This window comes from Flavobacterium plurextorum, assembly GCF_024638035.1.
In the GTDB taxonomy this organism is placed as follows: Bacteria; Bacteroidota; Bacteroidia; order Flavobacteriales; family Flavobacteriaceae; genus Flavobacterium; species Flavobacterium plurextorum.
Window position 1 is genome coordinate 2997641 of record NZ_CP100442.1, and the last position, 115343, is coordinate 3112983.

Below are 115343 nucleotides of genomic sequence, written 5' to 3' on the forward strand. Positions count from 1 at the left end.
TAAAATGACAACATCAACGCCGTCAACGCCTAAAAATCCACTGGCAACCGCTCCGCCTGTATCTCCCGAAGTGGCTACTAAAACAGTGTTTTTAGCGTCTTTTTTATCTTTATTGAAATAGCCCAAACAACGTGACATAAAACGCGCTCCAACGTCTTTAAAAGCCATTGTTGGTCCGTGAAATAATTCTAATGAATAGATTCCGTCTTCGACTTTTACAACAGGAAAATCAAAAACTAAAGTGTCGGCGATGATTTCTTTTAATTTGTCTGCAGGTATTTCATCGCCAACGAATTGTTTAATCGCTTCAAAAGCAATTTCTTCGTGGCTTAAACTTTCGATTTTATCAAAAAACGAAGAATCTAAAGCGGTGATATTTTCTGGAAAATATAATCCTTTATCACTCGCTAATCCTTGTATAACAGCTTCCTGAAAAGAAACTTTTGGGGCATTGTGGTTTAAACTATAGTATTTCATTGGTTGTTTTTTATTTAACCGCAAAGAGCGCAAAGAATTGGTTTCTTTTGAAAACACGGAGATCGCAAAGCTTTGTGGTTATTTAAATGTTTTTTATTTCTATAATAATTATTCGGTTTTCTTGTCATTCCGACTGAAAGGAGAAATCTTCGCAAGTAACTCCGCAACGTTATTCCAATCTTTGTCGAGCTTCTCGTGGAGATTTCTCTCCCGAGGCTTCGGGATCGAAATGACAAACTGCATGTGTATGTTTTGTGTCTGTACTTTATGTCTGTACTTTGTCGACAAACTAGTGTGATTCCTCATTCCTCGAAATGACAAACTGGACTTGCTACACTTTGCGTGGGCTTCTCCCGTCCCGAGGCTTCGGGATCGGGATCGCTCAGCCTGACAAATATTGTGTTTTTCCTTTTTGCTTAAATTATTTCACAAATCAATTCGTGCAAATTCGTGAAATTAGTGTTATATAATCCTCACGCCATCAGGATTAATCTTCGAAACGTGAATTTCATACGGTAAACTCATTTTTTCGTATACTTCGCTCATGGCTTTTGCGATTTGGTCAGCGGTTTCTTTTCCTCTGCTTAAAGCAAAAATCGATGGGCCGGAACCTGAAATTCCAGAACCTAAAGCGCCATTTTCGTAAGCCGTTTGTTTGATTTGATCAAATCCCGGAATTAAAACACTTCTTAAAGGTTCAACGATTTCATCATGAAGCGATCTTCCAATCAAATCGTAATCTTTGGTGTAAAGACCCGCTACAAGTCCGCCTACATTTCCCCATTGCATAATGGCACTTTTCAGCGAAACGTTTTGTTTTAAAACCGAACGTGCATCAGACGTTTTCAACTCAATTTGCGGGTGAACCACCGTTGCGTACAATTCTTCTGGACCGTCAATTCTGATAATATCAAGCGGAGCATAACTTCTTACCAAAGTAAATCCGCCTAAAAGGGCAGGAGCAACGTTATCTGCATGTGCATTTCCACTGGCTAATTTCTCGCCTTGCATCGCAAACTGAACTAAATCTTTACGAGAATAAGGTCTTCCTAATAATTCGTTAATTCCAAAAACCGCTCCTGCAGAACTTGCAGCACTACTTCCAATTCCGCTTCCCGCTTTTATGTGTTTGTAAATTTCGATTTCGAATCCAAAATCCAAATCGCCTAAAGTTTCAAGCATTGCCAAAGCCGCAACTCCAGAAACGTTTTTCTCGGTTTCCATAGGCAGATCGGCACCTACAATTTTAGTGATTCGAACTCCTTTTTGATCGACTTTTCGAACAATCATTTCATCGCCTGCATTATCTAAGCAAAGTCCAAGTACATCAAATCCGCACGAGAGATTTGCGATAGTTGCCGGGCAAAATAGTTTTATTTCCATTTCTAAGGTTCTGAGGTTCTAAGATGCTAAGATTCTAAGGTTTCTGTAGCAACTTTTTATTTTTTAGTTTCTAAGGTTTTGAGATTCTAAGAGGCTAAGATCAGTTTTGAAAAAAAACTCAGAACCTTAGCATCTTAGAACCTTAGCACCTTTAAATATTACCTATTCTAATAACATCTGCAAAAATTCCCGATGCTGTAACAGCTGCTCCGGCACCCGCACCTTTTATTAATAAAGGCTGATCTACGTAACGATCTGTGTAAAACAATACAATATTGTCTTTTCCTTCTAAGTTGTAAAAAGGATGATCTTTTGGGATGAATTGCAGACCAACGCTTGCTTTTCCGTTTTCGAATTGTGCCACGTATTTCAATCTTGAATCTTTGGCTAAAGCTTCGTTGTAAATACCTTCAAAATGAGCAGCGTGTTTGATTAGCGAAGCAAAAAAGTCTTCGTTGTTTGTTGTTGCTAAACAATCTGCAGGCAAGAACGATTCATTTGCAATCGCGTCAATATCCATTTCGTAACCGCTTTCGCGAATAAGAATCAGGATTTTACGAGCCACGTCGATTCCGCTTAAGTCAATTTTTGGATCTGGTTCTGTAAATCCTTGAACTCCGGCTTCTTTAACCACATCGTGGAAAGAATTGTTTTTGTCGAAATTATTGAAAATGAAGTTCAAACTTCCTGATAAAACCGCCTGAATTTTATGCACTTTGTCGCCAGAAGCAATTAAGTTTTTTACCGTGTCTATAATTGGTAATCCCGCACCAACATTTGTTTCAAATAAAAACGGAGCGTTGTATTGGCGAGATAAGCTTTTTAGTTTTTTATAATTATCATAAGCAGATGAACAGGCAATTTTGTTGCAAGTTACAACCGCAATACTTTGTTTTAGGAATTGTTCGTACAATTCAGAAACACTTGCATTTGCTGTAATGTCGACAAAAATACTATTACGTAAATTCATTTCTTTTGCACGCAGGATAAATTCTGCAGCATTAACAGGTTCGCCTTTGTCTAAAGCCGACTTCCAGTCTTTTAATGAGATTCCGTCTTCATCAAAAAGCATTTTTCTAGAGTTTGACAAAGCGATTACGCGAACATTAATTTTTAAATTGTCTTTTAAAAATTTTCTTTGGTTGTGAATTTGTTCGATGAATTTTTCTCCCACATTTCCAACTCCCATTACAAATAAGTTGAGCTGTTTTGTGTTTTCTTCAAAGAAATTTTCGTGTAAAGTATTCAGTGCTTTTTTAACGTCTCTTTCGTTAATTACAGTCGAAATATTTCTTTCGGAAGCACCTTGAGCAATGGCACGAATATTTACGTTGTTTTTACCTAAAGTACTGAACATTCTTCCGCTTAAACCTTGGTGGTTTTTCATGTTTTCGCCAACCAAAGCAATAATGCAAAGATCTTTTTCGACGATACATGGATCTATTTTATTTTGAAGAATTTCAATTTCAAAAGCTCTATTAATTGCAGCTTCAGCATTATCAGCATCCGAATTTAAAATTCCAATACAGATTGAGTGCTCAGAAGAAGCCTGAGTAATAAATATAACATTGATTTTTTCCTGAGACAAGACTTCAAACAAACGTTTTGATGAACCCGAAACTCCAATCATTCCCGGACCTTCAAGTGTTACAAGCGAAATATTATCGATATGGCTGATTCCTTTTACAACAGTATCTTTTGAGGAAACATGGTTGGAAATTAAAGTTCCTTCGGCTTCTGGTTCAAAAGTATTTTTGATTAAAATTGGAATGTTTTTTCTTAAAACCGGCTGAATTGTAGGCGGATATAAAACTTTGGCTCCAAAATGCGATAACTCCATCGCTTCCTGATACGAAATGTTTGCAATAGGTCTTGCTTGTTTTACAATTTTTGGGTTTGCAGTAAACATTCCGTTTACATCAGTCCAAATTTCCAATTGTTCCGCTTCAAGAGCACCTGCCGCAATTGCAGCAGTATAATCAGAACCGCCGCGGCCTAAAGTAGTTGTGATTCCGTCAAGAGTTTGTGCAATAAAACCTGGTAAAATATTGATTTGCGCTTGATTTTGTGCAAAATATTCTTGAATCAAATTATTCGACACTTCAAAATTTACAACCGCTTTACCAAAGTTATTGTTTGTTTTTATCAATTCGCGGCTGTCTTTGTAAACCGCATTTTTATCAATTTGCTGATAAGCCTGAGCAATGATAAAAGACGAAAGCAATTCGCCAAAACTTAAAATAGTATCAGCAGTTCTTGGAGATAATTCTCCTAATAAAAAACAACCGTCTAGTAAAGTTTCGAGATGATTTATGATTCTTTTTACATGGCTCAACAAACTGCTTTGCTCACTTACAGGGATAAGTTCTTTTAGTGTGTCAAGATGTTTTTTCTCTATTTCGGCAACAATATCTCTAAAGCTCTCATCACTTGCTGCCGCTTTTGCTGCTGCTAATTGCAATAAATCGGTTACTTTACTAAGTGCAGAAACTACAACAACTAATTTATCTGTTTTTGATTTTTGATTAACAATTTCGAGAACGAGTTTTATATTTTGAGCATTGGCTACCGAGGTTCCGCCAAATTTTAATACTTTCATTTTGATGTTTTTTTCTTTTATGCAAATATTTTATCTATCCAATAACTCTCTTCTTTCAAGAAAAAAGTATAGGTAACCTAGGATTATATGTAAAAATGTATACCCCTAAGGGGTAGTAGTTGTTGTAGTAGAAGTAATGGTAGCAGCAATTGCAACTCTAGTTTGAGTTGTTATTGTAGATTGATATTTAGTGCTGTTACTTTTCATTTTGATTTTTCAAAAGTACAGTTTTTTAGATGTATATAAAATTACTTTAGCCTTTTTACGAATATTTTAATAATTCAAATCTCAAAAATTCAATATTGAGTATTTGTTAAAATTAGATAAGCTAAATTGAGGTTTTGATATATTTAAGAGCGCATTTTACAATAAAAACCTATTGCAAAGAGTTGATTTTTAATGAAAAGATAATCAAAAAGCAGTAAAAGACTCCATTTTTAGCATTGAGAAAAAAATAAAAGCGAAGAATGTCTTGTGTTGAAATTTTAATTATTGTGATAAAATGTTGCTTTTTAATATTGATTTGTTGAATTTTGACATCTTAAATTGAAAAACATCATGAGAGAAATCCATTATATAAGTACAGAAACATTAAGTTTAGAAGCTTTACAAGAAATCATCGTTCTAGATAAAAAACTTGAATTGTCTGAAGAGGCAAAAGTAAACGTGCAAAAATGCCGTGATTATCTAGATAAAAAGATGGCTTCACATTCAGAACCTATTTACGGAATCAATACCGGTTTTGGATCGCTTTGTAATGTGAAAATCTCTAATGAAAATTTATCACAGCTTCAAGAGAATCTTGTTAAGTCGCATGCTTGCGGAACTGGCGAAGAAGTTCCTGCTGCAATTGTAAAATTGATGCTTTTACTTAAGATTCAATCTTTAAGTTACGGACATTCTGGTGTACAGCTTGTTACATTAGAGCGTTTGGTTGATTTTTATAATAATGATATTCTGCCCGTTATTTATACACAAGGATCATTAGGAGCTTCTGGAGATTTAGCGCCATTGGCACATTTATCGTTACCGTTATTGGGTGAAGGTGAAGTGTTTTTTGAAGGTAAAAGAATGGCTTCTGCCGAAGTTTTAAAACATTTTAACTGGGAACCAATTGTACTTCAGTCAAAAGAAGGATTGGCTTTATTAAACGGAACGCAGTTTATGAGTGCTTATGGAGCTCATATTTTATTAAAAGCCTATAAATATTCGTATTTGGCAGATTTAATTGGAACAATTTCGCTTGAAGGTTTTGATGGAAGAATTGAGCCATTTAATGAATTGATACATTATATACGTCCGCACAAAGGACAAATTGTAACGGCACAACGTATTAATGAATTTTTAGAAGGAAGCGAAATCATTGCTCAAGAGAAAAAACACGTTCAAGATCCGTATTCTTTCCGTTGTATGCCTCAAGTTCATGGAGCGTCAAAAGATGCAATTGATTATGTTAGAAAAGTATTCAAAACAGAGATTAACTCAGTTACAGATAATCCAAACATATTTATTGAAGCAGATCAGATTATTTCGGGTGGAAATTTCCATGGACAGCCTTTGGCTTTGGCTTTAGATTTTATGGCAATTGCTTTGGCTGAATTGGGAAGTATTTCTGAAAGAAGAACCTATCAATTGATTTCAGGATTGCGTAATCTTCCTGCTTTTTTAGTTGATAATCCAGGATTGAACTCTGGTTTCATGATTCCGCAATATACAGCGGCAAGTATTGCAAGTCAGAATAAACAATTGGCAACTCCGTCAAGTATAGACAGTATTGTTTCGAGTAACGGACAGGAAGATCACGTGAGCATGGGAGCAAACGGAGCTACTAAAGCTTTACGCGTTATGGATAATTTAGAGCGTATTTTGGCAATTGAATTGTTAAATGCTTCGCAGGCAATTGCTTACAGAGGGCCTTTGAAATCAAGCGATTTTATTGAGATGTTCTTGAATAGTTATAGAGAAGTAGTTCCTTTGGTAAAAGAGGATAGAATCTTACATTATGACATTGAAAAGACTATTTCGTTCCTTGATAGTTTCCAAATTGAAAACGATTTGTTAACAATGGCTTAACATTGTAAAATATTATTGAAGTAATTTTGCACTATCAAAAATATAAAAATGTCAATAAACAGTATTTTCCAATTTTTAGTGCCGAAAGACAAGAAATTCTTTCCACTTTTTGAAGAGGCTTCAAGCAATTTAATTGAATTAGCTTCTAATTTACACGAAGCTGTAAACCTTCCATTGAAAGAAAGAGAAGTTCTTTTTCAAAAAATTGATGAATTAGAGCAAAAAGGTGAAGATATTACGCGTCAAACCAATCTTGAATTGAGTAGAAATTTCATTACTCCATTTGATAGAGAGGATATTCATACCCTGATTACTTCTATTGATAACGTTGCCGATTACCTTCATGGTGCAGCAAGCCGTATGAAATTGTATCAAGTTGATAAGATTACAAAATCTATCAGAAAGATGACAGAAATCAACCTTGAAGCTTGTCAAAATATTGACAGTGCAGTAAAAGAGTTGAGAAACTTAAAGAATTTTAAAGTTATCAAAGATTCTTGTGCTAGAATTAACAAGCTGGAAAACAAGTCTGATAATGTATATAACAAAGCAGTTTTTGAAATTTTTGAAAACGAAACAGATGCTAAAAATATTATTAAATATAAAGAAGTGTTATCTGTTTTAGAATCAGCAACAGACAAGTGTAAGAGTGTTGCGAACATACTAGAATCTATTTCTGTAAAACATTCTTAATTCAATTTTTCATTCTGAAGTTATAATTTTATGACGCTACTTATATTAATTATAGTATTAGCTTTAATATTTGATTACATCAATGGTTTTCATGATGCGGCAAATGCTATAGCGACTGTTGTTGCTACAAAGGTTTTAACGCCTTTTCAGGCCGTTCTTTGGGCAGCATTTTTTAACTTTCTGGCTTATTGGGTTTTCGGATTTGGTGTTGCGGATACTGTTGCTAAAACAGCGCACACAATGGAAATTAACCTAGTGGTAATTCTTGCCGGTGTTATTGCGGCAATCTGTTGGAACTTACTAACTTGGTGGTTAGGAATTCCTTCAAGTTCTTCACATACTTTAATTGGAGGTTTTGCGGGAGCGGCTGTTGCACATGCAATTGCAGTTCATGGTTTCTCTGGTTATATTGGTGAAGACGGAACAACACATTATTGGTACGAAATTGTAAGCTGGTACAAGGCAGGAAAAGATGGAGCAATGCCTTCTGGAGTTCTTATTATCATTGCATTTATTGTTTTAGCGCCTTTATTAGGAGCTTTGGCTTCGTACTTAATTTCGATTTGGCTTTTAAATGCTTCTCGTAAAAGTATTGGTCCTAAGATTTTTACAGGACTTTTAATGATTGCAACTGTTTGGTTTGTTTATACTCAAATGATACCATATTCTGAAATCGAAAAACCTAGATTTGATTCGCATTTTTGGAGTGTTGCTTTTGAAGGTCATAATATTAAATGGTTTTTAGTTGCCTTTATTATCTTAACGGTAAGTGCTTTTTGTTTAATATTCAGTAGTTTGAATCTTCATCAAGCCGATGCTGCTTTGAAAAAAATGCAATTATTATCTTCTGCAGCTTTTAGTTTAGGTCACGGAGGAAATGATTCTCAAAAAGTAATGGGTATTATCGCTGCTGCGGTTGCGGTATATATCAACACAAATCCTGGTGTTCATATGGATGCTTGGTTAGATGTTGTTTTACCAAATGATGATTTAGGAATAAAAGGAGTAATGCCGGGATGGATTCCGTTAGCGTGTTATTCTGCAATTGCTGCGGGAACTTTAAGTGGTGGATGGAAAATTGTGAAAACAATGGGTTCTAAAATCACAAAAGTAAGTTCGTTTGAAGGAGTTGCAGCTGAAACTGCAGGTGCATTAACACTTTACTTTACAGAGCATTTAAAAATTCCTGTAAGTACAACGCATACTATTACGGGATCGATCATTGGAGTTGGATTAACAAAACGCGTATCTGCAGTAAGATGGGGAGTTACGGTAAGTTTAATTTGGGCTTGGGTATTAACTATTCCGATTTCAGCTTTATTAGCAGGTTTGGTTTATTTTGTACTAAGTATATTTATTTCGTAAAATGATTATTATGAAATGTGAGTTATAAATTGCATTTCATCTAAATATTTAAAAGCCGATTTCAATTTGAAATCGGCTTTTTTTTGTTTTAAAACTTTTGAAGATTTTTACGATTGTGTTTTCGTTTGTAATGCGTTTGTTTTAATTTCTTTTGGTCTTGCGAAATAATACTGATTGTGCCGTCTATTTCCAACATAGCGAGCTTTATATCTGTTAAATGTTCTAAACCATGTTCACGTGCCGCTTCTTTTAATTCGTCGTGTGATATGTCTAATTTGCTTAAGGCTTTAAAATCTAGTTTTCCGTTATGAATAAGAATCTCGGGTTTGTCTAAAAGTAAATTATTGAGCACTTTGTATCGGTGTGTTAGCTTTTTTATCGTAAAGTTAATTACAAATAAAACCAAAGCGGCTACTAAACCGCCAACAAGACTGGTATCTGGGCCAACCATTGCATTCTGAACTGAATTACTGATTAACAGAATTAAAATTATATCGGCTGTATTTAATTGCGAAAGTTCTTTTTTGCCAAATATTCGCAGAGCAATAGTCATAAAAAAGTAGACAGCGACACTTCTGATTATTATATCTAAATAAGGGAATTGTATCATTTTTATTCTTTTGTTTTACTAAAGTTAAATAAAAAAGCTTTGTCAAAGTTTTAAACTTTGACAAAGCTGCTAAATTATTTATGCGTTATTAAGTTTAAATGAACTTAATTATAGTTTGAAATTTTTCTCAATGGCTTTAATCATTTCGCCGGCAACATCTTTATTAGTTGCGCCTTCGATTCCTTCAAGACCTGGTGAAGAGTTTACTTCAAGTAATAAAGGTCCTTTAGACGAACGAATAATATCAACTCCGGCCACTTTTAAATCCATTGCTTTTGCGGCTTTTATAGCGATCTTTTTTTCTTCGGCAGTTACTTTTATTACAGATGCAGTTCCGCCAAGATGAATATTAGCTCTAAACTCGCCCGGCATAGCTTCACGCTGAATGGCAGCAACCACTTTCCCGTCGATTACAAAGCATCGAATATCTTTTCCGTTGGCTTCTTTAATGAATTCTTGAACTAGAATATTAGCATTTAAACTTTTAAAAGCATTGATAACACTTTCTGCTGCTTTTTTTGTTTCGGCTAAAACAACTCCTTTTCCTTGTGTTCCTTCTAATAGTTTGACAATTAAAGGTGAGCCGCCAACCATTTTGATTAAGTTGTCTGTATCAAGAGGAGAATTAGCAAAACCAGTTGTTGGAATATCAATTCCGCTGTTTAAAAGTAATTGCAGTGAGTATAATTTGTCGCGAGATTGTGTTATAGCTGTTGCTGAGTTTAAACAGAAAACTTTCAAAGCTTCAAACTGACGTGTTAATGCACAACCGTAGAATGTAATACTTGGACGGATTCTTGGAATAATTGCGTCAAATTGATTTAAAATTTTTCCGCCTCTGTAATGAATTTCAGGAGTTTTGGCGTCCAGTTTCATGTAGCATTCTTTGATGTTTAAAAAATGCATTTCATGACCGCGCATTTCGCCCGCTTCCATGATTCTTTTATTGCTGTATAATTCAGGATTACTGGCTAATAGTCCAATTCGTAAACCTGAACTGGCTTTTTCTGAATTTTGATATAATTCTTTAAGAGATTCTGGAGTAGGCTGTCCAAGAAGGTATTTTTCTTCTGGATCGACCAATACACGACCGCTCATAGCTTCGCGTCCTAAAAGCATTCTAAAGCCCATAGAATCACGGTTGGTCAAAGTCATTTCGATCGGCCATTTTGAATCGCCAATTTTAATGCTGGTTTGAATTACGTAACGATGTTCTCTAAAGCCGCTTGAGCTTTTTACAATTCTTTTGTCAACCAGCGGTGCTTCACAATGAATGATGGTTTTGATGTTATTTTGAATTGGATTAATGTCAAATTTCACCCAATTGGCATCATTTTTTATAAAAGGAGCTATGTTTATGGCGTGCATTGCCGAAGTTTTGGCACCAGAGTCAACCCGAGCCTTGATTGTCGGGATTCCTAGTTCTGGAAATGAACACCATTCTTCGCTGCCTAAAATGACTTTGTGTTGAAGCATACGTTGTTTTTTATTATAGAATTTAATATCCAAAAATAGCTATTTGCTTTTACTAAAGATAGTAAATTATCCAAAAAAAATACCCGTTATGTTATGAAAACGTAACGGGTATATTATTTCTGTTATAAATTTAAATCATTTTATTGATTTGTAGGCTCTTCAGCTTTGTGAATTTCTACTGAAAGCTCTTGTGAATCGTCTTTTAAGTCCATCATGATCTCATCACCAGAATGTATTTTTGAAGTGATGATTTCTTCGGCTAATAAATCCTCAACGTATTTCTGAATTGCTCTTTTAAGCGGTCTTGCACCAAATTGTCTGTCGAAGCCTTTTTCAGCAATAAATGCTTTTGCTTTGTCAGTTAAGCTTAGTTTGTAACCTAATTCAGCAATACGAGAATATAGTTTTTTAAGTTCAATTTCGATAATTAAATCAATATCAGCTTTTTCTAATGCGTTGAATACGATTACGTCGTCAATTCTGTTTAAGAACTCAGGAGCAAAAGTTTTCTTTAAAGCATTTTCGATAATGCTTTTTGAGTTTTCATCGGCTTGAGCCACTTTTGCAGCAGTTCCGAATCCTACACCTTGTCCAAAGTCTTTCAACTGACGTGCACCAACGTTAGATGTCATGATGATGATAGTGTTTTTAAAGTCGATTTTACGACCTAAACTATCTGTTAAATATCCATCATCTAAAACCTGAAGCATCATATTAAATACATCTGGATGCGCTTTTTCGATTTCATCTAAAAGAACAACACAATATGGTTTTCTACGAACTTTTTCAGTCAATTGTCCGCCTTCTTCGTAACCTACGTATCCTGGAGGCGCTCCAACTAAACGAGAGATTGCAAATTTCTCCATGTATTCACTCATGTCGATACGAACTAATGCATCTTCAGAATCGAATAATTCTTTTGCAAGAACTTTTGCTAATTGCGTTTTACCAACACCAGTCTGACCTAAGAAAATAAATGAACCAATTGGTTTGTTAGGATCTTTAAGTCCGGCTCTGTTACGCTGAATAGAACGTGCAATTTTAAGAACAGCTTCGTTTTGACCAATTACTTTGTTTTGAATTAATTCAGGTAATTGAGCTAGTTTGTTACTTTCTGTTTGCGCAATTCTGTTTACAGGAATACCTGTCATCATTGATACAACATCGGCTACGTTATCTTCTGTAACTTCAATTCTGTTGTTTTTAGAATCTTCTTCCCATTGTTCTTGAGCAGCAGCTAGATCTTTTTCTATGCGTTTTTCATCGTCGCGAAGTTTGGCAGCTTCTTCATATTTTTGTTTTTTAACTACCATGTTTTTCATTTCACGAACTTCCTCTAATTGACGTTCTAAATCAAGAATTTGTTTAGGAACATCAATATTGGTAATGTGAACGCGAGATCCTGCTTCGTCAAGAGCATCAATCGCTTTGTCTGGTAAGAAACGCTCAGACATATATCTGTTTGTTAATTTAACACAGGCTTCGATTGCTTCTTGGGTATAAGTTACGTTGTGGTGATCTTCGTATTTATCTTTTACGTTATTTAAAATTGCAATTGTTTCTTCAACAGAAGTTGGTTCAACAATTACTTTTTGGAAACGTCTTTCTAAAGCGCCGTCTTTTTCAATATACTGTCTGTACTCGTCTAGAGTAGTAGCACCAATACATTGAATTTCTCCTCTTGCTAAAGCAGGTTTGAACATGTTTGAAGCATCAAGTGAACCTGTTGCTCCGCCGGCACCTACAATAGTGTGGATTTCGTCAATAAAAAGAATAATATCGTCGTTTTTTTCAAGCTCGTTCATTACGGCTTTCATTCTTTCTTCAAATTGTCCTCTGTATTTTGTACCAGCAACTAAACTTGCTAAATCAAGAGTTACGACACGTTTGTGGAAAAGAATACGAGATACTTTCTTTTGAATAATACGCAAAGCAAGTCCTTCTGCAATAGCAGATTTACCAACTCCAGGTTCTCCAATAAGAAGCGGATTGTTCTTTTTTCTACGGCTTAGAATTTGTGAAACGCGTTCAATTTCTTTTTCGCGTCCAACAACTGGATCTAGTTTTCCTTCTTCAGCCATTTCTGTTAAATCTCTCCCAAAATTATCCAAAACAGGAGTTTTAGATTTTTTGTTTGACTTATTGGCTGGATTATTGAAACTACTTTCTTTTAGACTGTCATCTTGTCCTGAATCGTCATTATACGATTCGTTTCTTGGCAAGTTTTCTAAGAATTCTTCTTCGTTTGGCGTCATGTTTAAATATTGTTCTTTAGCTATGTCATAATCTATTTTTAGTTTATTCAACAGCTTGGTTGTTGGATCGTTTTCGTTTCGTAAGATACATAAAAGCAAGTGAGCTGTACTAATTGATGAGCTTTGGAATACTTTAGCTTCAAGAAAAGTGGTCTTCAGGGCTCTTTCGGCCTGTCGGGTAAGATGAAGATTTTTCTTTTCGGCATTTACTTCCACGCTGTGGTTAGCTGGACTCAGTATTTCTACTTTCCTGCGTAAATGATCTAAATCGACTGCTAGGTTATTAAGTATATGAATAGCTTTTCCGTTACCATCTCTTAAAATGCCCAGCATTAGATGTTCAGTACCAATAAAGTCGTGTCCTAAACGAAGGGCTTCTTCTTTACTGTATGTAATAACATCTTTTACTCTTGGTGAAAAATTATCATCCATAATATATAATTGGTATTGTAAATTTAGTGAATTACAGTTTGAAAAACAAAAACCGTACCCATCGAGAACTCCTGTCAGCTAATTGACAAAAAAAATAACAAAAAAACAGTTAAAAAACGCTTAATTTATTAACTAAAAAGCAAAATAAAGTTGTTAATAAATCATTGAAATAAGTGTAAGTAAATAGCTGAAAAAATTCCAAAAAAACGTATCTTGGCACGCTTTGAAACTAATATAATTATTTAAACATAACAACTTATGTCTGAAGGAGAAAAGTTAATTCCTATTAACATTGAAGATGAAATGAAATCAGCTTACATCGATTATTCGATGTCAGTAATTGTATCGAGAGCGCTTCCGGATGTTAGAGATGGCTTGAAACCAGTGCATCGAAGAGTTCTTTACGGAATGTATGATTTAGGTGTGACGTCAAGATCTGCCCATAAAAAGTCTGCGAGAATTGTAGGAGAGGTTCTGGGTAAGTATCACCCGCACGGAGATACTTCTGTATATGATGCAATGGTGCGTATGGCTCAAGAATGGAGTATGCGTTATTTATTAGTGGACGGTCAAGGTAACTTTGGATCTGTAGATGGAGACAGCCCGGCAGCAATGCGTTATACTGAGGCTAGAATGCGTAAAATCTCAGAAGATATTATGGCAGATATCGAAAAAGAAACAGTTGATTTTCAATTGAACTTTGACGATACTTTATATGAGCCAAAAGTAATGCCTACAAGAGTTCCTACTTTATTAGTAAACGGAGCAACAGGTATTGCAGTTGGTATGGCGACAAATATGCCGCCGCACAATTTAACTGAAGTTATTAATGGTACTTTAGCATACCTTGATAATAATGATATTGAAGTAGATGAATTAATGACGCATATTAAAGCTCCAGATTTTCCAACTGGTGGTGTAATATATGGTTATGAAGGAGTTCGTGAAGCTTTTAAAACGGGTAGAGGACGTATCGTAATGCGTGCCAAAGTTGGTTTTGAAGAAGTTGATGGAAGAGAGTCTATTATTGTAACCGAAATACCTTATCAAGTTAACAAAGCCGAGATGATTAAACGTACGGCTGATTTAGTTAATGAGAAAAAGATCGAAGGTATCGCAAATATTCGTGACGAGTCTGATAGAAATGGTATGCGTATCGTTTATATTTTGAAACGTGATGCTACACCAAACGTAGTTTTAAATACCTTATATAAGTATACTTCTTTACAATCTTCTTTCAGTGTAAATAACATTGCACTTGTAAAAGGCCGCCCGCAAATGTTGAATCTAAAAGATATGATTCACTATTTTATTGAGCACCGTCATGATGTAGTAGTTAGAAGAACGCAGTTTGAATTACGCAAAGCAGAAGAAAGAGCTCATATTTTAGAAGGTTTAATTATTGCTTCTGATAATATTGATGAAGTAATTGCAATTATTAGAGGTTCTAAAAATACAGAAGAAGCTCGTGATAAATTAATCGAAAGATTTAAATTATCTGATATTCAAGCTCGTGCAATTGTTGAGATGCGTTTGCGTCAGTTAACAGGTCTGGAGCAAGATAAATTAAGAGCTGAGTTTGAAGAGTTAATGAAATTAATTGAGCATTTGAAAGCTTTATTAGCAGATGTTAATTTAAGAACGAATTTAATTAAAGAAGAATTAGAAGAAATTCGTGAGAAATACGGAGACGCTCGTCGTTCTCAAATTGAATATGCAGGTGGAGATGTAAGTATTGAAGATTTAATTGCTGATGAAAATGTAGTAATTACAATTTCGCACGCTGGTTATATCAAACGTACAAATCTTACTGAATACAAAACTCAAAATAGAGGTGGAGTTGGACAAAAAAGTGCAGGAACAAGAGATCAAGATTTCCTTGAGCATATGTTCGTTGCGACAAACCACCAATATATGATGTTCTTTACGCAAAAAGGAAAATGTTTCTGGATGCGTGTTTACGAAATTCCAGAAGGAAGTAAAACAGCTAAAGGAAGAGCAATTCAGAATTTAGTGAACATTGAAAGTGATGATAAAGTAAAAGCTTTTATTTGTACACAAGACTTAAAAGACAAAGATTATATCAATACTCATAATCTTGTAATGGTAACTAAACAAGGACAGGTTAAGAAAACTTCTCTAGAGAAATATTCTAAACCTCGTGTAAATGGTGTTGCTGCTATTACAATTAAAGAAGGAGATGAGCTTCTTGAAGCGAAATTAACTGATGGAGAAAGCCAAATTATCTTAGCAGTTAAATCAGGTAAACTAGTTCGTTTTGAAGAAACAAAAACACGTCCGATGGGAAGAACAGCTTCTGGAGTTCGTGGAATTACTTTAAAAGACGAAACTGATGAAGTAATTGGTATGGTTACCGTTGCTAAAAATGATGTAAACGATTCGCAAATTCTTGTTGTAACTGAAAATGGATACGGAAAACGTACCAAATTAGTTGATGATGATGGTGAAGATGTTTACAGAATTACTAACCGTGGTGGAAAAGGAGTTAAAACTCTTAATATTACGGAGAAAACAGGAAAATTAATTTCGATTAACGCCGTTACAGATGCTGATGATTTAATGATTATCAATAAATCTGGATTAACTATCAGAATGGCTATTGAGGATTTACGTGTTATGGGACGTGCAACTCAAGGTGTGAGATTGATTAACTTAAAAGGAAAAGATTCTATCGCTGCAGTTACAAAAGTAATGAAAGATGATGTTGAAGAAGTTGTTGTAGATGAGGATGGTAATGTTGTTGAAAATGTAATCGAAAGAGTTAAGCCAGACTTAGAAGTTCTTGAAGACGAAGGTGTTGTAGAAGATGATGATGAAGATGACTCTGAAGAAGAAATTGAAGACGAAGACGATTCAGAGGAAGAAGAATCAGAAGAATAATTATAAACCACTAAAATAAAATTAAATATTCAAATTGAACATTATGAAAAGTAAATATGTAATACTTGCATCAGCACTACTGATTTCAGTAGCTACTTTTGCTCAAAAAGATCAAATAAAAAATGCTGAGAAGGCATTAAAAAGCGGAGATGCTCAAGGAGCAGTCACTATATTAAAAGATGCACAAAACTTGATCGCTAATGCTAAAGATGTTGAGCAGGCTCAGTACTATTTTGTACAAGGAAATGCTCTTTTAGATTTAGCAAACAAAAAAGTTGAAGAAAGTAAAAACTTATCTGCAGCAGCTGAAAGCTATAAAAAATTAATTGAAGTTGAGAAAACATCAGGTAAACTTAAGTATTCAACTCAAGCTGCGGCTTCAATCGTAGAAATCAAAGGAAAATTGATTAATTCTGCAATTGCTGATACACAAAATAATAAAAGCAAAGAAGGTGCTCAGAAATTATATGACGCATATTTGTTAGATAAAAAAGATACTATTAATCTTTATTATGCAGCTTCTACAGCGGTAAATGCTCAAGATTTTGATACTGCACTTCCAATGTACGAAGAGTTGAAAAAATTAAACTATTCTGGAAAAGGAACTATGTATACTGCAGTTAATAAAGCAAGCGGTAATGATGATAGTTTTAACAACGCAAAAGAAAGAGATTTAGCTGTAAAGTTAGGAACTCACGAAAAACCTAAAACAGAAGCGATTCCTTCAAAAAGAGGTGAAATCTATAAAAACTTAGCATTAATTTTAGTTCAAAAAGGACGTACTGAAGATGCTAAGAAAGCTATTTCTGATGCAAGAAAAACAAATCCAGAAGATACTTCTTTGATTTTAACAGAAGCAAACTTATACCTAGAAACTAAAGATTTCGATATGTATAAAAAATTGGTTGGTGAAGCATTAGAAAAAGAACCAAACAACGCTGATTTAGTTTTTAATTTAGGTGTATTAAGTGCAAATGCAAAGAATACTGCTGATGCTGAGAAATATTACTTAAAAGCTATCGAAATCAATCCTAGTTATACTAATGCATACCTTAACCTTGCTGCATTAAAATTAGAAGCTGAAAGACCAATTATCGATGAGATGAATAAATTGGGAACTTCTGCAAAAGATATGAAGCGTTACGATGTTTTGAAAGCACAAAGAGAAAATGTTTTTAAAGGTGTAATTCCTTACCTTAAAAAAGCAAATGAGCTTGATCCTAAAAACGAAGATGTTGCTAAAACATTATTAGGAGTTTACAAAGCGTTAGAAATGACTGCTGAAGCAAAAGCGCTAAAAGCTACTATGAACTAATAGTTTTATAGCTGTTATATAAAAAAAAACCATCAGTCGCGGCTGATGGTTTTTTTTTATGATTTGTTTTCAGCTTAATTTACTAGTGCTGCCGAAAGAGTAATTGTTGTGTTTAAGAGTTTCGAAATCGGACAGATTTCTTTTGCTTTTGCCGCTGTTTTATCAAACTCTTCTGCAGAAATTCCAGGAACTTTTCCTTTTAAGTCCAAATGAATTAAAGTGATAGAGCCGTCTTCAAAAGTTACTGTCGCTTCTGTAGATAGATCATCAGCAGTAAAACCTGCTTCGTTAAGTAAGAAACTTAATTGCATCGTAAAACAGCCTGAATGAGCTGCAGCGACTAATTCTTCAGGATTTGTACCAACGCCATCCGCAAATCTAGTCTTAAAAGAGAGTTGGGCTTTGTCTAACGTTGTGCTTTGTGTAATTATAGTTCCTTTTCCTTCCATACCGGTTCCTTGCCAGTTGGCATTTGCTTTTCTTGTAAATTTCATTTTCTGTCGTTATTAGAATTAATACTAGTATGCTTAATTTGTTGATTATCAAATATAATCAATATTTTTTAGAACGGTTTTACGAAGTTTGATGATAATGTTAAATTTCGGGTTGAAATGAGATGAAGGTTGGGGCGAATTTTACCTTAAAGCACGCTAAGATTTTTGTTTTACATTGCGGTTAGAGAAACACAAAGTTCGCAAAGCTTTGTATTGAATCAGCTTTGCGAACTTTGTGTTTTTCTAACAAGTTTGCCTATAAAAACTTTGCTTGCTTTGCGGTGAAAAAAACGGTTTAACATAAAAAAGGTGTAACGAACAAATCATTACACCTTTTTTTTATTGTTTAAACTTAAAACGTTATTCTTGACCTAAGTTTCTTAATTGCTTTAATTTGTCTTTCCAAACGTCTAGACTTTCTTTATGAATCGCTATATTTTTGCGAACTTCAAGAACAATTGAATTCTCTTTTTTAGCATTTTTAGTATTCGCAAAAAATTGAATATTATTCTCTAATTGGAAAATTTCGTTTTGAACTTCTTCAATTTTACGCATCAAGAAAATCTTTTCATTATCTAATTTACGAGTGTCGTTGCTGTCACTCAATGAATCAATTCGATTAGAAAAACGAATCATTTCAGTTTCTTTTTTGCTTAAGCTTAATTTTTCAAAAAGAGCATCAAGGATTTTGTTGAATTTTCCTTCAATATGACGTCTTGAAAAAGGAACTTTTCCATAACCTTTCCAGATTTCAATATGCTTTTTAATAGCATCTAAATCAGTTTTATGGTCTCCTGTCAATTGATAAGTACGAAGAATATCTAAATATGCTTTTTTGTTGTCAAAAGCAGCAACTTCGTCACCGTTTTCTTCTGATTTGTGTTCTTTTAGTTTATCGAAATAATGATTGCAGGCATCTTTGAATTCTTTCCAGATTTTGTCTGAATATTTTTTAGGAACGTGACCAATCTGTTTCCACTCTTCTTGAATTTGTTTCATGATTGGAGTAGTTGCATTAAAGTCAACACTTTCCTGTAATTCTTTGGCTTTAGCAACAAGAGCCATTTTTTTATTCAAATTGTCGTTTTGATCTTTTTTAATGTCTTTGTAAAACGAATTTTTAAATGCATTAAAGTTTCTTACGGCAGTTTTGAACGCAGCCCAAGTCTCTTCATTAACTTCTGACGGCACTTTTCCTGCTGCGAAAAACTCATTTCTAAGCGCTTCAACTTTTTGAATTTGTACCAGCCATTGCGAATGTGAATTTACTTTCTCAGTTCCTAGAACTTCGATCTTTGCAATGATTTCTTTTTTTACTTCAAGATTATTGTGTTCGTTTGCACGCTGACTTTCAAACAAAAGCTCTCTTTTGTCATGGATCTTTTTTGTCAATTCGCTAAACTTATTCCAGATACTATCGCGGTGTTCCTTAGAAACGGGACCAATATCTTCTTTCCAAAGCCTATGTAAATCTTGTAATTCACGGAATGCCTTGCTTATGTCGCTTTCATTTACAAGTTCTTCAACTCTTGCAATAATTTTTTGCTTTTGCTCTAAATTGTGTTTAAAGTCTAAGTCTCTCGCTTCACGATCTAAATGCAGATAATCATAAAAATTTTCTACATGAAAATGGTAATTGTTCCAAACGTGATTGTATTTGTCTTTTGGAATCGCTCCAGCATTTTTCCATCGTTCTCTTAAATCATTAAAATGCTTAAGAGTGTCTTTTATGTTTTCCTGTGGATTTATCAACTCTTTTAACTCTTCTACAATCGCAAGACGATTCTCTAAGTTTGATTTTAAGTTGCTTTGTAAATGTTTAAAATGAGCATTTCTTTTCTCTCTAAAAACATTATAATATTCATCAAATTTAGATTTCAAAGGAGAATGATATTCAAACTCTTCGTTTGGATCTTCTTTAGAAGCATTAAACTCTTCTTTTTTCTCTTCTATAAGATGATTGTATTGTAGTAAAAATGATTTCTTTATTTCTTCAATATGGTCTTTTACAGACATTATTTTGTCTATACTTACCAGTTTCTTTAACTCGTCAACAAGTGCGTCTAATGTAAAAGTGTGATAATCCTTCATAGGAATATCATGACGCTCTTTCAGCGTTTCGTCTTCACTTTCTTCAGCATTAGAATTTGTGATGGCATCCAGCGCATTTTGATGATCTGTCTCTTCAGTTTCTACATTTTTTTCTTCTTCAATTTCAGTGTTCGAAATTGAAATTTCAGATACTGGTTCAGAAACAGGTGTTTCTATTGTATCGTTTTGTGTAGAATCAGTAGTATCGATTTCTAATTTTCCGTCTGCTTCTTGCAGGTTATCATTCTTTTCTTCTAACATTTTAAATGTATAAGGTTTTTACTTTAACAGTGCGAAAGATAGTAAAGGTGTTTCTAAATACAAAATAAATCGTTTGTTTATACGCTATTTTACGATGAAATTCTTATTTAATGAAGATGTTTAGAAATATGATATCTGTTTTTTAGATTTTTTTTTGAAGTAAATTTAAATTGAGAATAGATATTCTTTTAAGAAAAAAGCTTGAAAGTTTGCATTTCTATTGAGGAGTATTGCTTTTGTTATTAGAAAGAAGAAAAGTATTGATTGTTAAATAATCTTCGGACACGATAACATTAAAACAAAATCAACATCCCGACTTCGATACCAAAGTTGTAAGTTTTATGACCGCCAAAAGCAACGCTTGGATGAACATATGCCATATCATTTTTGGTGATTTTTCTGCCAAACTCAACAAAAGCATTATTCGGAAAACCTTTGTTTATGGCATTGTATCTAAAAGCAGCGTCGGCTGCAATCCAGTTTTTGCCAATAATGAACATAAAGTAGTTTTCGAATGCGGTGGTATTAATGTCATTTCTATTGCTGGATCCAGCAAAGCTGCTTTGATTTTCTAATGAAGTGATCCATAAAAGTTTATTCGGGATAAGATATTTTCCGTAGAAAACTGCTGGAGCAAATACCCATTTTCCAGATCCTAAAGCAGGATCTACAGCTGAATTTGAAAGTACTCTTGCACGAAAAGCGATACCGCCATTTTTTTGTTCTAAGTATGGAATATAACTAACACCAACGCCGATATCTCCAATTCCAGTTTTATTGATAGAAGAAGTATTTGAAGAAACTAACGGAAGATCGACTCTTAAATTCCATGCTTTGTTTGCAATTGGATGTAAGAATCGAAGTTCAGTTGTATTAAACGAGCCATTGTCTGTATCTAAATATTCATTAAAAAGTAAAATTGTTTTTAGATAGTAATGATAACGGGCTTCCGAATAAAGGTTTGATGAATTTATATCGATATCACTAGAGTCCTGTGCCTCTGCAGAAAAAGTAATCAAAAAGCATATAAAAAAAAATAGTGGCGATTTTTTCATAACTACTTATTAATGAGTAGTCTAATTTATGAAAAAATACTTTACTATTTTTATTTTAGGTGCATATTACTTGTTCCATATTTTCCAAGCTTTTTCGGCTTGAAAAATAAGCATATCGTATCCGTTTTTTATTACAGCTCCTCTTTCTTTTGCATTTTTTAAGAATTGAGTTTCTGCCGGATTGTAAATTAAGTCATAAGCAATATGCTTGTCTGTAAAAAACTCGTACGGAAGATCTGGACAAGCTTCTATATTTGGACTTGTTCCCACTGGTGTACAATTGATAATGATTTTGAAATTATCAAAAGTAGTGGCATTGATTAAATTATAATCGATAATATTTTCTTTTGCTTCTCTTGAAACAAAAATGTACGGAATGTCAAGTTCATCTAGAGCAAAGGCAACGCCTTTTGATGCGCCGCCTGTTCCTAGAATAAGTGCTTTTTTATGATGTGGTTCTAATAAAGGTTTTAACGATTTTTTAAAGCCGTAATAATCGGTGTTGTATCCTTTTAGTTTGCCTTTTTTAGTGAATTTAATCGTATTTACAGCGCCTATTAGAGCTGCTTTTTTTGAAAGTTTGTCTAAAAAGGGAATGACTTGTTCTTTGTAAGGAATTGTTACATTTAAACCCTTTAAATCAGGGTTATTCTTGATTAATCCTTTGAAATGATCAATTTCAGAAATGTCAAAATTTTCATAGGTGTTACCGGCAAAAACTTCATCATTGAATTTCTCTGTGAAATAACCTTTTGAAAATGAGTAACTAATATTACGACCTAGTAAGCCAAAACGTCTTTTTAAAATACCAATCATTATTGTTTTCTGTGTTTTTCGATATAATTTTTAACTGTTTTTTTTGTCCAAACTACTGGAAATAAATCTTCGATCAAAATATAATTATCGAAGTTTAAGCGTAAGCCATTACTTAAATGAAATTTTGCTTTTGTATTATCTTGAATCATAAAGTACAATCCTGCCAAACGATATTCGATTTCATTTTCTTCTGGAAAATACTCAGAAGCTTGTAATAAAGTTTGTATTGCGCTGTCAAATTCTCCTAAAAACTGAAGAATATCGACCCAGAATAACCAAGTGTCTAAAGCATGATCTCCAAATTCTACTGCTTTTCTATAACCAAATTCAGCTTCTTCAAAAAAGTTCATTTGTTTGTTTATGGTTGCATAACGCTTCCAGTACAAACGATTTTGATTGTCGATAGCTAAAGCTTTATTGACAAAAAATAATGCTTTTTGAAAGTTTTTTTGACGAACATAAAAATCTGTAATAGCGATCCATCCTTTATCTAAAAGTGGATCTTCGTGTACAGTTTGATTGTAATACTGTAACGCTTTTATCGAATTTCCAAGCTTTTCGTAGCATTTTCCAATACGCAATAAAGCATAAGAAGTTGCATCGTCTAATTCGATTGTACGATTATAGCTTTCTATTGCTTCATTGTATTTTTTTAGACGTTCGTAAGCTTTGGCTTTTTCCATAAATGCACCTAAAAACTCATCGTCGATTAAGGTTGCATAATCAAAAGCGCGAATTGCATTTTCGTATTCTTTTACTCCGTAATGTAAACGCCCAAGCTGATGCCAAGCAATTTCGCTGTACGGATTTTTGTTAATGTATTCGTTAAGATAGAGAATGGCTTCTTGGTTTTGATCTAAAAATTCAAAACAATAAACCACATTGTATAAGGCAGATTGATCTTCTAAGTCTTCTTCAAGACATTTGATGAAGTTGTCTTTTGCCATTTCGAGGTTATCCATAAAAAGATATTCCATTCCAATCAAATTGTACACGTCAGCATAGTCATCTGTATATTGCAGTGCTATTTTAAGTAGTTCTACCGCTTTTTCGTGTTGATCTCTTTTCGAACAAATATTGGCTTTCTGGATATAAATTTCCTCGTTGTTAGGTTCAATCGCATATAACTCGTTTAAAAGCTTTTCAGCGATTTCAAGTTTGTCGTCATAAACCAGCATTTCTACTTGTACTAATTTTAAGCCTGTAGATTTTGGATGTTGGTCTAATGCAAGTTTTAAGGCCTTTTTTGCTAAATTAGCCTTGCCTATGTCTAAATAATGAAGAATGATTTCTTCAAATTCTTCAGAATCAAAAAAGAGTACTTTGTTAGTTTTTAACATCGACTCAAATTTGGATAGGGATAGGTTATAATCTTCTTCTTCGTTGCTTAATTGCATACTTTGTTTTATTTGAAATTAGCCTGTTATAAAATTAGGCAACCATATTATTGATGTGGGAAAGGAAAATTAATTGTTGTGAACAATTTAATTAACAATATGGACAGAATTCCGATTCTGTTTTTAGTCATAATCTTCTGATAACAAAAAGATTATTTGATTATTATTTTAGTAACTGAGATGTCAAACAGGTTCTAATTGCTGTTGAAATAAGTCTTGCTATTTATTAGACTTGTTCCTTTTTCAATATTTCATCCATAACATTTAAAATTATGGCACAGCCTTCTTTTATTTCTTCTTCTGAAATAGTTAATGGCGGTGTTATTCTTATAGCGCATCCTTCAAAGAGCAGCCAGAATAAAATTAGTCCTTTGTCTTGACAGTTTAAAATGACCTGATTGGTTATTTCGGCCGTTTCAGTCATAGCGGCAAGCATTAATCCTTTTCCTCTTACTTCTTTTATCAAAGGATGTACCAAAAGTGATCTAAAAAGTTTTTCTTTCTCTAAAGTTTGCTGCATTAAATTTGTTTCAGTTAATTCCTGCAAAGTAGCAAGACAGGCTGACGCAATGACAGGATGACCTCCAAAAGTAGTGATATGTCCAAGTTTAGGATTCTCGGTTAAAAGATCCATTTTTTCAGCCGAAGCTGTAAATGCTCCAACAGGCATTCCGCCTCCCATACCTTTTCCCATTACCACAATATCTGGAATAACATCATAGTTTTGAAAACCAAAAAGCTTTCCTGTTCTTCCAAATCCCGGTTGAATTTCATCTACAATAAACATTGCACCAACTTCATCACAACGCTTGCGCACCTTTTGCAGAAAATTATTTTCGGGCTGAATAAAACCAGCTCCGCCTTGAATAGTTTCTAGCAAAATTGCAGCTGTTCTAGTTGTGATTTTTTCTAAATCGGCTTCGTTATTAAAAGTGATAAAATCTACATCAGGAAGTAAAGGACGAAAAGCTTGTTTACGCTCTTCAAATCCCATTACACTCATAGAGCCCATTGTGTTTCCGTGATATGCGTTATGACAAGAAATAAGCTGGCTTCGTCCAGTTACTCTTTTAGCTAGTTTTAAGGCACCTTCAATGGCTTCTGTACCCGAATTTACTAAATAGGTTTTATTTAAAGATTCTGGAAGCAAAGAAGCTATTAATTTGCAGTATTGAACAGCAGGACTTTGCGAATATTCTCCATAAACCATCACATGAGAATATTTGTCCAGCTGGTCTTTTATCGCTTGATTGACTCTTGGATGCTGATGTCCCAGCGTACAAGCCGAAACCCCGGCAACAAAGTCTAAATATTTTTTATTACTTGTATCGTAAATATAGGAACCAATGGCATGCGAAACTTCCATTCCTAATGGATATGGGGATGTTTGTGCTTGGTATTTTATAAAATCTGGATTCATTTTTTTAAAGGTTCAAAGTAACAAAGGTACTAAGGTTTAAAAGTCTTAAAGTTAATTGTATGTAATCTTTAAAATTGGAACCTAAATACTATTTGTGATTTGTTATATTTTTTCAATAGACTCAATATCTAATACATCACTCAATCGGCTTAAACTTCTTTTAGATAAACGTCTAAATGCTAGTTCAATAAAAATAAACCGAATCATTAGGATTTGAACTGTCGCGGCTGCAATTAATACAACAGCTAAATTTGGTTCTTGACTAAGTAATTGAGCAATAAGACCAGCAATTGGCAGACATAAAATGATGCTTAGCAAAATCTGAAAAGCTTTGTTTATCTCTATGTTTACAGTTCCGTTTTTGTTACTAATCTCTCCATTTAACACGCAGAATGCGCCTTTTCCAATTTCAGATGAAATTATTCGAAAGCTATTGTTAGTAATAATTCCAAGAAAAGACTTATCTGTTATTTTTGAGCTTAAGCTCTCAGAAATTTGTGTTCTTCTTTTTAAACGTTCAAGAGATTCTACTGGTTCTCCAATTATTTTGAAGCTGTAATTGCTTGTTGGAAATATTTTCATTTTTGTGAACGCCGTATAAGCTTAGAATTTGAAAACTATTATTTGCTGCTTTTTTTATTTTCTTTAGCAGCAGGTTTTGCAGCGGGTTTCTTTTTGTCGTAGTCTCGTGTCTCTTTCCTGACTTTCATTGGGACATTCTCTTTAGCTTCCTCGTCTTTTCCTTGCTTTACTAATTTGTCATTCATTTCATTATCCTCGGCAGTAAAAATATCATCTTTTGATTTTATTCTTTCATCGCCGCGCCAGACGAAACCTCGCAATTTACGCGCATTTTCAGGTAAATCTTCTTCAGGATAAATATCGCCGTCGACTCTGTTAAAGAATGTAATAGTTTCTACTGCGTTATTTTCTAAAATCAGATTAATTTTACTGCTTACATTTTTATTAATTCCAATTAATTCATTGGCGTCATTCCGCATGAAATAAACAACTTCGGTGTTTTTAATAACATCCACATCGTGAAGTTTACCTTCCTTAAATTTTCCGAACAAATTGAGTCCCTTGACTTGATTGTAGCCCGTTCCTAATGTATCCTTTGAAATAAGAAAAGTATTGTTGAGGACTTTTAAAGAATCTAGTTTTTTAGTGTTATTATCGCCAATTAAATGCATAATATCACCAGTAATCTGACTGCCGCCATTCCATAAAATTGGATTGCCAATAAGTTTGGTTAAAGCCGTTTTAGAATTAGAATGTATCGAATCACATTTACCGCTCATATCTGTTTTGTAGAAACGTACATTTTTAAAAGCCCTTAAAATGCGTTCGCCTTCTTTTCCTGTAACCATTAGTTTTTGACCGTGAATATATACAGAGTCATTTTCTACAAAGTTAACCGCAACAGCTCTTTTGGTCACAAACATGGAATCTTTTAGTTTATAAACTTCGGCATAATGACCTTTTACAATACCTCGATTTATAGAATCAGTGATTTTTACATTTCGAGTTGCCGATGCAAATTCAGTATTTCGGTTATAATACAAACTATCACCTTCTATAAGTCGATCATCGTATTTTATATACGATTTTCGTAGAAAATGCGCGAGGTTTTTTTTGGTGTCATAAAAACCTTTTTCTGTATAAATATAGTTAGCTTTACTAGTTATAGTCGATGGTCCAAGTAAATAGGTGTGTCCCGAATTACTGTAATAATCTAAGTGATTTGATTTTACAACATATTTTGGGTTGGTAAGAGTAACCGCAGTTAAAAACTGAAATTTTTTCTCTGCAACAAAATATTTCCCAGATTTACTGACTAATGTATTGTCTTTGTTGATGATTGTACCTTTAGTATTATAAAAAACTTCTTGAACATTTCTATCAAAATTGATAGTGTCTGTTTGTAAAGTTGCATCTGGCGAAGTCATTACAGCGTTTCCTGTTGCGAATGCTTTTTTGATATTTCCGCTGTACTCTGCATATTTACTGTTTAGAAACAAAGTATCGCCTTGAACCAACTGTACATTTCCAAAGGCTTTTAGATAATTTTCTTTTTGAAAAAAGTAGGCTTTGTTGCAAGTAAGAACAACGCCATCATGATTTACCTTTACATTTCCAGTTAGTAAAATTCCGTCAGGTACTAAAACTTGATCAACATCTAAGAAATCAGAATGCTCTATGTTAATTTTTTTTGGTGCCTGAGCAGTTTTTGAAGCTTGTGCAGAAATGAATTGTATGCTTAATAAAAGCAGACAAGATATAAAAAAGAGTAATTTCTTCAAGTGATTAAATTTTTGTCAAATTTATGAAAAAGGTTACAACCTTATATTGTTATTAGCATTAATTTATAAATGTTTATTTTTAGGTTCAGAGGTTCAAAGAAGCAAAGGTCCAAAGTTTATATTTGAAACATAGTTCATTTTTTTTACTTATTTTAAACCTTTGCTTCTTTGAACTTTTGCAACTTTGAACCTTCTCCTGTAATTTATCAACAAAATATTTAACTCTAACGTTGTAGTGATGCATTTTTGAAGTTAAAAAGTGTAAATCAAAATTTGTGTTCTTTAGGGTGTAGAAAATAAACTAAATTTAGGAATTAGTTTTTGGATTAGGATTTAAGTTTCTGGTTCAAGAAAGTATGTCTTAGATTTAAAAATATGATAAAAAGTAAATTATTTGCTGTTGGAATAGCCGTAACAATTTTGTTTTCGGGCTGTAAAACAAAAGAGTTAAAAATGAGTGAAGTAAAAGACGAAAATTCAAAAGAACATAAAATTGTAGTGTATCAGGTTTTTACCCGATTGTTTGGCAATAAAAATAAAACCAATAAACCTTGGGGAACAATTGAAGAGAATGGAGTAGGGAGGTTTAATGATTTTACTGATAAAGCACTTAATGAAATTAAAGATTTAGGAGTTACTTACATTTGGTATACCGGCGTTCCACATCATGCGTTGGTTGGAGATTATACAGCATACGGAATTTCAAATGATGATCCTGAGGTAGTAAAAGGTCGTGCGGGATCACCTTATGCAGTTAAAGATTATTATAATGTAAACCCAGATTTGGCAGTAAATCCAGCAAATAGACTTCAGGAATTTGAAAACTTAATTGCCCGAACGCATAAAGCTGGCCTAAAATTAATTATTGATATTGTTCCCAATCATATCGCCAGAAAATATGAAGGAAAGAATAATCCTGAAGGTGTTAAAGATTTTGGTGCTGATGACGATGTAAATGTAGAGTACAAAAGAGATAATAACTTTTATTATATTCCAAAAACACACTTTGAAATTCCTGATGGAGATATTCCGTTAAACGGAGAAAAAAATCCTATGGTTGATGGTTTTTTTGATGAAAACCCTGCAAAATGGACAGGAAATGGTTCACGTAAAGTAAAACCAGACCAAAATGACTGGTACGAAACGGTAAAGGTGAATTATGGTGTTCGTCCTGACGGCTCAAAAGATTTTCCAGAACTTCCAGCTGGATTTGATCAGAAATCATATCAAGAACATTTTGCATTTTGGCAGGATAAAGATGTTCCTGATTCTTGGAAAAAATTCAAATCAATTGCTTTGTATTGGACAGCAAAAGGTGTTGACGGTTTTCGTTATGACATGGCCGAAATGGTTCCGTATGAATTTTGGAGTTATATGAACTCAGCCATCAAAATGAAAAATCCAAAAGCTTTTTTATTAGCAGAAGTTTATAATCCGAATGAATATCGAAATTATATTCGCTTAGGTAAAATGGACTATTTATATGATAAAGTAGAAACCTACGATAAATTGAAAGATATTATTCGTGGAAAATCTACTCCAGATGGATTGACTGATATTCAAAAAGGAATGTTAGATATCGAGCATCATATGCTTCACTTTTTAGACAATCATGATGAGCAGCGTTTGGCTTCGCCTGAGTTTGCAGGAACGCCTGAGAGAGGAAAGCCTTTAGTGGTAGTTTCAACAACTTTAAGTACGTCGCCTACGATGATTTATTTTGGACAGGAAGTAGGAGAGGCTGGAAACGAAAATGCAGGTTTTGGCACTCGTTCGAGAACTTCTATTTTTGATTATATCGGAGTTCCAAATCATCAAAAATGGATGAATGATGGTAAGTTTGACGGCGGACAGCTTTCGGAATCAGAGAAAAACTTGCGAGATTTTTACAAGCGCTTATTGAATTTCTCTATTAAGAGCCCGGCTTTAATGGGAAGTTTTCAAGAAATACAATACGAAAATCGTCAAAATAATGTTGGATATGACGAATTGCTTTATTCTTATGTTCGCTGGTCAGAGAACCAAAAGCTAATCATTGTTGCTAATTTTTCTTCAGAAAAAACTAGTGAATTCGAATTGAAAATTCCCGCGGATGTCATTGCAAAATGGAATTTAAAAGAGGGAGAGTATAAACTTACTGATCAATTGTATCAGCAAAATTCTGTATTGCTAAAAGTAGAAAATGGAGTAGGCAAGGCTAAAATTAAAATTATGCCTTCTGAATCATTTATTTTTGAGCTGTATTAATATAAAAAAAGCTTGTTTGAAGTGATTAACTGATTCTTCAGACAAGCTTTTTAGATATCTTTTAAAAGCGAAAGGATTTCTGTAATCGAAAATTTCGCACCGCAGACAAACTCATCTGAAGCTCCGTAATAGATTGTCAGTGTTTCTCCATCTGGATCTAAAATATGACCATTTGTAAACACAACATTTCCAAAAAAGCCGCTTAATTCGTAATTTGTTTTAGGAAACATAATTGGGTCTTCTGTTCTGGCGAGAACTTTTGTTGGGTCTTCAAGATCCATTAAAAAAGCACCTAAACAATATTGATGATTTTCATTGGCTCCATGATAAATTTCTAACCAGCCTTTTGCGGTTTTTATAGGTGCAGCGCCAGCGCCAACTCTTTTGCTGTCCCAATACTCTTTTCTAGTTTTGATAATGCAATGATGATTTCCCCAGTGAATACCATCTGGAGATGAAGCTATCCAAATGTAATTGCCTCCAATGTCAACGCTGCTAGGACGGTGTAATGCGTAAAATAAGCCGTTTATTTTTTCTTCAAAAATGGCGCAGTCCTTATTGTGAGGAGGTAATATCATACCATGTTTTTCAAATTTTTGCCAATCTATGGTAGTTCGTAAGCCAACACCGACACCATTTTCTGATACAGAAGTAAAAGTTAGGTAATAGATTTGATCAATCAACACAACACGGCAGTCTTCGATTCCAAACGTTTCCAGTATACCTTCTCCAGCCAGTGATGGGTAGTTTTTTGGCTCATAAAAAGTACGTCCATCTTCACTGCATAATAAACGAAGATGCGAAAGTGTGGTTAAATAATCGGCACCTTTATAGTTTATTACTCTTGCATCTGTTGCAATTAATTCAGGATCGTCTTTTTTGATCTCAATAATTTCAATAGTCCCTTTATTGGTTAGTATTGGAAAAGAGATGCTGTTTTCGATTTGTTTAGGTCGTTCGGCAACTCTTATAAGGAGCCAGATTTTATTTTGAAATTGAAATACTCCAGGATTTAAAAGGCAGGTTATTTCCAGTCCTTCTCTGCTTGGCGTTAAATCTGAAGGTGACAGCAGTGGATTTTCTGTAAAACGAACGGCTATATCTTTCATACATTCTGTATTTCTTTGGTAAATAAAAAAAAGCTGATACATAATTTGTATCAGCTTTTTTGTGTTATACTTTTTTGACTTTTTTCAAAGCTTCAATATAATTTTCGTTTACTTTTTCCCAGTTTATATGTTCGTAAAAAGCATCGATATAACTTCCTTTTCTATTTTGATAATCCAAATAATAAGCATGTTCCCATAAGTCAATACCTAAAATTGGTGTTCCTGGAATTAATGCATTTTTCATTAAAGGATTATCCTGATCTTCAGTTGTAGTGATTTGTAATTTTCCGTATCTGTCAACAACAAGCCAAACCCATCCAGAACCAAATTGTTTTTCAGCTTGTCCTTTAAACTGACTCGTTAAGTTGTTAAAAGATCCAAACTCTTTATTAATAGATCCTGCTAGAGTATCTTTTGGAGTTTGCTCTTTTTGTGTTAAAATGTTGAAATAAAGAGTATGATTGTAATATCCTCCAGCATTCTGGCGAAGTTTTGCGTTGCTTAAATCTAGCTTCTTTAGAATGTCTGCAATTGGCATGTTTTCGTATTCAGTCGACACAATTTCTTTATTGAAATTATTTGTGTACGTTAAATAGTGTTTAGAATAATGAGTTTCTAAAGTCAATGATCTTATTGCAGGAGATAATCCGTCATATCCAAAAGGAAGTTTTGTCATTTCAAATGATCCTGGATCTGCCTTTACATCATTTGGCGACCCAATCATTATTTTTTCCTCTTTAGTAGGAAGAGGAACCTCGACAACTTCAGTTAGTTTATTATCGTTACAAGAAAATAATAGTAAAAATGAAGGCAAAATGCTGAAAAGGACAATGTTTTTCTTCATAATGTTAATTTATTTTGATGTTAATGAATTGATGATCTCGATATAACACTCTTTAGCTTCATCAACAGAAATATGACTAATCTGCATCCAGGCATTGGTTTTGAAAGCATCTCGTAAATCAAAATTCTCAGATTGATTGTACACAGCAGTTCCAAAAGTTGCTTGTTTGTAATAGGCATAAAGTCTTAGCTGCACATCTTGCGGCAGTGAGGCTTGAGTCATTTTTAGAGCAGTTTCAACAGCCTCTGAAAAACGAGTATCTAAATCTTTTTTTGTCATTTAAGCTTTTGTAGCGATAATAGTTTTTCCGCCAATTGCTTTTTGGTCTAGAACTACATTAATTGGCGTACCTAAAGGTAAAAATAAATCTACTCTCGAACCAAATTTTATAAATCCAGCATCAGTACCTTGAATAACCTGCATTCCTTCTTGAGCGTAATTTACAATTCTTCTTGCCAAAGCACCTGCAATTTGTCTGTATAATACTTGACCAAAAGTATCATTTTCGATAACAACAGTTGTTCTTTCGTTTTCTTCACTAGCTTTTGGGTGCCATGCAACCAAAAATTTACCTGGGTGGTATTTGCTGAATTTAATAATTCCGTCCATTGCGTAACGTGTAACGTGAACGTTTATTGGCGACATAAAGATAGAAACTTGTAAACGCTTATCTTTAAAATATTCTCCTTCATAAACTTCTTCAATAACAACCACTTTTCCGTCAACAGGAGCAAGAATATGATCACTGTTTCTAACTGCAATTCTTTTTGGGTTTCTGAAAAATTGCAAGATGATAATTAAAATAAGTAATGCTGCTATTTGAACAAGCATTCTCAGCCAATTGATATCTATAAATCTATCAGCAATTACAAGTACGGCAACAGTAAAAACTGTTCCTAATAAAATAGATGGGGCTCCTTCTTTATGAAACATAATATAAAATTTGATAAAATAAAAATATAATTGGTGCTACAAATATAACACTATCTAATCGATCTAAGATACCGCCGTGTCCCGGCATGATAGAACCGCTGTCTTTTACGCCGGCAATTCTTTTAAATTTTGATTCAATCAAATCACCAATAGTACCAAAAACGCTTACAATTAAAGCGATTATAGTCCATATTAAAATAGATTTTGTGCTAAAAGCTGGATTGGGCTGAATGTATAATTTTGAAATCAAGAAACCTGCAAAAGCGGCAAATACAGCTCCGCCAAGAAATCCTTCAATAGTTTTTTTAGGAGAAACACGTTCAAAAAGTTTGTGTTTTCCCATAGATTTTCCAACTAAATAAGCGAAAGTGTCATTTGTCCAGATTAAAATGAATAAGCCAAGAATAATTTTTGGATTATAATCATTAGTTCCAAAGGAAATTTTGACGATAAAAATAAAAGGAAGTGTAATGTAGCCTAATAAATATAAGTATTTAGAAGAGATGCTTACTTTTTGAACTGAGTCGTAAAATAAGAATAGAATACATTTAATTGAAACCACAATTGTAACAGCAAGAAGTACAAGATCTAACTGTTGTATATTGATTTCTAAGTTTAAATTTGATTTGAATAAATTGTTTAGGTAAGCAGCTGTTTGCTTGCCGTAATGGCTTACAAGTACAATGGCGCTGTAAAACAAGGTTCCAAATAAAATTGAAAAGACTTTATTGAGATTTACTAAGTTAGAAAACTCATAAATAGTAATAACTAGAAAAATGCCAAAAAGGATGATAAAGCTTTCAGTCGAAAACAAGATTGAAGTTAATAACAGAGCAATATAAACAGCACCAGAAATGGTTCTCTTGAGTGTTTCATTCATCTTAAAGATCTTCTAAGAGCAATAAATATAGGTTCTTGGCAACACTTCCGTATTGCGTAAAATCTTCTTCTTTTGCTTTTTCGAAATATTTTATTGTGGTAATATTAGTTGGAATATCTCTATCGTATTTACGTTTAATGGCTGTTAAACCATCACTTTTCATAGGTAGAATTTGACTTGTAGTGGCAATAATAACAATGTTTGCGGGTAACTCGTTTGGTTTGTTTTGTCTAATTTGTTTTGATGAAAATAAAATTGAACCCTCATCGGCTATAAGATTTTCACACACAGCTAAAAGGAATTTTGGTTTAGTTGGTGCAGTATAAAATAATTTATTTTCGTCTAATAAATTAAATAGAGCTGGTTCGTAGCATAGTACTTCACTCTCAAACCAATCATTCTCTTCAAGGATATTTTCAAACTGTTCAGCAAGTTCTTGGTTGTTTTCGCAATACAAGAATTTTCCGCCATTTTTTTTGAAATTGAAAATGAATTGCTCGTCAAGAGACAAATGACTATTTTGGACTGGATTTCCTCCATATTCACTTTCATGTTCTTCGTCAGAAGCGGATTCACTGGACCCAAATATTTTTTTGAAAAAATTCATTTTTATATGAAATGCTTTACATGTTAATTGAAAACGTTCAAAGATAAAAAAATCTTAATTCAAAAGGCTATTTTGAATTAAGATTTTAAAAAATATTACATATTTCCTGATTAATTTACGAAACCACTTCTTCTAAATTTTTATCAAAAGTACGTTTTCCGAAAATTGTTTCTAAGTCATCTTTAAAGATAACTTCTTTTTCTATTAAGATATCAGCAAGCTGATTTAACTTATCTTTATTCTCTTCAAGAATCTGAATTGCTCTTTGGTATTGACCTTCAATTAATTCTGAAATTTCTTTGTCAATAATTTTTGCAGTTTCGTCAGAATATGGTTTTGAGAAATTGTATTCACTTTGTCCGCTTGAATCATAATAAGTAACATTTCCAATTTTATCATTCAAACCGTAAATAGTTACCATAGCACGAGCTTGACGTGTTACTTTTTCTAAATCGCTTAACGCACCAGTAGAAATTCTGTCGAAAGTTACTTTTTCAGCAGCTCTTCCTCCCATAGTAGCACACATTTCGTCTAACATTTGATCTGTTCTAACGATTTGTCTTTCTTCTGGTAAGTACCATGCAGCTCCTAAACTTTGTCCGCGAGGTACAATAGTTACCTTAATAAGTGGTGCAGCGTGTTCCAGCATCCAGCTTACAGTAGCGTGACCAGCTTCGTGAATAGCAATTGCTCTCTTTTCGTCTGGAGTGATAATTTTGTTTTTCTTTTCTAAACCACCAATAATTCTATCTACAGCATCTAGGAAATCTTGTCTGTCAACTGCTGTTTTATTGTTACGAGCAGCAATTAAAGCAGCTTCGTTACACACGTTTGCAATATCAGCACCTGAGAATCCAGGAGTTTGTTTTGCTAAGAAATCTAAATCAAGTCCTTCAACTTTTTTGATTGGTGCTAAATGCACTGCAAAAATCTCAGCTCTTTCGCGAATGTCTGGTAAGTCTACAAAAATTTGTCTGTCAAAACGACCTGCACGCATTAAAGCTTTGTCAAGAACATCGGCTCTATTGGTTGCTGCAAGAACAATTACGTTAGAGTTTGTACCAAAACCATCCATTTCTGTCAATAATTGGTTTAAAGTGTTTTCTCTTTCATCATTTCCGCCAGACATATTGCTTTTTCCTCTTGCTCTACCAACGGCATCAATCTCATCAATAAAGATAATAGCAGGAGATTTTTCTTTAGCTTGTTTAAATAAATCACGTACACGAGATGCACCAACTCCAACAAACATTTCTACGAAATCAGAACCTGATAATGAGAAAAATGGAACTTGCGCTTCGCCTGCAACAGCTTTAGCTAATAATGTTTTACCAGTTCCTGGAGGTCCTACAAGTAAAGCTCCTTTTGGGATTTTACCTCCTAGATTAGTATATTTTTCAGGGTTTTTAAGGAATTCTACAATTTCTTGAATTTCTTCTTTCGCACCTTCTAAACCTGCAACATCTTTAAAAGTAGTTTTGATATCTGTTTTCTCATCAAAAAGTTTTGCTTTCGATTTTCCAATGTTAAAAATTTGTCCGCCGCCGCCTCCAGCACCGCCTGACATTTTACGCATAATGAAAATCCAAACACCAATAATGATGATGATTGGAAGCAGACTGATTAAAATGTCGCTCCAATTGTTTTTTTGCAAGAAATTGAAATCTTTCAGTTTGCCTTCGCCAACTGCTTTTTCAAGTTTTGTTTGAAAGATTTGATCGTTACCAATTTCCAAAGTATAGTGAGGACCTTTGTTTGGTCTTTCAAAAATATCTTTAGAAACTTTTTTATTTGCGGCATCTTTAAGTGCTGCTTGAGTTAAGTAAACTTCGGCCTCGGCTTTATTATAAACGATAACCTTTTCAATTTGACCTTTCTCTAATAAAGTATTGAATTTAGATGAAGTTAATTGAGCAGGTTCGCTCATACTTGATCCACCAGTTGCAAAACTTATAAATAAAAAAACTAGAAGTATTGCGGTGTATATTAACCAAGGACTTATTTTAAATTTACTCGGATTTGGATTATTATCTTTAGCCATTAGAAAAAATTTTCTTTAGTATTTGTTTTCGATTGTAGTTATTTTGGCATCACCCCAAAGACTTTCGATATTGTAGTATTCACGAATGTGTTTCTGGAAAACATGTACCACGATATGCACATAGTCCATTAGAACCCATTCTGCATTATCGGTTCCTTCTACGTGCCAAGGTTTGTCTTTTAAATCTTTTGAAACTGTTTTTTGAATTGAGTTGACAATGGCGTTAACTTGGGTGTTTGACGTTCCGTTGCAAATTACAAAATAGTCGCAAACCGCCGTATCTATATCTCTTAAGTCAAGAATATCGATGTCATTTCCTTTTACTTCTTCAATCCCTTTGATTATGTTCGCCAATAGAACATCATTATTAATAGTCTTTTTCGCCATGAATTATTTTATATGAATTTGTAAAGTTACCAAATTTTGTGATTATTTTTGATGCTTAACAAAATATTAAATTAAGTTATTTAAATTACTTAGATGAAACTAATCAAACTCGATGCCATAGATTCTACAAATGATTTTCTTAAATCAATGTCAAGTCAAGATGAACTAGAGAATTTTATGGTCGTAACTGCTGAAAATCAAACAAAAGGCAAAGGACAAATGGGAGCGAAGTGGCAGTCTGAGTTGGGTAAAAACTTAATTATGAGTGTCTTGGTGAAGGATTTTGTCTTTGATAATGAGCGAGTTTTTAATCTAAGCATTGTTGTTTCTTTGAGTGTTTTAGAAGTCTTAAAAGAATTAAATATTCCTGAATTATCTATAAAATGGCCAAACGACATTATGTCATATAATAAAAAAATTGGTGGCATACTTATCGAAAATACCTTAAAAAGTGATGGCAGAATCGTGTCAGTTGTCGGATTAGGGTTGAATGTTAATCAAACTAATTACGATGAATTGCCAAATGCTTCTTCGCTGGCTGTTATTTCTGGAAATAGTTTCAATAAAGAATCTTTAGTGGTTTTAATCGTTGAAAAAATGAAACAGAAAATAGATTTATGGCAGTCGTCTGCTTCATTTTTTTGGGAAGATTATTTTAATTTCTTATTCCGAAAAGGAATTCCAATGCCTTTTAAAGATCTTAATCCAAAAGCTTCTGGAAAGAATTTCATGGGAATTATTCAAGGAGTATCTTCAGTTGGTAAATTGCAGGTTTTGTTAGAAGACGATTCTGTATCAGAATTTGATATTAAAGAAATTCAGATGCTTTATTGATAGGCTCAAAGGTTCAATGCAACAAAGGTTCAGAGTTTTTTATCTGCTAAATCATTGTTTTGTTTTTAAACCTCTAATGCTTTTGTGTTTTTTGGTGCTATTTTTCTATTCCAATACATGATATAGATTGTTCCTAAGATAGATGGAGCCATCCATGTAATGATATTTCCTAATCCGATTCCCGCAACAATAAAAGCCGTTATAGATGCGATTAAAGCGCCAATCATTTTACCAATATGTTTAGAAAGCCATTTTTTCTTTATTTCTGAAACGTTTTTAAAGAAAATAAAATCCTTTACAGTCATATAAAATCCAAAAGCGCCAAAAAAAGTGAATAAAATGCCATTTGCAATAGCGTTTATTTGGTAATACAATCCAATAGAAATCATTATTACAGAAAAGAACAACATACTTCCAGAAATTAATTTGTCTGTGAAATCAGCTTTTTGTTTGTGTTTAAAAGCCAAAGCTCTATTTCCAGAAACAACCAGATAAATGGTAAATAAGCCAATTAAAAACAAAAAGATATTTTGATGTTTAGGCATCCAGCAGATCGGAATCGAAATAAGTGAACTTATAATCATTCCGATAGAAAAAAGTTTCCCCATTCTTTTGTGTAGTACACTGCCTTTTTTAACGATGATGCTTCCAATTCCAGTTATCAGTCCAATTCCGCCAAAAAAAGCGTGAATGTAAATTAAGATCTTAATAGTTGCTTCCATTTTGTGGTTTGTTAGTTTTGATGGATCAAACTTCGGTCAATAATTTATTTTGTAATAATTTATAGTGCTGAACTGTATTTTTTTGAGGATGAGTTGTTTTTTTTTTTTTTTTTTTTGAAGGTTCTAAGGCTCTGAGTAACTATCCCGAGGCTTCGGGACTAAGGTTTTAAATTGACATGACAAAAAAAAGTCCAATCATTCGATTGGACTTTTCATTTATAATTCACAATTAATAATTCACCATTATTAAAGTTTCGTCATATTTGTTGCTAGAGTTTCGATAAACTTGCTGATAGGTCCTTTGATCATCATTCCCATCATGGCATTAAATTCACCATCAAATACTAATTGAACAGCACTTTCTGAATCAGAAATACTGTCAATATTTGAAACTAAAGTAAAAGGAAGTTTATCACTTGCAGCACCTAAAACAATTTTGTTTGGAGCTGTTTTTTCTTTCATTTTAAGTTTGATTTCCGGCATACCTTTCAATCCAAAAATAAAAGCATCTTCGCCTGTTACTTCAAATTTTGCGATATTATCCGGCATTAATTTTTCGAAATTCTTAACATCAGTCAATAAATCAAATAGATCTTGAGCTGATTTCTGAACTGTAACTTTTGGACTTTCTAAGTTCATATATTTTTTGTTTTATTATTTGTTTTTTTACCGCAAAGGACGCAAAGTTTTTCTATTTTACTTCGATTTTATTTAAGTCCGCAAAGTTGGAATTAAAAAAAGAGCAAAGCGATTTTTTAGAAAATCTAAAATCTATTCAGGTTGTCCCCAAGTCGACGGACTTTGGTTCCATTCAAGCAAAGTCGATTGTTGATCTTCGGTAATGTATTGTTTTTGAACAGCTAAATCAAGCAGGTTTTCGTAGTTGCTTAATGTGTACAAATCGATATTAGCGTTTTTAAAGTTTTCTTCGGCAACATTAAAGCCGTAAGTAAAAATCGCCGCCATACCTTTAATGTTTGCACCTTCATTGCGTAAAGCTTCAACAGCCATCAAACTGCTGTTTCCGGTACTAATTAAATCTTCAACAACAACAACATTTTGTCCTTTTTGTAAAAAACCTTCAACTTGGTTTTGTCTTCCGTGCTTTTTTGCTTCAGGACGCACATATACAAATGGCAGTCCAAGGCTTTCGGCAACCAGAATACCAACTCCAATCGCTCCAGTAGCAACACCAGCAATTACGTCAGGTTTTCCAAATTGTTTTTCAATGTTTTTCGCAAACTCATCACGAACGTAATTTCGGATGCTTGGAAATGAAAGAATTAACCTATTATCACAGTAAATAGGAGATTTCCAACCAGAAGCCCATGTAAAAGGATTTTCGGGATTCAATTTAATTGCATTTATTTGCAAAAGCAATTCGGCTGTTTTTTCGGCAGTATCTTTATTAAAAATCATAGTACAAATGTATAAAGTTTTTGTGAACGACAAACCACTTTTTTTGACAAATGAAATCTCAAGAGAGACTGATTTTCAATTATTCTTGTTAGAGAGTATTGATATTGAGCAGCTTATTGTCAAAATGTTTCAAAATAAAATTCAAAAGGCATATTTGTATCATCCTGATGAAAAGGAGATTATGAAGACCCTTAAAGCCAAAATTCCTGTAAATAAAGCGGGAGGCGGTTTTGTCTATAATAAAAAGGGAGAGGTTTTATTTATCTTTAGAAACGGAAAATGGGACCTGCCAAAAGGCGGTATCGAGAAAGGCGAAGAAATCGAAGCAACTGCAATGCGCGAAGTTGAGGAAGAAACGGGCGTAGACCAACTTCGAATAACAAATAAACTGCAAAAGACGTATCATATCTTTAAACGCAACGGAAAGTATAAGCTAAAAATTACGCATTGGTTCGAAATGCATTCTGATTTTGAAGGAATTCCGCAAGGTCAGCTTGAAGAAGGAATCGAAAAAGTGGCGTGGCTCAATCCTGAACAAATCAAAGAAGCCTTAAAAAACTCTTACGAGAATATTAAATTATTATTTGAAGAAGAGAAGAAGATTAAAACCAATTAAAGTTTGTTTATCCAGATATAAAACTTTTTTGTAGTAATAAGCTGAATATTAGAGCGTAGGAATTAAATTTAATTTGTATTTTCGTTTACATGTAAACTAACTTATTAAATGTAAATTCTATGTCATTTCAAGCGTATTTAAAGACAATTAAAGAAAAAACGGGCAATGGTCCTGCTGAATTTAGAGTTTTGGCAGAACAAAAAAGCTTTACATCAAACGGAAAACTTAAACCCGAAGTAAAAGCCGGCGAAATTGTAAACTGGCTGAAAGAAGATTTTGATTTAGGACAAGGACATTCAATGGCAATTTACGCTTTGCTAAAAGGTATTAAAGACGAAAACAGCAAATAACGATTATTAAAATCGGGGCGTGCCACCAATAAAAAAAAGACCCAATCAACTTTGTGTTCATTGGGTCTTTTTTTTATTGCTGTCGGGCTATGCGCTCCGCTGCGGCGGACTGCTTCTATCCCTCACGCGGGCAATCGTTTTCAGAATATCTTTTAGATTATTAATTATTCTAAGTTTAAGAATTACCGTTTAATTTTGTCAAAAGATTATTTTCATTAAAAACAGCATTAATTACATTTTCATTCTTTTCAGCTTTAATTTCATTTTCGTTCAATGTTAATTTATAGCCTTTTTGAGTTAAGTAATTTATAAAAGCATTTTTATGGTTTTGAATTTCAAACGTCGAAATCAGTTCTGGAAAAACAGTTAAGATTCTAGATAATTCGTCACTTTCAGATTTGTCTATTGCATCAGATTTTATGGTAACAACCATTGTTCCTTGACCATAATTCCCTAGATAATAACCGCTTGTATTGAACATTTCAGTTGCAATCATACCAATTAGATGTAAATCATTAGAAACAGCATCAAATTTGCCAACTTTTAATAAATCAATATTATTTTCTTCTCCATATTGTTTCAACAATAGAGCTTGTTTCATGACAGATTCTGCGTAACCGCCCGCTTTATTATCTCAGATCCAAAGCCAAGTTTCTGATGAATGCGAAAATGAACCCAAAACCTGCATTGGAAAAGTAAGATCGTCTCCAAATGTTATTTCTTCTTTGTCCATATCAACATTCCAAGAAAGTCCGCCCGTTACACCATAAAGGTTTCTTTGTTTCTCTAAAGCAAGTGCTCCAAATTTTTCTAAAAAATCATTTTCATTTGTAAATTGTTTACCAATTTGTTGATCGATAGCTGATGCTGTTTTTTCTTCTTTCTTTTTAAAAAGAGTATTAAATAGTCCCATTTTGTTATGACTTTTAGAATTATAAAATTGATTGTATTCAAATATATAACTTTTAAAATAAGTCAGAAAAACATTAATTAAATATAAATCAACTTTTAGGTTTCAGCGTTTTATATAAAATTTTATTTTTAACTATTTCATGTCTCAAAAAGCGTACTTTTGTTCAATAAGCAATATATTTCAATTATGAGCACACTAGCAAAACCAAATCATATAGGGCGAAAAATAAGCCGAATTCGTGAACTTCGTGACATGAAGCAAGAAGCTTTGGCGCAAGCTTTAGGAACAAACCAACAAGCAATATCTGCTTTGGAAAATAGTGAAACAATCGATGATGAAAAGTTAAAGCAGATTGCAAAAGCTTTAGGAGTAAGTGTTGAAGCTTTAATAAACTTTTCAGACGAAGCCGCAATTAATTTTTTTAATAATTTCTATGATAATAGTGGAAGTCATGGCACTAATTTCGGAACCAATAATACTTGTAATTTTAATCCACTTGATAAGTTAGTTGAAGCTTATGAAGAAAATAAAAAACTTTACGAGCGTTTGGTTCAAGCTGAAAAAGATAAAGTAGAGTTTTTAGAAAAAATATTGAAGGATAAATAATTATTTGTTTTTTTATGATTTTAAAAAAGCCTAATAAAATTGTTTTTTATTAGGCTTTTTTTGATGTTTTTAGTTTTATGTCTTCGTTAGCGCAAGTATGTTGAATCTATTTATTGTGTTACTTTTTGACGAATTTTTTCTATTTCCCTTTTTAATTCTTCCGATCGACGATTCCAATCAAAATATATACTTGAAAACTTATTATTTTTCCAAACATCATCAAGATAATTTACAAAAACTAAAGTTGATTCCATTCTTTCAATAATATCTGTTCCAATTATTATTTTTGACTTTATGTTTTCATCGAATATGGGAACATCAACAATCATGGCTTCCATATAAGGAAAGGTAGTTATAAGATAATTTAAATGGTAAATACCAGAGCTGGTTGCTCTAATTAATATTGTATTGCCTTGAGTATTTAAAACATTTCCTTTTTCTGATGTTTCAAAGAGACCTTTGATATACATAAAATTTAAAGCTGAGTCGATTGTAGATGGTAAAAATGACTGTCCTTGCACAAATGCATACAAGTCATTGATAGAAACAAAACCTTGATTTCTATTATTAATAGAATAATCTGATAAAATACTAAGAATTATAGGGACAATAAAATGTTCTCTTTCATCATAACTTCTTATGTCAAAAAGATTAACAATTTCAGAATTTGAAGGGTAGTAATATTTATTATCTCCATAAATTACGCTTCGTAGTATTTCGTGAACGGGAACGCTATAGAAGCCTTGTTCTTCTGTAATTCTTAAGATTTTTTGTGTATCAACGTGACCACTTCCAAAATATTTTTTAATTAATTCAATTGCTTTTCTGATATTTCCATTAGAAATGTTTTCAATAAATTGAAATAGGCTTTTGTTTGTTTCTAAAGAATTTACAAAAGTTGTAATTAGTTTATGGAGTTTAGAAAAACTTGTCGTAGTTTCTAATCTAGACAAAACGACTTCTCCACTTGTAATTTTTTGTGCAAAATTTAAACGTTTTAAAATTACATCATCGATTCTTGGAGGAGATATTGTAAAGGCTTTGGTGTGATAACCACTTAAGGCACCGCTAATTTTTTTTGTTCTATGAAATGTCTCAGGCCTTAAGCATACAAAAACCATCATTGGCCAATCAGTTGCAAATTCATGAGCTATTAAAAACGCAGTTTCTTGATCTTGATCATTTCTTTGGTCACAATTATCAATGAAAACTATTATTTGTTTTTGTTGATTTTTAGCAATGTATTCTAATGATTTTTTAATATGAGTAACTTCGTCTAAAATCAGATTAGTTAAAAAATCGATTTCTTTTTCAATCGCCTTTATAGGGTCTATTTCGTAAAGTCTTTTAACAATAACACTTTTCTTAAAACTTTCTAGTTCACGATAATAAGCAAATCGAACAAAATTGTCTTCATTAATGTCAATTTTATAATTATCAATTAATTGATCTTTAATTAAATTAATAACAGCTTTCTTTACATCCAAAGCTACAATTGCTTTGGAACCTAAGTCTATTTTGAATGTTAATGCTTTTTTAAAGACCCGTGGAGCTTCAACTAATAATAAGTTATCTATAAAAGTAGATTTCCCAACTCCAACGTCTCCAATAAGTAAAATAGGGCGTTTGCTTAAACTGTTGGCAAATAATTCTGCGAGATCTGAAGATAGTCCTTTTTTTGTTGCGACTTGTTCTAAAATAGCTTTCTTATCTCCGTTTTCAAACAAATAAGTATATCGGCTAGATAGTATTTGTTTACTTAAAAGAGAATATTGTGATAGCGTACCACTTTTACAATAACAATTTTGTAAAAAATTTTTACCAATTGTTTCATCTTTTATAACATCTTCTAAAACTAAGTCGCTAATAATTTCAAGTTCAGTTTGAAATGGATTTCTATTTTTTATTCCAGGATAATCAGTCAGAATTGAAGATAATTTTGGAGGTAACTGTTCTTCTTCCCCACCAATGAGTTTTTTTTCAAGGTGTTTTTTTTCGAAGCCATTTTTCGAAAGATAATTCCAAACTTCTAAATAATTTTTAAGAAAGAAATCTAATGAGGGAATGACTAATGCATCACCTTCTAAGGGAGGAATAGAATCATTTCTATTAGCTAAAAAAGCGATGAACTGCCAGCCATTTGAAACAATTCCTATTTGTATTCCTCTAGCATGACAATAGCCACTAACCTGTTGCAATGCATCTTTGATACTTGCATTGTCTTTGCAAAGTGATTTTAGGGGGTAAATTATTTTATTAATACCAGTTGGTAATTCAAAATAATTCCCTGTGCGTTTGGCTTCTAATACAGCAACAGGTCTAAATAGGGATAGTTTATAATCTGCAAATTGTCCATCTCTACAGTCCTCGGAATTAATTGAATTATGATCCCATCCTAAGCATTCGATTAATATTCTATCAATAAATTTTAATCTAGTGTCTGCTTCGTTAAAATTAATATTGGAGTTATCAATTTCTTTCGCAAATTGCTCAATTAATTCCCTCCCTTTTTCGTAATTTTCCATAACTCAAATATAAAAGAAAAAAATATTAAAAGTCAATTTCATACAAATTCATTATATGTAGATTATTTAAGATTGACGAGAATAGTTTTTTTAAAGTAATTGTATTGTTTTTTTTATAGAATACTAAGATATTAACAATTGTACATATTTTTTAAAAAAAACGCTACAAAAAACGATAAACAGGATATTGCAAATGAGCCTTTTCGTAATAAACAGAATGTTTGTAAATCCAGTTTAATTGCGCATCAGGATTTTTTGCAAATTCTGTATCAGATTGTTTTTTAGCTTCTAATTCTGCTTTTAGAGTTGGATTATCTTTTAGAAGTTTTGCGGCTGTATCTTCAAAAATATATTCTGAATAATGTTCTTTTTGCTGCAAAATAGGATCGAAAAAATTCCAGTTAAAGAACGAATCAACACCTTCTGGTTCAAAAGCTTCTACGAGATATTTCACACCTTTTTGGTTTGTTGGAACCAAGTAATCACCTTTGGCGAAAGCCATTTTTACAACTTTCGAAGTTATTGCTGTATTGTAGTGTAAATAATGTCCTTCGTAAGCGTTTGGAACCGTTTTAAAATCGGCAATTTTGTAGCTTTCAACCTCGATAATCGTATCGTTTTTAAGCTGAGAATAGGAGATGTTGTTATTCTTTAAAAGATCAATAATATTCCAATATCCACGCGGAACAATATAAGCAGTCGGAATCACAACTTCTTTCATCGATTTGAATTCTTTTATATACGGAACGTCTTTTTTATACGGTTTATTTCTATCATAATACAAACGGTTTCCAGTTGTGGCTTCGCTTTTTTTGTAACCTGCTTCATATCCTAAAAATGAAAAAGTTGTTGCTTTTGTACTGTCCAATTCCCATTTTAATGTATAGGATTTTTTAGGCTGATATTGCTCTAAATTTTTTACTCTTAAATCTTTTATCTTTTGATAATTTGCATCGGTAAAATCCAAAGCCGATTTTGTGTATTCGTAGGTCATTTTTACACGTTCGGCATATTTTTTCAGCATATGTGTTTCAACCACAAAACCTATTGTATTAAACAGTGATGTATAACCTGTTGTATATCTAGGATTATCTACAAATTGCCCAAAACCTTTGTCAGGAGTATCTTTAAAAGAATCTACATACGGCGTTGTTTCAATTTTCTTTTTCTGTAAATCTTTCACCAAAGCGGGCATCATTTCGGCATTCATAAAATCGCCCAAAACAGTTCCTAACTTATTATGTTGTGTCATAATATAAGTTAACTTGTATTGATAATCAGACCCGTTGCTTACGTGATTATCAATAAAAACATCAGGATTTATTTTTTGGAATATTTCGACAAAACTTTTCGTATTTCGAGTGTCTGATTTCATCAAATCACGATTCAAATCATAATTTCTGGCGTTTCCTCTAAAACCATAAATTTCTGGTCCGTCCTGATTGGCTCTTGTCGTCGAGTTTCGGTTTAAAGCGCCGCCAATATTGTAAACAGGAATGGTAACTAAAACGGTGTTTTTTGGTACTTTTATTCTTCCAATTGCCAAATCTCTGTAAAATTGCATTGTGGCATCGATTCCGTCAGGTTCACCGGCATGAATACCGTTATTGATAAAAAGAACGGCTTTGTTTTTCTGAATTTTATTAAAATCAAACTCCTTGTCAGGATTATAAACAATCATGTGCAAAGGTTCTCCAGAATCAGTCAAACCCATTTCTTTCATTTGAATTGTTGCAAAATCGTTGGCCAATAATTTATAATAGTCAATAGTTTCTTGGTAGGAAGCCGCTTGATTTCCGTTTCCTTTTTCGAAAAAGGTATCGTATTTTTTATTGTTTTGAGCGAAAAACGTGATGGTGAAAAGTAAAATGGGAAATGTAAAAAGTTTCATGGTTTGGTTTTATTGTAAATCAAATATAAGTTTTTTGTTTCAGGTTTCAAGTTTCAGGTTTGATCTACTTTGCACGTAGTTTTACCGCAAAGAGCGCAAAGTTTTATATAGTTTAGTTTTTATAAAAAAGCGCAAAGAGTTCGCAAAGCTTTATGTTTAAGCTTTACGAACCTTGCGTATAATCATTGCGCGCTTTGCGGTTAAGCAACTTGAAACAATGGAAACATGAAACCTGAAACAAAACTTTTTTCCCTACTTTTGCAAAATGAATAAAAAACACCATTCCAATAATATACTTTCGAATTTAGGTATTGAAAGCCTAAACGAAATGCAGGAAATGGCGCAAGACGCCATTTTGAACGATAACAATGTTTTGCTGCTTTCTCCAACAGGATCAGGAAAAACATTGGCTTTTTTGCTTCCTATTTTAGAATTATTACAGCCTGAGATACTTTCAGTTCAATGTTTAATTTTAGTGCCTTCACGCGAATTAGGACTGCAAATCGAGCAGGTTTGGAAAAAAATGGGAACGCAGTACAAAGTAAATATTTGTTACGGAGGACACTCGATTGATACTGAAATTAAAAACTTGAGTAATCCGCCGGCTGTTTTAATTGGAACTCCAGGAAGAATTGCAGATCATATTGACAGAGAGACTTTTCGAACAGATAAGGTTCAGACTTTAATTTTGGACGAGTTTGATAAATCGCTTCAATTAGGGTTTCATGAGCAGATGTCTTTTATAATTGGCAGATTACCAAAAGTTAATAAAAGAGTTTTGGTTTCGGCAACTTCTGATATTGAGATTCCAAAATATACACGAGTTGTTAATCCAACTATTTTAGATTTTATTCCTGAAGAAGAGGAAAAAGCTAATCTTTCTATGAAAATGATTTTGTCTCCTTCAAAAGACAAATTAGAAAGTTTGTTCAATTTGATTTGTTCTTTAAAATCGCAATCGGCTATTATATTTTGTAATCACCGCGATGCTGCAGAACGTATCAGCGACACTTTGAACGAAAAAGGAATTTACGCTACGTATTATCATGGCGGAATGGATCAGGATGAACGTGAACGTGCTTTGATTCAGTTTAGAAACGGTAGTGTGAGTTATCTTGTTACAACAGATCTTGCTGCGCGTGGATTGGATATTCCTGAGATGAAACATGTTATTCATTATCATTTGCCTTTAAAAGAAGATGAGTTTACGCATCGTAACGGTCGTACGGCACGTATGCAGGCAACTGGAACGGCGTATGTTATTGTTCATGAAAGCGAAAAAAAGCTGGATTATATCGATTATGATATGGAAATCCTTGATGTGAAGAATACGACAAGTCTGCCAAAACCGCCCGAATTTCAGACTATTTACATTAGCGGCGGTAAAAAAACAAAACTGAATAAGTTTGATATCGTTGGTTTCTTTTCTCAAAAAGGGAAATTAGAAAAAGGTGATTTGGGACTTATTGAGGTAAAAGATTTTGTTTCGTTTGCAGCAGTAAAATTCGGAAAAGTAAAAGAACTGCTTAAGAATATTAAAGACGAAAAAATGAAAGGGAAAAAGTTCAAAATTGAGGTGGCTCGTAATGTGGTAAAGAAAGAGGAGGAGAAGAATAATAATAAATATTAAAGGGTGTAAAATTGCAGGTAATTTTGCAATATTAGTTTTATGTAATTGTATATCAGGTTTTTAATTGTTTTATGTTTTAGGTTTGTGGTTTTATGTTAAAAAAATAATGATTTGATAGGTGTTTTTTCATTATTTCTGTGTTTTTTTGTTGCAGTAAAAAAAATATAAATCCCAAATTTATTATGAAAAGAACTATTACGATTGCCATTTTGTTCTTTAGTTTTGTGTCGTTTGCACAGATTAAAGTTCTTGAAACAGTTCCTGTTGAAAAACTAGGAAAAGTAAATAACAATTACATTCAGAAAATTGGAGATGAATACACGGTTTATTACACAAGTATTCAAAATGATGATGAAGACGCATCAAGTTTAAGAAAATTTACCTTCAAAAATGTTGACAACGATTACGTAAATCTTTACAACATTATTGTAAATGGTTTTACAGCAACACCGTTGTATGACATAAAATTAGAATTACCAAACAATTATATTTGGTTACACTATACAGGAAACGTTGTTCCAGACAAAGCGACAGTTCAGTTTATGGTTTCAAGCAAAGATAAAGATGCTGCGACAAACAATGTTTCTGAGCCGTTGATCAAAGAACAAATCAATAAATTATTTCAACGATAATTTTTAGTTTCAGGTTTCAGGTTTAATTTGTTTCAAGTTATTTCCAGAACAGAAAAATAATAAAAAAGGCTATTCGTATTTTGAATAGCCTTTTTTAGTTTCAAGTTTCAAGTTTTTACGGTTGTGCTGATTTTACCGCAAAGCACGCTAAGTTTTTTATGTAAGTTTCTATAAAAGTGCAAAGTTCGCAAAGCTTTGTGAATAAAGCTTTGCGAACTTTGCGTTAACTTTTGCGTGCTTTGCGGTTAGATTCCTAAGTGTAAGAAGACCTAGTATTTCAGAATCTTAGTATCTCAGAACCTTAGCACCTTTAAAAAGAATTATATCTTCTTCACATATTGCGTGATAATCACAATTTGTTGACCATCAACTTTTCCTTCAATATATTCGGCATTTTCATGGTCAAGACGAATGTTTCTAACTGCAGTTCCTTGTTTGGCAACCATACTTGATCCTTTTACTTTAAGATCTTTGATTAAAACAACTGAATCTCCATGTTGTAAAACTACGCCGTTGCTGTCGCGGTGAACTAATTTGTTTTCGTCGTCTTCGCCTTCGCCAGTTGCTTGTGCCCATGCCAGCGTGTCTTCGTCTAAATACATCATGTCAAGTAATTCTTGCGGCCATCCTGCAGCGCGCATGCGGCTTAACATTCTCCAAGCTACAACTTGTACAGCAGTATTTTCATTCCACATGCTGTCGTTAAGGCATCTCCAGTGATTTAAATCGACGTTATCAGGATTTTCAATTTGGTCAATACAGGTATTACAAGCTAAAATACTTTCGTCAAGACCGCCTTTTTGAGTTGGTAATACTTGATATACTTTTAGGTTTTCTTCAGCGCCGCAAAGTTCGCATTTAGATCCGCTTCGTTTGTTTAATTCTCTTTCGATACTCATTACTTATTGTTTATTTTAAAAATGCGAAATTACTTATAATTAAATTGGTTTACAAATTTATAAGGATATCACTCAATCATATTTTAGAGGTCCAGTTTACAATTTTATCGAGTGCTTGACGATCTATTTCATACAAGTCACTATATTTTTTTGTTTTTTTCCAATCATCAGTGCCGGCTTTTAAAAAATGATTTAATCCGTTTAGTATTTCGACATCTATATTTTTATTGTTTAAAGCATTGACTAATTCGGCTGTCTTTTTACTGTCAAAAAAACTATCGTTTGTGCCTGCAATAAAAAGCATTGGAATTTTTAAATTTTCAAATAATACTTTGGTGCTTACTTTTATTTTTGGATTACTTCGAGAGCTGTATTGAGGTTTGTCAAATGATTTAAATTTTTCAATTGGCGTAGACATTAGGATTAAAAAATCTAATTTGAATCCTTGCTGATAAGTATCAATTGTTGCGATTCCGCCTAAACTGTGTCCTAGAGCACCGATTTGCTTTTTAGAAAGGGAATCGATTTTTTGAATATTATCTAAAGCATAATATAAGTCTTTGATAATTTGATCTACGCTAAAATTTACATTGCCTCCAGATCTTCCAACTCCTCGATCATCAAAACGATAAACCGCGATTTGATTTTTTAATAGTTCTTCTGCCAAAACATCATGTGAATTACGATCGTTTTGACCGCTTCCAGGTGTAATAATTACGATTTTTGAATATCCTGTTTTAGGAAAAAGTAAAGTGCCGCTTAATTTTACATTTTCTTCGGAATCCATAAAATCAATTTCCTCTGAATTGTACTGATCGATATTCTTTATTTCTTTTACAGAATTAGAATTGTTTTGACTGTTTATTTTGTTGAATGAAATAAAAAGAAGAAAAAGAAAGAGCTTTTTAATCCAGAAAGGGTAGGTTTCGAGAATGTATTTTTTGCTCATTTTACTTTTTAACTCTAACCGCTTCTGGAACCAGCATTTCGTATTCGCCGCCATTACGCAATACATCACGCACAATGCTTGAACTTATGTATGATGTGCTTGCAGCAGTTAATAAAAAGACAGTTTCAATTTTAGACAGTTTTCTATTGGTGTGTGCAATGGCTTTTTCGAATTCGAAATCGGCAGGGTTGCGCAAACCTCTTAATATGAAATCAGCTTTTTGTTTTTTTGCTAAATCTATTGTCAGACCTTCGTAAGTGATAACTGAAACTTTTGGTTCGTCTTTGAAAGTTTCTTCTATAAAACGTTTTCTTTCTTCTAATGAAAACATGTATTTTTTTTCGGCATTTACACCAATTGCAATTACGATTTCATCAAATAAAGAAATTCCTCTTTTGATAATATCTTCGTGACCTAAAGTAATTGGGTCAAATGATCCTGGGAATAGGGCTTTTCGCATTTTTTTTAAGGTTCTAAGGTTCTGAGATTCTAAGGTTCTGAGTTTTTAGGTTAAAAGGTTCTTTAGAAAACTTCGACTTTGCTCAGTGTGGTAATATTGTGTTTAAAAAAGAAAGTGCTAAGATCTTAGAACCTTAGCACCTTAGTATCTTAGCGTCTTTAAGAAAGAGCCAGTTCAATTGCATTTGTAAACAAATCTTCAAGAGAAATTCCCGCTGCTCTTGCTTGCTGCGGAATCAAACTTTCTGTTGTTAAACCAGGAATTGTATTCATTTCGAGCATATATGGTTCGTTGTCTACAATGATAAATTCGCTTCTTGAGAATCCTTTCATTTTTAGAACTTCATAAGCACGTTTGGCAACATCACTTACTTTTTGTGTTAACTCATCAGAGATTCTAGCTGGTGTGATTTCTTGTGATTTTCCTTCGTATTTGGCTTCATAATCGAAGAAATCATTATCAGATACGATTTCGGTAATTGGCAATACTTTAATTTCTCCTTTGTAATTGATTACTCCAACAGAAACTTCGGTTCCGTCAAGGAAGCTTTCAATAATGATTTCGTTGTCTTCTTTGTAAGCAACTTCAATCGCGATTGGAAGTTCAGCTTCTGTTTTTACTTTTGAAATTCCAAAACTAGATCCAGCTTTGTTTGGTTTTACAAAACATGGCAAACCTACTTTTTTAACGATTTCTTCAGTATTGATAACGTCGCCTTTGTTTAAGTAATACGAAATTGCTGTTTTGATTCCGTAAGGTTTTAAAACAGATAATAAATCTCTTTTATTGAATGTTATGGCTGATTGATAGTAATCGCAAGAGGATTGCGGAATTCCTAATAATTCAAAATAAGCCTGCATTAATCCATCTTCACCTGGAGTTCCGTGAATGGCATTGAAAACACAGTCGAAAGTAATTTTCTGATCGTTTATAGTTACAGAAAAGTCGTTTTTATCGATTGCATATTCAGCGTCTTTTTCGTCTACATATACCCATTTTTCTTTAAAAATATGAATACGGAATCCGTTGTATTTTGTTTTGTCAAGATATTGATATACAACGTTTCCGCTGATAAGCGAAATTTTGTATTCGCTTGAATATCCGCCCATGATGATGGCAATGTTTTTCATTCTATGATGTTTATTTGTTTTATCTTTTATTTGTTTAACTGTTTATTCGTTTAACTGTTTGTTTGCCGCGAATTTTTCAAATTTTCACGAATTGTTTTCTTATTCGTTTTGTTTGTCAGGCTGAGCGAAGTCGAAGTACCGTTTGTTGAATCACTTTGCGGGGCTTCGACTCCGCTCAGCCTGACAATATTGTGGTTGCGTTGCTAAAATAAAGAACAAAAATCTTCTTTTGAAACCAAGCGCTCTAGCCCTGATGGGAGCGGCATCCTTTTGTGCCGGTGTTCGGCATAAAAGATACAGCAGACAGCAGGAAACAGCTCCTTATACTAACAGGTATTAAAAGCTATTTCGTTTAAAACAAAATTATCATTTTTTTTGAAACGAAATAGCTTTATCTTTGCCTCTAATAAAAATAAATTTATGAGTTTACGTAAGTATTTAACAAGCCGTGTATTTTTTATTCAAGTATTAAGTGCGGCTGCTATTATTGCCGTTTTAGGTTATTTGTTTATGCATTGGCTGACTTTTACCACGGATCACGGTCATGAAATTGCGGTTCCAAATTTAGCTAAACTGACAGAAGAGCAGGTAGAGCAAAAACTGGATGAGCTGGATTTAGATTATGTGCTTTTGGATAGTGTTGATTATCGTAGTGAATTTCCAAAATATAGTGTTGTTGAGCAAGATCCATTGCCGGGAACAAAAGTAAAAGTGGGGAGAAAAATATATATTAAAATAAATTCATCAGGATTCTCATCTGTTAGAATTCCTGATTTAATTGAAAAAACGTATCGTGAAGCGGTTCCAACTTTAAAAGCTTTAGGGCTTGAACCGGGAACGATTACTTATATTCCGAATCTTGGAAAAGATATGGTTTTGGAGATGCGTTATAAAGGAAGAAATTTAAAAGTAGGAGATCGTGTGTTGAAGGCTTCAAAAATCGACTTGGTTTTAGGAGACGGAAAAGCAACTTACGAAGATGAAGGTAAGGCTGCCGATAGTACAGCTGCGCCAACTACTGAAACCCCACAAGATGAACAATAATATTGAAAATTTAGATCTGGAAGACGAATTATTCGAGCATTTCAGATTTGAAGTCCCTAAAGGTCAAGCGCTTTTGCGTATTGACAAATATTTAATGAATTTGATTCAGAATGCAACGCGAAATAAAATACAGAACGCTGCAACTGAAGGAAACATTTTTGTAAATGATATTCCAGTAAAATCAAATTATAAGGTTAAACCTTTTGATGTTGTAACGGTTATGTTATCGCATCCGCCGTTTGAAAATCATATTCTGCCAGAAGATATTCCATTGAATATTGTGTATGAAGATGACGCTCTTTTATTGATTAATAAAGAGCCAGGAATGGTTGTGCATCCTGGTCACGGTAATTATACGGGAACGCTGGTTAATGCTTTGGCGCATCATTTTGATAATCTGCCAATGAACAGCAGTGAACGTCCGGGTTTGGTGCATAGAATTGATAAGGATACATCAGGACTTTTGGTTGTGGCAAAAACGGAGGCAGCAATGACTCACTTGGCAAAACAATTTGAAGCTAAAACTTCTGAACGTGAATATATTGCTCTTGTTTGGGGAAATGTTACGGAAGAAGCAGGAACAATTGAAGGAAACTTAGCAAGACATTTAAAAGATCGTATGCAAATGGCGGTTTTTGCTGATCCAGAAATTGGAAAACCTGCAATTACGCATTATAAAGTTTTGGAACGTTTTGGATATGTTACTTTGATTTCTTGTAAATTAGAAACAGGAAGAACACATCAAATTCGTGCGCATATGAAACACATTGGACATCCGTTGTTTAATGATGAGCGATATGGCGGACATTTGATTTTGAAAGGAACCACTTTTACAAAGTACAAACAGTTTATTGAAAATTGTTTTAAAGCGTTGCCGCGTCAGGCTTTGCATGCAAAAACGCTTGGTTTTGTACATCCGAATACAGGTGAAATGATGCGTTTTGATACGGAACTGCCACAGGATTTTCAGGATTGTATTGAAAAATGGCGTAATTATGTTAAGTCGCATAATACGGAAGAAGAAGAGAATTAGATTTGATAATTTGATAATTTGTCAATTAGAAAATTAGATAATTTGTTATAGTAAAAAAAGCTCCTGATGGAGCTTTTTTTTGTTGTATTGTATTTGAACTATATAGCCAAAGGTTTTAAGCTTGGGAAACTTAGGAAACGGATTGGGATAATTTATTGCGCTCTAAAGGTTGAAACCGCTGGCAATGTTTTTTTTCTAATTCAAATAGATTTTTATTGAAGCGTTTTAATCGTTAAATCGGTTATTTTGACTTCTCCGTTGGTTATGAAACCTAGTTTTCCTTGTTGGCTGAGATTACTTTTTTCTAGGGAACATTCTAATGAGGTTTGATTGTTTACTGAAAAGTGTAATTGATTATTTTGAACTTTTATTTTTACATTGTACCATTTGTCGTTCTCTAATTTCATTGGTTTGGTAAATAGACTTTTTCCGCCTCGTTTACCATATTCATCACTGTTTTTGTTGTAAACACCTTTTCCAATTACAATATTTTGATCAATTTGATAGAGATAAGTTCTAATGTAGTTTTCTTTATCAAAGTTCAACATAATTTCGAATAAAGATTCTTTGGTCATGTTTGCTTTAAAATCAATTTCGTAGTTTTTTGGAAGTTGCTTTTTGGATAGTATTACTCCCCAATGCATCGGGCCTCCGGTTCCTGTCAAAGTATCTTTTTTTAGAAACCATTCTTTTGAATCGCTGTTCCAATCTGATTTTAGTTTTGAAACTTCAGCGAGCTTATAATCTTTTCTAACTGTAGAAATTGAATTGGAGCAGGAGGTAAGCAGAAGTATTGTAAGTACAGCTGCATAATAGTTAAATCTCATTTTCTTGTTTAATTTAATTCTGAATGGTATTTTATTTTACCAATAGAACCTGTTGACGCTGGCAAAAGCTCAAATACAGAAGTGGGAGCAAGTCCAGATTCAATTCGGTGAGAAACATATAATACCGTAACGTTAGTTTCCTGTTTGATGGTATTGATCAGTTGAATAACTAAATCTACATTTTCGTCGTCTAAGCCTTCTACAGGTTCATCTAAAATTAATAACGGCGGATGTTTTAAAACGGCGCGAACAATTAATGCTACTCGCTGCTGTCCGATAGAAAGATCTATAAAACGTTTTTTTCTTAAATGCGTCATTTCGATGACTTCAAGCCATTGCGAAACAATTTGTTTTTGGTGTGTTGTTGGCTCAATGTAAAGTCCAATAGAATCAAAGAATCCAGAAAGAATCATTTCTTCAAGTGTATGGCTTTTTTGAAATAAATCAGTCATCGAAGTAGCAAAGATTCCAATTTGTTTTTTGATGTCCCAAACGCTTTCACCGCTTCCTTTTTTTCTTCCAAATAAAAACAAATCCTGACCAAATCCTTTTGGATTATCGCCAGTGATTAAAGATAGAATAGTGCTTTTTCCTGAACCGTTTGGACCAACTAACTGCCAGAATTCACCTTGTTTTATGGTCCACGAAATAGTATCGAGAATTTTTCTTTCGTCGTAACTTACAGAAACATTGTCGAGTTTAATTAATACACTTTCGTGAAAAGTATGTGATTCAATCGCTTTAGGAATTGCGGCTGTATTTAGGGTTTTAAAATGATTTTCGGTTTTTGAAATTGGATGAAGTTCAAAGGTATTGTCGTTAATCTGCGCTTTATTCGGAACAAAATCAAGAACATCAACTGTACGATTCAGTAGTTGAATAATAGCAATTTCATTTGTTAAGCTTTTTAAAGATTCTGCCAAAACTACACGAGAAGCCTGATCTAAATGATCAAACGGATTGTCGAAAATGATAAAATCAGGTTTTTGATTGATACAGTATTTTAAAAATTCTTTTTTACGTTCTCCCGATGAAAATGTACGCAGTTGTCTGTGCGATTCTGGAGATGCTTCGACACTATCATATTGATATTCTTTTTCAATGAATTTTTCAATTGCAATGTCAGAGAATAAAACCCCTTTTTGATTGTTAAAAACGGCTAATTCTCCTTTTGCTTCACTTGAAAGCAAACTGTCTATAAAAGCTTTTTTATTTACTTGATTTGATAAAAGTATATCCCAATGCTGCATTTCTGTATTTTAAAAAATTGTTGATTGTGTTGTATTTTTGAGTCTTTTTGCTATTTCCAAAAGTTATTGGAAGCATCAAAACTATTTATTCTGATTTTTTTACTGCCATTTCACGATCATTTCTGGACCATTCGCTCCATGATCCTACATAAAGCTTCGGAATTTCTATTCCGGCATAATCCATTGCTAATAATGTGTGACATGCTGTAACGCCTGATCCGCAATGTACAATTATATTTTCGGATGGTTTGTCTTTTAAAATTGCAGCATATTTTTCTGCTAAAACTGCTGACGATTTAAAAAGACCATTTTCGTCTAGGTTTTCGCTAAATGGAACATTTATTGCGCCAGGAATGTGTCCGGCAATTAAATCCAACGGCTCAGTAAGTCCATCAAAACGATTTTTATCTCTTACATCAATTACAATATTCTTGCTGTTGTTTCGTGCTTTCTCAACCTCTTCAATATCTGCCAGTTTTAGTTTCCATTCAGAAACAGGATAATTCTCTGCTGTTTCATAAGGTTTGATTTCAGAAGTTACAGGAAAACCTGCTTTTATGGCTTCTTGTAAACCTCCGTTTAAAACCTGAACTTGTTCGTGACCAATTGCTTTTAGCATCCACCAAAACCTAGAAGAGGCGTTTGCGCCGTTTTTATGATCATAAATTACAACATACGATGTTGGTGAAATTCCTAATTTAGAAAGTACTTCAGAAAATTTAGAGAAAGAAGGCAATGGATGTCGGCCGCCGTTTGCAGGATTCTCGACTGTTGCTAAATCTTTGTTTAAATCAACATAACGAGCACCTTGTAAATGTTCGATTTTAAAGTTTTCTTCGGCATTAATTCCTGCTCTGGCATCAATCAATATGATTTCAGATAAATTGCTCAGGTTTAATAATTCTTCAGCAATTATAATTGGAGAAAGTTTAGCAGCCATTTTGGATAAATTTATTTTTTAGAGCTTCCTAACCAGAGTAAGCTGTTTGTAATTAATTTAGTTTGGATTTTATTTTCAAAAGTATATGAAAGCGTTTTGTTAGTTCCGTTTTCATAATCTATATCATTATGTCCCATATTGATATAAATCATTTTGTAGTTTTTATTTGTCCAGACAACAGGATAATAACCGTTATGCCAAATTTCGCTTGCTTTTGGTCCTGTTCCTAACGGAAAACTGCTTTCATCAATCGCAACAAGAATTTTTATGTCTGTATTTTTTCTTAGATCATTACTCCATCTGTACCATTCGTTTGGTGCTGAAGCAAAGGTTTTAGGAAGGTTTTTTGTTGTGGAGTGCTGATTTTCAATTTTTAAAACTGCCAATGTTGGTTTCCATGTATTACTTACATATTCACCGGAACCTAAAAAAGTATTGTGATGCCAATTCCAGTTTTGTGGATATTCTGAATCATTTAAAGCAAAAGCAGAAAAGTGAAAACCTATAAAACCGCCGCCATCTTTCATATATTTTTCAAAGGCTTTTCGCTGTTCTAATGTTTCAGGTCTTGTATCTAAAAATAAAACGACTTGATAATTGGCTAAAAATTTCGCGTTCAAGTTGTTCCAATTGTCAGTTGAATCATAAACAAAATGATTTTCTTCTGCGATTTTAGGAAATCGTTTATTGGCTTCATGAACAAAACTAATATGAGCTTGATCATTTTTTGCAGTATAAAAAGCAATAACCTTAAATTTAGGTTTTTCTTTTTTTTGCTGTGAAAACCCTGTAAAGCAAACCAAAAAAAGCACCATAAGGATACTTTTCTTGGTTGTAAAATATTTTGTGTTATTGAAAATAAGCATTTTTAAGGCAGCTTAACTTGGGATTTTTTCAATTAGAATTTCGTTTTCTGCGCTATCAAAATAAGTGCAGGTCATTTCTATAATATCAACTCTCCATTTTGCTATTCCGCATTGACCAGAATGGTTGCAAAAAGTAATATAATCTGTTTCGCCGTGTTGATGTTTTACTAAAAATTCTATAAAAAGCTCTTTATTAACTGTTGGAGCAATTGCAATTGGACTGTATTTTTCATCAGAAGTAACAGTATAATTGTTTACGCCGTAATATTCGACATGACCATCGTGTACAAATGTATCGTAACCTTTTACGCCCAGAATAATCAGGTCTTGTATATAATTAGGAAAGTCGGCACCGCTTTGTACTTTGGCGTGAGCCTCTTTGATTTGCTCTATAGTAAACATATGTTTCGTTTTTAATTAATTACTTTTTCAAAAATACGATTATTGATTTTATTAACGAATCAAATTAAGGAATGTCTCATAAATAAGGATGAGAAAATGTAAAGTATAAAATTACTGTTATGCATTTTGAAATACAAAAAACAGTGTCATAAAGTTATCAGAAAACTGGTATTCTAAGTTGTTTTGTTGTTTTTGAAGCCATTTATCGATTATTTATTGTGTTTTTATCGATTAAATGATCTTGATTATGAAAATAATGTATTTAAACGAGTAATGTGGTACTTGGAGGGACTTCTTTTATTAACAGGAAAATTGTCTTTAAATTAGTGTAAGAATGTTGTCAGCTAAAAATGGTATTATGAAAAAAACAATACTTATACTCTTGCTTTCCGTCTCTGCATTTGCTCAGGAAATCAATACTTTTGATTTCGCCGTTATAAACTCTACTCTGATATCTGCTAATATTGATCTTGATAAAGGAAGGAGCGTTGTTGCGGCAAATAAAGATCAATATTCAGCCTATTTTCAGTATGCTCTTGCGATGTGTCAGGAAGATATTATTTTTGGTGCTGGAATTGATAAATCTGAGATTGACAGGACTTATATTGGTTATATTGGTAAGATATGCGATAAGTTTAGAGCGACAATCGGAATTGGTTATGTTGATTCTCGAAGCGGTTATCAAGGAACATTTACAGGATTTAGTATTTCGTATCATTTTGGAGAAAATACTTATGTGGGAGGAAATTTAGAAAATGTACATTCTGTAAGTATGGATTATGAAACGGATGAAAGTTTTGATTATTATCAAAAAATGGTTCCGAAGGTTTTTGCCAGTTATGAGTTTGTTCCAAATTTTATTGTTTTCGGACAATTAAGCAGCAGGGTTAATGATATCGCCTTGAAATATCAGGTTAACCGATTTTCGGCAGGTGGATTTTATTCGGGACATGGTGTTGAAGGAATTTTTGGAACTGTAAATATTGGCCGATTTGCGATTTCTTGCAGTACTACTTTTGACAGGGTAAATTTTGGATTGAAGTTTGAATAGGTTTGATTTAAAAGGAAATAAAAAATCCGAAAAGTGATTGCTTTTCGGATTTTAGTGTTTTATATGCAGTTAATTTAATTTTATAATCCAACAAAATCATCGCTTTTAGGAAAAATACTCAATGCCTGAATTGCAATTTCCGGTGTTGGAGAAGCTAGTTTTCTTAGTTTAGTATCCATCCACGCGCCATCCACAGTAATAACAGCACAAAGTGTATCGTCTTCACGTCTAAATTCATGAATAATAGACCAGCGTGAAGCATCGGCTTTCATTTTTGATGTTTTGGTATGAATAAATATTTTGTCTGAGAGTTTTAATTCTTTTCTAAAAACACATTCTTCTCTAAACAAAACAGGACCAAAACCTTGTGTTTGCATTACTCTTAAAGTTAAACCTAATTCTTCTAGAATTTCGATACGATGCTGCGCGCCAAAATCGTAATAAGCACTATGACGAACGTGAAAGTTTGGGTCTAGATCTGACCAGCGAAAAGATATTTCTTTTGTAAATGATGCCATTTTGTAATTGTAATTTTAATGAGAAATCGAAATTACGAATAAAAAAGTAAAGGTAGTTATGAATAAGTATATTATTATGCATGCATATTAAGTTACTTGCCTTTATTAGAACGAAATTTTAAGTCATTGAATTGAAACTTCTTCAGCAGCCATTTCTTAGAATTACATTTATTGATATTCTATAAATGCTTTATGAGGAGGCAGACTAAATTCTGAATCAGAAATTTTTATTTTTTTTATATCGATGGCTGTCATACTTAATGTAAATTCTGGATAATAATAACTAAGTTTAAGAAATACAGCTTTCATTAAGTCGGTAATTTTGTTTTTATTGAATGCAGAAAAGTCTTTGAAATATTTAGGGTTCAGTTTTAAATCGGGTGAATAAAAATACTCTTCTCGAATAATATTTAAAGTGTCTTTTACAGTTAATTTATCACATAAGTAGCCAAGTATAGTGGCAGCATTTTTTGTAATTTCATATTTGAAACTAACATTTTCTAGTTTTGAAGGATCTAAATAAAACAAAGTGTCAGATTCTTTTTGATTCCAATTATTCTTAATGTAGAGTTTTTTTTCATTAGATGAATATAATTGAAAACTCATAAAATCACTATTAGTAATCTGTTTATACTTTCCTTTTTTTGTTATAAAAGTTGATTTTTCTCCCATTAACTGGTTAACTTTTGGAATATTTACTTCGACATTATTTTTATCAAAATAAGTAATTTGATATTCAATTTTTCCTTCAAAGTCCTGTGAGTAACCTAAATATGTAAACAGGAGAATTATAATTGTTTTTAGGTTTTTCATTTTACAAATTTTCAAGATTTTGTTTGATTTTTTATCATTACAGTTCCGCTGATAATATCATGAACGGCTCTTTTTTTATTACTTGAAAAGATAGTGATAAAAGAAAGCCATCCTAGAAGAAGTTTGAAAAAATAACGAATAATAGCTTGAAAAAAATTGATAGATTGGGTTTCATCCGAGTTTTTTCGAATTTGTATTCTCTTTATATTGTTGCCAATAGTTCCTCCAAAAGTGGTCATAATTGGTTCGTACAAAAATATTAGGATTAATAAAACGGCTCTTAACCAATCAGGAACATTTTTGAAATTGGATAAAACGTCAGAAATAAGAATCATGCAAGCAATAATTAGAATAGAGTCGATGAGAATAGATTGAATTCTTTCAAGTAGAAAAGGGTATTTTTCTTCCATAATTTTTTATCGAATATAAAATTAATTTTCTTTCTCTGTTCCTGTTTTTTTTATTAAACTAACAATCCACTTTCTTTTAGATGCTTAAAGATAATTTTATCAACCTCGGAGATTATATTTAAATCAGTGTAGTTTAGCCATTTGATTTCGGCTATTTCGTTGCTCTCTTTTGGTATTCCAATATAATCTGCTTTGTAGCATGTCATTTTTACAATGATTCCATTCACATCTCCATCTGATTGTGCTTTGAAAGTTCCTATGTATTCAATAGATTCGGGGATGATGTCAACACTTAATTCTTCTTGAATTTCTCTAATTAGAGTTTGTTCGTCGGTTTCATTATTTTCTCTTTTTCCGCCCGGAATATAATATTTGTTTTTTCCCTTTGATTTTGTGCTTAATATTTGACCATTTTCAATTTTTATTAATGCAATTTTATCAATTTCAACCATCATTATTTTAACTGTAGTTTTTTGGCTTTGTTTTTTTTGCTCTTTTATAGAGCTTATTAATTTTCAAATGTAGGGTGTTTTTGTATTAATAATCAATAGCATTAATCATTTTTATTATGCTTTTATCGTACACAGGTAAGATTGGTTTGAATGCGATTGTGTTCTGATAAATAATATGTAAATGGAATTGTAATAGGTAGTTAGGTGAAAATTATAGAAGAAAAGTAATGAGAAATGCGACAAATTAATGACATGAATTATTGAGTTATGCCATGTGTGTCAGGTTTAAAAAATGTCATGTTGTCAGCCGATTATTGGTTTGTCAATAGTAAAACTGACAATTTTATTTAGTTTTTTATATTGGCACAAAGATTGACTTATGCCACCTGAGTTATAAAATTAAATCAAAAATTAAATATATAAAAAATGGGTAAAATAATCGGAATTGACTTAGGTACGACGAACTCTTGTGTTTCTGTAATGGAAGGTAACGAAGCAGTTGTTATTCCTAACGCAGAAGGAAAAAGAACAACTCCATCTATCATCGCTTTTGTTGAAGGTGGCGAAATTAAAGTAGGTGATCCTGCAAAAAGACAAGCAGTAACGAATCCTACAAAAACGATTGCTTCTATTAAACGTTTTATGGGACACACTTTTGCTGAAACTCAAGAAGAGGCAAAAAGAGTTCCTTACAGTGTTGTAAAAGGTGACAACAATACTCCACGTGTGGATATTGACGGTCGTTTATACACTGCTCAAGAATTGTCAGCAATGACACTTCAAAAAATGAAAAAAACTGCTGAAGACTATTTAGGTCAAACTGTAACTGAAGCGGTTATTACTGTCCCTGCTTACTTTAACGATGCACAACGTCAAGCTACAAAAGAAGCTGGAGAAATTGCTGGTCTTAAAGTTATGCGTATCATCAATGAGCCAACTGCAGCTGCACTTGCTTACGGATTAGATAAAAAAGGAACAGATCAAAAAATTGCTGTTTACGATTTAGGTGGAGGTACTTTTGATATCTCTGTTCTTGAATTAGGAGATGGTGTATTTGAAGTATTATCTACAAATGGTGATACTCACTTAGGTGGTGATGATTTTGACCAAGTTATTATTGACTGGTTAGCTGACGAATTCAAAACTGAAGAAGGTATTGATTTACGTTTAGATCCAATGTCATTACAACGTTTGAAAGAAGCTGCTGAGAAAGCTAAGATTGAATTATCATCTTCTGCTGAAACAGAAATCAACTTACCTTACGTAACTGCTACGGCTTCTGGACCAAAACACTTAGTGAAAAAATTATCTAGAGCTAAATTTGAGCAATTATCTGATACTTTAGTAAAACGTTCTATGGAGCCAGTTGCTAAAGCATTAAAAGATGCAGGTTTATCTACATCTGATATCGACGAAGTAATCCTTGTTGGAGGTTCTACTCGTATGCCAAGAATTGCTGACGAAGTTGAAAAATTCTTCGGTAAAAAAGCATCTAAAGGTGTTAACCCTGATGAGGTTGTTGCTATTGGAGCTGCTATTCAAGGTGGAGTTTTATCTGGAGATGTAAAAGATGTATTGTTACTTGACGTAACACCTCTTTCTTTAGGTATCGAAACTATGGGTGGTGTATTGACTAAATTAATTGAGTCTAACACAACTATCCCAACTAAAAAATCTCAAGTATTCTCTACTGCTGCTGATTCTCAACCATCTGTTGAAATTCACGTATTACAAGGAGAAAGAGCAATGGCTGCTGATAACAAAACTATCGGTCGTTTCCACTTAGATGGTATCCCGCCAGCACCAAGAGGAGTTCCTCAAATCGAGGTTACTTTTGATATTGATGCTAATGGTATCATCAAAGTTTCTGCAACTGACAAAGGAACTGGAAAATCTCACGATATCCGTATCGAAGCTTCTTCTGGATTAACAGCTGAAGAAATCGAAAAAATGAAAAAAGATGCTGAAGCTAATGCTGATGCTGACAGAATTGCAAAAGAAAGAGCTGAGAAATTGAACGAAGCTGATAGTACTATTTTCCAAACTGAAAGTCAATTGAAAGAATTGGGAGATAAAATTACAGATGAGCACAAAACAGCTATTGAATATGCTTTAACTGAATTGAGAATGGCTCACCAATCTCAAGATCTTGACGCAATCCAAAAAGGATTAGACAATGTTAATGCAGCTTGGAAAACAGCTACAGAAGCAATGTACGCTCAAGGTGATGCAGGACAACAAGCTGCTCCACAACAAGAGCAATCTCAAGGAGACAACGTTGAAGACGTTGAATTCGAAGAAGTCAAATAAGTACTGATTAATATCAGTTAACAATAAGTGCTAAACCGCTGTAAACGTAAAGTTTACAGCGGTTTTTCTTTTTTATGCATTTTTGTTTCTGCTGTTTTTTAATCGTTTTTTATCATATATTTGTACCATATTTGTACCGGCACTTAAAGGGGGACAAAGTGTCCCTTATGTACCCTTATGGTACCTTAATGGGAGACAAAGACTATGAAAAGATCTGATAAACAATGTCTTAATTGTGGGAAAGAATTCCTGCCTAAAACCGTGACTTCTGTTTACTGCTCGCATGTATGCAGTAAAAAAGCATACAAACAGAAGATGAAGCAGCTTAAAAATGAAGCAGAAATCAAAGCGCTGGTAGATAAAATACCCCAGAACAGGGCATTTATTTCTGTCCCTGAAGCTGGCATGCTTTTTGGGATTGCCAAAAAGACACTCTATAGGCTTGTCGAAAAGGGAAAAATTCCTTCAGTTAATCTGGGGACTCGCCTTATAAGAATAGACCGCAGAGTTATGGAAGAGATGTTCGGCCCTGCAAGCATCCTGCAGCAGGCTGAAAGCCCACCGAAGAAAAAATTATACAGCCTTGAAAAAGAAGACTGCTATTCGATTGGTGAAATTGCTCAGAGATTTCAGATATCTGAAGGTTCTGTCTACAGCCATATAAGGAAATATTCAATACCTACCAGGCAGATCGGAAAGCATGTATATGCTCCAAAAAGCGAAATTGATAACTTGTATAACGGAAATGATTTTATATGAAACAATTAGCAAAAACCAAGGTAACTGTGCGTCTTCGAAAAGCAGAAGACCGAGAGGAATGGTATGTCTACATAGAAAGCTATCCTGTTGAGGTTTCCGGAAAGAAAACGCCACAGAGAATCCGTGAATACTTAAACAGAACCGTAAAAACCGTGGAGTGGGATAAGCAGAGAACCGCTCGTACGGATGCGCAGGGCATAAAATCCTATAAGCCCAGACGCAGCGATAACGGAATAATAATCACCAGAAGCGAAACCGACCGCGAGATAATGCTCTATGCCGACGGAGTGCGTAAAATCAGGCAGAAAGAATATGATAATACAGATCTGTACAGTGATGCTGAGAACCTATTGGTTCAGCAGAAAGAAAAAGCAAAAGAGGATTTTATCAAATACATTGCCTCTGTGGCAGCAAAAAGGCATGCCCGAAGCTCAAAATCCATTATGATCAATTGGGAGCGGACCAGAGAGTTTTTAAAAATCTATTCCAAAGGCAGGCTGATGTTTTCCCAGATTGACGGCCGAATGGCGGAAGATTTTAAGCTGTTTCTGCTGGCTGCGCCGCTCGGAGGAGGCAAAAAAGGAATACTTTCCCGTAACACTGCAGCAAGGTATTTTTCCATATTTAAAGCCGCTTTGAAACAGGCTTTTATTGATGGATATCTAACCGTTGATTTATCTTCAAAAGTAAGAGGCATACCTGAGCAGGAATCAAGACGCGAATATCTTACCATTAAAGAATTGAACGGATTGGCCCAAACGCCCTGCGAAAAAGATGTCCTTAAAAGAGCCGCGCTTTTCTCAGCGCTTACCGGCCTGCGGCATTCCGACATTCAGAAGCTCCGCTGGAAAGAGATAAGCATGGAAGACGGCATGGCCAAACTGCATTTTACGCAGAAAAAGACAAGGGGTGTCGAATATATGCCTATTTCTGAGCAGGCTTTAGATCTCTGCGGAGAGCCAAGGCTTCCCGGGCAGCTTGTGTTTGAGGATCTGATGGACCCGTCGTGGATTTCAAGGCCTCTGAAAAAATGGGTTGAATCTGCCGGCATTAAAAAGAACATTACCTTCCACTGCTTCCGTCATACATTTGCAACACTGCAGCTGTCCAGCGGGACAGACATTTATACGGTCAGTAAAATGCTGGGGCATACCAACGTAAAAACTACTCAAATCTACGCTAAAGTAATAGATGAGAAGAAAAACAGAGCTTCGAAGGCAATACAATTGGAATCTTTAAAGAAAAGAGCGCAATGAAAATAAAGTACTTTGAATATATCACAGTTTACCTGTCTGTTTTTTTAGTCTGTGTCTTTGTCGGTGTAATTGGAAGACTGGTGCTGCTGGAAAAAGGCGCCGATGAATATACGGCCGGCGTTTTCTTTTGGATCAGCACTGGATTTGGAGTTTTAATGTTTGCAATTCTAAGTTTATTTCTAAACGATTTGGCTGAGAGATTGGTGAATTGTTTTTTGAAGGCAAAAAAAAATGAATCGCCTGAAAGTCGCATTCCAGTTGAAAACCTTGAAAAAATAGAAGAGGAGCCACAGGATGCTTTAATTAAGCCCGAAATGCCTGAAAATAAAAATGCTGTCATTGATATTCAGCAGTTAAGGGAGCAGCAGCAAAATGCAATTAAAAATCAAAAACAGGCCAGGATTGATACTGCCCTCCGTTATGCGCAGCAGGAGTTTGCGCTGTACGTGTCGGATGATGATCTGGAACAATTGGGCAGCAATATAATCATATATGCTGAAGTCCTAAATTTTGAAAAGATTAAACCGATCAAAGTAAAAGATCTGTCCAATCTGGATCTGTATCATTTTGGCTGGAATATCTGGAATTGCTTTAAAGCCAGCAGACAGGACAGAGCCGCACAATTTTTAAAGCTGACTTTTGCCGATGCTTTAAAAGATGTTGAAGAGAAAAGCATTAAAACGCATCTCAAAGATGATGAACATAAAGGTCTTATAAAGATAATAGATGATTTTACAGATTTTTAAATGCCAATAGGTATAAAGCACTGTGTTTTTCAAGTGTTTTTGCTGTGAAGAAGGACACAGCAGAAACACTTTTTTCATTTGCATCATAACTGTTAAAAACGATAGCTATGGATACAAATGAAATCTCTTTTGAAAACCTGCCCAAAGCAGTAGCACACTTAGTGAAAGAAATTGCCGAGATTAAACTTCTGATTCAGAATGTACAGGTGTATGAATCGAAAGAAAAAAGTATTCCTATTGGTATTGAACAAGCAAGCCGGCTAATAGGCAAAGCAAAGCCTACAATTTACGCTCTTGTAAGGCAGAGAAAAATTCCGTGCTATAAATATGGTAAAAAGCTGTATTTTTTTGAAGAAGAACTTTTAGAATGGATTTCTAAAGGGAAAAAGAAAACAATACAGGAAATTGAATCAGAAGTATTGAAGTATAATGATAATCAAAAAAAATAGGGGGAATAACAGACCGCAAAAATACTTATGTCACTCTGGTAGATCATCAAAAAGCATTTAATACAAAGCGATATGTTATCTGTAAATGAATTTGAACAAAAAAATCCTGAAAAATCTAAATTTTTCAGGATTTTACTTTTTATAGTGATCTCTACTGTACAAATTTCTATAAATTTTTGCGGAAGATTTGAAAAGATTGGCTATTACTAATTTGGTTTGGATGTCCTGTTGGGATTGAACTTTTATACATCAATAGTTATTTACAGCAAGTTTCAGGATCAAATTTGCTAACTTATTTGGGTATTTCTAATACAGATAGAAAATTGTTTGCAAAACCTAATAACGTCTATGAAAGATTGATCTTATATGTTTTTTCAATTTGAGAAGAAGCGTGTTTTGGTGCGAGCTGTCCAATTTGAAATACTTTTTCAATAAAGTCAATACTTTCATCCACGCAAGTATTTTCATTTTTCAAGTGGCTTGCAAAGTGGTTTGTTATTTTTTGAATGATCCTGGCGCTGATTAAATCAACCTGAGCGACATCAAAATTGCTTGTTTTCTTTCTCTGAATAGCCAATTCGCTTGCCGCAATATCATTTAGTTTAGCTTTTAACGCATGGATAGTTGGCGCATATTTTCGAGTATTCATCCATGTATTGAATTCTAATTTCATATCCTCAATAATAGCTTCTGCAGCAGGAATATGTTGTTTTCTTCTCTCAAGCGTATCATCTGTAACCTGAGACAAATAATCGAGATGTATTAAAGTTATTCCTGGAATTTGCGCTACATCTGGATTTACATTTCGTGGAATGGATAAGTCCAAAATCAGTAATGGTTTCTTTCTGTTAAGTAGTGCTTTGTCTATAGTTGGATTTTGTGCACCTGTTGCAACTATGAGCACATCTGTCTGTTTTATTTCTTCTTGTAAGTTTAGAAAATCCTTTACAATAACGTTTAGTTTACCAGCTAATTCGATGGCCTTGTTCTTTGTTCTGTTTATAAGGGTGATATGGGTATTCTTTGTATGTTTTACTAAATTTTCACACGTATTTCTGCCAATTTTCCCTGTTCCGAATAGTAAGATATTTTTATTTCTAATATCTTCTACATTTCTGATAATATATTGAACAGCTGCAAATGAAGCAGATGTGGCACCGGATGAAATTTCAGTATCTGTTTTGACTTTTTTGCTAGCCTGTATAACCGCGTTTATTAAACGATCCAGGAATGTATTGATTAAGTCCTCGCGTTTGCTATTATTAAAAGCGATTTTAATTTGACTAATGATTTCAAAATCACCTAAAATCTGGCTATCCAACCCTGTTCCAACTCGAAACATATGGTTCACAGCTTCCTGATTCTTGTATATATAAGCAACTTGCTGAAATTCTTCTACGGAGCCCTTGCTGTTCTCACAAAGTAATTTGATTAATTCATATGGATGATTGGCAAAACCATATATTTCGGTTCTATTACAAGTAGAAGTGACAATTAATGATTCGATCCCTTCTGCCTTTGCCTGCAGCAAAAGATCAGATTGTGCTTTAGTATCCAAACTAAACTTCCCTCTAATTGCTGCATCTGCTTTTTTATAACTTAAGCCTAAAGCATAAAAGGTGGTATTTTTGGACATGTTATATTTTTCCATATTATGCTCTTTTTAAAGTTCAAAAAAATATTAGTAGGTTATTGTAAAACACGATGAAACTTCCTTTAATGCTAAAGAATAATGGATTCACACATAATTGCATTATAAGTTGCCGGCAGGATTTAAATATAAAACGCTACCTGAAAAACAGGTAGCGTTTAAGAGAAATTATTTTTGAACTATTGGAGTTCTAAGTGATTCTAAGACCGCAACAATATCTGTATAAAGCTCTGTATTTGAAGCTACACCATTTGCATTTGCAGCTGCTCCTACATATCCTTCAAATTTTGTATAATCCGCAGTACTTGATTTTGTCCCCATGCGAGGATTTTTCGCAGGATCGTGCGCAGCTACCATATTCAAACCAGAATAGGTATTTACGGCATTTGTACCACCAGTGTTAAACGAAAAGAAATCAGTCAGATTGTCCGATAGTTTAGCAATATTTGTAGACTGGGTAGTTCCTGTTTCGGCTAATACCGGGGCAAAATGCGCTTGTAGATTCCCCGCTGCATTCGACTGAACGTCGGCAACAATTAATCCTATAGTTGAATTTACCACCTTGCGGAAACTCAAACGCCCCTGCTCGATCATTTGGCCAGCGTTATCTGGATCTGAAACCATTTTAGTTCCGCCTAATCTTTCGTAAATAGATGCCTTTACAGGAGGAGTTACCGGGGCGTCATCATCATTACTACTGCACGAAGCCAGGGTTGCAGAAGCTGCGAGTAATACACTAAGTGTAATTTTGGAATAAATTTTCATAATAAAAATATTAAAGGTTAATTAAAAAAACGGTTTAGTTTTTGAGACAATCTGTAGCTCAAACTATTTTGATTCACTGGACAAACTTCTTTGCCAGCCAAATTTTCCGGTAAAATATAACGCTGAGCATCATAATGTCCTATGGCTATCAACTGGTCAAATACTTTTTTAGAATTCGTGATCTTGTTGTTATGGAAGTAAACAACCACATTTCTTTTTACGATTATAGAATCAGAGGTTAATCCTTTGATAGATCTCAAATCTGAACATATTTGTTTGGCTTGTACCGAATCTATGTTTGTTTTAAAATCAATTCGGCTTACCTGCAGATTTGGGCTTTCATAAACAGCAGGCTTAGCGGTAATAATGTGGAATAGAAAAATGGCAAAAAATAGTACCAAAATGATCAATCCCGTCCAAAGGCCTTTTTTAATAAATTTGTTAATTTTCATAAAGCTGATTTTTAAAATGATTTTAGGTTTTCTAGATCATATACGAACCCTTTTTTGGCTTGGTTTTATTTAAATTGATAAAATAGTAGTTTAGATTTATTGTAAATAACAACACACTGAATTACAGGGTTTTTTAGAAAACTCTTGCCAAATTAAACCCAAAGAAAATATCTCCCTTAGTCCAGTCTCCCGTAGTTCTTCCAAGATATCCGGCTTCATCAATGGCTTGAGAACTGGTAAAATGCATTTGAAAAACGTGTCCGCCGGTTTCCAGGTCAAAACCAATGGATAATGGATTTTTATAAATAGAATTTGACGCCCTGTTTAAGTGTGCCGCATAATCCATATTCAATGACCAGCGTTTTGCAAACTTATATCTACCGCCAAAGCCAATGGCATATTGTGAATTGCTCTGTTCGGGGTCGAGCACAAAATTTTCATGGAAAAATGATGGAACTATTTCTAAAGATAATTTTTCAGATAATTTTCTGGAAATTAAAAGCTGGGCTACATAGGTGAGCCTATTTTTAAATTCAAGTTTAGGATATAGACTTTCCTTTAGCGTGTTGTTGATAGACAAACTATTAAACCCTGCAATAGTCACCGGAAATCCGTCTTTTATTTGCGGCAATAACATATATTTTGTTGCAAAGTCATAAGCAAATTCACTTCTGGCGGCACTTATATTAATCCCCGGGGTCAATCCGTATATGAATTTTATTTGTGTGTTGGCGTTATCCAGTCCATAGAATCCCTCAAAGCCGTCTTTTATAGAACCAAACCGGTGTGCTACAACAAAATACAAATCTCCTTTTGCCGCGAGTTTGGTCGATTCGAGATTGACAATCTTCAGGGCTTTAAATGCAGATGTCACCTTTTCTTTTGTGATTGGCGCATCAACTCCGGATAATAGGTCGTCTTGCGAATAGGTTAGTAATGGAAATAAAAACAATAATAGAATGAGCTTTTTCATGTGGTTAATTTTAATTGTTATTTGTTTTGGTGTACAAGGGAGGATTGATCTATTTTAAATTCTTGTAAGAGCTCATCATATCCTAAAAATCGTCCTTTAATTTTTAGCATTCTGCCAATTGCAATGTCTTTGGGCAAACTGTCTTTGAAGGTTGCAAATATCTTTTCGCTAATAACGATTCCCTTACTGGCGGGTTCAACAGCTGTTACAATTGCAGTTACTTCAATTGTTTTGTCCTGGTATTTGGCAGTAGCAAGGCTGTCATTGAAAGTAAATTCTTTTTCGAGTCCTTTAACCGTTACAGTATAATCTGCAGTTTCTGATTCGATATTCCTATGACCTTTGTAACTGTAGAGGTAAATTGAGATCCCAGTTATCAGGAAGAGGGGAATAATAATAAGTATTTTTTTTCTCATGGCTGGTTTTTAGTATTTGGATTATCTACGTTAAAAAATACCTATTGGATTTAAATGATCAAATATGACTGCTGCTAAATCTGTATCATCCATTTCACCGTATATGATTTGAAAATGCTTTAAATATTAAAATCATTTAGCCTTTCTAAAACTAAAAACCAATCCCATGAATTTAAAAACTCGTTTGCTTATTCCATCATTTGCTTTACTACTGGTAAGTTGTACAGATGATAATCCCAGTACTTTAATTGACACTCCACCAATTACCGGCGTTGCCACATACAATCAGAATGTGAAATCCATCATTGATAATAATTGTGTTGTCTGCCATGCAGCTGTTCCCAAAAATGGGGCACCTATGTCCCTGGTTACTTATGATCAGGTTAAAAATGCGGTCTTAAATCGCGGGCTGCTCAACCGGATTTCTTTAGAAAATGGAAATAGTTCATTAATGCCACAGGGAGGGCCAAGATTGCCTCAAACCACAATTGATGTTATTAAAAAATGGGAACAAGATGGATTATTAGAGCAATAATCCATAGTAAAAAACATGAAAAAAATCATAATAATGCCAATGATATTGGCCTCGTTCCTTGTTTTTTCGCAGGAAAAAATCTTAACTAAATCATCAACAATCACTTTTGAAGCTTCGGTCCCGTCTTTTCAGCCGGTTTTAGGAACCAATACCAATGTCACTTTTGTTTTAAATCCGGCAACAGGTGAAATTGCATCCTTAGCCCTTATAAAAGGATTTCAGTTTGAAATGCCTTTGATGGAAGAACATTTCAATGAAAATTACATGGAGACCGATAAATATCCGAAAGCTATTTTTAGGGGAAAAATAGAAAAATTTGATGCCAATAATTTAACTGAAGATTATAAAGATTACCTAATAAAAGGAAACTTAGAACTTCATGGGAAATCAAGAGATATAAATGCGAGCGCAAAGATCACCAGGACAGGTTCCAGAATTACCATCATTTCAGATTTTGCTGTTAATGCCAGTGATTTTGGCATTCCAATTCCATCGCTTATCAAGTATAAACTTGATGATAGAGTAAAGGTTCAAATTATTGCTGTTTTAAAATAAGCAAAAAATTGATTTTTAAACTAACATAATAATATAAAGAAAACCATGAAAAAAATTATACTCGTTTCCATGCTTTATGCTTGCGCTATTGGTCTGGCGCAAGAAAAAATGATCAGTAAAACAGGTAAAATAACTTTTGAAGCATCTGTTGCTTCTTTTGAAGAGGTTAAAGCTACAAATAACAATGTAACCTTTGTATTGAATACTACAACAGGAGAAATTGCAAGTTTAGCATTGATGAAAGGATTTCAATTTAAAGTTGCGTTAATGGAAGAGCATTTCAATGAAAATTATATGGAGAGCGATCAATACCCTAAAGCTATATTTAAAGGGAAAATAGAAGATTTTGATTTAAACAGTCTTACCAATTCTGCTAAAGATTTTACTATAAAAGGGAAGTTAGAGCTTCATGGAAAATCAAAGGATATAATAACCAAAGCAAGGATAATGATGTCCGGATCTGGAATTAGTATTGTATCTAATTTTGCCGTAAATGCCAGTGATTTTAACATCGTCATACCAACTCTCGTGAAAAGCAAAGTTTCTAATAAAATTAATATTCTAGTTGTTGCAGTTTTGAAATGACAGATCAAAAAAGTAAGATTTATAACTTTAAGAGAAGTATACTAAACCATTAAAAAGATTTAATTTTGAAAAACCAATTATTCGCTATTTCAAAAATGGAGGAAGAAATAAAAGTTGAAAACGACTTTGCACTTATCCGTTTTCAGAATGACGGTCCAGAACCTTTTTTTACACACCGTCAACTAACCACTGATTTCATACAGTTTCATTTCGTACTTAAAGGTAACGCCAAACTTTCATTTAATAATGGTAATTATGATTTAGCACTACAAGAAGAAAAATCCTTTCTTTTATACAATCCACAAAAGGAGCTACCATTTCATTTAGAGCTTTCACCAAATTCGTGGATGATTTCTGTTATTATTTCAATTAGGAAATTTCATGCATTGTTTTCTGTTGAAGCAGATTATATTACTTTTTTAAGTCCTGATAACAAGTATAAAAATTATTATAATGAAGGTTGTATAAGTCCTTCAATGGCAGTTGTTTTAAGCCAGTTGTTCCATTATAACCTTCATCCATCCATAAAAAATCTTTATTGTAAAGGTAAAGGATACGAATTACTTAGTTTATCTTTTAACAGGAGCGAAGATCCAAATGCGCATCATTGTCCGTTTTTAATTGATGAAGGTAATGTATTGAAAATAAAAAAAGCCAAAGAAATTATCATCGCCAATATGGCTGAACCGCCTGGTTTACAAGAATTAGCCGATGAAATTGGTCTGAATCTGAAGAAACTGAAAATGGGTTTCAAACAAATTTATGGCTATACGGTTTACGGTTTTCTTTTTGACTATAAAATGGATTTCGCCAGAAAATTGCTTGACAGCGGTTCTTACAATGTAAACGAAGTGGGGTTGAAAATAGGTTACAGTACAGGAAGCCATTTCATTGCAGGATTCAAGAAAAAGTTTGCAACAACTCCAAAAAAATATCTGATGTCGATTAATACGAATGTTTAAGTTTTGTTGGCTATGAGCCTGGTGATAATGAACGGGCGAAGCAATCCACGAATTTTAATCTACTCAATCTGCAAAATCTGCGCGACAATTTTAACATCTATTCTATAGAACAAAGCAAAAAGTAAATGAAAGGCGTATTATTAGTAAACTTAGGATCTCCGGAAAGTCCAACTACAAAAGATGTAAAACCATATTTAGACGAGTTTTTAATGGACAAACACGTGATCGATGTTCCGTATTTGTTGCGAGCTTTTTTAGTTCGTGGCATTATCCTGAGAAAAAGACCGGAAGAATCTGCACATGCTTATACTAAAATTTGGTGGGAAGAAGGTTCTCCGTTAGTGGTGCTATCTGAAAGAATGCAGAAAAAAGTAGAGTCTTTAGTAAATGTTCCGGTTTCGTTAGCAATGCGCTATGGAAGCATGACAATTGAAAAAGGGCTACAGGAATTACATGATACAGGAGTCACAGAAGTATTACTTTTTCCTTTATATCCGCAATATGCAATGGCTTCAACATTGACAATTTTGGTTAAAGCGGAAGAAATTCGTAAAAAGAAATTTCCACAAATGACTTTTACCGATGTTCCTGCGTTTTATAACAAACCGGATTACATCAAGAATCTGGCTGATTCTATCCAGAAACATCTAGTTGGATTCCACTACGATCATCTGTTATTCTCGTATCACGGAATTCCGGAGCGTCACATTCGCAAAACCGATGTAACCAAATCACATTGTAAAATTGACGGCTCTTGCTGTAACACACCTTCGCCGGCACACGATTTCTGCTATCGTCATCAATGTTATGAAACAACAAGACAAGTCGTAAAATTATTAGGGCTTCCAGCTGATAAATACAGTTTAACTTTTCAATCGCGTTTAGCGGGAGACAAATGGTTAGAACCTTATACCGATGTTGAAGTTGATAAAATGCCAGCAAAAGGGATCAAGAAATTGGCAGTGGTAACTCCGGCTTTCGTTTCAGATTGTTTAGAAACGCTGGAAGAAATCGCAATGCGAGCCAAAGAAGATTTTGAAGTAAAAGGAGGAGAGAATTTCTTAGCGATTCCGTGTTTGAATGATGATGATGAATGGTGTAAGACCGTGAGTAATTGGATTAATGATTGGGCTAGATAAATCTAAATTAAGAGCATAGAATATTACATTTACTATTAATAGTTAGATTATTTAATCTTTTGGTTAATCCCAAACTTTCGCACCTGATCCGATAGTCGTTGCAGGTTATGTTTCTGTATCAAAAAAGACATCAGCTCCCTATATTTAAAGTATTGAGCTGGCAATAAAATGTTAAGCAGTATCTCATATATAATCTGCTATTACTATTGTTCAGGATAGTAATTACAGAAAAAGCCCTGAAATTTCAGGGCTTTTCTGTAATTGTATTTTATTCACGGAAAATTACATTTTCGGAAGCAGTACTGTATCCACTACATGTATAACACCATTGGATTGATTTACATCTGAAATAGTAACTTTAGCCTTATTGCCGCTCTCGTCGCTGATGTACAAATCTTTTCCATCCATCCAGGCAGTTAAAGTTCCGCCGCTCACTGTTTTTAAAGTGGCTTTTCCTTTACCGGCTTTTATTGCTTTTGCAATATCAGAACTATTCATTTTACCGGATACTACATGATAGGTCAATATAGTTTGCAATGTTTTAATATTCTCAGGTTTCAATAATGTTTCAACAGTTCCGGCCGGTAATTTACTAAAAGCTTCATTTGTCGGTGCAAAAACAGTAAATGGACCTTTACCTTGCAGGGTTTCAACTAATCCTGCTGCTTTTACTGCTGCTACCAATGTGGTATGATCCTTTGAGTTTACCGCATTTTCTATAATATTTTTATTAGGATACATAGCCGCTCCACCAACCATTACTGTTTTTTGTGCAAATGATGTAAATCCAAATCCTAATGCCAGGATTGCTGCTGCTAAAAATTTTCCAGTTTTCATAATTACTTTTTTTAAGTTATAAAGTCATTTACGCTTTAATATTCTTTTTGGTTTTAAAATAAGCCAAGAAATAAACTAAAATAAAACCGGACTAACTAAAAGGTATTATGGATGAGTATTTTAAGGGAATATTTTTTGATAACTTACTATGGTCAAAATAATTTCGCTGTTATCTTCACAATGAAAGCAGCCTGAAAAGATGAAAAGGAGAGGCGAAAATTTCTTTTTCTTTAGTTGTGATATGTTTAGATCAGAAAAGCAGTTTAGATACTATACTTTTAATGTAACTTTATTAATCGTAAATTATGCATCAGGCTACTATATACTTATAGGGCTTGAATATGCGATTTAAACATGGAAGCGAATTATTTTTCAAATTGTTTACATTTACCAAATAATGTATCTCTTATGTACGAAGAATTAAAATATTGGTATTTGCGTGATCATAAATTGTTTAGGACTTTGAGTTTTTCTCAAATCAAGCAACTTTGCATAATCACAGGTTTTAAAAAAGCCTCAAAAGGGGAAATTATTTATTTTTCATCTTCAGATGTGCCCCGGATTTTTTTACTTAAAAAGGGGAATATCAAGATTGTTGCCCTGGATAATAATGGCAACGAAACTATAAAGGACATTATCCAGAAAGGAGATTTGTTTGGTGAACTGACTTTGGAAACAGATAATAAAAACGAAGAATATGCAAAAGTCCTTTCAGACGATGTTGCCATCTGCAGTTTTTTAATGTCTGATTTTGAAGATTTATTGCTTCGTAATCCGACTTTAGCACTTTCATACACCAAGTTTGTAGGACTGAAAATGAAACGCATTAAAAACAATTATGCCAATCTAATTTCTAAGGATGCCAAAACCAGATTGTATCAATTCCTGAAAGACTGGGCAGAACAGGAAGGCGTTAGAGAAGGAAATTCAGTAGCCATTGAAAATTATCTAACCCAAAATGATATTGCCCAGATTATCTGTACCTCCAGACAAACCGCTACACAATTGCTCAATGAGATGGAAACCAATCAGCTTTTAAACTACAACAGAAAAGAAATTATCATTCGAGATATTACCAAATTATAATTATTTTGGGCTAAGTGTAAATTAGCCGACATTTTGCTTTTTTATAGTATGATAATTTTACATTATTAAAAAGATGTAAAAACATACACTATGAAAAAATTAATTTTTATTTTTTTAGCGACCCTTACTTGGGCTGCTAACGCGCAGAACATGATTGCTAAATCTGCCACTGATATCGCTCCTTTGCTAATAGGAGAGAAGATTCCAAACCTTACTTTAAAATCATCGGATAATACAGATGTACAAATTTCAGACCTGCTAAAAAAGAAAAAGACAGTTCTTGTTTTTTATCGTGGAGGCTGGTGCCCGTATTGCAATATGCATTTGCAGGCATTGGCTGAAGCCGAAAAGCAAGTTCTGGATTTGGGATATCAAATTATTGCGGTAAGTCCTGATTCTGCTGAAAATTTAAAAATGACAGCAGAAAAAGATAAAGTAAAATATACCTTACTTTCTGACTCAAAAGGAGAATTAATAAAAGCCATGGGAATTGCTTTTGAGGCTCCTGAAAACTATAAAAGTGTAATTAACGTAAATTCTAAAGGAATGAATACTAGTTTTTTACCTGTTCCGTCCGTTTTTGTTGTGAATCCCCAGAGTGATATCCTTTTTGAATATGTCTCTCCTGATTTTAAGCATCGTATCACGACCGAATTACTTGTTTCAGTATTAAAAAATTTAAAATAAAAAAAATGAAAAAGTTAGTATTACTTGTATTGATTTTGGTTTTTGGAGTTTCTTCTGCTCAAAATGATGCCAAAAGAGCTAGCCAGTATAATTTAGAAAACAAAACTGCCATTCAGGGTTATGATCCGGTAGGATATTTTAGTCAGGGAAAAGCAGTTAAAGGGAAAAAAGGGATCTCAGCTTCTTACCAGGGCGTGATTTATAATTTTTCGTCAGGTGAAAATAAAAATGCTTTTCTGAAAAATCCATCAAAATACGAACCTCAATACGGTGGCTGGTGTGCTTATGCGATGGGAAGCGCTGGCGAAAAAGTCGAAATAAACCCCGAAACGTTTAAAATTACTGATGGCAAACTTTTTCTGTTTTACAATGCCTTTTTCAACAACACCTTAAAAAGCTGGAATAAAGACGAGGTAAATTTAAAAACACAGGCAGATGACAACTGGAAAAAAATCTATAAATAACACGGTCATGAAAAGGGAAATTTTAATATGGATTCTCAGAATTGCCGCCTCGGTAATTTTATTGCAGACCTTATATTTCAAGTTCAGCGGAGCAGAAGAAAGCATCTATATTTTCACTGCCCTAGGAGTAGAACCTTACGGAAGAATTGGTTCAGCAATAGCCGAATTGATAGTGGTAATTTTAATCCTCATTCCAAAAACCACCTGGATTGGTGCTTTGAGTGGAATTGGGGTAATGACCGGAGCTATTTTATCACATGTATTTGTTTTGGGACTCGTGGTAAAAGATGACGGCGGATTACTTTTTAGTCTGGCTATTATTACCTTATTATGCTGCCTGGGTTTGCTTTATTTCAACAAAAACAAATTGTCTAATCTTCTAAATTAAAAGATCATGTTACTAGAATCAATACGCCAGAGTTTAGATGAGTTAATTTATCTATTAGATCAATTGTCAGATCAGGATTATTCAAAATCTTGCCAGGCTTTAAGTAATGCCACAATTGGCGAACATACAAGACATATTCTGGAGATGTTTCAATGTCTGGAACAAAGTTATGATTCGGGAATTTTAAATTATGACAACCGCCAGAGAAATAAGCAAATTCAAACCGAAACAGAATTTGCTAAAAAATGCATTATTCAAATTAAAAAAGAATTGAAAAGCGAGAACAAAATAATCTATCTCGAACAGTTTATTGATGGTCTTAGCATGAGGATTCAAAGCAATTATTATAGAGAATTGCTCTATAATTTAGAGCATTGTGTGCATCATCAGGCGCTCATAAAAGTGGCCGTTTTGCAATTCGAAAATATTATCATTGATGAAAATTTTGGTGTAGCGCGCTCGACCATAGCATACAGAAAACAATGTGTACAGTAAGTTTTGTAAATAATAACGGAGTTGTAATGATCACTTCAAACAGGGATGAAAAAGTAATTCGTCCCAGTGCTATTGTGCCCAGGAATTATAAGCATAAGGGAAAAAATATGATGTACCCAAAAGATTCAAAAGCGGGGGGAACCTGGTTTGTCATGGATGAAAACGGAACAGTTCTGGTTTTGCTAAATGGCGGAATCGCAAAACACAATGTGATACTGCCTTATCGAAAAAGCCGCGGACTAATTGTTTTGGACATTATTTCGGATGATTCTCCAAAGGACTTTTGGAAACAAATTGATCTGGATAATATTGAGCCTTTTACGCTGGTTTTGTATCAGGAAAAAGAATTGTACGAATTGATTTGGGATGGCATTGAAAAAAAGAGCACAATATTAGATGAATCCCGAAATTATATTTGGTCATCAGTTACTTTATATACAGATCCGGTAAGAAAGAAAAGATCAGACTGGTTTTTTGATTTTTTGAAAGATAAAAATGAAATATCACCATTGGAAATGCTGGATTTTCATCGAAACACAAGCAGCGAAGACACTCAAAATGGTTTAATTATCAATAGAGAAAATAGGATGAAAACCCTGAGCGTAACCCAAAGCGTAATAGAGCAAAATAGGGGGGTAATGAAATATTATGATTTAGTCAAAGCAGAAGATTTTTCAACCTCATTTATTCGAATTTAAAAACATTCAGATGAAACTATTTTTTCATAAAATTACCAATTGGGAATATTGGCCATTTCAGGTTCTGTATGTTCCTATCTATTTTCTTTGGGCCTATTATGCCATCAGAGCAAGATCTTTTTTTTTCTTTAATGCCTCTAATCCGAAAATTAAAAACGGCGGGTTTATGATGGAAAGCAAAAAACAGATTTATGATCTGCTTCCTGAAAAATGCTACCCGAAAACCATTTTAATTAAAGAAAATACGGATTTTAAAACCATAGCAGATAAGGTATTAGAAAGGGAAATCTATTTCCCGTTAATTGCAAAGCCGGATATTGGCCTGCGTGGTTCGGGCGTGAAAAAAATTAAAACAATATCGGAGCTGAAAGACTATGCCCAAAAAGCAAATTTTGATTTTCTTTTGCAGGATTTAATCCCATTCAAGAATGAAGTGGGTGTTTTTTATGTTCGTCATCCGCTGGAAAAATACGGAAAAATTACCGGAATTGTCTCTAAAGAGTTTTTGATTGTAACAGGTGATGGCAAATCAACAATTGAAAATCTGATCAAACAAACGCCAAGATTTCAGTTGCAGTTTAATGTTTTAAAAGAAGAATATGGTGATCAATTGGACCTGATATTACCCAGAGGCGAAACCATAAATTTAGTTCCATTTGGCAATCACGCCCGGGGCGCAAAATTTTTGGATGGCAGCCATTGGGTTACGCCAAAATTAACCAAGATGATCAATGAGCTCGCTGCTCAAATCCCTGAATTTTATTTCGGGCGTTTCGATATCATGTACAACACTTTTGAAGAATTAGAACAAGGAGAAAACTTCCAGATTGTAGAATTAAACGGCGCGGCAAGCGAACCTACACATATCTATGACCCCAAACATTCGGTTTGGTTTGCCTGGAAAGAACTGGCACGACATATTACTTATATGTATGAAATAAGTGTTGAAAACCATAAAAAAGGCATTCCCTATTTAGAGCACAAAGCAGGTATGCGTGAGTACAGATTGCATCTGGCACAAAACAATAAAATAATGAATTTCTAGAAATGAAAAAGTTAAAAAATATCTCCGTTGGATTTCTGGTAAGTTTTCTCGGATCAGTTCCGCTGGGATACTTAAACTTAGTTGGACTGGAAATCTATGCAAAATCAGGATTTCATAATTTGGTTTACTTTTTGTTTGGAGTCATATTTATTGAAACCTTTGTGATTTATTTTACGCTGCTTTTCGCCAGAGAGCTTATCAAAAACAGAAAACTCATGAAGATCATAGATCTGTTTTCAGTTGGGTTCATGCTTACTCTGGCGTTTGTTTTTTATTTGAATTTCAATCACCCGGCAGAGTCTAACTATTATTTAGGGAGATATTTGATTTATTCTCCATTTATAATTGGGGTAATTTTAAATGGATTTAATTTTTTACAATTGCCTTTTTGGACCAGCTGGAATTTATATCTGCTCAATGAAAAATATATTACCATTCAAAGGAAGCTAAAATATTATTATATCGCAGGAACCTTAATGGGTATTTTTACAGGAATGCTTAGCGTAATAATAATATTGCAGTCTGTTTTACAAGACACAAATCAATTCGCAAAGGGCATACTGCCTGTTTTTATTCCGCTTTTTTTTATTGCTTTAGCAGGTATTCAATTGTTTAAAGTATATAAGAAATATTTCAGTGTGTATTAGAATTTTAAAAGGGTAAAATTTATTATGATTTGCAGGTGATTTTTAGTGGAGACTATTAATTAATAATTTTTCAGGAGCTTTTCCCGCTATCGGTTCCACCCGAGTGCCAGCGTACTGGCGAAGCAATCTTTTGTGCCAAGCCCCGGCACAAAAGGATTTCACTGCCATCGAGGGTAGGGCTGCCACAGAGCCCTGTTTTGTCGTGGAGGACTGCACATTCAAACGCAATTCTTTGCAGCAAACCTGAATTTTACCTGCTGAAATGATAAATTACAGTCTGAATATTATTCTTTAAATCACACGAAAAATATTTCCATGCAGCCCTGTTTAAAATACAGTCTATTGGTTTTTGGTATATTTAATTGGAGGTACAGTTATAATGAGTTAAATTTGTATTTATGGCAAAACTCATAAATCTTAAGGTCTTTTCTCATTTTTTCCGATCCTCCTCTGCAGGTGGAATTATATTATTAATCTGTGTACTTATATCACTTTTGATTGCCAATTCAGGATGGTCGGATGGTTTTAAGGAACTGCTTAATTTTGAATTGGGATTCAATAGTTCTTCGCTGCATTTAAAATATCCGGTTTTACTCTGGATCAATGACGGGCTTATGGCTGTTTTTTTTCTTCTTGTAGGACTGGAAATAAAAAGGGAGATAATAGAAGGGGAGCTTTCGTCATTTGCCCAGGCAGCTTTGCCGGTTTTTGCCGCAGTAGGCGGTGTAGTGATGCCGGCCTTAATTTATTTCTTTTTTAACAATGGCGATCCGTATACGGCCAAAGGCTGGGGGATTCCAATGGCTACCGATATTGCTTTTGCGCTGGGAATTTTATCCCTTTTAGGCAGTAAGGTGCCTTCGGGCCTTAAAATATTTCTGGCCGCGCTGGCTATTGTGGATGACCTTATTGCAATTTTAGTAATAGCCATATTTTACTCCTCGGAACTTAATTTTCTCTATTTAGGATATGCAGGGGCATTGTTTGTTTTATTGATAATCTTTAATCGAATGGGTGTCAAAAATCTGTTTTTTTACCTGATCCCCGGAGCAGTTATCTGGTATTTTATTCATCACTCGGGTATTCATGCCACTATTGCCGGTGTTTTGGTAGCCATAACACTGCCCACTACTGAGGATGATACGGAGTCTGCGCTTGAAAAACTGGAACATGCCCTCACTCGTCCGGTGAATTTTATAATTATGCCCATTTTTGCCCTTGCCAATACCAATATCACTTTTGAATCTGAAATGATAGCAGGGCTTTTCAGTAACCTGGGACTGGGTATTATCCTTGGATTGTTTTTAGGTAAACCCATTGGGATTTTTATAATGTCATGGCTTTCGGTCAAGCTGAAAATTGCCGAGCTTCCCCAGTCTGTTACCTGGATGCATGTATTGGGGCTTGGTCTGCTGGGCGGGATCGGATTTACAATGTCGATTTTTATAGCACTTCTTTCCTTTGGAGATGCACTGCATCAAAATGAAGCCAAATTCGCGATACTCATTGCCTCTACAATTGCCGGTATTTCAGGATTTTGCATTTTGAGCCTGTACAATAAGAAGCAGAAAAAAGCTCTTGGGGAAAATTAATGTTTCTTAAAAAGTTCCACATCTTTTACCAGCAGGCGCTCATTGAGCCACAGCTTGAGTTTGTCGCTCTGGGCCGGACTTAGAGTTTTAGCGCCGTCATAGATAACGGCCGTTATCGTTGTAATGCTGTCTTTTTGATTAACAAGGCTGCTTTTATTGATAGAGAGTGAACTTACCTCGGGAAATAAAACCCTGGTTTCTTTTAAAATCTGAATGTTGTCAAATTTGTTCCTGGTCAGCTGCTTTTCCAGCTGCATGATCTTAACGTCTTTGACATTCATCTCATTCTCACTGCTTTTAATCTGGCTCAGGATATCGCCCTTTAGAGCATTGAAGCGGTCAGTGCTGTCCTGACGGATCTGCAATTGTGTGCCGGCCAGGTATTTATTCAGGTTCAGTTTATCTTTAAGCTCTTTTATTTCTGATTCAGAAAACCGTCTGGAGAGGAAAGCCAGCTCGAGTTTTTTAGCTTTAGGCGTAAAATCAGTTTTTTTATACACTATGGTATATCCTTTATTGGTGAATTCACGCTCAATGAAAAGATCTGTATTTTTTTTGAACTGCTGCTCCCTGTACAGGGAGTAGGCCAGATAGCTGCTGGGTACCAGCATAACTGTTATTAAAAAAGCAATGGTATACTTTACCCGTTTTTGGTGTCTTTCATCTACCTGTTTAACGGCCGGGTAGTTAAGGTATTTAATGATTAAAAAAGTAGCGATCCCTATAAAGACGCAGTTGATGCAGTAGAGATAAAATGCCCCTAAAAAGAAGGTCCACTGCGCGGTGGCAATCCCGTAACCGGCCGTACACAGCGGCGGCATAAGGGCCGTTGCAATGGCAACCCCTGGAATTGGATTGCCTTTTTCCGATCTGGTAACGGCAATCACTCCCACAACACCTCCAAAAAAGGCGATAAGGATATCATAGATATTTGGGGAAGTCCTGGCCAGCAGTTCGGACTGTACATCCTTGAAGGGACTAAGGTAAAAATACAAGGTCGAAACCACCAGGCTTACTACTGTTGCAGTCAGTAAATTTTTGAGTGACCTTTTAAGCAATGAAAAATCATAAATACCCAATGCGAATCCGGCCCCCACAATCGGCCCCATGAGAGGGGATATGAGCATTGCCCCGATAATCACAGCTGTTGAGTTTACATTTAACCCAACCGAGGCGACAATAATAGCGCAGGCTAAAATCCAAAGGTTTGCTCCTTTGAACGTTATATTGTTCTTTACCGCCTCCAGGGTTTTTACCCTGTCATCTTCTCCATCGCGAAGGTTGAGCAGGTCTGTAATTTTTCTCATAATCTATATAATTAGCAAGCGATTTAATACGCTATTTTGGCATGTAGGACTAAGATAAGACTAATTTTAATAATTATTTACTGAAATCGGGCAAATGAGAACTCAAAGCTGATTGAATTCATTTTTATATAAGGGAAGGTTTTATTCAAAAATCATCGATTTTAGCCTGTTTCGATACGATTCCAGCACATCTGATTTGGTTATAAAACCATAGTACTTCCCGTTTTTAATCACCGGCAGGAAGGCCTTATTGCTTTTTTCAAATTTATTCATAACGGTCTGCATGCTGTCAAAGAGATCCGCAGTCTGGACTGGCTGTACCATTATATCTTTTACAAGGATATTTTCCGCTTTGATATTATCAAAAATTACTTCGCGGATATCATTAAAATACACCAGTCCCTGAAGGTCATTTTCACCGTTTACAACCCCAAAAATAACCTGATCGGAATGTGCCAGAAGATCGGCAACATTTTCAAGGTTTTGACTGGTTGCTATAGTGAGGTAATCTTTTTTGACAAGATCTTCAATTTCCAGTGTGCACAGAATATTAGTATCCTTGTTGCCGGTGAAAACATTTCCTTTTTTAGCGAGGTTCTTTACATCCAGGGAGTGCTTTTCAAAACGCTTGGAAACAGCAAAACTCACAGAGGCTACAATCATAAGGGGAATCATCAGATCATATCCTCCTGTTATCTCTGCAATAAGAAAAATAGCCGTTAGCGGCGCATGAAACAGGCCGCTGAGGATCCCTGCCATGCCCACGAGCGTGAAATTGCTGACGGGAAGATCAGTAAGTCCCGTGAGATTTAAAAATTTGGAAAAGAAATATCCGGCATAAGAGCCCAAAAAAAGCGAAGGGGCAAAATTACCGCCGTTACCGCCGCTTCCCAAGGTAATTCCCGAAGCAAATGCCTTGAGCATCATAGAAAACCCTACAAAGGCCAGCAGTACCCAGCTGTTGTCGGCATAATCCCCAAATAGCGTATTTTCAAGCAATTTTCCGGGCTCTTTGTCGGCAAGGGTTTTAATGCTTTCGTATCCTTCGCCAAAAAGCGTAGGGAAAATAAAGATCATCAGTCCTAAAATGCAGGCCCCGATTAGCGCTTTTTTATAGATGCCAAATTTTAAATGGGCAAAATAGTGCTCGGTTTTTAAAAATTTCCGGGCATAAAAAACGGCAATAAAACCCGTGAAAAGTCCCATTAAAACGTAAAAGGGAATATTATGGTAATCGAAAGTCTGTTTTTCCCTGAAGGTCAGCAGTACATTCTCATTAAGCACTATGGTGGAAACCAGTGTTCCGGTGGCAGCTGCAATCATAATAGGGGTAAAGGCCGAAATAGTCACATCCACCAGCAGCACCTCGATGGCAAAGAGCACCCCGGCAATCGGCGCATTAAAGGCGGCCGCTATACCGGCGGCAACCCCGCAGCCAATGAGCAGTGTGCGTTCCTGATAGCTTAACTTGAACTGCTGGGCAAAATTGGAGCCAAAAGCGGCGCCTGTGATCACAATGGGGCTTTCCAGTCCTGCAGATCCTCCAAGCCCTACGGTGAGCGAGCTGGTGATAATCTGGGCATACATCTGCTTTTTGGGAATAATACTGGCTTTTCTGGCCACAATATATAAAATCTGTGAAGTCCCTTTCTCCAGGGTGCCTCCCAGTACTCTTTTCACCACAAAAACAGTTAAAAGAATACCTATAACTGGCAGGATGCTGTTTATAAAACTCAGCTTTAAGGTGCTGTTGATGTAAGTGGCAAAAGAATAGACCCAGTGCGCGAAGGCTTTTAAGAAAATTACGGCAAAGGCGGAAATAATTCCGATAAGGACACTGGAGAGAAAAATAAACTGTTTTTTGGTTAATTTTTCCTGTCCCCAGATCAGCAGGTTCTTTGCCTTTAGGAGTTGTTTTTTGAACATTTTACTAAATTGTAGTGTAGAATCACAAAGTTACCTCTTCAAAGGTGTTAACGGGAAAAATGAAACGTTAATGTAATGCTAATTTTAAAGGCAGGGTTTACGGCGCGAGATAATTTGACTGCCATTACCGCTTGTTTAAAATTTTTCCCGATACGGTAAGCTCTATGTAAAGAAGCAGGCAGATGATTGCTGTTTCAGCTGAGAAGTACATCAGATCAAGAATTGTAAGCTTGTTGTAATGAATAAATAAAAAGGCAATGGTCAGCGCGCAGTACAGTAAATTGGCAAAACTTATTAGTCTGATGTAAAGCGCCCATTTTGCTTTTAAAAATAAAAAGCAGGCAGCCGAGTAAAAGCAGAAACAAGCTGCGATTGAGAAGAGTAAATTGAGTGTTGTCTTGGGCATGCCAATATAGGGGCTTAGATTTGAAAGCACTCCACAAAGCAGTACAGCGGTTAGCAGAGCCCCCACAGAGTCAATTAAGAAAAGTCTTCTTGGATTCTTTGCCAGATGACGGGTTAATTTTTCAAAAATTCTATTCATTTTCTATTGCTGTTCGCTGATTTAAAGGTAACGGTTTTTTATCAGAGATTCTTATCTGTTCTTTTTGTACCAGGACAATTTCATTTTGCTGCTGTGATGTTATTCAAACACAAAGCCCAATTGGATTGGGCTTTGTGTTTTTAAATAATTAATTCTATTTGTATTTGATGTTAATACTGATAATGTCCGAAGTCATATTGGTAGTTCTTGTATAATGACCATAACGAATCTCTAAAGTATTCCAGTGTTTGAGTCCGAAGATTCCGTTTAATGGAGTGAATTTCATTCCCATCCCAAAGAAACTGCTGTCAAACTTAGACAAATCATAGTTGCTGGTGTAATATTCATCAGCTGCTGTATGTTCGCCATACGGTTTAAAATACTTCGTGCCAGTTTGGGTATAATATCTGTAAAACGGGCTCATTGAAAATGCCTGGGTTAATTTCACCGGAATTTCAAGATCGGCAGTATGTGCTCTGAGACTCCAGTCATCGGTATAATATCTGTAATAGGCGCGAATAATTACATTGTCTCCTAAGAAATAACTGGCCCTGATCCCCAGTGGAATTTTAAGTCTGGTATCGGGCATTTTTTCCTGATGAACAGAACCGTCTGCAAAATAAACCCTGTGAAACGGAAGGCTTAAATATCCGTTTTGGCTGATAACGTCACCTACAAGCATGACCTGCAGATTTTTGTTTACTACCTGAGAATAACTCAAAGTTCCTGCAAAAGTATTTCGGTTCGCGCTTCCGTAGCCTTCGCCTCCCGAAGTGCGAAGCTCAACAGGTTCAATCAGTTTTAACTGATCGAGAAAGGTTTGAAATTTGGCCGTGAATTCACCATTTCTGTCTTTTGTTTTTTGGGAGAAGCTGATATTGCCTCCAAACGACTGATAATCAAATTCGGTCGATGATGAAACGCCAATACCCAATGTTCTTCCTTTCTCTTCATTTTCTCTTAGATAAGTTAGAGAAGGGTAGAAGCGGTTGTCTGAAGAAGATGCAGATGAATTGGCACTTAAATCAATCATATCTGATGAGGCAGAGGTATAGTGGTCAATACCGGCTTCAATATCAAAAGTATGCTTGATTCCGGTTTCTCCGTATTTTACCAGTTTAACATCGATCGTGTTGGCAATGTCGGTTAAATGTTCAGAACCAATTCCCCCGGTAACGGCTGAATTGTTTCCGTCCTGCTTGTAATAGCTGGAAACCAGATTTACCTCCTCTAGTTTTAATTTTTTGCTTTTGTAAGCTGTGGAATCTGTAGGAACATTTTGTGCTCTTGTCTGAAATAATGCCAGTAAGGCAAATCCTGTAATGAATATTCTTTTCATTTTTTATAGTATGAAAATTAGTTACAACCGCAGCCGCCGCCGCTTTTTCCTGAATTTGCCCCGGAAGCTCCTTCACGGTAGGATTGGAAACTGAGTTCTGTCTTTTCTATTTTCCTGTTGGAAAGGACCATTTCAGAATCGTTGATTTTTCCTTTCTGGTATTCTTTTACCGATGTGCAGGAGGTGAACAGAATGCCCGTAAAAGCAATGCTGCATAACAGTACTAGCGCTTTTTGTTTTGGCTTTTTCATTTCAGGTTAATGTTTTTAGAAGTGTAAATTTTATTGTTGTCGTCGATGATAATACAATATAGATCTGCTATCTGATCTATTAAAAACAAGCCTGCTTTAATACCCATAACCGCTATTGGAGTGGCCATTGCATCTGCAAATTCTGCGTTTCCGCTAATAATGGTCACGCTTTTTATTCCGGTTATCGGAAGTCCTGTTTTTGGGTCAATGGTATGCGAATATTTTTTGCCGTTAATGGTTACAAACTTTTCATAATTTCCAGAGGTCGCCACTGCTTTATTGGAAATTTCCATATAAGAGAATGCTGCATTTGGAGCATCAGGATCTGCTACGCCAATTGTCCATTTTCTGCCGTCTGGCTGTAATCCCCAGGCCGAAAGATCTCCGCTGGCATTAATAATTCCGCTTTCAACATTATGATTTAAAAGAATCTGCTTTGCCATTTCTGCGGCATATCCTTTTCCGATACCGCCAAAACCAATTCGCATTTCTTTTTGTTTTAAATATACGGTTGTGTTTTCCTGATCTAAAATGATATTTCTGTAATCAATAAGATGTACCATTTTGAGTGCCGTTTCGGCATCTGGTAATTGGGTCATTGCTTTATCAAAATTCCATAGACTTTTGTCGATACTTCCATAAGAAATATCAAAAGCTCCTTGTGTAATTTTAGAAATTCCAATACATCTTTCGATAAGATTAAAAACTTCTAAATCTACTTTAACAGGCTTAATTCCTGCATTTTCGTTAATCAGGTTGGTTTGGCTGTCGGCTTTATAAGTAGTCAAAAGTTTTTCGATGCGTCTTATTTCCTCAATGGCAAGGTTAATACTCTTATTTCCAATATGCTCATTTTCTGCCACAACAGTAATAGTAAAGTTGTTTCCCATGAGTTTTAGGGACTCGGAATACTTCTGTTTTTTCAGTATGTTACTTTTTGCTATCACAGATTGCTTTTATTTCGGCTGTCCACTGCTCAGGAGTAGTTTCTGGTTTTCCGTGCCAGGTTTTAAGAACTTTTCCATCAGCATCAAGAAGCAGGGTTAGAGGGAAACTTCCTTCTTTATTGTAAATTTCGGCTAAATCCTCGTTTCGCTTTACTTGCTGGGGAGTTCCAATGTTTTTCTTCTTTCGTGGAAAATCAGCATTAACCAGTACCAGATTCTCGTTGGCCATCTCTGTGAATGTTTGATTTTCAAGATAGTCTCTGCGCGTCACGATACAAGGCCCGCACCAGTCTGAACCGGAAAAGTTGAGTAGAATTAATTCGTGCTTTTCCTTTGCCACTTTTTTGGCATTAGTAAAGTCAGGTTCCCAGTTGATGGGAAGTACTGTCATTAAAAGGAACATTGTAATTAGTTTCATTTTGCGGAGTTGTTTTAAGTATATACGAAATAACGAATTGTTGGGTATCTTATTTTTTTTGCTTGCTTAAGATTCGATTAAATTTTAAATCAAAAAAACTATTCCCTAAGCAGTCTGAACACCAAAAATATAACCCACGAGTGCTGACATTACCATGGCAAAAGTACCCCAGATACAGATACGTAATACCGCTTTTAAAGTATGTGATCCGCCAGCTTTTGCTGCCAGTATTCCTGATAATGCCAAAAAGAGTATGGAGAAGCCATATTGATAAAAAACCATTTCTTTGATAGGAGCAAAAATAGCCACCAAAAGCGGCAATAAACCACCAATAATAAAGGATATGGCCGATGCAAAAGCTGCAGTTAAAGGATTGGCCTGTGTGATTTCATTGATTCCCAGTTCATCCCGGGCATGGGCTTCAAGGGCATCATGAGCCGTTAATTCGACAGCAACCTGCCTGGCCAGTTCTTTATTTAATCCTCTTTGAATGTAAATATCGGTGAGTTCTTCCAGTTCTTCTTCGGGCAGCGTTTCAAGAGCGATTTTTTCTCTTTTCAAATCTGCAGTTTCTACATCAGACTGGGAACTTACCGATACATATTCGCCTGCCGCCATAGAAAGCGCACCTGCTACTAAACCTGCTACGGCCGCAAGCAAAATAGGTTCTCTGGTTATACTCGCCGCCGCAACACCAATCGCTAAACTAGTGGTCGATAAAATTCCGTCGTTTGCCCCCAGAACTGCTGCCCTGAGCCACCCGCTTCTATTGATATAATGATTTTCAACGTGCATAATTTTAATTTATAGTAGTTTAATCCAATCCGGATCTTCAGAGGTTTTTGGAACGCCTCCAAAATTAGTTTTTAGAAACTGTCTTATTTGTAATGCTGTTTTTTTTTGTGTAGCACTTTTCCAGTCATTCATATCATAAATATGAATCTGCTTTGCATTTGCGTTTGTAACAAATGAAATTCGGTATATTGAATCCTTATATTTTTTTATTTCATTTAACATCTCGCGATTTGGCAGCACAACAAGAATATTTTCCCAATCAAGAAAATCCTTAGGGATATCCTCACGGTCTTTTAATCCTAAAAATTCGAAAAAGGCTATTATTTTTTTGTCATTAAGCTTCTCTATATTTGAATCAACTGATTTTAAGAAGGTATGAAGTTTTGCCTCATCCTGAATTGTATTCATATTAAATTTTTTTGTTTTATATCATAAAAATTACATCAACACATTGTAAAGTAATGGATTAAGACTTGTAGAATGATTCTGAATTTTATAATACTATTTTAGGTTCGTAAATATTTTATGAAATAATCAGTTAGCAGTTATCTAATTTCAGAATGTCTGATTTCCCCGCCTGTAGTGCCTGTTTGCTGACCAAAGTATAAAACTGTCAGGCAGTACACCACTATAGCCAATGCAATATAATTAGCATACAATTTCTTTTTCCAATTGCTCCATAAAGCGGCTATAGAACCTATGCCCAATGCATAGGATAATAAAGCAAATACCTCTGCTTTTTCTTCATGTTCATGGATTAAACTTTTAGAGATTCCCTCAATTTGTTTTACCACATGCTCGGCGCCTTCGCCTGTTGCTATTGCTGCAAATGCCGTAATTGCTCCCAGTATAAAAATACAGTAAGCTGTTCTTTTTACAATTTCAGATTTTACTGCAAATCCGCCTATGAGTATCAATAAACCTACAATGGGTATAATAATAGGCAAGTGGTTCAATACTAAGTGATAATGTGCTCCGTTCATAATGTTTTGTTTTAAAGTATTAATTTTCTATTCTTCTTTGTTCTCCATTTTCATCCAGGCAATGCATTGGCTAAACCCGATTTTGTGCCTGTTGACATTGCTGTTCATAGACCAATCGGGGCAATTATAAAAAGCCCTGCGATGAGTTTATTGCTTACACAAAACTCAATTATTTTTAGAAAGCATAAGTTTGTTTTGTTAATCGTCGTTGTAAAAAATAAGCAATAGCAAAACACGCGCCAGTAGACGTGAAATTTTTAAGCCGATAAAAAACGATTAACAGTCTCTGGGCGGCTGCCAGATAGAGGAAAGGGAAATAGAAGAATAGGTAAATGAATACGTATATAAATTTTGTTTTTTATACGTAAAATTTACTTTTTGTATGGTTTCGTATTCTTGTATCAACGGGTAAAATACAACAGAACTGATATTGGTGTGTGATTTAAAAGGCAGTTTCATATCCTTAGCATAATCGGCATCATATACATCTGGTCCCTGATAGTGAATGCATAAAAACTCAAGAATTGTTAAGGCAGGATTTCGTTCTTTATGTTCCACATAATGTTCTACCATTACAGGCAGCTTTATAAGCTCTACCAATTGCGTTATAGAAAGCAGGTAGACCGATAAAAATAATATGGAAAGGTGTTTTTTCACAATTCAAATATAGCTAATAATCCTGTAATATTTTCAGGTAACTACTTGTTTAGAAATGTTGTAAATAGTTAAGTCTTGCCAAAATACTTTTAAGTTTTACCTGCAAAAAGATAAAAGGCTGTTTAAAAACAAAGGACGATAAAGCTATTACTGGAAGTTTATTCCTACTGACTAGAATGGTTCTAAATGTTAAATTTGATTGTTTTTTTTCTTGAATTCACACTAAATTAGCCATTGCATAAAAGCCACTGTTAAAAAAACGCCTTATTTTTTATTTATCAGCTGTTAATAGGATTACATGTCCAATTGTAGAGCATTACCAATAAACTTATCCTGTAGTAATTTAATTAGAAATATTATCCATGTATACAATAAATACGCAGCTGGCCTATTTTAAATACAACTTAGATTCTAAAAAGTTAATTGTAAATATTAAATGGTTTAAACTTGATAAGTTTAGCAATTTAAATTTACAAGCGCTTTCTTTTAACAAATCAGATCTTGAACTTTTTAAGAGTTTTATAGCTAAAAATAAACCTAACTTTCCCGGTTCTTGTTTTGTTGAGCAAACCACAAAAGAAGGATTTGATATGTTGATCAATAATGAATTATCTCAAAGTGCATTGCCCTATTATCTCATTTTATCCAAAAATCCAAAGTTAAATTTGGGCAATTCGATTTATCAGACTGAAATGATAATCTTGATGAATGAAAATTATCAATTCACTATTAATTATACTTTGGATTTTGACGTAATAGGTAAAATTGAAGTTTACAAACAGGTGAAAGAATAGAAAATAAATTAAATCAATTTACGGTTTAAATTATCGAAAATTTTTATGTTACATCATACAAAGCATCAAAATCTCCCGGTCTATTATCGATAAACGAAAACGGTGTCTTGAAATTCTTCAGAAACTGAAAGGAGAGCAAAGTTAACCAGATTCTAATTTTCAGTGGTCTTATTCCGAAAATTGGTGTGGCCATTCAGTTGACAACTGTTTGTTAATTGTCCTAATTTTTCCACATTTAGAATAAAATTATGTATTTGGGTGAACGCAATTTTTCCAGTACTCAAGTACTGTATTGATAATTGCTTTTGTTTTATGGAAGTCATTTTCTTTTTTAAAAAAGCCTTGAATACTAAGTGTAGTGTAAGCTTCTTCAATGGCATTTTCCGTTGCTGCGGTTGAGTAAAAAACAAAAGGTATGCTTTTTTTTCTAAGGACCGGGTCAGCATCTATAAGTCTCTTTAGCTCCAGTCCATTCATAATTGGCATGTTCACATCGCAAAAAATAATCAGCATTTTTTCATTACTGTTACATAGGTATTCAAGTGCTTCTGCGCCATTAATTTTCCAGACGATTTTGTTAGTGGTACCCAGAGATACAATTACATCTTCTAAAATCTCCTTGTCATCTGCATCATCTTCTATTATTAGGATATTACCGTTTTTTATCATTGTATTATTTTTAAGAGTATCTAAATGTATAACGTTTTTTTTAATATAGTAATAATTAGAGCATAAAGTATATTAGGTATACTGATGTAAATTTAGTACAACCTCTTTTTTATCTGTTACCGCGTTAATTTTTATGGCAAAAAAGGAATCTACTCTAAATTATGTGTTCCAAGATTTTTGTTGCAAGTCCAATATGAAACAGGGAACTAAAGATAGACAAATTCGTATTTCCTGACCGGCTTTTGGTTCCAATGAGTGAAACACTTTTAAAACCTCCAAGACTATTGATCAGATGAACTCTTTCGCGGCTCTGCAGCTGATCAATATCTGTAGAATCTAGAAATTTTGTTTTCATCTTCGCTTTGAAATTTTATTGTTAGAAATCCCGCGCTGTCTGCTGCATTTAAAGCGATCGATTTCTGATGGACGTTTTGCTGCATGTTTGGTTTTGCTGTTCTCAACACGTCTGCGCCATAATTTATAACTGCTGAATTTTAGTTCTTTTTTCATTAAAGCCTTTACATCAGCTTCTGATAAATTGAATTGAAACTTTATGGCATCAAAAGTGGTTCTGTCTTCCCAAGCCATTTCTATTATGCGATCCAGTTCAAGGAGAGAAAAATTACTTTGTTTCGTGTTCATGCCAATAAGCTGTTTAGATTACCATTTTTTGTCTGCAATAGCGCTAAGGTAATTAATTAGATTTATTTTTGTTTAATGTTATTTGATAAAAGTTAAACAATAACTATCTTTATGATGAAAACAGCATCTTTAAAAAATTGATTTACAATGCAATAATTAAATTATAGAACAATGGAAAAAATAGCAGTTATCGGTGGCAGCAGGGGAATTGGCAGTGCAATATTGCTGCAGCAGTTAGAAAATAAGCAGGTGTATAACATCAGCAGGACTGCTCCTGAAATTTATCATCCTAATTTAATCCATTATCCGGCTGATATTTTAAATGATAATCTTCCCGAAATTGAAAGTCTCGATGCTCTTATTTATTGTCCGGGATCGATAAACCTAAAACCTATTTCAAGTCTGAGTATTGATGATTTCAGGAATGATTTTGAAATTAATGTTATCGGCGCCGTAAAAGCGATACAGCATTATCTGCCGGCTTTAAAAAAAGCAGCACATCCCTGTATTGTGCTTTTCAGCACCGTTGCAGTAAAACTCGGAATGCCGTATCATGCCAGCATAGCCGCTGCTAAAGGCGGAGTTGAAGGGCTTGTAAAATCATTGGGCGCAGAGCTGGCTCCGGCAATACGCATTAATGCCATTGCCCCAACGATTACTGAAACATCATTATCTGCTTCGATTCTGCGCAATGAGCGTATGAAAGAAAATATGATAGAGCGCCATCCGCTTAAAAATTATTTAAAACCCCGGGAAGTGGCACACATGGCAGATTATCTGATTTCTGAAGCGGCAGGATCAATTTCGGGCCAGATTTTTCAGATGGATTATGGTCTGGTTAGTATTAAAATATAATCGTGCAGACATGAAAATTCTATTAACAGGCGCAACAGGATATATTGGCAAAAGGCTTCTGCCTTTACTGCTGGATCAAGGACATGAAGTAATCTGCTGTGTGAGAGATAAAAGCAGGTTCTACTATCCAGATAAAGCTTTAAAAAATATCCAGCTTCTTGAAGTTGATTTTTTAGATGCAGAAAGCGTAGAAAAAATCCCTGATGATATCGATGCTGCATATTATCTTATTCATTCCATGTCAGGTGCATCTAACTATGATGAGCTGGAAAGTATTTCTGCCCATTATTTTAAGGATAAAATAAACAAAACAGGTGCAAAGCAGATTATTTATTTAAGCGGTATTGTTAATGATAAATCTTTATCTAAACATTTATCTTCCAGAAAAGCCGTCGAAGAAATTTTAAAAAGCGGAAAAAAGCCAGCCACCACACTCAGAGCAGGAATTATTGTAGGATCCGGCAGTGCTTCGTTTGAAATCATACGTGATCTGGTCCATAAACTGCCTGTTATGATTACCCCGAAATGGCTTAATACCAAATGCCAGCCTATTGCCATTGCCGATGTTTTAGAGTTTTTAAGGCGGTCACTGCTGAATGCTAAAACCTATAACGAAAGTTTTGATATCGGCGGGCCCGATATCCTTACCTATAAAGAAATGCTGCTGGGGTTTGCCCAGGCAAAAAAACTCAAAAGATATATTTATACGCTGCCTGTGATGACCCCTAAATTGTCATCCTACTGGCTGTATTTCATAACTTCAACTTCTTTTAAACTGGCTTCGGCACTCGTGAGCAGTATGAAAGTAGAAGTGGTCTGCAGGGATACAAGAATTAATGATTTATTGCTTGTCAATCCAATGAGTTACAGTCAGGCATTGCAGCGGGCGCTTATAAAAATCGATGAAGATGCGGTGGCTTCGAGCTGGAAAGACGCACAGATCAGCGGGCAGTTTAAAGGAAGCACAGCTTATTATCTCAAGGTTCCTAAAAAGGATTGTTTTATTGACAGAAGAAAAAGGAAAATCATTGACAGGGACGCTGTAATATCTAAAATCTGGTCTATCGGCGGAGAAACCGGATGGTATTACGCAGACTGGCTGTGGAGCCTGCGCGGCTTTATTGATAAGATTTTTGGAGGGGTGGGCGCCAGACGCGGAAGAACAAGCAGACATGAGATTCATGCAGGGGACGCACTTGATTTCTGGCGTGTGGTATATGCAGATAAGCAGCAGGGAAAATTAATTTTATATGCAGAAATGAAACTGCCCGGAGAAGCCTGGCTCGAATTTAAAATTTTCAATAATACATTATATCAGGCCGCCACTTTTAAGCCTAAGGGAATATTAGGCAGGCTGTACTGGTATTCAGTTCTGCCTTTTCATGGTTTTATTTTTAACGGAATGATTAATGAATTAACAAGTTAAATTGATCTAGAAAGGGCATTATATAAAGAGTTTTATTTTGAATGTGGATGCGATGGCAGCCAAAAATAGCGGAAAAAAATGGTCAGTCAAACAAGACAGGCCACGCTGGCTGAATACTTATTATTTTGCGCCAGCAGCAAATGCCCGGACTAATTCATGTAATTGAATACTTTAGCAGGCTGATCTTGTTTGATTTTTGACACTTAATTTATTAAATTTAAAAATGATTGTTAATTTTAATTTTTAAAATATACTTTTTAGTATATTTGTGCCCTAATTAATTTGCAATGCTTAGTAAAGCTGAAAGAACAAAACAATTTATACTTGAAACTGCGGTGCCGCTTTATAATGAAAAGGGGATATCGGGGGTGAATATTGATGATGTTCTCGAAGCAACAAAACTTACTAAAGGATGCCTTTACGGTCATTTTGAAAATAAAGAAGATTTATCTGAGCAGGTTATTGATTTGTCTTTAAAAATGGTTTCAGACAGAATCAGAGCCGCAGTTTATCAAGCAAAAACAATAAAAGGTAAAGTGTGTGCATTTTTAGATTTTTATAAAAACCCAATCGAAACTTATATTTCAGGAGGCTGTCCTATATTTAACACTGCGGTGGAAGCAGATGATAATTATCCTCTAATAAAAGAAAAAGTAGCTAAAGTATTTAGAAACGGCCAGCAGGAATTAGAAGCTCTGCTGCAGGAAGGCATCAATACGGGCGAATTTTCAAGTAATCTTGATCCTGCTGTCTTTGCTTTTAAATTGACAGCTTCAGTTGAAGGGGGAATTGTAATGTGCAGGGTTATGGGGACGGCAAAACCAATGCAGGGACTTGTTAAAAGCCTGAAATCTGAATTAGAACAATACGTCTTATAATTTTTTTTGATTAAAAATATACCAAAAAGTTTATTTTAAAATATACTAAAAAGTCTAAAAATGAGAATTTATTAATTTGATAACTAAAGAATAAAAAATAATTTAAATAGAAATAAAAATGAAAACAGCAGGGAATACAATATTCATAAGCGGGGGAAGTGCTGGAATAGGATTGGCAATTGCTAAAAAACTAAGCCAATCAGGCAATACGATCATAATTAACGGGCGAAATGAAGAACGCCTGCAGAGTGCTTTAAAAGAATTGGATAATGCAGCTGCGATACAAGGCGATTTATCTATAGAAGCTGATAGAATTCGAATTGCAAAACAATTAAAAGAAGATTATCCAGAAGTAAATGTAATCATTAACAATGCGGGAGCAGCATTTAGTTATCTGCTGAGTGAAACTTTAAATGCCCACCAAAAAGCCGCTATTGAAATGAATACCAACTATTTGAGTGTAATTCATTTTACGGAGCTTTTAGTGCCGCATTTACTGCAAAAAACGGAATCTGCTGTAGTTAACATTTCATCTATTTCGGTGTTTGGAAGTCATAAATTAGTTCCCACTTATGGAGCAACAAAAGCGGCACTGCACAGTTATACTGTTGCATTGCGGTATACTTACGAAGAAGAAAAAAATCTTCAAATCTATGAAGTATATCCGCCATTGGTTAATACCGAATTTTCAGCCGAGATAGGAGGAGCAGACGGTATATCACCAGATGAAGTAGCCGATGAATTGTTTCTGGCTCTAGAAAAAAATCAGTTTGATGTTCCGGTTGGTGATTCTAAGCAATTCTTTAAATAAAGCACTATGAACATAAAAGGCAAAACGATCTTGATTACCGGAGGAGCTTCCGGTATTGGGTTTGAAGCGGCCAAACAGTTTTTGGCAGCTGGAGCCAAAGTAATCATTACGGGAAGAAATCAGGTTAAGTTGGATGCCGCTAAAAAGGCATATCCTGCGATTACAGCGATTCAAAGCGATGCGGCAAATAAAGAAGATGCAAAATTTCTTTTCAGCAAAGTAAGAGAATTGGGCGGCATTGATATTTTGTATAATAATGCCGCCGTACTTGTTCCTCCATCTAATTTAGGCATCCCAAATGACAAACATATTGATGGTGCGGCCTACGAAATGCAGGTTAATTATATTGGGGTTATCAGGCTTAATAATCTTTTTATGGACATGCTGCAATCCAGAAAAGAAGCAGCGATAATAAATACGACATCAATACTCAGCCAGGCCCCGTCATTAATTGAAGCTACTTATTCTTCTTCTAAAACGGCACTGGCTTTCTATACGGTTTCGCTTCGTGAACACTTAAAAATTATTGGAAGTAATGTAAAAGTCTTTGAACTGGTCCCTCCCCTTGTTGCTACAGAAATGACAGCAGACCGGAAAGATAAAAAAATATCGGTTGAAGAAATGGTAAAAGGACTTATCAGCGGGCTTCAAAAGGAAAATTATACCATCCGTGTGGGCGATGCGAAACTCTTTAACCTGGTTAACAGGTTTTTTCCAAAAACAGCCTATAAACTAATTAACCCGAAGAAAAGCTATCAGCTTTTAAAAAATTAATATGAAAGCATTTATCATAAATAAATATACCAAAGGAGGTCTTCAGCTTGCAGATCTCCCAACTCCTGATGTAGGCAGCAACGATGTTTTGATTGAGGTTTATTCTGCGGGAGTCAATTTGCTGGATTCAAAAATTAAAACAGGAGAATTTAAATTGATGCTTCCTTATAAACTCCCTATGATTCTGGGGCATGATGTGGCCGGTATCATTACCCAAGTAGGTAAAGATGTGAAGAAATTTAAAGTGGGAGACCAGGTATATTCCCGTCCTGCGGACTATCATGCAGGAACCTTTGCCCAGTATATCGCAGTAAATGAAAAAGATGTGGCATTTAAACCCAAAAACATTTCAATGAATGAAGCCGCTTCCATTCCGCTAGTTGCACTAACGGCATGGCAGGCGCTGGTTGAGCGTGCAGATTTAAAAAAGGGGCAGAAAGCATTTGTACAGGCAGGTTCGGGTGGTGTTGGAACTATAGCGATACAGCTGGCAAAACACTTAGGTGCAGTGGTTGCCACAACAGCCAGCACAAAAAGTTTTGATCTGCTTAAAAACCTTGGAGCGGACGTACTGATCGATTACAAAACAAATGATTTTGAAACTATGCTTAAAGATTATGATGTTGTCGTAAACAGCCAGGATCAAAAAACACTTGAAAAATCGTTGAATGTTTTAAAACCAAATGGAAAAGCAATTTCTATTTCAGGACCGCCGACACCTGAATTTGCCAAAGAAATAGGACTGCCTTGGTATTTAAAAATCATTATGTCCCTGCTTAGTTATGGCGTAAAAAATAAGGCTGAAAAAAAGCAGGTGCACTACAGTTTCCTATTTATGAGGGCAGAAGGAAGCCAGCTGCAGGAAATTACAAATCTTATTGAAGCTGAGGTTATCAGACCCGTAGTGGATAAAATATTTGCTTTTGAGCAGACTAACCAGGCACTGCAGTATGTAGAAAGCGGGCGTTCGAAAGGTAAAGCTGTAATAGAGATAAAGAGTGAGAAACAGTAAATCCAGGGAGTAAAATCCAACGCATTAATGCTGCTTCTACTCTCAGACAAGTATAATTTTTTAATCGCCTTCAATGCAAAAAAATAATGGAAGCTCCGATAATACTGCTGAGTATCATCTGAATCAGTATCAGCATAATGTGCCAAGGTTTTCTTTGTACCAAATTGATGCTTACTTAAAAAAATATGATAAAAAAAGAAGGAAAGCCCATGCCGCGAACCACTATCAGATCATTTGGTTTAAAAAGGGCAATGGCAGCTATTTTGTTAATTTAAAAGCATGGGATATTGACCAGAACACTCTTTTTTTTCTGACTGAAAATGATAACCATTATTTTGACAGAAACACCAATTACAGCGGAGTTTTAATTCAGTTTAATGAAGAATTTCTAATTCAGGACAATAAGGATACTGCATTTTTTTCAAAACACAGCCTGCTGGATAATCGCAAATGGCCATTTTTTTCACTTACCAGAGATGATGCCTTTATTTTAGATGAATATTTAAATCTGATTAGAAATGAATTCGCAGATAAAAATCAAAACAGCCATGAAGAGCTTTTAAGATCTTACCTCAAAGCTTTTCTTATCCAGCTTCAGTATAGATGGGAAAAAGAATATCTATTTGATGGGCGCAGGATTTTACCTGAGGGTAAAAAGCAGCTGCTATTGATGAAATTTCTTGATCTGGTAGAGGAAAATTATAAAAAAGAACTTAAAATCTGCCATTATGCAGAACTTATGCAGATCTCTTCCAGGACATTATCGGGTCTTACCAGCCAATTATTAGATAAAAGTCCCTCTGAGATTATCTGCGAAAGGATTATTGCAGAAGCAGAAAGAATGCTACTTGGCACCAATTACAATATCAGTGAAATTGGAAATTGCTTAGGTTTTGACGATAACTCTTATTTTGTAAAATATTTTAAAAAATATACCGGTATCTCACCTTTGGATTTCAGGAGATCCAGCTTAAAAGAAATATCTTAATATTAAGCAATACTGATAATCCTTAAGCGTATTATCAATTATTTAGTTCAGAACAGAAAATAATTGTTTGCTTTTTTATTATCCAATAAGCAAACTGGTCCGGACCTGCAATAAGAAAAGATCCCTTAAATCATTCTTTGATTTACATCTATATTGATGAAGCTTATCACATATGCCAAATAATTTATTTAATGTTTTCCGTTTCATGGTTTTATATTCAGCGGAATGCTTAAAAAACTAATTTAATAAGGACAAAAGGCTCTTGAATTTTTTTATGATAAAAAAAAAGCATCTGTCTGGGACAGATGCTTTATCAAAGTGTTCTTATAGTTATGTTAAGCTATTATTACATTCACTGCGTTTGGCCCTTTTTGGCCTTCTTTTATGTCGTATCGAACCGAGTCGTTTTCACGGATATTTTCCGATAGACCTGAAACATGGACAAAAATTTCGTTTCCTCCGTTATTTGGTGTTATAAATCCGAAACCTTTTTCTTCATTGAAGAATTTTACTGTACCTTCTTGCATCTTAAATATTTAATTTGTTCAAATATAGTGTATTAAAATGCGGTAAAGGGTAAAAAGAAATTAAATTGTGTTTTTATTAACTTTTAGGAAGAAGTTTAAAGGCATAACTGCTGGTCTGCATGCTTTTTTATATTCTTTTTTTATAATTAACAAAGGTTATGAATATTGGCATTATTTTATCTGTTTGCATCGCCGGCTTCTTTAAAGTTTATCAGGCAGGTGAATTGTTTTAGCTTGGTAAGCTGCTTTTTAAGCCCCCGTCATTTTTTATTTTAATTATCCCCTTAAGGCTTACGGTGCTCTGGTCATTATCTGGATTTAAAACGATATATCCCTGCTGTTCCAAAAATATTATGGCATCTACTGTTTCTGCATGCTTCAGCTTTTCAAGAGACGGATCGCCGATATTCATGCCTGAGGTTTTAAAAACCGGGTTAAGCAGTTCTGAGAGCTCTTCAAAAGTAAGGCATGAATTAATATTTGCTGCAAGTAATTGAAGTATTTTATCAGCAAGCACAAAAGTTTTTTCCACAAAATATTTTTTTTAAAATAAGAAAATTGAATCAAAAATAAAAAAAAATGGGAAGCTATTTTTTTATATAAGGTTTTAAATCACAAAGCATTCTTCCCTCACTCCTGTAAAAGGTGTGAGCTGAAAATAATCAGTTTAGAATTTTTAAGGAAAAAAAAAGCAGGCAGTAAGTAATTAAGATGCCAAAGAGCGCTCTGCATGACAGACAATCCTTGCTGAATTTGAATCCATTTTTCCTGGCAGGCAATCATGTAAAACAGGCTGACGGCATAAAGCAAAATTTTAAGTTCGGCTGGAAGTACTATTTTATAGCGGCCAGGCAGAGTTTTGATATTTTTTAGGAAATTTTTACGGTCTTTGCAGCGTTAATTTGTATATGAATCTATGTGAAATCTAGAGATATGGAGATAAGCTGCGAAGAATTATTATGGGAGATTATTTTTTTGCTTAACGAAAAGATAAAGGATTTTTACATGCATTCTCCCATGGAGTGCTATAAAACCATGAATATCCAGTTTGCAGGCTTTACGCAGCGGGTGCCGCAGTATTATATTGCTTCATGCCTTAATATCAGTACCGTGCACCTGAGCTGCCTGGAGTATGCCATGAAAAAAAACATCCAAACAGTTAACATTTGTTATTGCATGAAAACCTCAGGTTTATTTATTTGCAGTAGTGCCTGATTCAGCATGTTCGTCAGCATAAAAATTTAAACGTAATTAAATCCAGATTTATGTACAGCAGAATAAATGAAAATATAAAAACAATCAGAGAACTTAAAAATTACACCCAGGAGTATATGGCCTTAAGGCTTAATATCACACAGGCGGGCTACAGCAGGATTGAAAAAGGCTCAAACCGGTTGAGTTTTGAAAAGCTGGAAGAAATTGCCGCAGTCTTTGAAATGGATGTTAGAAACATCATAAAGTTTGACATCAGTCATTATGTGGAACCCGGCTTTAAAAGCATTGCCGGCACAGGACAGGGCAGTGTTTTAAACAGGCTCTACAGTGACAAGATTGCCCTTCTGGAGAAACTGCTGGAAAAAACCGACAAGGAACTCAATCTTTATAAAAATAAATTCGGGTGCCTTTAAGAGAGTTTTCCTCTGGCTTAGAGCAGGCTGCGGCAGCAATGCCTTTGTGGTGCAGGGGCTTGAAATCAGTTAAGAAAAAGTTTCAATTACGGTAAGATTCCTGTTTTTGTTCAGGTTCCGGAAAATTGTGTATATTTAATTATTAGTAATATTTTGTATCATCAGATTTTAAAGTTTTAAGTCAATATAGATTATAGATATGGCTTTTTAAATTTTAAGATTCCTTAAACTTATACTATAAAATAGAGAATATTACGCCATAAAGCTATGAAAAATATCTATTTTGCCGATGACGATCCTGATGACAGGGAAATTTTTGCCGAGCTTTTTTATGAGATGTTCCCTTTGGCGGGCCTGAGGCTTTTTGAAAACGGCAAAGCGCTTATGGAAGCCCTGTCTGTAAAGCCAGATCCGCTTCCAGACCTTATCCTTCTTGATCTGCAGATGCCCTTAAAAGATGGTTTTGAATGTCTTAAAGAAATACGCAGCTGCTCAGAAGATATAAAAGACATTCGGGTTATTATTTTTTCCACCTCGGGAAATCCCCGAACTATGGAGCGTGCCTTTGGTATGGGGGCGGATTTTTATGCCGTCAAGCCCGTATCATACAGGGATTTAAAATTCCTGATACGCAGAGTCATGGAAATTGACTGGAAGGATCCACATGCGGGTCATGGTTTCCTTTTAAGCTGAAATTTTTTATTTTATTCAAAGGATGATTTGAAGTGGCCGGCCGGCCTGCTGCTTAGCAGCCGTGGCTGTATTTCTCTGCGCAGTCAAAGCTTTTGCGGGGGGCTAGGCAGTGAGTGCCAAGGCAGAGCAGCCGGATCTGCCGCTGCAGGTATTTTTAATCTCAGGGCACAAGTGATATTATTATCAGTTTTACTTTCAGCATTCACTCCAATTTTCTTTCAGCGTTCATTGCCGCAGTCTGCTGTTATATCAAAGTACTGAAAAGAAACAAGGGATATTGAGCTTTAATGGATTGCGGACATATTTGAAAGACAGAGCTTTTTTACAGTCTGGTGCACAATGCCCTGAAATTATCCAAAGCAGAGGTACCGCCCCGTGTGGCTATCGCCTGCGGTATCATAGAAGACGAGCAGGGGGATTGGATGCAGATCAGTATTGAGGATAATGGCATCGGGCTTAATGATGCTGACAGTGAGCGGATCTTCACGTCCTTTGACTGTCATCATTCCAAAGACCAGTATGAAGGCAGCGGTGTGTAGCTTTCGCTCTGCAGGAAAATTGCTGAGCAGCATGGCGGCACCACAAAAGCCAAAGGACCAGGGCTCGGTCTTTACGTTGCTGCTGCTCTTAAAGCAGCGGAGCAGCAAATTTTAGGCCGTACAGGTTATTTTTTAACATTCAGGCATGCCTGGGTTAGCTTTTTAATAATTATATTTGATTTATAATCACAGCGGTTTATCACCGTAAGTTTTTTTTACAATGCACAGACAAGTACAATTCAGGGTGAGAAAGGATCTGGAGCCTCAGCAGCAGCTCAGGGTAATTAAATTAAAAGGAAGCCTTATTTCAAAAGGCTATACCGAGATTATCCATATCATGGACCAGGACGAGCAGTATCATATCAATACTTTTGAGACCCAGCCCGATAAAAGAAATGAAGTGCAGCAGTATATTGAGGCCTTTATAAGTGAGCAGAACCTCTCGCAGACCATATCAATAGATTACCCAGCTTAACTCAATTAACTCAGGATTTTTACCCAGGCCCGTCTGCTGTACCCAGGCGGGCTTTTTTGTTTTTGGTATCAAAGATCCGAAAAACCGTTTTCTTCACATCAGAAGGCCGGAGCATCCCATACGCCGGGGCAGCTTTTTTTATACCCTAACAAGTGAGCTTTGGTTTTCATTGCGGTCCGATGCAGGAAGCTGTCTTTTTAATTCGGTTTATTATGAAAACGGCCCTCTGCGGGGACGCATTACTGGTTTTAATTTCATTGCTGTATTTTGCAGATGCAGCCTGCCGGTAAGATCAATGGGTGTAAAATTCAGTGTTTTAAGAAAATTCCGGGTGCAGTTTCCCGAAGCCTTGTGATCGGCAATAAAAAATATTTCTTCCCTATTTGTATGGGCCGTGCATTTGCTGTCAGCTTTTAAATCTATCGGATTGAAGAGCTTTACAATATGGGCCTCGGGGGAGCAGCGATGCCGTAATTTTGTAGGTCATTGTATGGGTTATGCCCGATAAAAGCGAGTGGGGATCAAAAATCAGGCTGCTGGTATGCAGGATTATTTTTCCTGACATCTCCGGCAGCTTCTTCAAGACACACTCCAGATCATCCTTTGCAAGGAATAAAAGTATAATATCTGCTGCCGCTGCCTTCTCAAGGGAGCCAAGGGCGGCATTGGATCCCATTTTTGCAGTAACTTCCCCTACAAGGCTGCTGCCCCTGGGATTGTGCAGGGTAATTTTATATCCTGCCCTGGCAGACCTTATGGCCAGTTCAAGGGTAAGGCTGCCGATTCCTATGATTCCAATTCTCATAATTATTTAGGTTTAATGATACAGGGCTCATTATATAGAACATACACAGACTCTCAGCCTTGAAGCTCGCGCCGGTTTTTTTTAAGATTTTTTTAATCAGACTAAAATTAGTACAAATGCCTTGCAGACCTGCCCGTATTTTTACCTGTTTTTGGATTTTTTTTCAAAGACCGGGTCTGATCTCCGGTAAAGGCAGCAGAATTGTCAGCGAGGCCATAGTGCTTTATAAAATCTGGCCGGCAGTTTTTTTTGAATTATTTGTGCCTGCTCTTTGCGGGCTAAATTTCCTGCTGTTTTTAATATTATTGGTTTACAGGAATCTTCTAAGCATTTTTGCGCTACATTTGATGAGTTTAAATCCGCTTTGAGATGATAAATTCTGAGAATGCCCGCACGTCCCCTGAAGGGGCAGATGAAAAAGAGCCGGTAAAGATTATACTGGCCGAGGATGATACCGAAGACCAGGAATTATTCCTTGATGCCTTGGAGGAGGCTGAGGTGCCCTCTGAGGTAACGACCGTTGAAAATGGTCAGGAGCTCCTAGATACGCTCAGGGATGAATCCAAGCCCAATCCCGATATGATTTTTATCGATATCAATATGCCCGTTAAAGGAGGGAAAGAGGCGCTGGAGGAAATAAAGAAAGACGATGGGCTTCGGGACATCCCGGCCGTTATGCTTTCCACTTGGGATCATGCTTCGGATATTGAAGATGCCTTTGAGAAGGGGGCCGACCTATATTTGCAGAAACCCAGTTCTTTTGCCGGATTTGTGCTGCTGCTGAAAAAAGTGTTCTTTCTGCACTGGGCCAAAGCCTTGATGGGTCCGGTTAGAAATTTATTTTTTGTCTCGGAAAAGCATTTGTCAAACCGGGAATGACCGGGGCTTTTTCACTGTGCATTTTAATGGGATCAAAGTCATGCAGCATGATCTGTGTTGTCCGGATCAAAGTCCTCAAAAAAGGGAAGCAGGCAGGTCTTCGTGTAATGGGAATCATATTATCACAATAAAGTACAGGTATCAAATTAATTTTTTCATGGAACTGTCCCCGCTGTCTGTTATAATCTTTTGTAGCGGACCACGGCGCAGAAGGATTTCACTGCCAATCGGGGCTAAAATCTGGGAGGCATTTTTTTGCTGATCAAAAAAATCTGTTTTATAAGAGAGCATCATTTTGGTAAGTTGTGGTTTCAAAAGGACACAATGCAGGGATTGTTTGGTCTTCATTGGTTTACCAGGTATTCTGTAAAACGATTTCTCCTACTGATTCGTTTTTATCTGCCACTGTTTTTATAATGCTGTACCGGGTATAATTTTCAACTGTAATTTCAATAAGATAAGGCTGCGCGCTAAGGTTTTTTATTAAAAATTCCCCATTATGATCCCAGACCTTTAAATCCTGGATTTTTTTTCTCTGATCTGTAAAAGCATTAAGCTCGAAAACCTTAATTGAAAATGATTCAATAGGATTGAATCCGCTATCTACAATCCTTCCCCAGATACTGAAGCTTTCCTTCTGTGATTGAGCAGTGAAAAGGGGCATAAAAATAAGGGTAATTAAAAGTATTCTTTTGATCATAATATTTGATATTAGCTCATATTTACAGGCCTTTCTTGACATAAGGGGGTGCCTGGGAGTCCATAAATGAATTTTATCACAGAAGTAGGCTCTCCCGGCATCCAGGGGGCATTGTTTTTAATTTTTATAATTGATCCTGATGGTTTTAAAGTCTCCTCCGCTGCTGTCTGCTGTAAAGAGCCCTATTTTTCCCTGTGATGCACTGCTGAGTTTCTGCACTGTAAGGGAAGGCTGGGCCGCATTGTTTATAAAGGCTTTGACAGTTGCGCCCTCAATTACTAATTTCATTGTAAACCAGCCGTTGGGGTCTGGCGGATTGATGATTTCTTTCTCAAAAACCGCATTGCTCTGCTTTCTTAATCTATCCCAGGTAAAATCGGGATGGGAAATATACTGTACGGCATGAATTCTGCGTATGGAATCTTTAGCAGAGAAATTAAAAGGACGGCAGTAGACAGCATCATAAGTGCTGTCATCGGCACGGTGAAAGGCAATCCCTATAAAACTCCGCTGGAAAACGTCTTTTCCCCGCATTTGGATTTCAATTGTACCGTTTTTAAAGTCCTTAAAAGGCAGCCATACAAGGCCTTCCTTTTTGCTTTGGGCTATTTTTAGATAGGCTCCGCTGTCACTGGAAACAATTTTGACCTCTCTGTTTACCGGTTTCAGCTTACCTTTTTTGTATAAATCAGCAAGTTCAATGGTTTGCTGCTGCTGTCCAAATAGTAAGCAGGGGAGCAGTATCAAGGTAAACATTAAGGCAGATCTGGTGCTGTTTTTCATGGATAGGCTGTTTTTAGAAAAATATTTTCATCCGCAAAAATACAATACAGCCCAAAGGGAATAATTACCGGTTAGATAACAGAACTACCATTTTGATAAGCATTCCTGAATTCTTTTGGGGAAGTCCCGGTCTGCGCCTTGAAGAAACGCGTTAGATGATTGGCCTGGGAGAATTCAAGCCGGCATGAGATTTCATTTACATTAAGCCTGGTATAACACAGCAGGGACTTTATTTCAAAGAGTATAAATTCATTTACCATTTCAGAGACGGTAACCCCGAACTGCTTTTTGATGCATTTATTGAGCGTAACCCTGCTGATGCCCAGCTGCCGGGCGTAATAGTCGATGTTTCTTGTCCTGCGGACTTGATTCTGGAGGATCTCCTTGAACATAAATGCAATGCTGTTATTTTCTGTTTCGCAGGAGAGAAGGTAATGCGATGCATAGGCCCGGTTGAGTTTGATCAGTATAACATACAGCAGTGCCCTTATAAGGTGTTCGCTGTCTGATCTGAATGTTTTTATCTCAGCGAGCAGCTCGCAGATTATATTCTCCAACTGTGAAAAGAAGTCATCATTAACCTTGATATAGAGCGGTTTGGTTTTGTTGTAGAAATACTGCAGCCTGAAAGTGAAGAGCTTGTCAGAGAAGAAATCAGATAGGAAGCTGTCCTGGAAAAAAAGGAAAGAACACTCTATTTTAGTCTTGTCCAAAAACCATTTTCTTTTTTGAAATGGAGAAATAAAAATCACGGTTTGGTCTGAAATTTCAATTCGCTGCTGGTCAAGTTCTAAAACCCCGTTTCCTTTAGAGAAAAATATAATTTCGTAGAAATCGGTATCATGGAGCTCACTTTCAAAAAAATAGTATGGAATGTCCCTGTAAGTGCCTGTATCGATAAGCAGCTCAGCTTTATATTTGTTTTTTAAGAATTTAAATCTCTTCATTATCAGTATGTTTTCCGCATGATCATATAGGCTGCAAGGCTGTAAAAATAGTTATTTAAACCCGGATTATGCATAGCCGGACCGCTGTTTAATTATTCAAACAGCTTACAGGTGCATAATACTGCATTAAAAGGATTAAAACCAATACGGCGCCCAGATTGGGACGGTCAAAAAGAATGGTGCTGAATATCCGCTGTATGCTTTCAGCGGCATCTTCTGGAGGCGGCCGATTGATAATATAACCGGTAAAAGTAAAAATATAAGATGCAGGTGATGTCAGTAAAATCTTTCTCATTTTTATCCTCAAGCAGATATTCCCTGTCGCTGTAAGGACTGCCATGAACCATCAAAATCTTTATAAGTTTTCTGGCCGTCTGATATTCAAGTTTGATGTGGGCAGGAAGAGCAGAAAGATATTTTATCTGCTCTTGACCCACAATCTGATATGCTTAGCTTTCAATGTGATTTGAAACGTCATTGTGTATCTTGACAGCTGTGACGTCGTGATTTCCCGCAAGGTTAGGAATATGCTTTTTACGGATCTCATTGAAATCTCCTAGGTAGTAAACAGCGTCAATATTCTGCTCTTCAATACTTTTTAAGGTCTGCTCCAATGCAGGGAAGTTCGCATGTATATCCGATATTATTGCAATTCTCATATTTCTTTTAAGCAGTTTCTGCAGGCAGCTGTTTTGCGAAATACTTCTTTCTGAACCAGAATGCAAGGTTTACCAGTGCTATAAGAGCAGGCACTTCTACCAAAGGACCTATAACACCTGCGAAAGCCTGGCCGCTGTTTATTCCAAACACGCCGACTGCCACGGCAATGGCAAGTTCGAAATTATTTCCTGTAGCCGTAAAAGCTATAGAGGCCGCTTTTGAATAGTCAGCTCCAAAATATTTTCCTGTAAAAAAGCTGATGATAAACATTACAGTAAAATAAATCACAAGCGGTATAGCAATACGTACAACGTCCATAGGAATCTGAACAATAAGTTCCCCTTTCAGGCTGAACATTACAATGATCGTAAAGAGCAGTGAAATTAGAGTAATTGGCGATATAAAAGGCACGTACCTATTCTCAAACCATTCAGAGCCTTTCAATGCGATAAGAGCATAACGGCTTATGATTCCCAGAGCAAAAGGAATACCCAGGTAGATAGCCACACTCTCGGCAATCCGTGCAATGCTTATGTTCACCTCAAAACCATTATATCCGAAATAGGGAGGGAGAATGGTTATGAAAAGGTAAGCGTATACGCTGTAAAGCAGCACCTGAAAAATGCTGTTAAGTGCGATAAGTCCTGCTGCATATTCACGGTTTCCGTCTGCCAGATCGTTCCATACCACAACCATTGCGATACAGCGTGCCAGACCGATCAGGATCACTCCAATCATGTATTCAGGATATCCGTTCAAAAACAGGAGCGCCAATAAAAACATTAAGACAGGGCCTACGATCCAGTTCAGGAACAAGGAGGCGCCCAAGACTTTTGTGTTTTTGAAAACCTGACCCATCTGCTCGTATTTTACTTTTGCCAGAGGTGGATACATCATCAGGATAAGCCCTATTGCCAATGGAATGTTTGTGGTTCCGCTGGAGAATGAATTGATGAAATCTCCGCTTGAAGGAATAAAGTATCCTATTGCCACGCCTATAGCCATAGCAAGGAAAATCCACAGGGTCAAGAAGCGGTCAAGGAAGCCTAGTTTTTTGCGTCCGAGGGCTGGTGCACAATTATCTGCTGCCATTTTATTTTTTTATTTGTGAGAATACGTAAAACATTTCAGTTCCTATCTGCCCGCTGCGCTCCAGATAAGTTTCTTTCTGCTGAGGCGTTCCGTCAGAAATTTTTGGATCGTCAAAAGTGATCGGGATTCTTTTCTCTGCGCCTGCTATAAACGGGCATCCGCCGTCAGCCTGCGAGCAGGTCATTATTGCGGCAAATCCGCTTTCAGGATTGAAATCATCATCATAGGTTTTGGAAAAACCAATGACAGGAAGTCCGTCAGGTGAATATTTTATGGAATAAACGGGGTTTGATCCCTCTGAAAGAGTTTTGATGTTGAATCCTGAATGCTTCAAAATCTCCGCTGCCATTGGGAAAAGGGCAGTAGCCTCGGTTCCCCCCGAATAGCATGAAACGTTTTCGATGCCGTAATAGGCAGCCGCAGTCTGCGCCCAAACCTGCGAGAGATGGCTTCTTCTGGAATTGTGCGTGCAGATTAGGTTTAGTCTGGTTTCCAGCTTACCGTCCGCTTTTGTCTGAATGAAGTCGATTAGTGGCTGCAGGACTGCTTTGCGCTCTTCGGAGATCTGCTTAAAATCAAATGATTTAACGGTATTCTCAATTTGTGGATATAACATAGTTTTTTGGCTGTAAAGGTTTATTGATTTTCTGTTTAATGATTAGCAGCATCCTCCGCCCGGAGTGCATGAAGCGCCATTATCAGTATTTAGCTGAGATAATTTTACTTTTGGCTTATCAGAGGCAATGCCGCACTGCTCCTGAGCAAGGCAGGCTGTCTGTTTATTCAGCAGAGTGAAGTTTCTGCCGTTAAAATCCAAATCGTATTTACCGATAGTTGTGTTCTGGTACTCCACTTCAATTTCATGGTCTTCAATTCCCAATACTTTTTCTGAAAGCTCAATGATGTGAATCAGCTTTCCGGGTTTAAGCCTGTGTTCGTAGTCGCTGGCATCCCAAAGCTGGAAATTTACAACCGTTTCTTTTCTTACTGTTCCTCCGCAGTCGATGAAGTTTTTGGTAACCAGGCCTACTTCAGTCACGTGGAAATATTCCGGTACAAATGTGCCGTTGGGCAGTTCAAAATTTACAGCTTCAACTGTTTTAAGCACTTCTTTAATTTCTGAAAGTTTCATGTTTTTTTATATTTAGTTCAACTATATTTTTTATTAGATAATAACGGAGCTTCTTCTTTCAAGAATCGCAGTATCTCTCCAGATACCATTTTGTTTTCCAATTTTCTCCCTTACACCAAGTATCCTGAAACCTGCTTTTTCATGAATGCGCAGACTTGCTGTATTCTCAGGAAAGATCCCTGCCTGAAGTGTCCAGATTCCTTCTGCTTCGCTCTGCCGGACAAGTTCATTTAAAAGAGCAAGCCCGATTCCTTTTCCTGAATGTGCTGGATCCACATATACGCTCACCTCTGCAACCCCTGCATAAACGCAGCGTGAAGAAACAGGGGTAAGGGAAGCCCAGCCAATTGCCTTGCCATCTTCCTGCATCACAACTCGGCAGGACTTAAGATGTGACTGATCCCAGTTTTCCCATGAAGGGGCGCTGGTCTGGAAAGTCGCATTGCCGGTATCTATCCCTTTTTGGTAAATTAATTTTACCTGATCCCAGTGTTTATCCGAAAGTTTTCTGATTTCCATATCTTTTAGATTAACAGCATTCGCTTCTCTTTTTTGCAAGATTTGCTGATATATGCTCAAAAAAGCCTTTTATCTTTTCCAGTCCGGGTTCATTGATGCAGTAGCAGATAGAATTTCCTTCGATGCTTCCTTTAATCAGACCTGCATTTTTCAATTCTTTCAAATGCTGTGAAACTGTCGGCTGCGAAAGGGGAAGTTCGTTTACAATATCTCCGCAGATGCAGGCATCCACTTTTAATAAGTATTCCATAATAGCAATACGCGCAGGATGGCCTAATGCTTTGGCTAAAACAGCCAGCTCATTCTGGCTTTCTGTAAAGTGATCTGTTTTTGTTGTTCCCATCGTCTTATATTTATATTGCAATATTACGATATACAATTTAAAGAAAAAAAGATTTTATGTTTTTCTTTTGCTGGGTAAGATGCATGATCCGCAGAGGGCGCCCAGATTGTCCATAGCCGCGGTAAAGAAGGAAAGCAGTACCTGAATTATTTTTTAACGGCAGCTGAAAATGAGGCAGAGCTTATAAAATCATAGGTGCGGCGGAAGATTGCGGACAGACTCTATTGCCTGAGGGGCATACGCTTAGGAATTATACAGCTGGATTAGTTTTAGATTTGATCCGGGATTAGGTGGTAAGCAGAAAAGGAGCCCTGTTAAAAAACAGGGCTCCTTTAAAAAAAAATAAAAATGAAAACTACTAATTCCAGCCGCCGCCTAAGGCTTTATAAACATTAACAAAAGCATTCATCTGCTGTTTTTTGGTTTCGATAAGTTCAAACTTAGATTCTAAAGCATCTTTCTGGGTCAGTAAAACTTCCATATAATCTGCCCTGGCAGAACTAAATAAGTTATTGGATATCTGAACAGATTCGTTTAAAGCATCAACTTGTTTTGACTTCAAATCATAGCTTTTTGCTGTATTTTGAATTTTAGAAAGCTGATTCGCAACTTCAACATAAGCGTTTACCAAAGTTCTTTCATAATTGTAAACTGCCTGAATTTGTTTGGCGCTTGCAGTAAGATAACTTGCCTTAATAGCATTTCTGTTGATCAGAGGAGCAACCAAATCTCCGGCTATGGAATACAATAGAGATTCTGGAGAAGTCAGCAGATACTTGGCATTGAAAGCTTCATAACCAATTCCTGCTGAAATGCCCAGCGATGGATAAAATTTAGCTTTAGCGGCCTTAATGTCGAGTTTTGCAGCGATTAGTTCCATTTCTGCTTTTTTAATGTCGGGACGATTCTCCAGAAGCTGAGAAGGCACTCCGGCATGAATATCTGCAGGAGTTATAGAACTGAATGTATTGCTGTTTCTGGCAATTTTTTGAGGAAAACGCCCCAACAGGAAATTGATTTTATTTTCTGTTTCGGTTATCTGCTGCTGTATGTCAAACTGAATGCTTTGCGTGCTTAAAATCTGAGCCTCAAACCGGCGTACAGCCAGTTCGTTTACCCTTGCCGCTTCTTTTTGTATTTTTACGACTTTTAATGCATTGGTCTGAATGTCAATATTTTGTATGATGATTTTCAATTGATTATCCAATGCTAAAAGTTCGTAATACGAATCGGCTATTTCTGCAATCAAATTGGTAACTACAAAATTCTTTCCTTCAATAGAACCTAAATAACGGTTTAAAGCTGCTTTTTTAGCATTATGCAGTTTGTTCCAAATATCGATTTCCCAACTTGAAGTCAGCGCAAAACGATAATTAGGAAGCGGATCTGGTGTTTCTTTCCCAGGCATAATTTCTGTTGTAGCTTCACCAGAACCTGTGCTTGTGTATCTTCCTGACTTCGTTACATCTGCACCGGCGCTAAAACCTACAAAAGGCAGGTATTCTCCTTTTCGTGCTTTTACTTCGCTTCTGGCAATTTCAATTTCCTGAAGTGTGATGTTTAATTCCTGATTGTTTTTTAAAGCGATATCAATCAGATTTTCTAAATTTTCGTCTGTAAAATAACTTCTCCATTTTACTTTTCCGGTATTTAGAGTGTCTAAGCCAGTGTCAGCATAGTTTTCTGGCAGTGTTTTGTTTTCTGTTTTTTCTACAATAGTTGTCGTTTTACAACCCGCTATGGTGAGTAATACGCAGGCAAGACCTGCGTATTTTATATTTCTGTTATTCTTCATTTTCCTCCGTTTGATTGTTTGTTGAAAAATCATGTACATGATGCATAAAATCATCAGATAATGAACTTTCTTCTTCTCCTTTAATTAGTTTTCGGCCTTGAGCCAATGAACCAAAAATGTAGTATAGCCCCGGAACAATAATTACTCCGAAAATGGTTCCGAAAAGCATTCCACCAAGCGCGGATCCTCCAATAGTTCTGTTACCGATTGCACCCGCTCCAGAAGCGAAAATCAACGGAATCAATCCTGCAATAAAGGCAAATGATGTCATTAAGATTGGTCTGAAACGAACCTTAGCGCCTTCAATAGCGGCTTCGAGAATGGTAGCGCCCTGCTGGTGTTTGAGGACGGCAAATTCGACTATCAATACGGCATTTTTACCGAGCAGTCCGACCAACATAATTAATCCGATTTGCGCATAAATATCGTTTTGTAAGCCCATCATTTGAAGAATGACAAACGAACCTAAAATTCCAACAGGAATCGATAAAATCACTGAAAACGGAATAATAAAACTCTCATATTGCGCAGCTAACACAAAATAAACGAAAGCCAATACGACTAAAAAGATGTAAAGTGATTCGTTACCTCGTCCAGCTTCATCATAAGAAAGACCTTCCCATGCAATATCATATCCTTTAGGCAATGTTTTAAGCGCTGTTTCCTGTACTG

123 protein-coding genes and 1 pseudogene (2 of these 124 running past the window's edge) are annotated in these 115343 nt (G+C 35.1%); 47 read left to right on the top strand and 77 right to left on the bottom strand.

The window, feature by feature from the left end:
* From thrC to thrA, 3 genes are all read right to left on the bottom strand, one after another.
* Positions 1-477, bottom strand: partial view of a threonine synthase gene (thrC, locus tag NLG42_RS13340; RefSeq protein ID WP_257681292.1) — the 5' portion only. 813 nt of this gene lie to the left of the window's left edge; the window shows 477 of its 1290 coding nt (coding positions 1-477); its start codon is at positions 475-477; its stop codon lies beyond the left edge, outside the window.
* Positions 478-939: 462 nt separating this feature from the next.
* Positions 940-1860, bottom strand: coding sequence for a homoserine kinase (locus NLG42_RS13345; RefSeq protein WP_089058159.1), 921 nt, complete (start codon positions 1858-1860; stop codon positions 940-942).
* Positions 1861-2011: 151 nt separating this feature from the next.
* Entirely contained in the window at positions 2012-4459 is a 2448-nt protein-coding gene (gene thrA, locus NLG42_RS13350) for a bifunctional aspartate kinase/homoserine dehydrogenase I (protein WP_257681293.1), read from the bottom strand.
* Positions 4460-5017: 558 nt separating this feature from the next.
* On the opposite strand from thrA, the gene hutH reads away from it, so the two are divergent.
* From hutH to NLG42_RS13365, 3 genes are read left to right on the top strand one after another with little or no spacing between them, the layout of a single operon-like run.
* Positions 5018-6532, top strand: coding sequence for a histidine ammonia-lyase (hutH, locus tag NLG42_RS13355; protein WP_257681294.1), 1515 nt, complete (start codon positions 5018-5020; stop codon positions 6530-6532).
* Positions 6533-6580: 48 nt separating this feature from the next.
* Entirely contained in the window at positions 6581-7225 is a 645-nt protein-coding gene (locus NLG42_RS13360) for a DUF47 domain-containing protein (protein ID WP_089052333.1), read from the top strand.
* Between the two features lie 30 nt (positions 7226-7255).
* A complete protein-coding gene (locus tag NLG42_RS13365; RefSeq protein ID WP_089058156.1) occupies positions 7256-8590 on the top strand; it encodes an inorganic phosphate transporter in 1335 nt (444 codons plus the stop codon).
* Between the two features lie 88 nt (positions 8591-8678).
* On the opposite strand, the gene NLG42_RS13370 is transcribed toward NLG42_RS13365, so the two are convergent.
* The 3 genes from NLG42_RS13370 to NLG42_RS13380 form a co-directional block, all read right to left on the bottom strand.
* Positions 8679-9200 (bottom strand): DUF421 domain-containing protein, encoded by a 522-nt coding sequence (locus tag NLG42_RS13370; protein ID WP_089058155.1) that lies wholly within the window; start codon positions 9198-9200, stop codon positions 8679-8681.
* A gap of 108 nt (positions 9201-9308) precedes the next feature.
* A complete protein-coding gene (gene rimK / locus NLG42_RS13375) occupies positions 9309-10676 on the bottom strand; it encodes a 30S ribosomal protein S6--L-glutamate ligase (protein WP_089052330.1) in 1368 nt (455 codons plus the stop codon).
* Positions 10677-10816: 140 nt separating this feature from the next.
* Positions 10817-13363, bottom strand: coding sequence for an ATP-dependent Clp protease ATP-binding subunit (locus NLG42_RS13380; protein ID WP_089052329.1), 2547 nt, complete (start codon positions 13361-13363; stop codon positions 10817-10819).
* A gap of 258 nt (positions 13364-13621) precedes the next feature.
* On the opposite strand from NLG42_RS13380, the gene gyrA reads away from it, so the two are divergent.
* Both gyrA and NLG42_RS13390 read left to right on the top strand, forming a co-directional pair.
* Positions 13622-16264, top strand: a complete 2643-nt coding sequence (gene gyrA / locus NLG42_RS13385) for a DNA gyrase subunit A (protein WP_257681295.1) — start codon at positions 13622-13624, stop codon at positions 16262-16264.
* A 43-nt stretch (positions 16265-16307) separates the two neighbouring features.
* Complete coding sequence (locus tag NLG42_RS13390) at positions 16308-17579, top strand: tetratricopeptide repeat protein (protein ID WP_089058153.1); 1272 nt, start codon at positions 16308-16310, stop codon at positions 17577-17579.
* 74 nt (positions 17580-17653) lie between these two features.
* On the opposite strand, the gene NLG42_RS13395 is transcribed toward NLG42_RS13390, so the two are convergent.
* The 8 genes from NLG42_RS13395 to NLG42_RS13430 form a co-directional block, all read right to left on the bottom strand.
* A complete protein-coding gene (locus NLG42_RS13395) occupies positions 17654-18073 on the bottom strand; it encodes an OsmC family protein (protein ID WP_257681296.1) in 420 nt (139 codons plus the stop codon).
* A 360-nt stretch (positions 18074-18433) separates the two neighbouring features.
* Positions 18434-20425 carry a DUF349 domain-containing protein gene (locus NLG42_RS13400; protein ID WP_089058151.1) on the bottom strand — a complete coding sequence of 664 codons (1992 nt, stop codon included), beginning with the start codon at positions 20423-20425 and terminating at the stop codon, positions 18434-18436.
* A 293-nt stretch (positions 20426-20718) separates the two neighbouring features.
* A complete protein-coding gene (locus NLG42_RS13405) occupies positions 20719-21480 on the bottom strand; it encodes a lipid A phosphoethanolamine transferase (protein WP_257681297.1) in 762 nt (253 codons plus the stop codon).
* A 66-nt stretch (positions 21481-21546) separates the two neighbouring features.
* A complete protein-coding gene (locus NLG42_RS13410) occupies positions 21547-22296 on the bottom strand; it encodes a shikimate dehydrogenase family protein (RefSeq protein WP_089052323.1) in 750 nt (249 codons plus the stop codon).
* Positions 22296-23693 carry a tetratricopeptide repeat protein gene (locus NLG42_RS13415; protein WP_089058149.1) on the bottom strand — a complete coding sequence of 466 codons (1398 nt, stop codon included), beginning with the start codon at positions 23691-23693 and terminating at the stop codon, positions 22296-22298. Before NLG42_RS13415 ends, NLG42_RS13410 begins: the two co-directional genes overlap by 1 nt.
* Positions 23694-23919: 226 nt before the next feature.
* Positions 23920-25113 carry an aspartate aminotransferase family protein gene (locus NLG42_RS13420; RefSeq protein WP_257681298.1) on the bottom strand — a complete coding sequence of 398 codons (1194 nt, stop codon included), beginning with the start codon at positions 25111-25113 and terminating at the stop codon, positions 23920-23922.
* Between the two features lie 102 nt (positions 25114-25215).
* Entirely contained in the window at positions 25216-25695 is a 480-nt protein-coding gene (locus NLG42_RS13425) for a hypothetical protein (protein ID WP_257681299.1), read from the bottom strand.
* 38 nt (positions 25696-25733) lie between these two features.
* Positions 25734-27416: an OstA-like protein gene (locus NLG42_RS13430; RefSeq protein WP_099719715.1), complete on the bottom strand. Its 1683-nt coding sequence runs from the start codon at positions 27414-27416 to the stop codon at positions 25734-25736.
* A 375-nt stretch (positions 27417-27791) separates the two neighbouring features.
* Here NLG42_RS13430 and NLG42_RS13435 point away from each other — a divergent pair, with 375 nt between their 5' ends.
* Complete coding sequence (locus NLG42_RS13435) at positions 27792-29663, top strand: alpha-amylase family glycosyl hydrolase (RefSeq protein WP_257681300.1); 1872 nt, start codon at positions 27792-27794, stop codon at positions 29661-29663.
* Positions 29664-29713: 50 nt separating this feature from the next.
* Here NLG42_RS13435 and NLG42_RS13440 read toward each other — a convergent pair whose 3' ends face one another.
* The 8 genes from NLG42_RS13440 to rsfS all read right to left on the bottom strand — a co-directional run bounded on the left by NLG42_RS13440 (position 29714) and on the right by rsfS (position 36464).
* A complete protein-coding gene (locus NLG42_RS13440; protein ID WP_257681301.1) occupies positions 29714-30772 on the bottom strand; it encodes a glycoside hydrolase family 130 protein in 1059 nt (352 codons plus the stop codon).
* Between the two features lie 64 nt (positions 30773-30836).
* Positions 30837-31616, bottom strand: coding sequence for a superoxide dismutase (locus tag NLG42_RS13445; protein WP_089058143.1), 780 nt, complete (start codon positions 31614-31616; stop codon positions 30837-30839).
* Between the two features lie 9 nt (positions 31617-31625).
* Complete coding sequence (locus NLG42_RS13450) at positions 31626-31895, bottom strand: acyl-CoA-binding protein (RefSeq protein ID WP_089052316.1); 270 nt, start codon at positions 31893-31895, stop codon at positions 31626-31628.
* On the bottom strand, positions 31896-32549 hold the full coding sequence (locus NLG42_RS13455; protein WP_089052315.1) for a phosphatidylserine decarboxylase family protein: 654 nt from the start codon (positions 32547-32549) through the stop codon (positions 31896-31898).
* Positions 32539-33429: a phosphatidate cytidylyltransferase gene (locus tag NLG42_RS13460; protein ID WP_257681302.1), complete on the bottom strand. Its 891-nt coding sequence runs from the start codon at positions 33427-33429 to the stop codon at positions 32539-32541. The genes NLG42_RS13455 and NLG42_RS13460 overlap by 11 nt, the downstream gene beginning before the upstream one ends.
* Before the next feature lies 1 nt (position 33430).
* Positions 33431-34036 carry a lactate utilization protein B/C gene (locus NLG42_RS13465; protein ID WP_089052313.1) on the bottom strand — a complete coding sequence of 202 codons (606 nt, stop codon included), beginning with the start codon at positions 34034-34036 and terminating at the stop codon, positions 33431-33433.
* Positions 34037-34151: 115 nt separating this feature from the next.
* Positions 34152-36077 (bottom strand): ATP-dependent zinc metalloprotease FtsH, encoded by a 1926-nt coding sequence (gene ftsH, locus NLG42_RS13470; RefSeq protein ID WP_089058140.1) that lies wholly within the window; start codon positions 36075-36077, stop codon positions 34152-34154.
* Between the two features lie 15 nt (positions 36078-36092).
* A complete protein-coding gene (rsfS, locus tag NLG42_RS13475; RefSeq protein ID WP_026729351.1) occupies positions 36093-36464 on the bottom strand; it encodes a ribosome silencing factor in 372 nt (123 codons plus the stop codon).
* Between the two features lie 93 nt (positions 36465-36557).
* On the opposite strand from rsfS, the gene NLG42_RS13480 reads away from it, so the two are divergent.
* Positions 36558-37298, top strand: coding sequence for a biotin--[acetyl-CoA-carboxylase] ligase (locus NLG42_RS13480; RefSeq protein ID WP_257681303.1), 741 nt, complete (start codon positions 36558-36560; stop codon positions 37296-37298).
* Between the two features lie 65 nt (positions 37299-37363).
* Here the strand turns inward: NLG42_RS13480 and NLG42_RS13485 are convergent, their stop codons facing one another.
* The 3 genes from NLG42_RS13485 to pyrE form a co-directional block, all read right to left on the bottom strand.
* Positions 37364-38020, bottom strand: coding sequence for a hypothetical protein (locus tag NLG42_RS13485; protein ID WP_257681304.1), 657 nt, complete (start codon positions 38018-38020; stop codon positions 37364-37366).
* 246 nt (positions 38021-38266) lie between these two features.
* Positions 38267-38659, bottom strand: coding sequence for an SRPBCC family protein (locus NLG42_RS13490; protein ID WP_257681305.1), 393 nt, complete (start codon positions 38657-38659; stop codon positions 38267-38269).
* A gap of 132 nt (positions 38660-38791) precedes the next feature.
* Positions 38792-39439: an orotate phosphoribosyltransferase gene (gene pyrE / locus NLG42_RS13495; RefSeq protein ID WP_257681306.1), complete on the bottom strand. Its 648-nt coding sequence runs from the start codon at positions 39437-39439 to the stop codon at positions 38792-38794.
* A 7-nt stretch (positions 39440-39446) separates the two neighbouring features.
* Between pyrE and NLG42_RS13500 the strand changes: the two genes are divergently transcribed.
* Both NLG42_RS13500 and NLG42_RS13505 read left to right on the top strand, forming a co-directional pair.
* Positions 39447-40055: an NUDIX hydrolase gene (locus tag NLG42_RS13500; RefSeq protein WP_089058136.1), complete on the top strand. Its 609-nt coding sequence runs from the start codon at positions 39447-39449 to the stop codon at positions 40053-40055.
* Positions 40056-40174: 119 nt separating this feature from the next.
* A complete protein-coding gene (locus NLG42_RS13505) occupies positions 40175-40405 on the top strand; it encodes a DUF4287 domain-containing protein (protein ID WP_089058135.1) in 231 nt (76 codons plus the stop codon).
* Positions 40406-40580: 175 nt separating this feature from the next.
* Here NLG42_RS13505 and NLG42_RS24460 read toward each other — a convergent pair.
* A pseudogene (locus NLG42_RS24460) lies at positions 40581-41318 on the bottom strand (DUF6882 domain-containing protein).
* A 186-nt stretch (positions 41319-41504) separates the two neighbouring features.
* On the opposite strand from NLG42_RS24460, the gene NLG42_RS13520 reads away from it, so the two are divergent.
* Positions 41505-41924, top strand: a complete 420-nt coding sequence (locus NLG42_RS13520) for a helix-turn-helix domain-containing protein (protein ID WP_257681309.1) — start codon at positions 41505-41507, stop codon at positions 41922-41924.
* A gap of 110 nt (positions 41925-42034) precedes the next feature.
* Here the strand turns inward: NLG42_RS13520 and NLG42_RS13525 are convergent, their stop codons facing one another.
* Positions 42035-44449 (bottom strand): hypothetical protein, encoded by a 2415-nt coding sequence (locus tag NLG42_RS13525; RefSeq protein ID WP_257681310.1) that lies wholly within the window; start codon positions 44447-44449, stop codon positions 42035-42037.
* A gap of 163 nt (positions 44450-44612) precedes the next feature.
* On the bottom strand, positions 44613-46340 hold the full coding sequence (locus NLG42_RS13530) for a M14 family metallopeptidase (RefSeq protein ID WP_257681311.1): 1728 nt from the start codon (positions 46338-46340) through the stop codon (positions 44613-44615).
* Between the two features lie 265 nt (positions 46341-46605).
* Here NLG42_RS13530 and NLG42_RS13535 point away from each other — a divergent pair, with 265 nt between their 5' ends.
* Together NLG42_RS13535 and NLG42_RS13540 are read left to right on the top strand one after the other, a co-directional pair.
* Positions 46606-47970, top strand: coding sequence for a DEAD/DEAH box helicase (locus tag NLG42_RS13535; protein ID WP_089058129.1), 1365 nt, complete (start codon positions 46606-46608; stop codon positions 47968-47970).
* A 182-nt stretch (positions 47971-48152) separates the two neighbouring features.
* A complete protein-coding gene (locus tag NLG42_RS13540; RefSeq protein WP_089058128.1) occupies positions 48153-48602 on the top strand; it encodes a hypothetical protein in 450 nt (149 codons plus the stop codon).
* Positions 48603-48922: 320 nt separating this feature from the next.
* On the opposite strand, the gene NLG42_RS13545 is transcribed toward NLG42_RS13540, so the two are convergent.
* The 4 genes from NLG42_RS13545 to NLG42_RS13560 all read right to left on the bottom strand — a co-directional run bounded on the left by NLG42_RS13545 (position 48923) and on the right by NLG42_RS13560 (position 52040).
* Entirely contained in the window at positions 48923-49501 is a 579-nt protein-coding gene (locus NLG42_RS13545; RefSeq protein WP_089058127.1) for a PhnA domain-containing protein, read from the bottom strand.
* 76 nt (positions 49502-49577) lie between these two features.
* A complete protein-coding gene (locus tag NLG42_RS13550; protein WP_257681312.1) occupies positions 49578-50450 on the bottom strand; it encodes an alpha/beta hydrolase in 873 nt (290 codons plus the stop codon).
* Between the two features lies 1 nt (position 50451).
* Positions 50452-50910, bottom strand: coding sequence for a pantetheine-phosphate adenylyltransferase (gene coaD / locus NLG42_RS13555; protein ID WP_089052301.1), 459 nt, complete (start codon positions 50908-50910; stop codon positions 50452-50454).
* Positions 50911-51068: 158 nt separating this feature from the next.
* Positions 51069-52040 (bottom strand): D-alanine--D-alanine ligase, encoded by a 972-nt coding sequence (locus NLG42_RS13560; RefSeq protein WP_257681313.1) that lies wholly within the window; start codon positions 52038-52040, stop codon positions 51069-51071.
* A 420-nt stretch (positions 52041-52460) separates the two neighbouring features.
* Here NLG42_RS13560 and NLG42_RS13565 point away from each other — a divergent pair, with 420 nt between their 5' ends.
* Both NLG42_RS13565 and NLG42_RS13570 read left to right on the top strand, forming a co-directional pair.
* Positions 52461-53084, top strand: coding sequence for a PASTA domain-containing protein (locus tag NLG42_RS13565; protein ID WP_089058124.1), 624 nt, complete (start codon positions 52461-52463; stop codon positions 53082-53084).
* On the top strand, positions 53074-54117 hold the full coding sequence (locus tag NLG42_RS13570) for an RluA family pseudouridine synthase (RefSeq protein WP_257681314.1): 1044 nt from the start codon (positions 53074-53076) through the stop codon (positions 54115-54117). Before NLG42_RS13565 ends, NLG42_RS13570 begins: the two co-directional genes overlap by 11 nt.
* A gap of 212 nt (positions 54118-54329) precedes the next feature.
* Here the strand turns inward: NLG42_RS13570 and NLG42_RS13575 are convergent, their stop codons facing one another.
* The 5 genes from NLG42_RS13575 to NLG42_RS13595 all read right to left on the bottom strand — a co-directional run bounded on the left by NLG42_RS13575 (position 54330) and on the right by NLG42_RS13595 (position 58402).
* A complete protein-coding gene (locus NLG42_RS13575; RefSeq protein ID WP_257681315.1) occupies positions 54330-54944 on the bottom strand; it encodes a 3-keto-alpha-glucoside-1,2-lyase-like domain-containing protein in 615 nt (204 codons plus the stop codon).
* 8 nt (positions 54945-54952) lie between these two features.
* On the bottom strand, positions 54953-56194 hold the full coding sequence (locus NLG42_RS13580) for an ATP-binding cassette domain-containing protein (RefSeq protein WP_257681316.1): 1242 nt from the start codon (positions 56192-56194) through the stop codon (positions 54953-54955).
* 85 nt (positions 56195-56279) lie between these two features.
* The gene (locus tag NLG42_RS13585; RefSeq protein ID WP_257681317.1) at positions 56280-57134 is read right to left on the bottom strand and encodes a sulfurtransferase; all 855 of its coding nucleotides are present in this window, start codon (positions 57132-57134) and stop codon (positions 56280-56282) included.
* Between the two features lie 11 nt (positions 57135-57145).
* Positions 57146-58000 (bottom strand): ThuA domain-containing protein, encoded by an 855-nt coding sequence (locus NLG42_RS13590; protein WP_257681318.1) that lies wholly within the window; start codon positions 57998-58000, stop codon positions 57146-57148.
* Between the two features lie 12 nt (positions 58001-58012).
* Positions 58013-58402, bottom strand: a complete 390-nt coding sequence (locus NLG42_RS13595) for a DUF1398 domain-containing protein (RefSeq protein WP_089052292.1) — start codon at positions 58400-58402, stop codon at positions 58013-58015.
* A gap of 358 nt (positions 58403-58760) precedes the next feature.
* Here NLG42_RS13595 and NLG42_RS13600 point away from each other — a divergent pair, with 358 nt between their 5' ends.
* Complete coding sequence (locus tag NLG42_RS13600; RefSeq protein ID WP_089058179.1) at positions 58761-59453, top strand: hypothetical protein; 693 nt, start codon at positions 58761-58763, stop codon at positions 59451-59453.
* Positions 59454-59533: 80 nt separating this feature from the next.
* On the opposite strand, the gene NLG42_RS13605 is transcribed toward NLG42_RS13600, so the two are convergent.
* The 4 genes from NLG42_RS13605 to NLG42_RS13620 all read right to left on the bottom strand — a co-directional run bounded on the left by NLG42_RS13605 (position 59534) and on the right by NLG42_RS13620 (position 61646).
* Complete coding sequence (locus tag NLG42_RS13605) at positions 59534-59971, bottom strand: acyl-CoA thioesterase (RefSeq protein ID WP_089052291.1); 438 nt, start codon at positions 59969-59971, stop codon at positions 59534-59536.
* A 168-nt stretch (positions 59972-60139) separates the two neighbouring features.
* Entirely contained in the window at positions 60140-60784 is a 645-nt protein-coding gene (locus NLG42_RS13610; RefSeq protein WP_257681319.1) for a hypothetical protein, read from the bottom strand.
* 11 nt (positions 60785-60795) lie between these two features.
* On the bottom strand, positions 60796-61194 hold the full coding sequence (locus NLG42_RS13615; protein ID WP_257681320.1) for an RDD family protein: 399 nt from the start codon (positions 61192-61194) through the stop codon (positions 60796-60798).
* Positions 61195-61247: 53 nt separating this feature from the next.
* Positions 61248-61646 (bottom strand): NUDIX hydrolase, encoded by a 399-nt coding sequence (locus NLG42_RS13620; RefSeq protein ID WP_099720299.1) that lies wholly within the window; start codon positions 61644-61646, stop codon positions 61248-61250.
* Positions 61647-62072: 426 nt separating this feature from the next.
* Between NLG42_RS13620 and dnaK the strand changes: the two genes are divergently transcribed.
* The 5 genes from dnaK to NLG42_RS13645 all read left to right on the top strand — a co-directional run bounded on the left by dnaK (position 62073) and on the right by NLG42_RS13645 (position 67166).
* Positions 62073-63956 carry a molecular chaperone DnaK gene (dnaK, locus tag NLG42_RS13625; RefSeq protein WP_099719694.1) on the top strand — a complete coding sequence of 628 codons (1884 nt, stop codon included), beginning with the start codon at positions 62073-62075 and terminating at the stop codon, positions 63954-63956.
* A gap of 204 nt (positions 63957-64160) precedes the next feature.
* Positions 64161-64715, top strand: coding sequence for a helix-turn-helix domain-containing protein (locus NLG42_RS13630; RefSeq protein WP_219071035.1), 555 nt, complete (start codon positions 64161-64163; stop codon positions 64713-64715).
* Positions 64712-65971: a site-specific integrase gene (locus tag NLG42_RS13635; protein WP_035688592.1), complete on the top strand. Its 1260-nt coding sequence runs from the start codon at positions 64712-64714 to the stop codon at positions 65969-65971. Before NLG42_RS13630 ends, NLG42_RS13635 begins: the two co-directional genes overlap by 4 nt.
* On the top strand, positions 65968-66717 hold the full coding sequence (locus tag NLG42_RS13640; RefSeq protein WP_035688594.1) for a hypothetical protein: 750 nt from the start codon (positions 65968-65970) through the stop codon (positions 66715-66717). Before NLG42_RS13635 ends, NLG42_RS13640 begins: the two co-directional genes overlap by 4 nt.
* Before the next feature lie 107 nt (positions 66718-66824).
* Positions 66825-67166, top strand: coding sequence for a helix-turn-helix domain-containing protein (locus NLG42_RS13645; protein ID WP_035688596.1), 342 nt, complete (start codon positions 66825-66827; stop codon positions 67164-67166).
* A 346-nt stretch (positions 67167-67512) separates the two neighbouring features.
* Here the strand turns inward: NLG42_RS13645 and hemA are convergent, their stop codons facing one another.
* The 5 genes from hemA to NLG42_RS13670 form a co-directional block, all read right to left on the bottom strand.
* The gene (gene hemA, locus NLG42_RS13650) at positions 67513-68817 is read right to left on the bottom strand and encodes a glutamyl-tRNA reductase (RefSeq protein ID WP_116751109.1); all 1305 of its coding nucleotides are present in this window, start codon (positions 68815-68817) and stop codon (positions 67513-67515) included.
* 168 nt (positions 68818-68985) lie between these two features.
* Entirely contained in the window at positions 68986-69582 is a 597-nt protein-coding gene (locus NLG42_RS13655; protein WP_035688600.1) for a globin family protein, read from the bottom strand.
* A 17-nt stretch (positions 69583-69599) separates the two neighbouring features.
* Positions 69600-70034 (bottom strand): hypothetical protein, encoded by a 435-nt coding sequence (locus tag NLG42_RS13660; protein ID WP_035688602.1) that lies wholly within the window; start codon positions 70032-70034, stop codon positions 69600-69602.
* A gap of 133 nt (positions 70035-70167) precedes the next feature.
* Positions 70168-71007 (bottom strand): DUF5777 family beta-barrel protein, encoded by an 840-nt coding sequence (locus NLG42_RS13665; protein WP_035688604.1) that lies wholly within the window; start codon positions 71005-71007, stop codon positions 70168-70170.
* Between the two features lie 17 nt (positions 71008-71024).
* Positions 71025-71423, bottom strand: a complete 399-nt coding sequence (locus NLG42_RS13670) for an OB-fold protein (protein ID WP_035688606.1) — start codon at positions 71421-71423, stop codon at positions 71025-71027.
* A 166-nt stretch (positions 71424-71589) separates the two neighbouring features.
* Here NLG42_RS13670 and NLG42_RS13675 point away from each other — a divergent pair, with 166 nt between their 5' ends.
* From NLG42_RS13675 to hemH, 5 genes are all read left to right on the top strand, one after another.
* Positions 71590-71958 carry a hypothetical protein gene (locus NLG42_RS13675; protein WP_035688608.1) on the top strand — a complete coding sequence of 123 codons (369 nt, stop codon included), beginning with the start codon at positions 71590-71592 and terminating at the stop codon, positions 71956-71958.
* A 15-nt stretch (positions 71959-71973) separates the two neighbouring features.
* On the top strand, positions 71974-72513 hold the full coding sequence (locus tag NLG42_RS13680) for a YceI family protein (RefSeq protein ID WP_219071036.1): 540 nt from the start codon (positions 71974-71976) through the stop codon (positions 72511-72513).
* A gap of 45 nt (positions 72514-72558) precedes the next feature.
* The gene (locus NLG42_RS13685; RefSeq protein ID WP_035688612.1) at positions 72559-73098 is read left to right on the top strand and encodes a YceI family protein; all 540 of its coding nucleotides are present in this window, start codon (positions 72559-72561) and stop codon (positions 73096-73098) included.
* A 95-nt stretch (positions 73099-73193) separates the two neighbouring features.
* On the top strand, positions 73194-74060 hold the full coding sequence (locus NLG42_RS13690) for a helix-turn-helix transcriptional regulator (RefSeq protein WP_219071071.1): 867 nt from the start codon (positions 73194-73196) through the stop codon (positions 74058-74060).
* A gap of 125 nt (positions 74061-74185) precedes the next feature.
* Entirely contained in the window at positions 74186-75199 is a 1014-nt protein-coding gene (gene hemH / locus NLG42_RS13695) for a ferrochelatase (RefSeq protein WP_219071037.1), read from the top strand.
* A 282-nt stretch (positions 75200-75481) separates the two neighbouring features.
* On the opposite strand, the gene NLG42_RS13700 is transcribed toward hemH, so the two are convergent.
* Positions 75482-76036 carry a fasciclin domain-containing protein gene (locus NLG42_RS13700; protein WP_035688618.1) on the bottom strand — a complete coding sequence of 185 codons (555 nt, stop codon included), beginning with the start codon at positions 76034-76036 and terminating at the stop codon, positions 75482-75484.
* Between the two features lie 408 nt (positions 76037-76444).
* On the opposite strand from NLG42_RS13700, the gene NLG42_RS13705 reads away from it, so the two are divergent.
* The 9 genes from NLG42_RS13705 to nhaA all read left to right on the top strand — a co-directional run bounded on the left by NLG42_RS13705 (position 76445) and on the right by nhaA (position 83138).
* Entirely contained in the window at positions 76445-77122 is a 678-nt protein-coding gene (locus NLG42_RS13705) for a Crp/Fnr family transcriptional regulator (RefSeq protein ID WP_056252210.1), read from the top strand.
* A gap of 90 nt (positions 77123-77212) precedes the next feature.
* Complete coding sequence (locus tag NLG42_RS13710; RefSeq protein ID WP_219071038.1) at positions 77213-77809, top strand: peroxiredoxin-like family protein; 597 nt, start codon at positions 77213-77215, stop codon at positions 77807-77809.
* Positions 77810-77814: 5 nt separating this feature from the next.
* On the top strand, positions 77815-78273 hold the full coding sequence (locus NLG42_RS13715; protein ID WP_035688623.1) for a YHS domain-containing (seleno)protein: 459 nt from the start codon (positions 77815-77817) through the stop codon (positions 78271-78273).
* A gap of 7 nt (positions 78274-78280) precedes the next feature.
* On the top strand, positions 78281-78661 hold the full coding sequence (locus NLG42_RS13720; RefSeq protein WP_035689431.1) for a hypothetical protein: 381 nt from the start codon (positions 78281-78283) through the stop codon (positions 78659-78661).
* 6 nt (positions 78662-78667) lie between these two features.
* Positions 78668-79156, top strand: a complete 489-nt coding sequence (locus NLG42_RS13725) for a hypothetical protein (protein ID WP_035688624.1) — start codon at positions 78668-78670, stop codon at positions 79154-79156.
* Entirely contained in the window at positions 79144-79854 is a 711-nt protein-coding gene (locus tag NLG42_RS13730) for an NRDE family protein (RefSeq protein ID WP_219071039.1), read from the top strand. Before NLG42_RS13725 ends, NLG42_RS13730 begins: the two co-directional genes overlap by 13 nt.
* A gap of 166 nt (positions 79855-80020) precedes the next feature.
* Positions 80021-80899 (top strand): D-alanine--D-alanine ligase, encoded by an 879-nt coding sequence (locus tag NLG42_RS13735; RefSeq protein WP_307774275.1) that lies wholly within the window; start codon positions 80021-80023, stop codon positions 80897-80899.
* Between the two features lie 2 nt (positions 80900-80901).
* Positions 80902-81546 (top strand): hypothetical protein, encoded by a 645-nt coding sequence (locus NLG42_RS13740; RefSeq protein WP_056251096.1) that lies wholly within the window; start codon positions 80902-80904, stop codon positions 81544-81546.
* A gap of 398 nt (positions 81547-81944) precedes the next feature.
* Complete coding sequence (nhaA, locus tag NLG42_RS13745) at positions 81945-83138, top strand: Na+/H+ antiporter NhaA (RefSeq protein WP_219071041.1); 1194 nt, start codon at positions 81945-81947, stop codon at positions 83136-83138.
* On the opposite strand, the gene NLG42_RS13750 is transcribed toward nhaA, so the two are convergent.
* From NLG42_RS13750 to NLG42_RS13800, 11 genes are all read right to left on the bottom strand, one after another.
* Positions 83135-84445: a DUF389 domain-containing protein gene (locus tag NLG42_RS13750; RefSeq protein ID WP_219071042.1), complete on the bottom strand. Its 1311-nt coding sequence runs from the start codon at positions 84443-84445 to the stop codon at positions 83135-83137. The genes nhaA and NLG42_RS13750 overlap by 4 nt on opposite strands.
* Positions 84446-84586: 141 nt before the next feature.
* A complete protein-coding gene (locus NLG42_RS13755) occupies positions 84587-86371 on the bottom strand; it encodes a chloride channel protein (protein WP_219071043.1) in 1785 nt (594 codons plus the stop codon).
* Positions 86372-86495: 124 nt separating this feature from the next.
* A complete protein-coding gene (locus tag NLG42_RS13760) occupies positions 86496-86915 on the bottom strand; it encodes a hypothetical protein (protein ID WP_219071044.1) in 420 nt (139 codons plus the stop codon).
* A 154-nt stretch (positions 86916-87069) separates the two neighbouring features.
* Positions 87070-88254: a DUF3570 domain-containing protein gene (locus NLG42_RS13765; RefSeq protein WP_056251106.1), complete on the bottom strand. Its 1185-nt coding sequence runs from the start codon at positions 88252-88254 to the stop codon at positions 87070-87072.
* Positions 88255-88271: 17 nt separating this feature from the next.
* A complete protein-coding gene (locus NLG42_RS13770; RefSeq protein ID WP_056251109.1) occupies positions 88272-88505 on the bottom strand; it encodes a DUF4266 domain-containing protein in 234 nt (77 codons plus the stop codon).
* Positions 88502-89395 (bottom strand): FAD:protein FMN transferase, encoded by an 894-nt coding sequence (locus NLG42_RS13775; RefSeq protein ID WP_219071045.1) that lies wholly within the window; start codon positions 89393-89395, stop codon positions 88502-88504. Before NLG42_RS13775 ends, NLG42_RS13770 begins: the two co-directional genes overlap by 4 nt.
* A 40-nt stretch (positions 89396-89435) precedes the next feature.
* Positions 89436-89870 carry a thioredoxin family protein gene (locus NLG42_RS13780; RefSeq protein WP_219071046.1) on the bottom strand — a complete coding sequence of 145 codons (435 nt, stop codon included), beginning with the start codon at positions 89868-89870 and terminating at the stop codon, positions 89436-89438.
* Positions 89871-89975: 105 nt separating this feature from the next.
* On the bottom strand, positions 89976-90665 hold the full coding sequence (locus NLG42_RS13785) for a VIT1/CCC1 transporter family protein (protein ID WP_219071047.1): 690 nt from the start codon (positions 90663-90665) through the stop codon (positions 89976-89978).
* Positions 90666-90674: 9 nt separating this feature from the next.
* Positions 90675-91073, bottom strand: a complete 399-nt coding sequence (locus tag NLG42_RS13790) for a hypothetical protein (protein ID WP_219071048.1) — start codon at positions 91071-91073, stop codon at positions 90675-90677.
* A gap of 137 nt (positions 91074-91210) precedes the next feature.
* The gene (locus tag NLG42_RS13795) at positions 91211-91648 is read right to left on the bottom strand and encodes a hypothetical protein (protein ID WP_219071049.1); all 438 of its coding nucleotides are present in this window, start codon (positions 91646-91648) and stop codon (positions 91211-91213) included.
* 276 nt (positions 91649-91924) lie between these two features.
* Positions 91925-92305, bottom strand: a complete 381-nt coding sequence (locus NLG42_RS13800) for a hypothetical protein (protein WP_219071050.1) — start codon at positions 92303-92305, stop codon at positions 91925-91927.
* A gap of 362 nt (positions 92306-92667) precedes the next feature.
* Here NLG42_RS13800 and NLG42_RS13805 point away from each other — a divergent pair, with 362 nt between their 5' ends.
* On the top strand, positions 92668-93099 hold the full coding sequence (locus NLG42_RS13805) for a hypothetical protein (RefSeq protein WP_219071051.1): 432 nt from the start codon (positions 92668-92670) through the stop codon (positions 93097-93099).
* A 246-nt stretch (positions 93100-93345) separates the two neighbouring features.
* Here NLG42_RS13805 and NLG42_RS13810 read toward each other — a convergent pair whose 3' ends face one another.
* The 3 genes from NLG42_RS13810 to NLG42_RS13820 all read right to left on the bottom strand — a co-directional run bounded on the left by NLG42_RS13810 (position 93346) and on the right by NLG42_RS13820 (position 94410).
* Positions 93346-93768: a response regulator gene (locus NLG42_RS13810; RefSeq protein WP_116751095.1), complete on the bottom strand. Its 423-nt coding sequence runs from the start codon at positions 93766-93768 to the stop codon at positions 93346-93348.
* Between the two features lie 154 nt (positions 93769-93922).
* Entirely contained in the window at positions 93923-94123 is a 201-nt protein-coding gene (locus NLG42_RS13815; RefSeq protein ID WP_219071052.1) for a hypothetical protein, read from the bottom strand.
* On the bottom strand, positions 94120-94410 hold the full coding sequence (locus NLG42_RS13820; RefSeq protein WP_219071053.1) for a TIGR03643 family protein: 291 nt from the start codon (positions 94408-94410) through the stop codon (positions 94120-94122). The genes NLG42_RS13815 and NLG42_RS13820 overlap by 4 nt, the downstream gene beginning before the upstream one ends.
* Positions 94411-94581: 171 nt before the next feature.
* Between NLG42_RS13820 and NLG42_RS13825 the strand changes: the two genes are divergently transcribed.
* From NLG42_RS13825 to NLG42_RS13855, 7 genes are all read left to right on the top strand, one after another.
* On the top strand, positions 94582-95265 hold the full coding sequence (locus NLG42_RS13825) for an SDR family NAD(P)-dependent oxidoreductase (protein ID WP_219071054.1): 684 nt from the start codon (positions 94582-94584) through the stop codon (positions 95263-95265).
* Positions 95266-95275: 10 nt separating this feature from the next.
* Positions 95276-96691 (top strand): SDR family oxidoreductase, encoded by a 1416-nt coding sequence (locus NLG42_RS13830; RefSeq protein WP_219071055.1) that lies wholly within the window; start codon positions 95276-95278, stop codon positions 96689-96691.
* 287 nt (positions 96692-96978) lie between these two features.
* Positions 96979-97569 (top strand): TetR/AcrR family transcriptional regulator, encoded by a 591-nt coding sequence (locus NLG42_RS13835; protein WP_219071056.1) that lies wholly within the window; start codon positions 96979-96981, stop codon positions 97567-97569.
* Positions 97570-97687: 118 nt separating this feature from the next.
* Entirely contained in the window at positions 97688-98380 is a 693-nt protein-coding gene (locus tag NLG42_RS13840; protein WP_219071057.1) for an SDR family oxidoreductase, read from the top strand.
* 6 nt (positions 98381-98386) lie between these two features.
* Positions 98387-99154, top strand: coding sequence for an SDR family oxidoreductase (locus NLG42_RS13845; protein ID WP_219071058.1), 768 nt, complete (start codon positions 98387-98389; stop codon positions 99152-99154).
* 1 nt (position 99155) lies between these two features.
* Positions 99156-100166: an NADP-dependent oxidoreductase gene (locus NLG42_RS13850; protein WP_219071059.1), complete on the top strand. Its 1011-nt coding sequence runs from the start codon at positions 99156-99158 to the stop codon at positions 100164-100166.
* 73 nt (positions 100167-100239) lie between these two features.
* Positions 100240-101154: a helix-turn-helix domain-containing protein gene (locus NLG42_RS13855; RefSeq protein ID WP_219071060.1), complete on the top strand. Its 915-nt coding sequence runs from the start codon at positions 100240-100242 to the stop codon at positions 101152-101154.
* A 335-nt stretch (positions 101155-101489) separates the two neighbouring features.
* Here the strand turns inward: NLG42_RS13855 and NLG42_RS13860 are convergent, their stop codons facing one another.
* Entirely contained in the window at positions 101490-101681 is a 192-nt protein-coding gene (locus tag NLG42_RS13860) for a cold-shock protein (RefSeq protein WP_219071061.1), read from the bottom strand.
* Positions 101682-101910: 229 nt separating this feature from the next.
* Complete coding sequence (locus NLG42_RS13865; protein WP_219071062.1) at positions 101911-102213, bottom strand: hypothetical protein; 303 nt, start codon at positions 102211-102213, stop codon at positions 101911-101913.
* 733 nt (positions 102214-102946) lie between these two features.
* Between NLG42_RS13865 and NLG42_RS13870 the strand changes: the two genes are divergently transcribed.
* The 4 genes from NLG42_RS13870 to NLG42_RS13880 all read left to right on the top strand — a co-directional run bounded on the left by NLG42_RS13870 (position 102947) and on the right by NLG42_RS13880 (position 105016).
* Entirely contained in the window at positions 102947-103309 is a 363-nt protein-coding gene (locus tag NLG42_RS13870) for a helix-turn-helix domain-containing protein (protein WP_219071063.1), read from the top strand.
* 267 nt (positions 103310-103576) lie between these two features.
* On the top strand, positions 103577-104002 hold the full coding sequence (locus NLG42_RS13875; protein ID WP_219071064.1) for a response regulator: 426 nt from the start codon (positions 103577-103579) through the stop codon (positions 104000-104002).
* 329 nt (positions 104003-104331) lie between these two features.
* Complete coding sequence (locus NLG42_RS24495; RefSeq protein WP_379786624.1) at positions 104332-104541, top strand: ATP-binding protein; 210 nt, start codon at positions 104332-104334, stop codon at positions 104539-104541.
* Between the two features lie 220 nt (positions 104542-104761).
* The gene (locus NLG42_RS13880; protein WP_095927794.1) at positions 104762-105016 is read left to right on the top strand and encodes a hypothetical protein; all 255 of its coding nucleotides are present in this window, start codon (positions 104762-104764) and stop codon (positions 105014-105016) included.
* A 406-nt stretch (positions 105017-105422) separates the two neighbouring features.
* On the opposite strand, the gene NLG42_RS13885 is transcribed toward NLG42_RS13880, so the two are convergent.
* Positions 105423-105821 (bottom strand): NAD(P)-binding domain-containing protein, encoded by a 399-nt coding sequence (locus NLG42_RS13885; protein WP_219071066.1) that lies wholly within the window; start codon positions 105819-105821, stop codon positions 105423-105425.
* 369 nt (positions 105822-106190) lie between these two features.
* Between NLG42_RS13885 and NLG42_RS13890 the strand changes: the two genes are divergently transcribed.
* Positions 106191-106700 carry a response regulator gene (locus NLG42_RS13890; RefSeq protein WP_095927791.1) on the top strand — a complete coding sequence of 170 codons (510 nt, stop codon included), beginning with the start codon at positions 106191-106193 and terminating at the stop codon, positions 106698-106700.
* A 141-nt stretch (positions 106701-106841) separates the two neighbouring features.
* Here the strand turns inward: NLG42_RS13890 and NLG42_RS13895 are convergent, their stop codons facing one another.
* The 13 genes from NLG42_RS13895 to NLG42_RS13955 all read right to left on the bottom strand — a co-directional run.
* Entirely contained in the window at positions 106842-107048 is a 207-nt protein-coding gene (locus tag NLG42_RS13895; protein WP_219071067.1) for a hypothetical protein, read from the bottom strand.
* A gap of 4 nt (positions 107049-107052) precedes the next feature.
* Positions 107053-107442 carry a hypothetical protein gene (locus NLG42_RS13900; protein WP_219071068.1) on the bottom strand — a complete coding sequence of 130 codons (390 nt, stop codon included), beginning with the start codon at positions 107440-107442 and terminating at the stop codon, positions 107053-107055.
* 75 nt (positions 107443-107517) lie between these two features.
* On the bottom strand, positions 107518-108183 hold the full coding sequence (locus tag NLG42_RS13905) for a hypothetical protein (protein WP_257681321.1): 666 nt from the start codon (positions 108181-108183) through the stop codon (positions 107518-107520).
* Between the two features lie 71 nt (positions 108184-108254).
* Positions 108255-109130 (bottom strand): AraC family transcriptional regulator, encoded by an 876-nt coding sequence (locus NLG42_RS13910; protein WP_219071070.1) that lies wholly within the window; start codon positions 109128-109130, stop codon positions 108255-108257.
* An 88-nt stretch (positions 109131-109218) separates the two neighbouring features.
* Positions 109219-109425: a hypothetical protein gene (locus tag NLG42_RS13915; RefSeq protein WP_219071073.1), complete on the bottom strand. Its 207-nt coding sequence runs from the start codon at positions 109423-109425 to the stop codon at positions 109219-109221.
* A 154-nt stretch (positions 109426-109579) separates the two neighbouring features.
* Positions 109580-109789: a metallophosphoesterase family protein gene (locus NLG42_RS13920; RefSeq protein WP_246611232.1), complete on the bottom strand. Its 210-nt coding sequence runs from the start codon at positions 109787-109789 to the stop codon at positions 109580-109582.
* A 7-nt stretch (positions 109790-109796) separates the two neighbouring features.
* Complete coding sequence (arsB, locus tag NLG42_RS13925) at positions 109797-110882, bottom strand: ACR3 family arsenite efflux transporter (RefSeq protein WP_257681322.1); 1086 nt, start codon at positions 110880-110882, stop codon at positions 109797-109799.
* Between the two features lies 1 nt (position 110883).
* Positions 110884-111498 (bottom strand): arsenate-mycothiol transferase ArsC, encoded by a 615-nt coding sequence (locus NLG42_RS13930; protein ID WP_257681323.1) that lies wholly within the window; start codon positions 111496-111498, stop codon positions 110884-110886.
* A 42-nt stretch (positions 111499-111540) separates the two neighbouring features.
* Positions 111541-112014, bottom strand: a complete 474-nt coding sequence (locus NLG42_RS13935) for a DUF6428 family protein (protein WP_219071320.1) — start codon at positions 112012-112014, stop codon at positions 111541-111543.
* Between the two features lie 33 nt (positions 112015-112047).
* Positions 112048-112533, bottom strand: a complete 486-nt coding sequence (locus tag NLG42_RS13940) for a GNAT family N-acetyltransferase (RefSeq protein ID WP_219071368.1) — start codon at positions 112531-112533, stop codon at positions 112048-112050.
* 10 nt (positions 112534-112543) lie between these two features.
* Positions 112544-112876 (bottom strand): ArsR/SmtB family transcription factor, encoded by a 333-nt coding sequence (locus NLG42_RS13945; protein ID WP_219071321.1) that lies wholly within the window; start codon positions 112874-112876, stop codon positions 112544-112546.
* 358 nt (positions 112877-113234) lie between these two features.
* Positions 113235-114671: a TolC family protein gene (locus NLG42_RS13950; RefSeq protein WP_219071325.1), complete on the bottom strand. Its 1437-nt coding sequence runs from the start codon at positions 114669-114671 to the stop codon at positions 113235-113237.
* Positions 114661-115343, bottom strand: the 3' portion of a protein-coding gene (locus NLG42_RS13955; RefSeq protein ID WP_219071327.1) for an efflux RND transporter permease subunit. The gene runs 2524 nt beyond the window's last position; the window shows 683 of its 3207 coding nt (coding positions 2525-3207); the start codon falls outside the window, past its right edge — the gene reads right to left on this strand; its stop codon occupies positions 114661-114663. Before NLG42_RS13955 ends, NLG42_RS13950 begins: the two co-directional genes overlap by 11 nt.

Excerpts from the sequence above, each read along its gene's own strand:
- NLG42_RS13345 (WP_089058159.1), bottom strand. The coding sequence starts at position 1,860 with ATGGAAATAAAACTATTTTGCCCGGCAACTATCGCAAATCTCTCGTGC.
- thrA (WP_257681293.1), bottom strand. The coding sequence starts at position 4,459 with ATGAAAGTATTAAAATTTGGCGGAACCTCGGTAGCCAATGCTCAAAAT.
- hutH (WP_257681294.1), top strand. The coding sequence starts at position 5,018 with ATGAGAGAAATCCATTATATAAGTACAGAAACATTAAGTTTAGAAGCT.
- NLG42_RS13360 (WP_089052333.1), top strand. The coding sequence starts at position 6,581 with ATGTCAATAAACAGTATTTTCCAATTTTTAGTGCCGAAAGACAAGAAA.
- NLG42_RS13365 (WP_089058156.1), top strand. The coding sequence starts at position 7,256 with ATGACGCTACTTATATTAATTATAGTATTAGCTTTAATATTTGATTAC.
- NLG42_RS13370 (WP_089058155.1), bottom strand. The coding sequence starts at position 9,200 with ATGATACAATTCCCTTATTTAGATATAATAATCAGAAGTGTCGCTGTC.
- rimK (WP_089052330.1), bottom strand. The coding sequence starts at position 10,676 with ATGCTTCAACACAAAGTCATTTTAGGCAGCGAAGAATGGTGTTCATTT.
- NLG42_RS13380 (WP_089052329.1), bottom strand. The coding sequence starts at position 13,363 with ATGGATGATAATTTTTCACCAAGAGTAAAAGATGTTATTACATACAGT.
- gyrA (WP_257681295.1), top strand. The coding sequence starts at position 13,622 with ATGTCTGAAGGAGAAAAGTTAATTCCTATTAACATTGAAGATGAAATG.
- NLG42_RS13390 (WP_089058153.1), top strand. The coding sequence starts at position 16,308 with ATGAAAAGTAAATATGTAATACTTGCATCAGCACTACTGATTTCAGTA.
- NLG42_RS13395 (WP_257681296.1), bottom strand. The coding sequence starts at position 18,073 with ATGAAATTTACAAGAAAAGCAAATGCCAACTGGCAAGGAACCGGTATG.
- NLG42_RS13400 (WP_089058151.1), bottom strand. The coding sequence starts at position 20,425 with ATGTTAGAAGAAAAGAATGATAACCTGCAAGAAGCAGACGGAAAATTA.
- NLG42_RS13405 (WP_257681297.1), bottom strand. The coding sequence starts at position 21,480 with ATGAAAAAATCGCCACTATTTTTTTTTATATGCTTTTTGATTACTTTT.
- NLG42_RS13410 (WP_089052323.1), bottom strand. The coding sequence starts at position 22,296 with ATGATTGGTATTTTAAAAAGACGTTTTGGCTTACTAGGTCGTAATATT.
- NLG42_RS13415 (WP_089058149.1), bottom strand. The coding sequence starts at position 23,693 with ATGCAATTAAGCAACGAAGAAGAAGATTATAACCTATCCCTATCCAAA.
- NLG42_RS13420 (WP_257681298.1), bottom strand. The coding sequence starts at position 25,113 with ATGAATCCAGATTTTATAAAATACCAAGCACAAACATCCCCATATCCA.
- NLG42_RS13425 (WP_257681299.1), bottom strand. The coding sequence starts at position 25,695 with ATGAAAATATTTCCAACAAGCAATTACAGCTTCAAAATAATTGGAGAA.
- NLG42_RS13435 (WP_257681300.1), top strand. The coding sequence starts at position 27,792 with ATGATAAAAAGTAAATTATTTGCTGTTGGAATAGCCGTAACAATTTTG.
- NLG42_RS13440 (WP_257681301.1), bottom strand. The coding sequence starts at position 30,772 with ATGAAAGATATAGCCGTTCGTTTTACAGAAAATCCACTGCTGTCACCT.
- NLG42_RS13445 (WP_089058143.1), bottom strand. The coding sequence starts at position 31,616 with ATGAAGAAAAACATTGTCCTTTTCAGCATTTTGCCTTCATTTTTACTA.
- NLG42_RS13450 (WP_089052316.1), bottom strand. The coding sequence starts at position 31,895 with ATGACAAAAAAAGATTTAGATACTCGTTTTTCAGAGGCTGTTGAAACT.
- NLG42_RS13455 (WP_089052315.1), bottom strand. The coding sequence starts at position 32,549 with ATGTTTCATAAAGAAGGAGCCCCATCTATTTTATTAGGAACAGTTTTT.
- NLG42_RS13460 (WP_257681302.1), bottom strand. The coding sequence starts at position 33,429 with ATGAATGAAACACTCAAGAGAACCATTTCTGGTGCTGTTTATATTGCT.
- NLG42_RS13465 (WP_089052313.1), bottom strand. The coding sequence starts at position 34,036 with ATGAATTTTTTCAAAAAAATATTTGGGTCCAGTGAATCCGCTTCTGAC.
- ftsH (WP_089058140.1), bottom strand. The coding sequence starts at position 36,077 with ATGGCTAAAGATAATAATCCAAATCCGAGTAAATTTAAAATAAGTCCT.
- rsfS (WP_026729351.1), bottom strand. The coding sequence starts at position 36,464 with ATGGCGAAAAAGACTATTAATAATGATGTTCTATTGGCGAACATAATC.
- NLG42_RS13480 (WP_257681303.1), top strand. The coding sequence starts at position 36,558 with ATGAAACTAATCAAACTCGATGCCATAGATTCTACAAATGATTTTCTT.
- NLG42_RS13485 (WP_257681304.1), bottom strand. The coding sequence starts at position 38,020 with ATGGAAGCAACTATTAAGATCTTAATTTACATTCACGCTTTTTTTGGC.
- NLG42_RS13490 (WP_257681305.1), bottom strand. The coding sequence starts at position 38,659 with ATGAACTTAGAAAGTCCAAAAGTTACAGTTCAGAAATCAGCTCAAGAT.
- pyrE (WP_257681306.1), bottom strand. The coding sequence starts at position 39,439 with ATGATTTTTAATAAAGATACTGCCGAAAAAACAGCCGAATTGCTTTTG.
- NLG42_RS13500 (WP_089058136.1), top strand. The coding sequence starts at position 39,447 with ATGTATAAAGTTTTTGTGAACGACAAACCACTTTTTTTGACAAATGAA.
- NLG42_RS13505 (WP_089058135.1), top strand. The coding sequence starts at position 40,175 with ATGTCATTTCAAGCGTATTTAAAGACAATTAAAGAAAAAACGGGCAAT.
- NLG42_RS13520 (WP_257681309.1), top strand. The coding sequence starts at position 41,505 with ATGAGCACACTAGCAAAACCAAATCATATAGGGCGAAAAATAAGCCGA.
- NLG42_RS13525 (WP_257681310.1), bottom strand. The coding sequence starts at position 44,449 with ATGGAAAATTACGAAAAAGGGAGGGAATTAATTGAGCAATTTGCGAAA.
- NLG42_RS13530 (WP_257681311.1), bottom strand. The coding sequence starts at position 46,340 with ATGAAACTTTTTACATTTCCCATTTTACTTTTCACCATCACGTTTTTC.
- NLG42_RS13535 (WP_089058129.1), top strand. The coding sequence starts at position 46,606 with ATGAATAAAAAACACCATTCCAATAATATACTTTCGAATTTAGGTATT.
- NLG42_RS13540 (WP_089058128.1), top strand. The coding sequence starts at position 48,153 with ATGAAAAGAACTATTACGATTGCCATTTTGTTCTTTAGTTTTGTGTCG.
- NLG42_RS13545 (WP_089058127.1), bottom strand. The coding sequence starts at position 49,501 with ATGAGTATCGAAAGAGAATTAAACAAACGAAGCGGATCTAAATGCGAA.
- NLG42_RS13550 (WP_257681312.1), bottom strand. The coding sequence starts at position 50,450 with ATGAGCAAAAAATACATTCTCGAAACCTACCCTTTCTGGATTAAAAAG.
- coaD (WP_089052301.1), bottom strand. The coding sequence starts at position 50,910 with ATGCGAAAAGCCCTATTCCCAGGATCATTTGACCCAATTACTTTAGGT.
- NLG42_RS13560 (WP_257681313.1), bottom strand. The coding sequence starts at position 52,040 with ATGAAAAACATTGCCATCATCATGGGCGGATATTCAAGCGAATACAAA.
- NLG42_RS13565 (WP_089058124.1), top strand. The coding sequence starts at position 52,461 with ATGAGTTTACGTAAGTATTTAACAAGCCGTGTATTTTTTATTCAAGTA.
- NLG42_RS13570 (WP_257681314.1), top strand. The coding sequence starts at position 53,074 with ATGAACAATAATATTGAAAATTTAGATCTGGAAGACGAATTATTCGAG.
- NLG42_RS13575 (WP_257681315.1), bottom strand. The coding sequence starts at position 54,944 with ATGAGATTTAACTATTATGCAGCTGTACTTACAATACTTCTGCTTACC.
- NLG42_RS13580 (WP_257681316.1), bottom strand. The coding sequence starts at position 56,194 with ATGCAGCATTGGGATATACTTTTATCAAATCAAGTAAATAAAAAAGCT.
- NLG42_RS13585 (WP_257681317.1), bottom strand. The coding sequence starts at position 57,134 with ATGGCTGCTAAACTTTCTCCAATTATAATTGCTGAAGAATTATTAAAC.
- NLG42_RS13590 (WP_257681318.1), bottom strand. The coding sequence starts at position 58,000 with ATGCTTATTTTCAATAACACAAAATATTTTACAACCAAGAAAAGTATC.
- NLG42_RS13595 (WP_089052292.1), bottom strand. The coding sequence starts at position 58,402 with ATGTTTACTATAGAGCAAATCAAAGAGGCTCACGCCAAAGTACAAAGC.
- NLG42_RS13600 (WP_089058179.1), top strand. The coding sequence starts at position 58,761 with ATGAAAAAAACAATACTTATACTCTTGCTTTCCGTCTCTGCATTTGCT.
- NLG42_RS13605 (WP_089052291.1), bottom strand. The coding sequence starts at position 59,971 with ATGGCATCATTTACAAAAGAAATATCTTTTCGCTGGTCAGATCTAGAC.
- NLG42_RS13610 (WP_257681319.1), bottom strand. The coding sequence starts at position 60,784 with ATGAAAAACCTAAAAACAATTATAATTCTCCTGTTTACATATTTAGGT.
- NLG42_RS13615 (WP_257681320.1), bottom strand. The coding sequence starts at position 61,194 with ATGGAAGAAAAATACCCTTTTCTACTTGAAAGAATTCAATCTATTCTC.
- NLG42_RS13620 (WP_099720299.1), bottom strand. The coding sequence starts at position 61,646 with ATGGTTGAAATTGATAAAATTGCATTAATAAAAATTGAAAATGGTCAA.
- dnaK (WP_099719694.1), top strand. The coding sequence starts at position 62,073 with ATGGGTAAAATAATCGGAATTGACTTAGGTACGACGAACTCTTGTGTT.
- NLG42_RS13630 (WP_219071035.1), top strand. The coding sequence starts at position 64,161 with ATGAAAAGATCTGATAAACAATGTCTTAATTGTGGGAAAGAATTCCTG.
- NLG42_RS13635 (WP_035688592.1), top strand. The coding sequence starts at position 64,712 with ATGAAACAATTAGCAAAAACCAAGGTAACTGTGCGTCTTCGAAAAGCA.
- NLG42_RS13640 (WP_035688594.1), top strand. The coding sequence starts at position 65,968 with ATGAAAATAAAGTACTTTGAATATATCACAGTTTACCTGTCTGTTTTT.
- NLG42_RS13645 (WP_035688596.1), top strand. The coding sequence starts at position 66,825 with ATGGATACAAATGAAATCTCTTTTGAAAACCTGCCCAAAGCAGTAGCA.
- hemA (WP_116751109.1), bottom strand. The coding sequence starts at position 68,817 with ATGGAAAAATATAACATGTCCAAAAATACCACCTTTTATGCTTTAGGC.
- NLG42_RS13655 (WP_035688600.1), bottom strand. The coding sequence starts at position 69,582 with ATGAAAATTTATTCCAAAATTACACTTAGTGTATTACTCGCAGCTTCT.
- NLG42_RS13660 (WP_035688602.1), bottom strand. The coding sequence starts at position 70,034 with ATGAAAATTAACAAATTTATTAAAAAAGGCCTTTGGACGGGATTGATC.
- NLG42_RS13665 (WP_035688604.1), bottom strand. The coding sequence starts at position 71,007 with ATGAAAAAGCTCATTCTATTATTGTTTTTATTTCCATTACTAACCTAT.
- NLG42_RS13670 (WP_035688606.1), bottom strand. The coding sequence starts at position 71,423 with ATGAGAAAAAAAATACTTATTATTATTCCCCTCTTCCTGATAACTGGG.
- NLG42_RS13675 (WP_035688608.1), top strand. The coding sequence starts at position 71,590 with ATGAATTTAAAAACTCGTTTGCTTATTCCATCATTTGCTTTACTACTG.
- NLG42_RS13680 (WP_219071036.1), top strand. The coding sequence starts at position 71,974 with ATGAAAAAAATCATAATAATGCCAATGATATTGGCCTCGTTCCTTGTT.
- NLG42_RS13685 (WP_035688612.1), top strand. The coding sequence starts at position 72,559 with ATGAAAAAAATTATACTCGTTTCCATGCTTTATGCTTGCGCTATTGGT.
- NLG42_RS13690 (WP_219071071.1), top strand. The coding sequence starts at position 73,194 with ATGGAGGAAGAAATAAAAGTTGAAAACGACTTTGCACTTATCCGTTTT.
- hemH (WP_219071037.1), top strand. The coding sequence starts at position 74,186 with ATGAAAGGCGTATTATTAGTAAACTTAGGATCTCCGGAAAGTCCAACT.
- NLG42_RS13700 (WP_035688618.1), bottom strand. The coding sequence starts at position 76,036 with ATGAAAACTGGAAAATTTTTAGCAGCAGCAATCCTGGCATTAGGATTT.
- NLG42_RS13705 (WP_056252210.1), top strand. The coding sequence starts at position 76,445 with ATGTACGAAGAATTAAAATATTGGTATTTGCGTGATCATAAATTGTTT.
- NLG42_RS13710 (WP_219071038.1), top strand. The coding sequence starts at position 77,213 with ATGAAAAAATTAATTTTTATTTTTTTAGCGACCCTTACTTGGGCTGCT.
- NLG42_RS13715 (WP_035688623.1), top strand. The coding sequence starts at position 77,815 with ATGAAAAAGTTAGTATTACTTGTATTGATTTTGGTTTTTGGAGTTTCT.
- NLG42_RS13720 (WP_035689431.1), top strand. The coding sequence starts at position 78,281 with ATGAAAAGGGAAATTTTAATATGGATTCTCAGAATTGCCGCCTCGGTA.
- NLG42_RS13725 (WP_035688624.1), top strand. The coding sequence starts at position 78,668 with ATGTTACTAGAATCAATACGCCAGAGTTTAGATGAGTTAATTTATCTA.
- NLG42_RS13730 (WP_219071039.1), top strand. The coding sequence starts at position 79,144 with ATGTGTACAGTAAGTTTTGTAAATAATAACGGAGTTGTAATGATCACT.
- NLG42_RS13735 (WP_307774275.1), top strand. The coding sequence starts at position 80,021 with ATGATGGAAAGCAAAAAACAGATTTATGATCTGCTTCCTGAAAAATGC.
- NLG42_RS13740 (WP_056251096.1), top strand. The coding sequence starts at position 80,902 with ATGAAAAAGTTAAAAAATATCTCCGTTGGATTTCTGGTAAGTTTTCTC.
- nhaA (WP_219071041.1), top strand. The coding sequence starts at position 81,945 with ATGGCAAAACTCATAAATCTTAAGGTCTTTTCTCATTTTTTCCGATCC.
- NLG42_RS13750 (WP_219071042.1), bottom strand. The coding sequence starts at position 84,445 with ATGAGAAAAATTACAGACCTGCTCAACCTTCGCGATGGAGAAGATGAC.
- NLG42_RS13755 (WP_219071043.1), bottom strand. The coding sequence starts at position 86,371 with ATGTTCAAAAAACAACTCCTAAAGGCAAAGAACCTGCTGATCTGGGGA.
- NLG42_RS13760 (WP_219071044.1), bottom strand. The coding sequence starts at position 86,915 with ATGAATAGAATTTTTGAAAAATTAACCCGTCATCTGGCAAAGAATCCA.
- NLG42_RS13765 (WP_056251106.1), bottom strand. The coding sequence starts at position 88,254 with ATGAAAAGAATATTCATTACAGGATTTGCCTTACTGGCATTATTTCAG.
- NLG42_RS13770 (WP_056251109.1), bottom strand. The coding sequence starts at position 88,505 with ATGAAAAAGCCAAAACAAAAAGCGCTAGTACTGTTATGCAGCATTGCT.
- NLG42_RS13775 (WP_219071045.1), bottom strand. The coding sequence starts at position 89,395 with ATGGGAAACAACTTTACTATTACTGTTGTGGCAGAAAATGAGCATATT.
- NLG42_RS13780 (WP_219071046.1), bottom strand. The coding sequence starts at position 89,870 with ATGAAACTAATTACAATGTTCCTTTTAATGACAGTACTTCCCATCAAC.
- NLG42_RS13785 (WP_219071047.1), bottom strand. The coding sequence starts at position 90,665 with ATGCACGTTGAAAATCATTATATCAATAGAAGCGGGTGGCTCAGGGCA.
- NLG42_RS13790 (WP_219071048.1), bottom strand. The coding sequence starts at position 91,073 with ATGAATACAATTCAGGATGAGGCAAAACTTCATACCTTCTTAAAATCA.
- NLG42_RS13795 (WP_219071049.1), bottom strand. The coding sequence starts at position 91,648 with ATGAACGGAGCACATTATCACTTAGTATTGAACCACTTGCCTATTATT.
- NLG42_RS13805 (WP_219071051.1), top strand. The coding sequence starts at position 92,668 with ATGTATACAATAAATACGCAGCTGGCCTATTTTAAATACAACTTAGAT.
- NLG42_RS13810 (WP_116751095.1), bottom strand. The coding sequence starts at position 93,768 with ATGATAAAAAACGGTAATATCCTAATAATAGAAGATGATGCAGATGAC.
- NLG42_RS13815 (WP_219071052.1), bottom strand. The coding sequence starts at position 94,123 with ATGAAAACAAAATTTCTAGATTCTACAGATATTGATCAGCTGCAGAGC.
- NLG42_RS13820 (WP_219071053.1), bottom strand. The coding sequence starts at position 94,410 with ATGAACACGAAACAAAGTAATTTTTCTCTCCTTGAACTGGATCGCATA.
- NLG42_RS13825 (WP_219071054.1), top strand. The coding sequence starts at position 94,582 with ATGGAAAAAATAGCAGTTATCGGTGGCAGCAGGGGAATTGGCAGTGCA.
- NLG42_RS13830 (WP_219071055.1), top strand. The coding sequence starts at position 95,276 with ATGAAAATTCTATTAACAGGCGCAACAGGATATATTGGCAAAAGGCTT.
- NLG42_RS13835 (WP_219071056.1), top strand. The coding sequence starts at position 96,979 with ATGCTTAGTAAAGCTGAAAGAACAAAACAATTTATACTTGAAACTGCG.
- NLG42_RS13840 (WP_219071057.1), top strand. The coding sequence starts at position 97,688 with ATGAAAACAGCAGGGAATACAATATTCATAAGCGGGGGAAGTGCTGGA.
- NLG42_RS13845 (WP_219071058.1), top strand. The coding sequence starts at position 98,387 with ATGAACATAAAAGGCAAAACGATCTTGATTACCGGAGGAGCTTCCGGT.
- NLG42_RS13850 (WP_219071059.1), top strand. The coding sequence starts at position 99,156 with ATGAAAGCATTTATCATAAATAAATATACCAAAGGAGGTCTTCAGCTT.
- NLG42_RS13855 (WP_219071060.1), top strand. The coding sequence starts at position 100,240 with ATGCAAAAAAATAATGGAAGCTCCGATAATACTGCTGAGTATCATCTG.
- NLG42_RS13860 (WP_219071061.1), bottom strand. The coding sequence starts at position 101,681 with ATGCAAGAAGGTACAGTAAAATTCTTCAATGAAGAAAAAGGTTTCGGA.
- NLG42_RS13870 (WP_219071063.1), top strand. The coding sequence starts at position 102,947 with ATGTACAGCAGAATAAATGAAAATATAAAAACAATCAGAGAACTTAAA.
- NLG42_RS13875 (WP_219071064.1), top strand. The coding sequence starts at position 103,577 with ATGAAAAATATCTATTTTGCCGATGACGATCCTGATGACAGGGAAATT.
- NLG42_RS13880 (WP_095927794.1), top strand. The coding sequence starts at position 104,762 with ATGCACAGACAAGTACAATTCAGGGTGAGAAAGGATCTGGAGCCTCAG.
- NLG42_RS13885 (WP_219071066.1), bottom strand. The coding sequence starts at position 105,821 with ATGAGAATTGGAATCATAGGAATCGGCAGCCTTACCCTTGAACTGGCC.
- NLG42_RS13890 (WP_095927791.1), top strand. The coding sequence starts at position 106,191 with ATGATAAATTCTGAGAATGCCCGCACGTCCCCTGAAGGGGCAGATGAA.
- NLG42_RS13895 (WP_219071067.1), bottom strand. The coding sequence starts at position 107,048 with ATGAAGACCAAACAATCCCTGCATTGTGTCCTTTTGAAACCACAACTT.
- NLG42_RS13900 (WP_219071068.1), bottom strand. The coding sequence starts at position 107,442 with ATGTCAAGAAAGGCCTGTAAATATGAGCTAATATCAAATATTATGATC.
- NLG42_RS13905 (WP_257681321.1), bottom strand. The coding sequence starts at position 108,183 with ATGAAAAACAGCACCAGATCTGCCTTAATGTTTACCTTGATACTGCTC.
- NLG42_RS13910 (WP_219071070.1), bottom strand. The coding sequence starts at position 109,130 with ATGAAGAGATTTAAATTCTTAAAAAACAAATATAAAGCTGAGCTGCTT.
- NLG42_RS13915 (WP_219071073.1), bottom strand. The coding sequence starts at position 109,425 with ATGAGAAAGATTTTACTGACATCACCTGCATCTTATATTTTTACTTTT.
- NLG42_RS13920 (WP_246611232.1), bottom strand. The coding sequence starts at position 109,789 with ATGAGAATTGCAATAATATCGGATATACATGCGAACTTCCCTGCATTG.
- arsB (WP_257681322.1), bottom strand. The coding sequence starts at position 110,882 with ATGGCAGCAGATAATTGTGCACCAGCCCTCGGACGCAAAAAACTAGGC.
- NLG42_RS13930 (WP_257681323.1), bottom strand. The coding sequence starts at position 111,498 with ATGTTATATCCACAAATTGAGAATACCGTTAAATCATTTGATTTTAAG.
- NLG42_RS13935 (WP_219071320.1), bottom strand. The coding sequence starts at position 112,014 with ATGAAACTTTCAGAAATTAAAGAAGTGCTTAAAACAGTTGAAGCTGTA.
- NLG42_RS13940 (WP_219071368.1), bottom strand. The coding sequence starts at position 112,533 with ATGGAAATCAGAAAACTTTCGGATAAACACTGGGATCAGGTAAAATTA.
- NLG42_RS13945 (WP_219071321.1), bottom strand. The coding sequence starts at position 112,876 with ATGGGAACAACAAAAACAGATCACTTTACAGAAAGCCAGAATGAGCTG.
- NLG42_RS13950 (WP_219071325.1), bottom strand. The coding sequence starts at position 114,671 with ATGAAGAATAACAGAAATATAAAATACGCAGGTCTTGCCTGCGTATTA.